The organism is Mesorhizobium sp. W050, from assembly GCF_054719535.1.
Window position 1 is genome coordinate 1,865,809 of record NZ_JBTTIH010000001.1, and the last position, 112,359, is coordinate 1,978,167.

Genomic DNA, 112,359 nt, shown 5'->3' on the forward strand with positions numbered 1-112,359 from the left:
CGATCGCGAGGGTTTTGCCGCTTTCCTGCTGCGCCTGCGCGGCCAAGGCGCGGTGCCGAAGGCGCTGATCGCAGCCTTCGAGGCGACGCCGCGGCGCGGCTTCCTCAACGGCCAGTTCCATTCCATCGCCTGGTCGGACGGCATGCTGCCGATCGAATGCGGCGAGGCGATCGAGGGCGCCGATCTGCAGGCGGCGGTGATTGCGGCCCTGGCAATAGAGCCCGGCAACCGGGTGCTGGAGATCGGCACCGGCTCGGGCTACACGGCAGCGGTGATGTCGCGGCTCGCGGCGCGCATCGTCAGCGTCGACCGCTACAAAACGCTGGCCGAGCAGGCCAGGCAACGCTTCGAGGCGCTCGGCATCGGCAATGTCATCGTGCGCCAGGCCGACGGTTCCAACGGGCTTGCCAATGAAGCGCCGTTCGACCGCATCGTAGCCTGGGCGGCTTTCGACAGCCTGCCGCGCTTCCTGCTCGACCAATTGTCGAGCGGCGGCATCGTCATTGCCCCGATCGGGCCGGAGGAGGGCGAGCAGGTGCTGGCCAAGCTGACCAAGGTCGGCAGCCGCTTCGAGCGCGAGGATATCGGCACCGTGCGCCTGCAGCCGATCCTGCGCAGCGTCGCGGCGGTTATTTAGGTGCGCTGATATTCATGTGAGGCCGGCCTGCAAATGGCAGGTTCCTGCGCTTCCGGTGCTCACATGTTTGAGTACGCTCCGCTCCGGCCTTCGCCGGTCGAAGCCGTCATAAATGCCTCCGCTCTATGAAGGCTACGGCCGGCGTAGGCCGGTTCTCAGAACCTGTCATTTTCGACTCGGCCTGACCTGAATCTCAACGCACCTTCGGCGCGTTCGAAAATGTTTTAAGAAAATTTGCGTCTGATTCTATGGGGTTAACCCGCCAGTAACATTAACGCGCTTTAATCATGACCAGTGTGTACCGGGTCTGTGCGGGTTAGTGCGATGCAATTCAGTGTTTTGAAGGCAAACGGGCGTACTCTGTCGCGGGGCTGCGCTGTCCTCATGCTAGCCGGAGTGGCGGCGGGGTGTAGCTCCCAAGTCTCGCGGTTCAATGGTGTCGACGACGTCTTCACCTCCTCGACCAACAATCAGCGCGCCATCATCGACAAGCAGAGCACCGCTCAGCCCTATCCGGGCGATGTGGCGGCCGAGCCGATCGCTGCGGCACCTGTCGATGGCAGCCATAACCAGTCGGTCAGCCGCTCCAGCCTGGAGCCGGTCACCGTCCAGCAGCTGCCGCCGCCGAGCGCGCCCAAAGCTGCTCCGATGCGTACCGCTTCCGCGCCGGCGCTTGCACCGGCACCGCATGTCGACAGAACGACTACCGGCACCGTCCAGCCGGCGAGGCCGTTCAAGAATGCCGGTGACTCCGATCCGAAACCAGTTGCGGCTGGTACGCCGCATGCGACCGAGATCGTGGTCAGCGACGGCGAGACCATTTCCGGCATCGCTCATCGCTATCATGTGCCCGCCGACGTGATCATGAAGGTCAACGGCTTGAGCGCCACCAAGGGGCTGAAGACCGGTCAGAAACTGGTCATCCCGGCCTATGCCTATTCAAGCAAGGGGACAGAGCCGAAACTTGCCGACGGCAAGCCGGCAAACAGCCCCAAGGCGCCGGCGCCGGAAAAGGTCGCCGTGCTGCCGCAGCAGCCGAAACTCAAGGACGGCAAGTCCGCCGCGCAGGTTGACGCTTCGGCAGCGAACAAGCCGAAGACCGACAAGCCGGCGCAGACGGCCTCGGCCGCGCCAAAGGCCGGCGCGGGCACCTACACGGTCCAGTCAGGCGACACCATGTCCTCCATCGCCAGGAAGACCGGCGTTGGCGTCGTGGTGCTGAAGCAGGCGAACGGCATGCAGGACGGCCTGCTCAAGATCGGCCAGACGCTGAAGGTTCCGGCAGGTGGCACCGCAACGGTCGCCAGCGCCAAGCCGGCCAAAGTTGATCCGGTGACGACCGCGACCACCCAACCGGCGGCAAAGCCGACGGAGACACTCGCCACCTACACGCCGCCGAAGAAGGACGCCAAGGTTATCCAGCAGGCCGAGGACGACGATGCTGTTGCGCCCGATGCCACCGGCATCGGCAAGATGCGTTGGCCGGTGCGTGGCCGCGTCATCTCCAATTTTGGTGGCGGCAAGGATGGTGTCGACATCGCCGTGCCTGAGGGGACGCCGGTCAAGGCGGCCGAAAACGGCGTGGTCATCTATGCCGGCGACGGCCTCAAGGAATTCGGCAATACGGTTCTGGTGCGCCACGAAAACGGGCTGGTCACCGTCTATGGCCACGCCAGGTCGATCGAAGTGCAGCGCGGCCAGAAGGTCAAGCGCGGCCAGGAAATCGCGCTGTCGGGCATGAGCGGGACCACCGACTCGCCGAAACTGCACTTCGAAGTGCGCAAGAACTCGGCCCCGGTCGACCCCTCTGGCTATCTCGAATAGAACAATAAACGTTTTGCAGGCCGTCTGACCTCCAGTCCGGCCCGCCGGCTCAGCCCGCTCCGCAAGGGGCGGGCTTTTTCAGTGACCTGACGCAAATCAATCAGTCGTTCAGCGGCTTGCCGAGCCGGCCGGCCAGATCCTGGGTGAACTGCCAGGCGACGCGGCCCGAGCGGCTGCCGCGTGTCGTTGCCCATTCCAGGGCGTCGGCGCGCAACGTCTCCGGGTCGATCTTCAGTCCATGATGGCTGGCATAGCCGTTGACCATATCGAGATATTCGTCCTGCGAACATTTGTGGAAGCCGAGCCACAGGCCGAAACGGTCGGACAGCGAAACCTTTTCCTCGACCGCCTCGGACGGGTTGATGGCGGTCGAGCGCTCATTGTCGATCATGTCGCGCGGCAACAGGTGCCGGCGGTTCGACGTGGCGTAGAAGATGACATTGGCCGGGCGGCCCTCGACGCCGCCTTCAAGGGCTGCCTTCAGCGACTTGTAGGAGGTGTCGTCATGGTCGAAGGAGAGGTCGTCGCAAAACAGGATGAAGCGAAACGGCGCCGCCTTCAGCAGGCCCATCAGCCTGGGCAGCGTGTCGATATCCTCGCGATGGATCTCGATCAGCTTGAGCGGCAGGTCGGATTTGGACCTGGCGTTGATCTGCGCATGCACGGCCTTGACCAGGGAGGATTTGCCCATGCCGCGCGCACCCCACAACAACACATTGTTGGCGGCATGGCCGGCGGCGAAGCGTTCGGTGTTTTCGACCAGAATGTCGCGCACGCGGTCGACGCCACGTATCAGGCCGATGTCGACGCGATTGACCTTGCGCACCGGCTCGAGATAGCCCGGATCGGCCTGCCAGACGAAGCAATCGGCTACGGCAAGATCGGTCTGCGGCACCGGCGGCGGAGCGAGGCGGGTGACTGCCTCGATCAGGCGGTCGAGCTTTTGGTTCAGGGCCTCGATGGTGCTGTCGGTCATGTCTCGTCTTTTATGTTTCCGCACGAACGTGCGTAGGGGCCGAAATCGTCTTGATCCGGGCGAGATAGAAACTGGTTCCAAGCTTTTGTTTGGGCATGATCTTTTGCGAAAACCACGCCCGTATTCCGGGAGCATGCTCTAACACGGGTCAACCGGCCGGAAAAGCAGCTGAAAGCCCGGCCGCGCAGTTGCATTGGTAACTTTACCCACTATATTCCGGCCAAATTTGGCGAGGCCGCCCTACGGCCTTCTTCGTAACCAGGAGTTCTTGATGTTCGTCACACCGGCATACGCCCAAGCTACCGGAACTCCGCTTGGTCCGTTCGGGGATATCGGCATGATACTCCCGTTCGTTCTGATCTTCGTGATCATGTATTTCCTCATCATCCGGCCGCAGCGCGCCCAGTTGAAGAAGCGCCAGGAGATGATCTCGGCCGTGCGCCGTGGCGACACGGTCATCACCGGCGGCGGCTTCGTCGGCAAGGTGACCAAGGTGATCGACGACAATGAGCTTGAGATCGACCTTGGCGGCGGCACCAAGGTGACGGCGCTGCGCTCGACGATCGCCGATGTTCGGGTCAAGGGCGAGCCGGTGGCCAACCAGAACGCCAAGAAGTAAGCCAGTTTCCCAAGCGGAGCGATCCGCGGGCAGAGCTCTGACAAAAGACGGCGTATGGTCCATTTTTCGCGCCTGAAAATGATCCTGATCTGGCTTGCTATGGCCACAATGCTCGTCGACGCGCCCAGTCTTCACGCTGCCGGCGCGGACGTGCTGCTTCGATTGGACGCGACCGATGTGATCGATCGCCGGTTGGAGGCGACGCGTGACGAAATCAGGACGCTGCTGCGCGATGCAAGGATCGGCTATACTGGTCTTGCTAAGTCGGGTCGGGCCGTTCAGGTGCATATCACCGACGCCGCTCAGGTCGGCGCGGCCAAGATGGCATTGGAGGCGGTGACTGATCCTGTCCTTGGCAGCGCTGGTCCGGTCCAGGAAGTGATCCTGGATGATACCGGAGCAGCGTTGCTCAAGTTCACGGTAACAGACACAGGTATCAAGTATCGGATGTCGATCGCGCTTGCGCAGTCGATCGTGGTCATTAAGAATCGCCTGCGTGATCTTGGTGTAGCCGACCCAGTAGTGCGGCCAGAGGGCGAAGACGGTATGCTGGTCCGGACCTCGGGCGTTGCGGATTTGCAAAGGCTGAGGAGAATTCTCACCCGAACCGGAATGCTGACTTTTCAGTGGGTTGATGAGTCGATGCCGGTCGCTGATGCGATCAATGGCCGGACGCCCGCTGGCTCGGTGGTGGTTTATTCGAAGGACGATCCACCGGTTCCCTATCTGGTTGAGAGCCGAACGATCGTTTCCAGTGACGACATTGTCAATGCTCAGGCGACTCCCAACTCCGTCACAAATGAGCCGGCGGTTTCGTTCACCTTCGATTCCAGGGCAACGGCACGCGTTGCGCAGGCGACCTCGCAGAATGTCGGCAAGCTATTTGCGATGATCCTCGACAACCAAGTGCTTTCGGTGCCAGTCGTCCGCGAGCCAATTCTTAACGGCCGCGGCCAGATATCGGGCAACCTTACAAAGGAGAACGCCGATGATCTGGCCTTGCTTTTGCGTTCCGGACCGATGCCTGCACAATTGAAAATAGTCGAGTAGCGCACGATAGCGCCCGGCGGTGATCAGAATTAGAATGGAACCGACAGAGGCGATTGACGCCGAAACCGCTGCCGGCGGCAGCGCCAAATTGACCTCAGCGCGCTCGACAATCGGCGAAGTGCGGGTTAAGGGCGAGCCGGTGGCAAATAAGAACGCCAAGAAATAACCGAATTGTCGGCGGAACGATCCGCCAGTACGCCCTGACGGACAACGCCATATGCTGTATTTTTCGCGCCTGAAGATGATCCTGATCTGGATCGCCGTGGCCGTCACATTCATCCTTGCCGCGCCAAATCTCTTCCCGGCCAGCACATTGGCGCAATTGCCCAACTGGGTGCCGAAGCGGCAGATGACGCTTGGTCTCGATCTGCAGGGCGGTTCGCACATCCTCTTGCAGATGGACCAGAATGATCTCGTCAAGGCGCAGCTGGAAACGACGCGAGACGAGATCCGCACGCTGCTGCGCGATGCCAAGGTGGGCTATACCGGCCTTGGCGGCACCGGCAGGACCGTACAAGTGCGCATCACCGATCCAACCCAGATCGATGCCGCCAAGGCGGCGCTTAAGCCGCTGACCGATCCGGTCGCCGCCGGCCTGTTCACCGGTGGCTCCATCCAGGAAATGTCCCTGGATGATTCCGAAGCCGGGCTGCTCAAATTCACCGTCACCGACGCCGGCATCAAATACCGCACCTCAGCCGCATTGGCGCAGTCGATCGAAGTCGTCGAGCGTCGCGTCAACGAACTCGGCACCACCGAGCCGATCGTGCAGCGGCAGGGCGACGACCGTGTGCTCGTCCAGGTGCCGGGCCTGCAGGATCCGCAAAGGCTGAAGGAGATCATTGGCCAGACCGCCAAGATGACCTTCCAGATGGTCGATACCTCGATGTCGGTGCAGGATGCGCTGAACGGCCGCCCGCCGGCAGGCTCCTCGGTGCTTTATTCGCAGGACGATCCGCCGGTTCCGTATCTGGTGGAAAATCGCGTCATCGTGTCCGGCGAGGATCTTGCCAAGGCCACCGCAACTTATGATTCCCGAAACAACGAGCCAGTGGTTTCGTTCGTCTTCAACTCGCGCGGTGCGACACGGTTCGGCCAGGCGACGCAGCAGAATGTCGGCAAGCCGTTCGCCATCATCCTCGACAATCAGGTGATTTCGGCGCCGGTGATCCGCGAACCGATCCTCGGCGGCAGCGGCCAGATTTCAGGCAATTTCACCGCCGAAAGCGCCAACGACCTCGCCGTGCTGCTGCGCGCCGGTGCGTTGCCGGCAAAGCTGACCGTGATCGAAGAACGCACGGTGGGCCCGGGCCTCGGCCAGGATTCGATCCATGCCGGCAAGGTCGCCGGCATCATCGGCTCCATTCTCGTCGTCGCCTTCATGTTCGTCGCGTACGGACTTCTCGGCTTCCTCGCCAACATTGCGCTCGCCGTGCACGTGGCGATGATCGTCGGGGTCTTGTCGCTGCTTGGCGCGACGCTGACCTTGCCCGGCATTGCCGGTATCGTGCTGACCATCGGCATGGCGGTCGATTCCAACGTGCTGATCTATGAGCGCATCCGCGAGGAGCGACGGGCCGGCCGTTCGGTCATCCAGTCGATCGACACCGGCTTCACCAAGGCGTTGGCGACCATCGTGGATTCCAACGTGACGTCGCTGATTGCCACGGTCGTGCTGTTCTATCTCGGCACCGGACCGGTGAAGGGCTTCGCCATCACCTATGCCATCGGCATCCTGACCACGGTGTTCACCGCCTTCACCTTCACCCGTCTGCTGGTGTCGATCTGGCTGCGCCGCGCGCGTCCGAAGGAATTGCCGCGTGCGCCGGTGACCTTCGTTCCGGCCGGCACGAAAATCCCGTTCATGGGCATCCGCCGCTGGACCTTTGCACTGTCCAGCCTGCTGTCGATCGCGTCGGTTATCGGATTCCTGACCATCGACATCAACTACGGCATCGACTTCAAGGGCGGCTCGATCATCGAGGTGCAGTCCAAGCAAGGCGACGCCGATATTGGCGATATCAGAAGCCGGCTGTCGGAGCTAAACATCGGTGAAGTGCAGGTCCAGCAATTCGGCGCGCCGAACGACGTGCTGATCCGCGTCGGCACCCAGGATGGCGGTGAGAACGCCGAGCAGACCGTCATCGACAAGGTGCGCGGCGAGCTCCAGGACAATTACGATTTCCGCCGCGTGGAGGTAGTGGGTCCCACCGTTTCGGGCGAGTTGGCCAAGCAAGGCACGATCGCCATGATCATCGCGCTGATCGGCATCCTGGTCTATGTCTGGTTCCGCTTCGAATGGCAGTTCGCGGTCGGCGCGATCGTGGCGACGGTACACGATGTGGTGATGACGCTGGGCTTCTTCGTCATCACCGGGCTCGAATTCAACCAGTCTTCGCTGGCGGCGATCCTGACCATTATCGGCTATTCGCTCAACGACACGATCGTCGTCTATGACCGTGTTCGAGAAGATTTGCGAAAATACAAACGAATGCCGCTCCCGCAATTGTTGAACAACGCCATCAACGAGACTCTGTCGAGAACGACGCTGACTTCGGTGACGACCATCCTGGCGCTGCTGGCCCTGGTGCTGTTCGGCGGCGAGGTGATCCGCTCGTTCACCATGGCGATGCTGTTCGGCGTCGTCTTCGGTACCTATTCGTCGATCTTCATCGCAGCGCCCTTGCTGATCCTGTTCAGGCTCAGGCCGCAGGGAGCGAGCGCCGATGAGGAGAAGCCGGTTGGTGGCGGCAAGGCCATGGCGACCTGACGGCTGCGCTGGTGGCAAAAGGTATCGTCATCCGCGAGGCGCATTTCCCCGGACGGGCGCCGATCGAAGCCTACGGCAATGGCGGCTTCCGCTTCGCCGACATGTCGCATCGCGGCTCGCTTCTTTGCCTGCCCTCCGGCATCCATGGCTGGGAGCCGGCCGATCCGCTGGCCCTGACGGCGGCGGATTTCGACCTGCTGCTGGCCGAGGCCGACAAGGTCGAGATCGTGCTGGTCGGCACAGGCAAGGATTTGCGGCCCTTGCCGGCAGCACTTCGGGCGGCGCTGAAGGCGGCTGGCATTGGCTCCGACCCGATGTCGACGGGGGCAGCGGTGCGGACCTACAATGTTCTGCTTGCCGAAGACCGCGCCGTGGCCGCGGCGCTGATCGCCGTCGACTGACGTGACCGATACAGCTGACATCGTCATGGAGGCGGTGCGCGCCGGCGACCATGACCGCTATGTCAGCGCACTCTATGCACCGGCCGACAAGCGCGCGGCGCTGTTTTCGCTTTACGCCTTCAATGCCGAGATTGCGTCTGTCCGAGACCGCATCCACGAGGCATTGCCGGGCGAAGTGAGGCTGCAATGGTGGCGCGATGTCATCGCTGCTGAAGCCGCAGCCACAGGCAACCCGCTCGCCGATGCGCTGAAGGCGACGATTTCTGCCCATGGCCTGCCCAAAACTGCCTTCGACAACATGCTCGAGGCCCGCATCTTCGACCTCTATGACGATCCGATGCCGTCGCGCACCGATCTCGAGGGATATTGCGGCGAGACGGCGGCCGCGCTGATCCAGCTGGCGGCGATGGTGCTCGATCCCAATCAGGCGCCGCGCTTTGCCGAACTGGCGGGCAGGGCCGGCTGCGCCCAGGCGATGACCGGCCTGTTGCTGCTGTTGCCGCTGCATCGCCGACGCGGGCAATGCTTCGTGCCGGCGGATATCCTTGCAGCGGCCGGCTCGTCGCCGGAGGAGTTCGTCAGCGGCGACGGCGGCCCCGGCGCTCAGCGCGCGGTGGCTGCGATGATTGCATTGGCGCAGGAGCATCTCCGCGCTTTCGAGCAAGGGGCGTCCGCACTTCCGGAAACGCTGCGTCCGGCGTTCCTGCCGCTGGCGCTGACCAGCGCCTATCTCGGCAAGATGGCCAATGGCCGCTCGCCGCTTGGTGGCGCAGCCCGGCTTTCGGCTCTGCGCCGGCATTGGCTGTTGCTCAGGCGCGCAACGCGGGGTTGGCCAGCGAGTTAACGTAAACGTCAATCGCGTTAGGACTCTGAGACTTGGCTATTCAGCAGCTTCCGATGTTTGCGCCGGCAGCCCTAGCCACTCCCGACAATCTGCCCGCGCGCGTGAGGTGATCGCGTGGCGCTTGGCCACCGTCTTGTCCTTGCCGCGCAGGCGTTTGCCTTCGGTCTTCGGTGCTTCCACCGGCGGGAACAGGCCGAAATTGACGTTCATCGGCTGGAACGAGCGTTTGCCCGGCTCGTCGTCGGAAACGATGTGGCCGCCGGTGATGTGGTTGAGCAAGGCGCCGAAGGCGGTGGTGAGCGGTGGCAGCGATGGCGCGTGGCCGAGCCGCTCGGCGGCGGCGAAGCGGCCGGCGAGCAGGCCGATCGCCGCGCTCTCGACATAGCCCTCGCAGCCGGTGATCTGGCCGGCAAAGCGCAGGCCCGGCCGCGACTTCAGCTGCAGCGAGGCGTCGAGCAAGGTCGGCGAATTGATGTAGGTGTTGCGGTGCAGGCCGCCGAGACGGGCGAACTCGGCGTTTTCCAGACCCGGAATGGTGCGGAACACGCGCACCTGCTCGGCATGCTTCAGCTTGGTCTGGAAACCGACCATGTTGTAGAGCGTGCCCAGCGCATTGTCCTGACGCAGCTGCACCACGGCATAGGCTTTTACCGTCGGATTGTGGGCATTGGTCAGCCCCATCGGCTTCATCGGCCCGTAGCGCAGCGTCTCGACGCCGCGCTCGGCCATGATCTCGATCGGCAAGCAGCCGTCGAAATAGGGCGTGCCTTCCCACTGCTTGAATTCGGTCTTCTGGCCGTCGACCAGCGCCTGTACGAAGGCGAGATACTGGTCCTTGTCCATCGGGCAGTTGATGTAGTCCTTGCCGGTGCCGCCGGGCCCAACCTTGTCGTAGCGCGACTGGAACCAGCAAATGTCCATGTCGATCGTGTCGAAATGGATGATCGGGGCAATCGCGTCGAAGAAGGCCAGCGCATCGGCGCCGGTTGCCTCGACGATCGACTGGGCGAGCGACGGCGCGGTCAGCGGTCCCGTGGCGATGATCGCCTGGTCCCACTCCGCCGGCGGCAGGCCCGGCACTTCCTCGCGCTCGATGGTGATCAGCGGGTGCGCTTCAAGCTTTTTCGTCACCGCGTCGGAGAAACCGTCGCGATCCACGGCCAGCGCGCCGCCTGCCGGCACCTGGTTGGCGTCGCCGGCACTCATGATCAGCGAGCCGGCCAGCCGCAGTTCGGCATGCAGCAGGCCGACGGCGTTGTTCTCGGCATCGTCGGAGCGGAAGGAATTGGAACAGACAAGTTCGGCAAGCCCATCGGTCTTGTGCGCATCGGTGCCGCGCACCGGGCGCATCTCATGCAAAATGACGGGAACACCGGCTTGTGCTGCCTGCCAGGCGGCTTCGGAGCCGGCGAGGCCGCCGCCGACGATGTGGATAGGATTTTTGCTCATGAGCGCCGGAATAATCGCTTGGCGCGCCGTTTGCAATTGGCCGGTGCGAGCGTGGGTCATTGTCGTGCAACGACGGAGCTCGACTTTCTTATGTCCGCAGCGACGGTCTGATGGCGGCGTAAAGCGCCTCGATCGACTGCATGCGCAATTGAAAAGCCTGCCCAAAAACAACAACACCCGCCGCGGGAGGAGGTGCGGCGGGTGTCGTTTTTGGGGCCGATCCTCGGGAGGAGGTGGGGATCGGCCGTATTCGCCATCGCCGGGGAGGAGGTCGGCTTTGACGAAATTCTTTTCGCCGGATCGAGGGAGGCGAAATCCCTGGAAGACGAACTGCGTTCACTTTGAAGACGAACTAGCGTTCGCTTCGGAAAGACGAACTGCGTTCGCTTTGGAAACAGCGCCCGCCGCGGGAGGAGGTGCGGCGGGCGCCGTTTTGGTGGTCAACCCTCGGGAGGAGGTGAAGGCTGACCGTATCCGTCAGGGTCGGGGAGGAGGTCGACCCTGGCGAAATTCTGGCTAGATCGTCGCTCTGCGGGCGATGATCTTGATCTCGTCACGGACGATGCCGAGATCATGGAGCTGACGGTTCGAAAGGCGACCCAGCTCGGTAACGGTGTCGCGGTAAACGCGCCAGTTACGATAGTTGCGGATCAGGTTCATTGTCGTTCTCTTTTTCAAAACTGGTTCGGACCATTTGCGATCCGAAGAGGATTAGACCGCCTTGCGGGCGACGTAGTGGATGTCGCTGCGGCTGATGCCGAGGTCGGTCAGTTCACGATTCGACAGGCGGCTCAGCTCGGAGACGGTGTCCCGGTAGCGGCGCCAGTTGCGGTAGTTGCGGATCAGGTTCATGGTAGTGCTCGTTTCGTCTTTCTTCGGATCATTCCGTTTGTGTACGAACAGTAAATAGGCTGGGTAATATCGATTTAAAAGTGCTGTTGGCGCATGGCAGCAATGCAAATTGTGCAATGCAACATTAACGCGCATTCACGCTTCGTCATGAAGAAACCCGAATCGGAAAATGACGTTGCGTCAACGATTTGAGCGGATCGGCTGTCAGAAAGACCAATCTGGGGGAGAAGCGGCATGGCGAGCTATTCGTCGCGGGCGAGGGCCGATATCGGGCGGTGGCTGCAGGCTGGCCTGATCGACGCAAAGACGGCCGATGCGCTTAAGCGCGACATCGACGCCAACGAGCGCAAATCGCTGAGCTTCGGCACTATATTGGCCATGATGGCGGCGCTGCTGTTCGGCGCCGCGATCCTGCTCTTCGTCGCCGCCAACTGGGACGCCATCCCACGGCTGGTGCGGGTCGCGGCACTGTTTGCCGTCATTCTCGCCGGCTATGTCGGCGGCGCGGTGTTGAAGATGCGCGACCATGCGGCGATCGGCGAGGCGCTGTGGATCGTGGCCGCCGCGGCCTTCGGCGGATCGATCGCGCTGATCGGCCAGATGTACCATCTCACGGGTGACGAAGCCTCGGCCATCGTCACCTGGGGCATCGGCACGGCATTTGCCGCGGTGGCGTTGCGCTCGAACCCGCTGACGGTCGCTGCCGTCGGCATATCCGTTGCCTGGCTGTTCGTGCGCGCATTCGACTTTTATGACCGCCCCGTATTTCCGGATTTCTTCGTTATCATGGCGCCGGTGCTTTTTGTCGTCTCGTTCTGGACGCGTAGCCAGCCGGCACGCCACTTGATCATTCTCTCGGTCATTTTCTATATCGCGGTGCGCGGCCTGGACCAGAACACGCTCGCCCTGGCGATTCCTCTCGTCGTGGTGTCGGCGCTGCTGTTTGCGGTTTCGATCTTCGCCGCCGGGCCGGCCGACCGGATCTTGCAGCTCGGCGGGCGGTTGCCTTTGCACGCCTTGATCGGCTTTCTCACCGGGCTGGCGATGATGCAGATCGAACTGGGCGATGACAACGCCTTCAGCAACGGCTTTGCCATTGCGTCGGTCATCGCGCTGGCCGGCATTGCCGCGGCGATCATGCTGGGCGGGCGCGAGAGCAGGGGGCTGCGCTGGGTTGCTTATGCCGGCTTTGCCTTCGAACTTGCCATTATCTACGTCGTGACCTTGCAGACGATGCTCGGCACGGCCGGCTTCTTCCTGGCTGCCGCGGTGCTTTTCGGCACCCTGGCTCTCGTCATCATCCGTGTGGAAAAACGCATGAAGGCCCCGGAAGGAGCGGCAGCATGATGTCGGGAAAGAAACTTGTCATCTCGGCGCTGGTCCTGGCGCTCGTCCAGATCGGCTTCCTGAGCTGGATCATCGCCGGCCGCGCGGCGATCCTGCGCAACGGCAAGGAGGTCTTGCTGAAAGTCGAGCCGGTCGATCCGCGCGATCTGCTGCGCGGCGACTATATTATCCTCGGCTATGAAATATCGCGCTTGCCGGTGAAGCTGATCGCCAACATCCCGGCCGGCCAGCTCGCGAGCGAGAACACGCCGATCGTGGTCCGGCTGAAGCCGGGCGCCGACGGCTATTGGCATGCGACCACGGCCTGGTTCGGCAGGGCTCCGACGCCGGCGACCGCCGACGAAGCCGATATTGTCGGCCAGGTCGCGCCGGGCTGGACGCTTGATCCTGAATCCACGATCGCACCGCAATACGGCATCGAGCGCTTCTACCTACCTGAGGGCCAGGGCATGGCGATCCAGAACTACATGCGGGTGCGGCCATTCGGCGTGCGCGTCGCGCTCGCCGCCAGTGGCCAGGCACAGATCAAGGCGCTGATGGACGGCGACAAGACATTGTTTGAGGAACCGCTCTACTAGAAGACATTACCCAGGGCATGGATTTCGGCAACGATCGATCGCTTCGCCCTCATGCAAACCAGACGGGCGAAGACAATGCCGATTACGGTGACGACGCGCGAAGATATCAATCTCGATGCCGTTTTGCGCGTCGCCTGGAGAAACGACACGGTCGAAATCGGCGACAAGGCCTTGCAACGCATTGCCGAATGCCGCGCCTCGTTCCTGAAACTCATTGAGTCCGATCCGCCGCCGGTCATCTACGGCGTCACCACCGCGATGGGCGAGCTGGCAAGCCGCAAGCTCGAACTTGACGAGCGCGACCGCCATGCGCGCATCAAAGCGTATGCCGCCGCCACATCCTTCGGGGAGCCGTTGCCCGAGCGCGTGGTCAGGGCGATCGTGCTGGCACGGCTGACCAATTTCATCGAAGGCAATGCCGCCACCACGCCGCGCATCGCGCTAGCCGTTGCGGCGATGCTCGACGGCGGCCCGATGCCGGTGGTGTCGTCGCAGGGGCAGGGCGGCGCCGGCGAGATCCTGGCGCTCTACCCGCTGTTTGCCGCGCTTACCCAGCGTTTCGAGCTAGAGGTGAAGGAGCGCGGTTCGCTGATCAATGGTTCACCTTGCGCGGCGGCGCTCGTGGCCGACGCAGCACTTGCCGCGCGCCGACGCGTCGCCATGGCGCACAAGGTGTTTGCGCTGTCGATCGAAGCCTTTCGTGCGCCGCTCGAGCATTATGATGCGGCCCTCGACGGGCTCTGGGGTGACGCGCACGAAGCGGCCGCCTTGCAAGGGTTGCGGCAATATCTGGTTGGCGCCGGCGACGGCCGGCGCAACTATCAGGCGCCGGTCAGCTACCGCATTGTGCCGCGCGTGCTCGGCCATGCGCATCGGGCGCTGGCGGGCGCCGAGCAGGCGGCCACCGTCTCGCTTGCCTCGATCTCGGATAATCCGGTCTATATCCCACCCGACACGGCGCATCCGTTGGGACGCTGCATCTCGACCGGCGGCTATCACAATGCCATGGCGACGCCGGCGCTCGACGATCTGGCGGCGATCTGGGCCGATCTCTGCCTGCTCTGCGACCGCCACGCCTCAAAGCTGCTGAACGGCAAGGTCTCGCTGCTGCCCGACCTGTTGATGACCGGGCGCCATTGGGCCGACAGCGACGGGCACGGCAATGTCGGCTATGTGCCGATGGCGATCACCGGTTATCTCGAACAGGCCAAACTCGCGGCGCAGCGCACCTTCATTCCGGGCACCGAATCGGCCGGCGCCGGCCAGGACGATGTCGCCACCACTGCATTCTTCGCCTGGACCAAGGAAGCGACGGCCGGCCGCTGCCTCGATGCGGCAATGGCGATGCTGGCGATGATCGCCTCGCAGGCCCTGTACGTGACTGAACGCGCCGCGCCGCCGGCATTGCAGGATTTTGTCGCGGATATCAGGAAGATCGTGCCGCCGGTCGACGCCGACCGGGTGCTGGGGCCGGAGCTGGCGAAATTGGCGGAGTGGTTTACCGGTCAAGTGTTTGAAGTGTAGGCCGTCGCCGCCAGTCCTCCTACGCCACGGCTTCGGAGGACACCCTTCGCTTTATCAAGCTCCTGGGTGGCCTGCCACCCGAAGCTCGATAGAGCGAAGGGTGGTGCGGATGAAGGGACTCGAACCCCCACGCCTTTCGGCACTGGAACCTAAATCCAGGGCGTCTACCAGTTCCGCCACATCCGCATTTGTCGGCAATCCCATGTAGCCATCATTCTGTCAATGTCGGGGCGAAAATGGCGTCAATTCGCTGCAACGCGAAGATGGTTGAAAATTGGCCTCGCCTGTGACAAAAGGCGTGTCAAATGTGACGGGACGCGCCGATCCGCTTCTGCAGAATGTGATAAGAAGTAGGAAAAACAAGAACTTATTCACATCTTGGAACGCAGTTTGGAAGAATTTGAGCCGTAATTTCGGTCAAATCGCCAGGTTCCGTACCAAAAGCCATTCCCGGCAAGATTGTACCGGCAGGCTGTGAACGGCAAGACGCCGTGGCAGCTTCTTTGGTGAAGATAAAGGTTTTACGATGCAGGTCACCGAAACGCTCAACTCCGGTCTCAAGCGCGAGATCAAGATCACCGTGCCGGCCGGTGATATGGAAGCCAAGCTGATGGCGCGGCTGTCCGACGCCAGGAACAAGGTCCGGATCAACGGCTTCCGTCCCGGCAAGGTGCCTGTGCAGCATTTGCGCAAGGTCTACGGCAAGTCGTTCATGGCCGAAGTGGTCAACGAGATCCTCAACGATTCGACCCGTTCGATCATCACGGGGCGCGGCGAAAAGGCCGCCATGCAGCCTGAAGTGATCATGACGGAAGACGAGAAGGAGGCCGAGAAGATCCTGGCCGGCGGCGCCGACTTCGAATTCCGCCTCAACTACGAGGTCATCCCGGCGATCGAGATCAAGGATTTCTCCGACATCAAGGTGACGCGCCAGGTATTCGAAGTGCCGGACAGCGAGATCGACGAGCAGGTCCAGCGCGTTGCCGAATCGGCGCGAAGCTTCGAGCCGAAGACCGGCAAGGCCGCCGAAGGCGATCGCGTTTCGATCGACTATGTCGGCAAGATCGACGGCGAGGCCTTTTCCGGCGGCGCCGGCACCGACCAGCCGCTGGTTCTGGGGTCCAAGGAATTCATTCCGGGCTTCGAGGACCAACTGATCGGCGCCAAGGCCGGCGACGAGAAGCAGGTCACGGTCACTTTCCCGGAAAACTACCAGGCCGCGCATCTGGCCGGCAAGGAAGCCACCTTCGACGTCACCGTCAAGGAAGTGTCCAAGCCCGGCGCGCTGGAAATCAACGACGAGATGGCCAAGAACCTCGGCCTGGAATCGCTGGAGCGCCTGCGCGACGTGGTGCGCGGCCAGATCGAGAACCAGTTCGGCTCGATGACGCGCCAGAAGGTCAAGCGCCAGCTGCTCGACCAGCTTGACGCGGCCTATTCGTTCGAGGCGCCGTCGAAGCTAGTCGATGCCGAGTTCAACAACATCTGGACCCAAGTCAACCGCGATCTCGAAGCCGCCGGCCGTACCTTCGCCGACGAGGAGACGACGGAAGAAGAGGCACGCGCCGAATATCTGCGGCTTGCCGAGCGCCGCGTGCGTCTCGGCCTGGTTTTGGCCGAGATCGGCGAGAAGGCCGGCGTCACCGTTTCCGACGAGGAACTGCAGCGCGGCCTGTTCGAGCAGGTGCGCCGCTACCCGGCCAACCAGCAGCAGGAAGCCTTCGAGTTCTATCGCAGCAATCCGGAAGCCCTGAACACGCTGCGCGCGCCGATGTTCGAGGAGAAGGTCGTCGACCATCTGCTCAGCCAGATCTCGGTCACCGACGTCAAGGTCAGCAAGGAAGAGCTGATGGCTGACGACGAAGAGGGCGATACAGCCAAGGCCAAGCCGGCGAAGAAGGCCGCTGCCAAGAAGGCCGACAAGGCTGAAAAGGCCGACGACGCGGAAGAGCCGAAGAAGAAGGCAGCCCCGAAGAAGAAGGCCGCCAAGGACGCCGAATAAGCGCCTGACGACAAGATCAGAAAAGGCCGCCCTCGAGGCGGCCTTTTTCGTTGTGGCGGATGTGCCTTGAGCCACCGCAGCCCACCTGAACCTTTGTACGGTCGACCTGTTCTACCTACCGGCCAGATTCTGTGGTACACAAGTGCCGCAATTCCATCTGGGGAGGAGCGGAGAATCTATTCTGCCGTGCAGGGCGCATGCTGGTGCTACCGGCATGTGCAGACCGTCTCAGGCAAATTTGACGATCAGGGAGGAATGCCATGCGCTTGGTTGCGTTTTTCGCCGTCGTTTCCGTTGCAACTTTCATCGCCAATCCATCGCGGGCACAGGACGCCGCGGCGGGCGAGAAGGTCTTCACCAAATGCAAGGTCTGCCACGTCGCAGACCAAGACACCAACAAGATAGGCCCTTCGTTGCATGGCGTTATCGGCCGGACGGCCGGCACGCATCCGGATTTTAAATATTCCGAAGCCATGATCGCGGCCGGCACATCCGGCGTCAAATGGGATGAGCCGACACTGACGACGTATCTTCACGACCCCAAGGCAATGGTCAAAGGGACGAAGATGGCGTTTCCCGGCCTCAAGAAGGACGAGGACGTCGCCAACGTCATCGCCTATCTGAAGCAATTTTCCCCGTAACCTGGCTCTTCGGCCGGCCAGAGCGTTTCACCGTTTCACGGAAACGGCGATCCGCTCGATCTCTTTGTTCTTACGCAATTCCGGACGGAAAACCGCATACACTTTTCCTGGAATTGCTCTAGGCTGCCCGGTTTCCATCGATGGTCGTCTCAAATGTCGGTCAAGGAAAGCCTCAAGGATACCGGCGTCCGCCTCTCGGAAGCGACGGCCAGTGATTTCTTTGCGCTCTTGAAGCCTCGGGTCATGGCCCTTGCCGTCTTTACCGCCTTCGTCGGTCTGATGGTGGCGCCCGGCGCGATGAACCCGGTCATCGCCGTGATCGCCATAGGTGCGATTGCGGTTGGAGCGGGAGCGGCCGGCGCGCTCAACATGTGGTACGACGCCGACATCGACGCGCTGATGTCGCGCACGTCAAAGCGGCCGGTTCCGTCGGGCCGCGTCACGGCCGGCGAAGCGCTCGGCTTCGGCCTGGTGCTTTCCGCACTTTCGGTCCTGACGCTCGGCGTGCTGGTGGGCTGGCTTGCCGCGTCACTGCTGGCCTTCACAGTCTTTTTCTACGTCGTCATCTATACGATGTGGCTGAAGCGCTCGACGCCGCAGAACATCGTCATCGGCGGCGCAGCGGGTGCCCTTCCTCCGATGATCGGCTGGGCGGCGGCCACCGGCGCCATCGGCATTGAAAGCCTGATCCTGTTCCTGATCATTTTCCTGTGGACGCCGCCGCATTTCTGGGCGCTCGCACTGTTCAAGGCCGGCGACTATGCCGCTGCCGGCATCCCGATGATGCCGAACGTGGCCGGCCAGGCCTCGACCAGAAGGCAGATCTTCGCCTATTCACTGCTTCTGGCACCGATCGGAGTGCTGCCCTGGGCGTTCGGATTTACGAGCGGGGTCTATGGGATTGTTTCGGCTGCGTTGGGCGCGGGTTTCATCTGGCATGCCTGGAACGCCCTGGTCATCCTCGACAAGGAGATGAAGCCGGCCAAGGCGCTGTTTGCCTATTCGATCTTCTATCTTTTCGCGATCTTTGCCGTGCTGCTTGCCGATACCATCGCGATGCGCGCGTTCATGTCAGCCGGAGGGTGACGGCATGACGCTGTGTTCGGAAACTTCGCCTTCCGGGAGCCTTTTGTAAGAACGGGCGACAAGCTCCAGTCAATGGAGTATATTGATTGCGGTGCAGGTCGCGGTTCGCGTGGCCAGTCATGCAGAACGGCAGCACCGTGATACCGCGACCTTGCCGGACCTGGTCTGGAGGAACGGGCATGACAAGTTTTCACGTGATTGCAGGCGCCAGCGAAACGCTGGAACACACCAAAATCCGAAAAGTCAGTGTTTCCGATCTTTTCGATGCGCTCAAGCGCGGTGTTGACGATTTTATGGTCAAACCGTCGCACATCGTCTTTCTCTGCCTGATCTATCCGCTTGTCGGCGTGGTGCTCGCTGCCTGGACTTCGGGTGCCAATGCGTTGCCGATGTTGTTTCCGCTGGTGTCCGGCTTTGCGCTTATCGGTCCATTCGCGGCGATCGGCCTTTACGAGATCAGCCGCAGACGAGAAGCCGGGCTCGACACCTCCTGGACGCACGCGTTCGAGGTCAGGAATTCTCCGGCCCTGCCAGCCATCGCCGCAGTCGGGATCATGCTGGTTGCAATCTTCATCGCCTGGCTTTTGGCGGCGCAGGTGTTCTACGAATATCTCTTCGGCCCGGCTCCGCCTGCATCGATTTCGGGCTTCATCAATGAAATATTTGCCACCGGACGCGGCTGGTCTCTGATTGTCCTGGGGCACGCCATCGGCTTCGTCTTCGCCGCGGTGGTGTTGTGCACGACGGTTGTCGCCTTCCCATTGCTGCTCGACCGCGACGTCGGCGCCTACGAAGCCATCCACACGTCGGTGCGAGCGGTGCTGGCGAACCCGATCCCCATGGCTGTCTGGGGACTGATTGTCGCCGTCGCCTTGATCATCGGCTCGCTGCCGGTGTTTGCCGGGCTGGCGGTCGTGCTGCCGATCCTGGGTCACGCCACCTGGCATGTCTACCGCAAGGTTGTGGAGCCGCCATCGTCCCCGACGCGGGTAGGCCTCTGACCCTGCAGATCAGCTGATGGGAAGCTTCATCTCCGGTCTTTGACCGGAGATGAAGACTGTGCGTCAGGGCCCCGGTCCGAAGAAGGACAACCGGGTGAGAAGCGTGTAGTCCGCTTCGAAGAGCATCATCGCCACGAACACCAATATCAGAAGTGGCGGCAGGATGATCGCATAGGTCAGCGCCAGCCGCTCCCAGGCCATGTGCATGAACACGGCGACGATCAGCCCGGCCTTGAGGATCATGAAGATCAGGATCAGAGACCATCTGAGATAGCCGTGGATGCCGAGATAATCGACCATGTAGGAGCAGGCGCTGAGGATGAACAGCCATGCCCAGACCACCAGATAGAGCTTGATCGGATGTTCCTGATGAACCTCCGCGACGCCGGTCGGTGGCCCTTCATGCGCATGATCAGAGTGCAGCGCGTGTTGCCCGAGGCCGTTTGCGGTTGCTTCAGCCATGTCAGCCTCTCACCAAAGATAGAAGAATGCGAAAATGAACACCCAGACTAGGTCGACGAAATGCCAGTAGAGCCCCATGATTTCGACGTTCTCGTAGCGACCCCTGCGGCTGGTGAAGAAGCCGGGACGTCCGACGTCATAGTCTCCACGCCAGACCTTTCGCGCCACGATGATGAGGAAGATCACGCCGATCGTCACATGCGTGCCGTGGAAGCCGGTGATCATGAAGAAAGTCGAACCGAATTGTGCCGCGCCCCAGGGATTGCCCCACGGCCGTACGCCTTCGGTAATCAGCTTGGTCCATTCGAAGGCTTGCATGCCGACGAAGGTGGCTCCTAGCGCTGCCGTCAGAAGCATGAGGATTGCGGTTTTGCGGCGGTCGCGGCGATAGCCAAAATTGACCGCCATGGCCATCGTTCCGCTGCTCGATATCAGCACGAAGGTCATGATGGCAATCAGGATCAGTGGAATGTCCGAACCGCCGATGCGAAGCGCAAAGACCTCGCTCGGATTGGGCCACGGCACACGTGTGGAGACGCGCGCGGTCATGTAGGAGAGCAGGAAGCAGCCGAAGATGAAGGTGTCGCTGAGCAGGAATATCCACATCATGGCCTTGCCCCAGGACACGTTCTTGAACGCGCGCTGATCCGAGGACCAATCGGCGGCGATGCCTTGCCAGCCTGCGGGCCGCGTCTCCGTTTGGCCGGTATGCGTCAGTGTCGTTTCTGCCATGCTCCTCGACCTCCTAGGTCAGCAACTGCCGGCAAATATCGATGAACGTCGCGGCCCAGCCGGCCAAAAGGGCGAAGATGGCGAGCCAGACGAAAAGCAGGAAATGCCAGTACATGGCGCATAATTCGACGCTGAGGCGAAGCCGTTCCGGGCGTGCGCCGTTCCAGGCGCCGGCGGTTGTCCTGCTCAGGCCCACCAGCCCTCCCACTATGTGCAGGCCGTGCATCCCTGTTATCAGATAGAAAAAACTGTTGGCCGGATTGGAGGCTAGAAAATAGCCATCGGCGGTCAGGTCCCGCCATGCCATGAGCTGCCCGATGAGGAAGGCGATCGCGGTGAGCCCAGCCGCAGCAAGGCCGAGCCTGACCGTGTCCATCTGGCGCTTGCGCGCCGCGATCGAGGCGCATTGCAGCGCAACGCTGCTCAGCACCAGCATGCCGGTGTTGAGCCAGAGCAGGCGTGGGATGGGCAGCGGCTGCCAGTCCGACAGCGCCATACGCATGAAGTAGGCGCTGGTGAACAGCGCAAACAGGCAGCCGACCACGGCGAGGAAGACACCGAGGCCAATCTTGGCGGTCGGCAGGCTCGATCGGTCGAAGGCGACAAAATCTCCTGCCACACCTTGCTCGAGCCATGGTTTCGCCATCAGCCGCTGATGCGAGAGCCACCAGCCGGCAAAGCCGGCGATCACGAGAAGGAAGACCAGGATGACGCTCATGCCGGCTCCCTGGAGGGACCGAACGTGCCCGGCATGTTTTGCGGAATGAAGTCCTCCTTGGCGCCCGGCACGCTGTAGTCATAGGCCCAGCGATAGACGATCGGCAGATCCTTGCCGAAATTGCCATGCGCCGGTGGCGTCTGCGGCGTTTGCCATTCGAGTGTCGTGGCTCGCCATGGATTGCCACCGGCCTCGCGCCCATGGCGGATGCTCCAGATAAGATTGAACAGGAAAACGATCTGGGCGAAGCCGACGATAAACGCCATGATGCTGATGAACGAGTTCAGGTGATGCGCCGACTCCGTCATGACCGTCACGTCGGTCAGTTCGGCATAGCGCCGCGGCACGCCCATCAGGCCGATGTAATGCATGGGAAAGAAGATCAGGTAGGCGCCGAGAAATGTGACCCAGAAATGGAACCGGCCGAGCGTCTCGTTCAGCATCCGGCCGGTGACCTTCGGGTACCAGTGGTAGATCGCGCCGAAGATGACGACGATCGGAGCAACACCCATGACCATATGGAAGTGGGCGACGACGAACATCGTGTCCGACAGCGGGACGTCGACGACGACGTTGCCGAGAAACAGCCCGGTCAACCCGCCATTGACGAAGGTGACAATGAAAGCCATGGCAAACAGCATCGGTATGGTGAGATGGATGTCGCCCCGCCACAGCGTCAGCACCCAATTGTAGACCTTGATCGCCGTCGGGATGGCGATGATCAGTGTCGTGGTGGCGAAGAAGAAGCCGAAATAGGGGTGCATGCCGCTGACATACATGTGGTGCGCCCAGACCACGAAGCTCAGCGCGCCGATGCCAACGATGGCCCAGACCATCATTCGGTAGCCAAAAATGTTCTTGCGCGCATGCGTGCTGATCAGATCGGAGACGATGCCGAAGGCCGGCAGCGCCACGATGTAGACTTCCGGGTGGCCGAAGAACCAGAACAGATGCTGGAACAGGATCGGGCTGCCGCCATTGTGCTGTAGCTGTTCCCCCATCTCGACGACTGCGGGCATGAAAAAGGAGGTTCCAAGCGCGCGGTCAAGCAGCATCATCACGCAGGCGACGAACAGCGCCGGAAAGGCGAGCAGCGCCATGACGGTGGCGGTGAAGATGCCCCAGACGGTCAGCGGCAGGCGCATCATCGTCATGCCGCGCGTGCGGGCCTGCAGCACCGTCACGACATAGTTCAGACCGCCCATGGTGAAGCCGATGATGAAAAGGATCAGCGAGACGAGCATCAGGATGATGCCCCATTCCTGGCCACCAGGTGTGCCGGTCATGATGGCTTGCGGCGGATAGAGCGTCCAGCCGGCGCCGGTCGGTCCGCCGGGCGCAAAGAAGCTCGACACCAGCACCAGCACGGCAAGGAGGTAGATCCAGTAGCTCAGCATGTTGACATAGGGAAAGACCATGTCGCGGGCGCCGACCATCAGCGGGATCAGGTAGTTGCCGAAGCCGCCGAGGAAGAGTGCCGTGAGCAGATAGATCACCATGATCATGCCGTGCATGGTGATGAACTGGTAGTAGGCCTCGGGGGTGATGAAATCGAACGTGCCGGGGAAGCCGAGCTGCAGCCGCATCAGCCAGGACAGCACCAGCGCGACCAGGCCGATGGCCGTTGCGGTCGCCGAATACTGGATGGCGATGACCTTGGCGTCCTGCGAGAAGACATACTTCGTCCACCAGCTGTGCGGATGGTAAAGCTCCATTTCCGCGACTTCGGCGGGCGGGACGGCATCTGCAGGCGTGATATCGACCATAGGCGGAGCACCTCCGTGCCCTTCAGCGGGACCCGACAGTTTCGAGTTTTGCCGCAACTTCTAGAGCTGACGCCGTCGCGTTGCCCGGCGCCTGTTCCACCGAGCCCGTCTGCTGCGGCGCCGACAATTGCGCGAACGTCTGCTGCTGGTCGAGCCAGGCCACATAGTCCTGCTCGGTATCGACCATGACGATGCCATGCATCATCGGATGCCCCTGGCCGCACAGTTCGGCGCACAAAACCTGGAACGTTCCGGTCTTGGTGGGGGTGAACCAGAAATAGGTGACCGAGCCCGGTATCATGTCCATCTTGGCGCGGAATTCCGGAACGTAGAAATCGTGCAACACATCGATCGAGCGCAGCAGCATCTTGACCGGCTTGCCGACCGGCAGATGCAGGTCGGCCGCTTCGACCACGACGTCGTCCTGGCCGCTGGGATCCTTGGCGATCACGCCCAGCGGATTTTCAGCGGTGACGTCGCGGGTGTCGGATGTGCCGAGTTTGCCGTCCTTGCCGGGCAGGCGGAAGCTCCACTGCCATTGCTGGCCGACGACTTCGACCACGGTTGCGTCGCTTGGAACGTTGACGAACCGGCTCCAGACAAACAGGCCGGGAACCAGCATGGCGGTAACACCCACTCCGGTGACGATCGTCAGCCACCATTCGAGCCGCTTGTTCTCCGGTTCGTAGGCCGCCTGGTTGCCTTCGCGGTGACGGAAGCGGAAAACGCAATAGGCCATGAATAGGACGACCGCGGCGAAGACGACGCCGGTGATCCAAAAGGTGATGATGATGGTGTTGTCGATATAGTCCCAATTCGAGGCAATCGGAGTCCACCACCATGGGCTCAGGAAGTGGAACAACACCGAGCCCACGACGATCAAAACGAGTACAACCACTATGGGCATGTCCCGTTCCTCCCGGTATTTCAGGGGGCGCGAAGCCGTCCCGGGAAAATACCAAGTGCATCATGCGTGATTTGCGATCGAAATTCTAGAGCCGGTTGTGGAAGGAGCGAAAAATTGCTTCTGCGGCGCCCGGACCTTGCTTCGTTGGTGACGCCGGAGCGACACCTGACCCCCCAAATCAGGGAGGGCAGGGGCTGGTTTGATTCGGCTTGCCTTGTTCCAGCGGGATCAAAGCGCCTTGATGATGATGCAGCCGGCCAAAAGCAGCACGACGCCGGCGAGCCGCATGCCGGAGACAAGCCGCTGCGGCAGGCGGAACCAGCCGAAGGTGTCGACGAAGATGCCGGCGACCTGCTGGCCGGCCACCGTCAGGCTGACGGCAGCTGCCGCTCCGATGACGGGGATGGCGGTGAACACGGTCGTGACATAGGTGGCGCCGGCAAAACCTCCGAGCCAGCCCCACCAGGGCATCGACGACAGGCCGGCGAGGCGAGGGCGGGGCGTCTTCGTCAGGGCAAGCGCGATCAGAAGCACCGCGGCCATGGCCAGCATCGCCACCAGGAACGAGATGGTGCCGACCGCAAACGGCGCGCCGCCAAGGTCGTGCCGAAGCAAGGCGTTTACAGCGCCTTGCACCGGAAGCACGGCGCCTGCCAGCAGCGCCAGTCCGATCCACCCTGGTCTTGAGGATGCGGTATTGTCGGCCGCGCCCTTCTGTCCCAGAACGATGAGGGCAGCCCCGGCAAGCAAGACGAGCATGCCGAAGGCAGGCCCGGCTCGCAGTCCGGCTTCGGGGATCCCGAGCCAGCCGAACGTGTCGAGGGCGAAGGATGCAAGCATCTGCCCAGCGATGAAGAGCCCGACGGACACGACGGCGCCAAGGCGAGGGAACAGAAGAATGGTCGAAACGACGTAGAAGGCCGAAGCCATGCCGCCGATCGCATGCCACCATTCGGCTTGCCGAACGGCAAGCAGAGCCGGTGTCGTTCCGGTGAGGGCCGTGATCGACAACAGCACGATGGCGCCGACCGCGAGCTGAAGCGTGGTCGCGGCAAAGGGTGAGCCGACCGCCTTTGAAAGTTGGGCGTTGGCGCCAGCCTGCACTGCGAGCAGGCCACCGGCGACAAGCGCCAGAGGGATGAAGAGGATTTCCACGATCGTATTCCTTGAATGCGGGGTGCGGCGGCTAGGGCATGACCCCAAAAAGTGGGTGCCGGTTTTTGGAAAAGATCATGCTCCAACAAAGGGTTAGATCATGATGAGATTTCAACCAAATCTCATCATGATCTAAGCGGCAGCCGATGCTTCGGGCAGGGCGGGAACGGCAATGCCTCTGACAACTGCGGAGCGTCGGCCTATGGCGGCATACCAACGCGCCAGGTCTGGCGCGTCATCGAGGCTGAGGCCGAGCCTGGTGACGGCCGCGTTGATCCATGGCCATGTCATCACATCGGCGATGCCGTAGCTTTTGCCGACGATGTGCTCATGGTTCTTGAGCCGGCTATCGAGAACGCGGAAGACACGTCCGGTTTCGCGCTCAAAACGCTCGATCACGTAAGGGATTTTTTCCGGCGCGAAGATTTTGTAATTCCACAATTGGCCAAGCGTCGGGCCGACATGGGCCGCCTGGAACAAGGTCCAGGTCAGCGTGTCGTCCGCCTCCTGCGCGCCCACCGGCTGAAGCTTGCCCGACCGTCGCGCCAGGTAGTGTAGGATGGCGCCGGATTCGAAGACCGTGCGGCCGGCGTCCCGGTCGACGATCACCGGGATCTTGTTGTTGGGATTGAGCGCCAGGAAATCAGGCTTGGTCTGGTCGCCCCTTTCGATGTCGACTAAGCGGACCGAGTAGGGCAGGCCGACCTCTTCCAGCATGATCGAGGCCTTGTGCCCGTTGGGTGTCTGGCAGGTGTAGAGTTCTATCGGCGTCATGGCTCTTCTCCGCGACTGTTTCTTTTGTCGTCGGACTCCATATGGCGCGCGTGCATGCGCAGATCGACATGCCGATTCGCCCGCTTGCTCTGCGTTTTTGCACAGCGAAGCGTGATTTTGACTCGCAGAGCGCAGCGCTTTCTTTTATCTTTCTGCAAGAATGCACAGCTCACGCGATATCGACTGGGAAGATCTGCGCATGGTGCTGGCCGTCGCCGATGGCGCTTCGCTGGCGGCGGCGGCTCGGATCCTGGGCGTGAACCACACGACTGTGCTGCGGCGCGTCAACGCCTTCGAGGCGCGGCTGGGTATCCGCCTTTTCGATCGGCTGCCGACTGGCTATGCCCTCACCGCGGGCGGCGAGGAACTGCTGGGCGCGGCACGCACAATGGCCGAGACGGTCAATGAACTGGCGCGCAAACTGTCGGGGCAGGATCTCAGGTTCGAAGGCAGGTTGCGGGTCACCACCACCGATACGCTGATGGCGTCGGTGCTGCCGCCGATCCTGGCGGCGTTTCATAAGCTCCATCCCGGCATACGGGTCGAGGCGATGACGCAGAATTCCATCGCCAACCTGACGCAAAGGGATGCAGACGTGGCGATCAGGCCGGTGTCGCAACCGCAGGAAATCCTGGTCGGCCGGCGCATTTCGGGCGTCGCCTTCGCCGCCTACGCGACACGTTCCTATGCCGAAACGCTACCCCCGGAGCCGAGATTGGGTGCGCTGCGCTGGATCGCGCCCGACGACAGCCTAGCCAACACCGGCGTCGCCCGCTGGATGCGGTCGTCGCTGCCCGATGTCGAGATCGCCATGCGCGCCGATTCCCTGGTGACGATGTCGCATGCGGCGGGCGCCGGAATCGGGGTTGCGGCGCTGCCCTGTTATCTCGGCGACAGCCTGCCCGGGCTTGTAAGGGTCGGAGGGCTGATCGAGGAGATCGGCTCGGCGCTGTGGGTGCTGGTGCACGACGATTTGCGCCGCACGGCGCGCGTCCACGCCTTCACCAAATTCGTCTCCGGCGAATTGCAGCAGCGGCGCGACCTTCTTGAGGGCAGGCTCGGCGCCGGAGCTTGAGACGCACGCCAGCTGACGCTGGGGTTCAACTCCGCAACAGGTTCCCAAGCTCGGCAACCGTCACCACGCGCCCGAACACCTTGCCTATGATGTCGAGGGTTGCATTGTGCGATGCCTCGTCCAGTCCGCCATTGGCGTCGCTGATGAAAGCCACCTTGTAGTCGCGCATGAAGGCGCTCCGCGCGGTGGATTCGCAGCAGATGCTGGTCACGGTGCCGATGATGATCACCGTGTCGACCCGGCCTGCGCCACGGATGTTGCGCAACACGGTCTCGAGCTGCGTGTTGTGGAAGGCATCGTAGCGGTGCTTCTTGATGACGACATCCCCAGGCAAGGGCGCAAGCGCGGCGACGATTTCGGCGCCGGCGCTGCCTTCCCGCATTCCTTTGGTTTTCAGCTTCGGCTGATAGCCGGTTTCCAGCGGCGAGATATCGAAATGGTCGCTGAGCACATGCTGGGTGTAGATAACCGGGACGCCTTGCGCGCGGCAAAGCTCGACCACCTGCCGCATCGCCGGAATGCGATGGCGGGCCATGGCCACTTCCATGACGGCGCCCTCATCGACAAAGTCGCTTTGCATGTCGATGACCAGAAGGGCTGCGCGTTGCTTGTCGAACGGCCATGGTTCGTCGCCGGGCTGGGGCATTGCGTGTTTCCTGTTTCCGACGCTGATCAGGTGAGCAGCAGGCTCTTCATCGAGACATCGCAATTCCTGCCGATGACGATGTGATCGTGGATGGATGGAGAGATCAAAGTCGTGGCAATCTCGCAGCGAGCTCCGGGATTGGTTTGGGCGACTTGACGCGTCCTCGCTTGGCCTACGGGTCGATGACCGCGATCGCATCGATCTCTATCAGGTAGCCGGGAGACATCACTGCTATCCCGACCACTACGTTTGCCGGCTTGTGATCGCCGAACAGCTCGACCTGGGCCGCTTCGATGATCGGCACGTGTTCGTCGCGTTTGTAATCGACGATGTAGATCGTGATCTTGCAGACTTGCTCGGGCCGAGCGCCGGCGGCAGCAAGCGCTCGGCCGAGATTCCCGAACGCCAGGCGCGCCTGGACTGCGAAATCACCATGGCCAACGAGCTTGCCGTGTATGTCTTCTGGCTGCTGGCCCGAGACGAACACCAGCTTGCTTCCTGTCGCAACGACGACCTGGGAGTACATTTCCGGAATCGGCAGGTCATTTGGATTTATGCATTCGAGCGTCATTGAATAGATCTCCTGCAATGGCTGTCGGGAACTGGCTGCTTCGTATTCGCGGGTCTACCACATTGTCGCCGAAGCGGGCGCTTCCGTCGCAATATCACTTCTACACCGCAACCGTGGGCATTTGGGCCAAAGCGGAATGTTGCTGATTGGCTCGCGAGCGGTGGCGTTTGGGTTGACGGCGCCGGCGAGCGTCGGGCTCAGATCAGCAGCAGGCCCTTCATCGAGGCATTGCCTTTCTTGCCGATGATGATGTGGTCGTGGACGGCGATGCCGAGCGGCTTGGCGCTGTCGATGATCTGCTTGGTCATTTCGATGTCCGCACGCGATGGTGTCGGATCGCCTGATGGGTGATTATGCACCAGGATGACGGCGCTGGCCGACAGTTCCAGCGCGCGCTTGATCACTTCGCGCGGATAGACCGGCGTGTGGTCCACGGTGCCGACCTGCTGTACCTCGTCGGCGATCAGCACGTTCTTCTTGTCGAGGAACAGGATGCGGAAATGTTCGCGGTTCTCGAACGCCATCGCCGAGCGGCAGTACGCAAGAAGCTGCGTCCAGTTGGACAGCACCTCGCGGTCGCGAACCTCGGTCCGCGCCATGCGCTGCGCGGCAGCGGCAATCACCTTCAGGTCGACGGCCACGGCGGGGCCGATGCCCTTCACCTCCTGCAGCAGCGCCACCGGTGCGCCAAGCACTTCGCCAAAAGTGCCGAAGCGCGCCAAAAGCGCCTTGGCGATCGGCTTGGTGTCGACGCGCGGGATCAGGCGAAACAGCAGCAGTTCGAGAAGTTCGTAGTCGGGCAGGGCGTCCGCGCCGCCGGCAACGAAGCGCTCGCGCAAACGGTCGCGATGGCCGTGATAGTGTGGCTTCTCCGTCGATTTGTCTCTTGGTGCCTTGTCCTTCGCCGGTGGTTCAAGCCACCGCTCGGAGAAGAACCCCCGTTCGTCGTCGCCACTCTTCCCCATCGACCCCCCCACACTCCCCGAAGGCTTCGACGGCAGATTAGAGCGGTAAGCAGCGCGCGGTCGAGTTTTTTCGGCGACGGCGCCTCAAAGCTGCGGCTTGAGGCGATCTTGTTTTCAGCTGACCGGCGGCAGGCCGGGGCGGTCGAGCTTGTTTGGCGACAGGGTGAAAATCTCGCAGCCAGTTTCGGTGACGCCGATCGTGTGTTCGTACTGCGCCGACAGCGAGCGGTCGCGCGTCACCGCCGTCCAGCCGTCCGACAGCACTTTCACATGCGGCCGGCCAAGATTGATCATGGGCTCGATGGTGAAGATCATGCCCGGCCGCATCTCGACGCCTTCCGAGGCGGTGCCATAGTGCAGGATGTTGGGTGCGTCGTGGAACAGCTGGCCAACGCCGTGGCCGCAGAAATCGCGCACCACCGAGCAGCGCTCGGCCTCGGCATAGGTCTGGATGGCGGCGCCGATGGCGCCGGTGCGGGCGCCGGGCCGGACCGCCGCGATGCCGCGCATCAGGCACTCGTGGGTTACTTCGAGCAGGCGTTCGGCGGCGCGCTTGATGGTGCCGACGGGATACATGCGCGAGGAATCGCCGTGCCAGCCGTCGAGGATGTAGGTGACGTCGATGTTGACGATGTCGCCATCCTTCAACGGCTTGTTGTCTGGAATGCCGTGGCAGACGACGTGGTTGATCGAGGTGCAGGACGCTTTGGTGTAGCCGCGGTAGTTGAGCGTCGCCGGTAGCGCGCCTTGGTCCATGCCGAATTCGAAGACGAAACGGTCGATGGTCTCGGTGGTGACACCCGGCTGGACCATCGGCACCAGTTCATCGAGGCAGCGCGCGGTGAGATCGCAGGCCTTGCGCATGCCGGCAAATCCTTCTTCGCCGTAGAGGCGGATCTGGCCGGTGTTCCTGAGGGGTGCCGTGGCGGCGTCGAGATAGGTGACCATAGTGTCCGTTTGCCTGTAAGCGGGCGGCGCATACCAGCCCGTTAGAAAATTTCCCCAGATTTGGCACTGCAAGCCGCAAGGTTCAAGGAAGAACTGCCGGCAATGGACTGATACTGGCCATATTCCTGGCTTGCGCGGCCGCTCAGATGACATCCAGGTGCGCGATCTCCTCCGAATGCCGAGATCGCACTGACGACACATTTTCGCGCAAAAGCAGCCAAAGCAACTTTTGACGACGAACGGCGTTGCTGTGGTCGACGCCAGTTCGGGAGATATAGAATGGACAGATTGCAATTCGAGGTGCCGGTGCGCATCGCGCCCGCGCCCGGGCTGCCGGTAGAGGAAATATACAGCGTCGAACAGGCGCTGGATATCCTGCATGACTGGCCAAGGAAGCGACAGGGCAAGGTCTATGAAGCGGCGTTCAATGCCTGCTTCGGGGCCACGGTGGATGTGGTCAGGACAGAGGACGCCTGGCGCGCCTTCATGGCGTTTTGCCGGGTCAGTGGCCTGCTGGCCAGGGATATGATGGTTACTGCCAAGCGCGCCGGCGAGGCGAGGGGCCTGAGGGTCTAGAGTTCTGCTTGCCCTGGAGGCCGGCCAACCGACTCGTTCCAATCGGCGGGCGTTAAGGTTCCGTTTCCGACTTCACAGCTAGGCATGAGCCATAGAGCAGCGTCTGATTCGTTGCGTCGGTTTCATGGTGCTAAACATGTCTTCAGCCAATGTGCGTACCTTCCCGCTAGATCGGCAGACCGTGCTGGTGCGCGAGGTCGCCGCAAGGCTGGGCAGACTGCACGGCGACACGGCCACGTCGTTCTGGAAGGCCACGGCGCGCGAACTCCTCGACAAGGCGGTCGCGGCCGGCTGCGATGCGGCTTCGGCGGCCAACGATGTCCGCCGGTTTTTTGCCGCGGTCCAGGACGAGATGCATTTCAAGGCGGACGATGCCGCACCAGGGCAGCGCCGGACGCGCACCCGCCCCTAGCCTCAAAACACACGCGTTCATCATTGTGTGGCCAACCGTGGACCGGTCTTGGCGTCGACGGATCTCGGGTCCTACGCTGTCGATTGTGCCGTCCCAGCCACGGCGAGCGCCTTGTTGAACGCGAGACAGGCGATGAAATACTGGTCGCGCTCGGCCCTGGCGACGTCGGTCATCGCCAAGGAAATCGTCGAGCGCTATGGCGGGACTATCATGCCGGAGACCTGCCTGACGGCCGCCTTTGCAAACAGTGGGTTTCAAGGCGGCTTAGCGCAAGGCGTCGGCCTCTCGGCGATCCCTGTGCCGACCCGATCCGAATCGGCTATGCCTGCGCGATGCAGGAAACGTCTCTCTACATCCCGGTGAAGCGGTTTCTCGAGAGCCTGGAATTCACGGTCAAGGGCGAAGTCGGGCACTGCGATATCGTGGCGGTACGCGACGGCGAGCCGCCTGTGCTGGTCATCTGCGAACTGAAATTGCAGTTCAACCTCGAACTGGTGCTGCAAGGTGTCGATCGCGCCGCGGCATGCGACGAAGTGTGGCTGGCCGCGCGCATGTCGGCGCGTGGCAAAGGCCGCGAGCACGACCGCCGTTTTCGCGCGCTGTGCCGGCGGCTCGGCTTCGGGCTTCTGGCTGTCAGCGGCAAGGGGGAGGTCGAAGTGCTGCTCAGCCCGGCGGCTCTGCCGCCGCGTCGCGATCCGAAGCGCCGCTCCCGACTGATGGAGGAACACCGTCGCCGGCGCGGCGATCCGGTGGTCGGCGGTGGCTCGCGCGCCCCGATCATGACCGCCTACCGGCAGGATGCGCTGGCCTGCGCCGCAGCCATGACCGACGGGCCGAAACGCCCGCGCGATCTGAAAGCGATTTCGCCGCGCGCGCCCAGCATCCTATTGGACAATGTCTATGGCTGGTTCGCCAGGGCCGAGCGCGGCGTCTACGCGCTGACCGAGGGTGGTCACGCGGCGTTACAGCGCTGGCCGCAGGTAGCGCACGACCAGGGGTGAGTGGCCGGAGATTGCCGCGAGCAGGCGCCGAGGGAAACCTCGGCACGGCAGCCGCTGTTCGCCGTTTCAACCGATTCGCCGCGCCACCGTTCCAGCCGCTGCTAGTTCGGCGGCTGCCGCGAGGCTTCCTGTTTTCCTGAAAGATCTGGTACGCCCAAGGGGAATCGAACCCCTGTTACCGCCGTGAAAGGGCGGTGTCCTAACCGCTAGACGATGGGCGCGCTCAGACGAAGCGGCTTATAATTGCGTTGTTGCCAACCGGCAACCCATCAGCCGCCAGATGCGGAAACTTTTTTCAAGAGGGGCGAAAAGGGCCAGTTTGGTGAGCCAGCCCAGGTTTTCTGCCCTCGCGTCATTGCACATCTTTGGAGATTAGCCTGAACGCCCCGCGCAGTCGTCATCCTATGGTCTGCGCTGCGTCGCTGCGCGCCTTGCTTCGCCATAGGATGACGAAGTCGCGGGTGCCTCGGCTAATCTCGAACGTCGCTGATAGCTAATCGGGAAAAACGGCAGGCTGCTAACGGCCCCTCGGCCCGTTTGCCGAATGGGGATGCTAACCCCGCCGGCGGCAGCGCCAGTTCCAGTCGCGCTCGGGGCCGACGTCGACGTGAACGGATTCGGTATGGCAGTAGGTGCCGACGCCGCCGCGGCCGGGCATGGTTCGGATGTAGCTCGCCAGTTCCCATTTGGAGACGCCGGGAACCTGGATGTCGGCGGCGGCGCAATACATGTGCAGCGAATTCTTGGCGCCGTTGGCGCGGCGGTTGCGGGCCGGGTCGCGGTAGCCTGATGTGACCATCATCTTGCGGCCGTAATGGCCTTCGATGGTCTTCAGCACACGCACCAGCGACGGCTTCAGGCAGGCGACGTCGACGCTCTCGTTTTGCTTCAACAGGCCATTGGGCGCCAGCCGGGCGAGGCCGGCGGCGGAGGCCACCTGATAGGCGCCGCCCGAACCCTCGTCCTCGTTCAGGTCGACGTCGCTTTCGTCGTCGAGGCCGGATTTGCGCTTGATCTCGAACAGCGCCGTCTGGCGCACGCCGGGCAAGGCATCGCTGCCGGTGATGTGGTTGCTCTCGTTGCCAAGCGAGGCAAGCTGCAAGGGCTTGTCGGCGGAATTGGCTGACGCTAGCGTGATGATCGGCTTTGCCGGGACGGCCTTCTGGGAAGCAACCGCAGGCTGTTCGCCCGAGCGCGAGTTGACCAGCGGAGCAGGTGCCGCCGAGGTTGGCGTGGTGCTGAACAGTGAGGCCAGGAAGCCCTTCTTCGGCGTGTCGATCTGCTGGGGCGCGGCGGTCACGTAGACCTCGTTGGTCGCGGGTGCCGCTGCCGTCGCTTTCGGTGCGGTCACGCCGGCATCGGCGGCGGCGATCTTCTGCGCCACGGCGTCCGTTGCGGCCGCGGTCTGTGCTGACTGCTGCAGCGACTGCGGCGTCTGGCCGACAATGGTTTCGGAGCCGGCGGGAACATTGACCGGGAAGCCGGTGCCGGGCTTGGCCACCGGCACATAGGCGACCTGCTCGGGCAGTGTCGCATCGCCCGCTGCCGTCATCATCATCTGCGGCCCGGTGGATGTGACCTGCACGGTCGAATCGCCCGGCGCCGCAGGGCTGGCGCCGGAAGCCGCGGAGATGTCAGAAGCGGTCGCGTTGTAGCCAGGCATGCCGACGGACATTGTGGGGTCGCCAGCGGAGGTGCAGGACGCCAGAAGCACGGAGAAAAGCGCTGCCGCTATAGTGCGACCTTCTCTCCCCGCGAGACGCGATCCTACTGATTTCAAAACTAAATTCCCCCTCGGTGTCCGGTCGGCCTGCTATTGGTGCGGCGTCGAAACGTTCACATCCAATAACCTTGTGTTCCCAAACCGGAAACGAGACTTGTGTCAATTCTGCAAGCCTCTGAATTATTTGCTCGTTGGAGGCCAATTGAGGCTTCTTGAAGGTTGACGACACCATTTCGCCCCGTTTTGCCGGCCCGTCAACTCACCAGACATTACATTCCGTTACACACAGGCACCTGCAAAAGGTGCCGGCCGTTACACGCGGACCTTCACATAGGTGCCGGGGGCATCACCCAGGGTTTTCATATGCTTGCCCGGTTTGCGGGCCGGAACGAGGGTGTCGTCCTGGGTTTCGATCCAGTGCTGCCAGTGCGTCCACCAGGAGCCGGGATGCTCCACCGCCGAGGCGAGCCACTGGCCAAAATCGCCCGTCGGTTTGCCGCCGGTCCAGTACTGGTATTTCTTGGCTGCCGGCGGGTTGACGACACCGGCAATGTGGCCGGAACCAGCCATCACAAACTCGACGTCGCCGCCGAAATATTGCGAGCCGAGAAACACCGAAAGGGCCGGCGCGATGTGATCTTCCTTCGACGCCAGGTTGTAGACCGGGATGGTGACGTCGGCCAGCGACACAGTGCGGCCGGCGAGTTCCATCACGCCACGAGTCAGATTGTTCTCGAGATAACAGTTGCGCAGGTAGAAGGAGTGGTTGGCGGCCGCCATGCGGGTGGAATCGGCGTTCCAATAGAGCAGGTCGAAGGGAAGGGGATCCCTGCCGCGCATGTAATTGTTGATGACATAAGGCCAGATCAGGTCGCCCGAGCGCAGCATGTTGAAGGCGGTCGCCATCTTGGTGCCGTCGAGGTAGCCCTTTTCGTTCATCGATTTCTCGACCGCTGCCACCTGGTCCTCGTCGACGAAGACTTTCAGGTCGCCGGCATGGGTGAAGTCGACCTGCGTGGTGAAGAAGGTCGCCGATTTGATGCGGTTGTCGCCTTCCTGTGCCAGCAGTGCGAGTGCGGCCGCCAGCAGCGTGCCGCCGACGCAATAGCCGATGGCGTTGACCTCTTTCTCGCCGGTCGCCTTCTCGATCGTGTCGAGGCCGTATTGCAGGCCCTCCCGTATGTAAGCTTCCCAGCCCTTGGCGCCGTGCCGCTCGTCGGGATTGATCCAGGAGATGACGAACACGGTATGGCCTTGCTCGATCGCCCAGCGGATGAAGGACTTTTGCGGGTTGAGATCGAGGATGTAGAACTTGTTGATCCAGGGCGGGCAGATCAGCAGCGGGCGCTTGAGCACCGTCTCCGTCGTCGGATCGTACTGGATGATTTCGGCGACATCGCTGCGGCCGACCACCTTGCCGGGAGATGTCGCGACGTTCTTGCCGATCTCGAAGGGCGAATAGTCAGCTTGTCTCAGCTTCAGGTCGCCCTTGCCGGCGGCGATGTCTTCGGCCAGCATCTTCATGCCGCGCACCAGGTTTTCTCCATTCGAGGCGACGGTTTCTCGAAACAGCTCCGGATTGGTCAGGATGAAGTTCGACGGCGAGATGGCATTGGACACCTGCTTGACGTAGAAGCTCGCCTTGTGGCGGGTGTGGTCGTCGAGGCCTTCGGCGTGCTCGACCAGGTCGGCCGCCCAGCGCGAGGTGACGAGATAGGCCTGTTTGAGGAAATCGAAGAAAGCGTTGCGACCCCATTCGGGGTCTTGAAAACGCTTGTCGCCGCGCTCGGGCTTGACCGCTTCGTCCGGCGCTTCAGCATTCGGGCTAACCTTCTGGATGGCGTTGCCCCAGACCGTCATGTAGCCGGCGAACAGTCGCGTCTGCGCTTCCAGCGCGCGTTGCGGGTCGGCCAGCCAATATTCGCTGAGCTTGGAAAAGGTTTTGACCATGTCGACCACGGGTTCGGCGACATGATCGCGCACCTCGCCTTTTTCGCGCGGCTCGGCCCAGGCGGAGGCGGCTTTGCCGGCCTGTTCGACCATACGCGCCATGTTCAACGCGAAGCGTTCCGGGTCTTTCACCAGATATTGCTCGACGGTCGAAGATTGATGATCTTCCGCTTTGCTCGAATCAGGTGTTTTGGACATGGCTCGCGGGGTTCCTCCCGAGGCGTTTTCTTGACATATTATCATGGGACATCTGACCGGGTCCAATGCGCTGTACCCCGGCTGCCAGGAAAACAATATGACGATTAACACCGGCGAGACCATTTTTTCGGGGGCAGGCCGCTTTTGCCGCATCGCGGTTGCAATCGCCTGTCTGGCGCCAGGGCTGCTGGCGGCAAGTGGCTGCACGAGCGCCAACACCGGCAACGGGATGAATGTCGGCCTGACCCAGGGCGCGCAGGACACCGGCTCTTATCCCAATCTCAACATCCCACCGCAGGTGGCGGCAAAGCAACTCACCCCTGAGGAGACGCAGGCCAAGCTTGCCCAGTTGAAGGGCGAACAGCAGGGGCAAGCGGCCAAGGGCGGCGGCGGTGCCCCGTCCACCAGCCCGGCGGCGCTGAATTCGCTGGCGAAGAACCATGGCAAGGACACGCTGAAGCAGATCGAAGCCAAATGCGATCCCGCCCTCGACCCTACCTGCAAATAAGGCTATATCGCGCGCCGAAAGCGGTCTTTGCCAAAGGCGCCTAGCCAAGCCAACTGTGCTAAAGCCAATCTTAAATCGTCTGGAACTGACATGGAAGAATTTCACAAGGTCCGCCGGCTTCCGCCCTACGTGTTCGAGCAGGTCAACCGGCTGAAGGCCAGCGCCCGTTCGCGCGGCGCCGACATTATCGACCTTGGCATGGGCAACCCGGACCTGCCCACGCCGAAGGCGATCGTCGACAAATTGTGCGAAGTGGTGCGCGATCCGCGCACGCATCGCTATTCCTCCTCGCGCGGCATCCCAGGTCTGCGCCGCGCCCAGGCCGCCTATTATCAGCGCCGTTTCGGCGTGAAGCTCAATCCCGACACGCAGGTGGTGGCGACGCTCGGTTCGAAGGAAGGCTTCGCCAATATGGCGCAGGCGATCACCGCGCCGGGCGACGTGATCCTGTGCCCCAACCCGACCTATCCGATCCATGCTTTCGGCTTCATCATGTCGGGCGGCGTCATCCGTTCGCTGCAGGTCGAGCCGGATGACGGCTTCATCCCGGCGCTCGAGCGCGGTGTCCGTCATTCGATCCCGAAGCCACTGGCATTGATCCTCAACTATCCGTCGAACCCGACGGCGCTGGTCGCCTCGCTCGATTTCTACAAGGACGTGGTCGCCTTCGCCAAGAAGAACGACATCATCATCCTGTCGGACCTTGCCTATTCGGAGATCTATTTCGACGGCAATCCGCCGCCTTCGGTGCTGCAAGTGCCGGGCGCCATCGATGTCTGCGTCGAGTTCACCTCGATGTCGAAGACCTTCTCCATGCCCGGCTGGCGCATGGGCTTTGCCGTCGGCAATGAGCGGCTGATCTCGGCGTTGACGCGGGTGAAGTCCTATCTCGACTACGGCGCCTTCACGCCGATCCAGGTTGCGGCGGCGCATGCGCTGAATGGCGACGGCGCCGACATCGCCGAAGTGCGCGAGGTCTATTTGAAGCGCCGCGACGTCATGGTCGACGCCTTCAGCCGCGCCGGCTGGACCATTCCGGCACCGGCTGCCTCGATGTTCGCCTGGGCGCCGATCCCGGAGCCGTTCAAGCATCTCGGCTCGCTTGAGTTTTCCAAGCTCCTGATCGAGCACGCCGACGTGGCGGTGGCGCCGGGCATCGGCTTTGGCGAGCATGGCGACGATCATGTCCGCATCGCGCTGGTCGAGAACGAGCACCGGATCCGGCAGGCGGCGCGCAACATCAAGCGCTTCCTGGCGTCCAGCGCCAAGCAGCCGAACAATGTGGTGCCGCTCGCCGCGCATCGCTAAAGTCGCCGCACATCTTATTCGAGCAGATTTTTTGAGGGGCGTCGCCGGGCATGGCTGAAGCGTTGCGTGTTGGAATTGCGGGTCTGGGTACGGTTGGCGCCTCGGTGGCGCGCGTGCTGCGCGACAAGGCAGCGGAGCTGACGCGCCAGTGCGGACGCGATGTCATCGTCACGGCCGTTTCCGCGCGCGATCCCAAGCGCGACCGTGGCGTCGACCTCAGCGCCGCCAAATGGTTCGACGATCCGATCAAGATGGCGCAGGCCGCCGATATCGACGTCTTCGTCGAACTGATCGGCGGCGACGAAGGGGCAGCGCGCGCGTCGGTCAAGGCAGCACTTGAAGCCGGACGTCATGTCGTCACCGCCAACAAGGCGCTGTTGGCCAAGCACGGCGTGGCGCTTGCCGAAATCGCCGAGAAGAAGGGCGTGCTGCTCAACTACGAGGCGGCAGTTGCCGGCGGCATCCCGGTCATCAAGACGATGCGCGAGGCGATGGCCGGCAATTCGGTCACCCGCGTCTTCGGCATCCTGAACGGCACCTGCAACTACATCCTGACCCGCATGGAGGCCGAGGGCATCTCCTTCGACGAGTGCCTGAAGGACGCGCAACGGCTGGGCTACGCCGAAGCCGATCCGACTTTCGATATCGAGGGCCATGACACGGCGCATAAATTGTCGATCCTGACCAGCCTGGCCTTCGGCACCAGGATCGCCGCCAATGACATCTACATGGAAGGCATTTCCAATATCAGCCAGGCCGATATCCGCGCTGCCGCCGATCTCGGCTACCGGATAAAATTGCTCGGTGTCGCGCAGCGCACCGACAGCGGCATCGAGCAGCGCGTGCACCCGACCATGGTGCCGACCGCTTCGGTGATCGCACAGGTGCATGGCGTCACCAATGCGGTGGCCATCGAAACCGACATTTTGGGCGAACTGCTGCTCTCCGGCCCCGGTGCCGGCGGCAACGCCACCGCGTCCGCCGTGGTCGGCGATATCGCCGACATCGCAAAGAGCCGGCCGGGCTTCCAGCACGGTCCGGTGTTCGGCCTGCCGGCCAAGGAATTGCGTCCCTACAAGAAGGCGCAGATGCGCAGCCATGCCGGCGGCTATTTCATCCGGCTGACCGTGCACGACCGCATCGGCGTCTTCGCCGCGATCGCCAAGCGCATGGCGGACAACGACATTTCGCTGGAATCGATCGTCCAGCATGCCGTCAGCGGCGAGACGGACGCGCAAAAGACGGTGATCCTGGTCACCCACGAGACGACGGAAGCAGCGGTGCGCAAGGCTGTCGACGGCATCACCAAGGACGGCCACCTCACAGACAAGCCGCAGGTTATCCGCATCGAGCGTGCGGGCTAGGCCAAGTCATTTTTTTCCTTTAACCGATTGATGCTGCTGCTGAAAAGTGGTTTCGGACGCCATAATGCTCTATCTCTTTGATTTGGAGCCGGATTGAGATTTCAGGTCGAACCCACCAATCATCATCGGGCTCTGGCGGAGGCGTGAGCCGCGAGATCAAGGCGCGTCACCAGGATGTGGAAAAGTTTTGAGACTTTCCTGTTTAGCCGTCGCATATTGCCGGAAATGACAATCTATAGATTACGCCTCCTATGACGGGCGACAAACGCCTCTTCCTCGATATCAGGCAGTCGGCGACCGGTGTTTCCTGGGAACACCGGTTGAGCGAGCGGCAGGACATGACCGCGCTTGCCATAGCGCAGGGCCACGGCGTGCCCGACATTGTGGCTCGCGTGCTCGCCGGGCGAGGCGTCACCGCCGACCAGGCCGAGCGCTTCCTCGATCCGACGCTTCGCAATCTGTTGCCGGATCCGGCTTCGCTGACCGACATGGGCAAGGCTGCGACCCGCATCGCCGAAGCGGTCATGGCCAAGGAGAAGGTGGCAATCTTCGGCGACTACGATGTCGACGGCGCCGCCTCTTCGGCGTTGCTCAAGCGCTTCCTGACGCATTTCTCGGTGCCTTCGGAGATCTACATTCCCGACCGCATCTTCGAGGGCTACGGCCCCAATCCGGAGGCTATGCGCGAACTGGTCTCGCGCGGCGCGACGCTGATCGTCACCGTCGATTGCGGCACCAACAGCGCTGTCTCCATCGATGCCGCCAAGGCCGCAGGCGCCGATGTGGTGGTGCTCGACCACCATCAGGTCGGCGGCCCGCTACCGGAGGCGACCGCGGTCGTCAATCCCAATCGCGAGGACGACCTTTCCGGGCAAGGCCATCTGTGCGCCGCCGGTGTCGTCTTCCTCACTCTGGTGCAGACGGCGAGGGTCCTGCGCAGCCGATTGCCCGACGCAGCGCCACCGGACCTGTTGTCGTTGCTCGACTTGGCGGCGCTGGCCACGGTTTGCGATGTGGTGCCGCTCATCGGCGTGAACCGCGCTTTCGTCGTCAAGGGACTACAGATGGCGCGGCAGCAGAAGAATGAGGGGCTCGCCGCACTGGCGCGGGTGTCCCGCATCGGTGAGCCGATAAGCACCTTTCATCTCGCCTATCTGATTGGGCCGCGCATCAATGCCGGCGGCCGCATCGGCGATGCAGCACTTGGCAGCCGGCTGCTCGCCACCGACGATCCGGTTGAGGCCGGGACCATTGCCGAGACACTCGACCGGCTCAACCAGGAACGCCAGCAGATGGAGCTGGAGATGCTGGCAGCGGCGCGCGCCGAGGCTGACGCCGAACTTGCCGGCGGCAACGGGCCGGCCATCATCGTCACCGCCAGCACCAATTGGCATCCCGGCATTGTCGGCTTGATCGCCTCGCGGCTGAAGGACCATGCGCGGCGGCCGGCCTTCGCCATCGCCTTCAACGCCAATGGCATCGGCACCGGCTCTGGCCGTTCGGTGTCGGGCTTCGATCTCGGACGGCTGGTGCGCGCAGCCGCCGATGCCGGGCTGATCGTCAAGGGCGGCGGCCACGGCATGGCCGCCGGCATCACGGTGGAACGCGCCAAGCTCGGCGAACTCCGTGCTTTCTTCGAGGAGCGCGCGGCGGCCGAAGTGTTCCGGCTGCAGGACGAAGAAAGTCTGGCCGTCGACGGCGCGCTCGCCGCCGAGGGCGCGACGATTGCTTTGCTCGATGCGCTGGAAAAGGCCGGGCCTTTCGGCGCCGGCCATGTCGCGCCGGTGTTCGCGCTGCCGCGCCATCGGCTGGCCGACGCGCGGGCTGTCGGCACCAACCACATCCGGGCTGATCTGCAGTCGGAAAGCGGCGGCCGCATCCAGGGCATCGCCTTTCGATCCGTCGATACCGCGCTGGGCGAATTCCTGTTCGAGAACAGGGGCAACACGATCCATGTAGCCGGGTCGCTGTCGGGGAATTATTGGAACGGCAACCGCACGGTGCAGTTCCGCATCACCGATGCGGCCAAAGCCTGACATTGCCTAATTGGTTTAAGCGAGAACCGTCTGCAGCCGCTTCAACTCGCTGATCTGCGCCATCGTCGCCTGGTAACCGACGCTGATCGCCTCATCCGCGCGGTGGAATTCGGTCAAGCCGATATGGCTGAGTTTCGGTTGCAGCGACATGTCGGGCGGATCGCCCGCCAGCCTTGCGCGTGAAATCCGGTCCTGGATGATGTTGAAGGCTTCGACCATGACGCCGGTGATGCCGAGACGGCTCTGGTGCGGCTGGTGGTCGGGGCTGGCCTGGCCTGGCCGGGGCGCGTCCTTCTCGATGAGCAGTTCGCCGGCGCTGTGCTTGATGACGGCGGCGCGGCCGAACAGATCGTAGTGAAGGTTGACCGCGACGACCAGCGGCTGCTCGTAGGCGCGGCAGACCGAAACCGGAACCGGGTTGACCAGCGCGCCGTCGACCAGAATGCGGCCGTTGCAATTCACCGGTTCGAACACGCCGGGCAGCGCATAGGAAGCCCGCATCGCGGTGATCAGCGAACCGCTGGACAGCCAGATCTCATGGCCGGTGCGAATTTCGGCGCCAACGGCGACGAAGGGTTTCGTCAGATCCTCGAAGCGGATGCCTGCCATGTGCTCGCGCAGCCTGACGTCCAGTTTCATGCCGCCGAACAGGCCGCTGCCGCGCAGATTGAGATCGAGCAGGCCGAAGATGCGCCGCTTGGTCAGGCTGCGGGCGAACTCCTCGAGTTCGTCCAGCTTGCCGGCGAGATAGCAGCCGCCAACCAGCGCGCCGATCGAGGTGCCGGCGATCATCGAGACTTCGATGCCGGCTTCGTCGAGCGCGCGCAGCACGCCAATGTGCGCCCAGCCGCGTGCGCAGCCGCCGCCCAGCGCGAGCGAAATGCCTGTCTTGCCCGCGGGTTGCGGGTCAGGCACGCCGCCGGACGATGAGGGGCCATTGGCCTCCCGCACGTCCGGTCTGCTACGCAATGACGCCCACTCGAGCATCATGATCTCCCTTGTCCCGCGTCCGTTCTACAGGAAGGACGTTTGAGAATAGTGAATATGAGTGGTTTGCGACTGTTGAATGGTTCACGCGGGCTTCCGATACGTTTTTTCCGCATCGAACAGCGGCGTGCTGCCATCGTCGGCAAGCGTTGCCTTGCCGCCGATTAGCCCCACCGTCCGATAAAAACATGAACGCCGGCCGGTGTGACAAGTTGCGTCGTGGCCCAACACTTTGACGCGCAACCATATGGCGTCCTGGTCACAATCCGTGAGCATCTCGACGACGGTCTGAAAATTGCCTGATGTTTCGCCCTTCTTCCACAGCGTGCTGCGCGAGCGCGACCAGTAGTGCGCGATGCCGGTTTCGAGCGTCAGCGCCAGCGCCTCGGCATTCATATGCGCGACCATCAGCAGCATACCGTCAGCGGCGTCGGTGACGACGACGGTGACCAGCCCGGCAGCATCGAAGCGCGGGGAAAACACCGCGCCTCCTTCGAGAGCCTTCTTGTCAGATGGAGCCTTGGGAAATGTTGGTGCCGACATCGCCGGTCCTTGATCTAGCGATGCCGGCGAGGGGCTTACGCCCCGAGGCCGCGCACCATGGTGACGAAACGGACCTGTTCCTCGGGCGTGTCCTTGAACACGCCGGTGAAGGTCGAGGTCAGCGTAGTGGAGCCCTGCTTGCGGATGCCGCGCATGGCCATGCACATATGCTCAGCCTCGATCATGACGGCGACACCGCGCGGATTGAGCACGTCCTGGATGACGCCGGCGATCTGTGCGGTCATGGCCTCCTGAGTCTGCAGGCGATGGGCGAAGATATCGACCACACGGGCAATCTTGGACAGGCCGACGACCTTGCCATCCGGGAGGTAGCCGACATGCGCCTTGCCGATGATCGGCACCATGTGGTGCTCGCAATGCGAGTGGAACTGGATGTCCCTGACGATGACGAGATCATCATAGCCGGCGACTTCCTCGAAGGTGCGGCCGAGCTCTTCGGCCGGGCACATGTCATAGCCGTTGAACATTTCGAGAAAGGCCTTGGTGACGCGCTTGGGCGTGTCGATCAGGCCCTCGCGGTCCGGATTGTCGCCGGTCCAGCGCAACAGCGTGCGCACGGCGGCCTCGACCTCGGCTTCGCTCGGCCTGTCGGTGACCGGCTTGTCCAGATAGTCGGAAGGGGGCATTATTTTCTTGATGACGGCATCCATAAAGGCGTCTCCCGTAGTTCCTCTCTCAGGAGGAACGAGTTGAACGGACCACGACCTTTCGGGTGCTGAAAACTCGCCCGGTTTCCAGCCCGCAAGCGGCGTGAACGAAATGGGCAAGGACGATGGCTTTGCGTTGCCTTGTCGATACCCGACGGCCACCATTATATATGGTCGTACGCAGCGAATGAAAGACGCTACAACGGCAATCGCTGTTCGCTTGGCGGCGACGGATTGGAAAAATATGATTGACGACGTCTACAATGCGAAAATTCTGGGTTTTGCCGGAAACATCGCCCGCATCGGCCGGCTCGATCATCCGGATGCGAGCGCCAAGGCGCATTCCAAACTGTGCGGCTCGACTGTGACCGTTGACCTCAAGATGAACAATGGCGTCGTCACCGATTTCGCCCATGACGTGAAGGCCTGCGCGCTCGGCCAGGCCTCGTCCTCGATCATGGCTGAGCATGTCATCGGCGCTAGCGCCGACGAATTGCGCGCGGTGCGCGAGACCATGCTGAAGATGCTGAAGGAAAACGGCGCGCCGCCGCAAGGCCGCTTTGCCGATTTGAAATATCTGGAGCCGGTGCGCGACTACAAGGCGCGTCATGCCTCGACAATGCTGACCTTCGATGCGGTCGTCGATGCCATAGGCCAGATCGAGAAGAAGCGCGCGGAAGAAGCGGTGTGACATAGCACAGACTTCGCGCAGGCCATGACGGAGGAAGTGCTTGCATTGGTTGATGGTGGCTTTGGGCGTTGCGGTTTCGCTGGTGACGAGTGGCTATGCTGCCGGAGAAGAAAGCGCTTCGCAGCAGAAGGCCGCCACCTATCTCTTTGACAAGCTGGCTGGCTGCTGGAATATCCCAGCCGGCGACGGATCAATGATCACGATCACGCGCGTCCAAATCAGCCTGAACCGGGATGGTTCGCTGGCGGGACCGCCAAAGGTACTCAACCCCGCGACAGAGCCACAGGGCAAGATGTTCAATCAAAGCGCAGTTCGGGCAATTGCCCGTTGTGCGCCCTTCACTGGCCTTGCCGCTTATGTCGACAGCTACCAGGCTTGGCGCGAGATCACTGTCAATTTCGACGCCCGAGACATGTCATCCACCCCGCAGCAGAAATAGAAGCCGAACGCTAAGATTACGCCGGCTTAGGTCTGCAGTGTCTGCGCCCGTCTGCTTTCGGCAAATTCGCTTCTCACCCAGTCGGCAAACGCCTTGACCGGGTCCGGCAGGTCCTTCAAACTCCTGGCCACCAGCCAGTAGGCGCCGGATGCGACGTCAATGTCGAACGGCTTGATCAGCGCGCCGGACGCAATCTCGTCGCCGATCTGCAAGAGGTCGCCCAGCGCCACGCCGTGGCCGAGCAGGGCCGCCTGCTTCGACAGCGACACATCCGCCAGCATAGGGCCGCGCGCCGGAATGGCGTCGGCGGCGACGCCAGCCGCTTCGAACCAGCGCGCCCAGCCCTGACGATTTTCCTCGTGCAACAGCGTGTAGCGGGCAAGGTCGAGCGGCTTTTCGAGGGCAGGGCCCGATCCCAGCAAGGCCGGCGACAGGACCGGTAAATCGACGGTCGAGGCTAGCCATTCGGCCTCGCTGCGCGGCCATGAAGTGGCGCGCGCGCTGAAGCGCAGGGCGAGTTCAGGCTGATCGCTGCGGAACTCGATCGACCTTGGATCGACCTCGAGGGAAACGTCGATATCAGGCCGCAACTGGCTGAACCGGTTGAGCCGCGGCAACAGCCATACCGAGGCCAGCGACGGCTCGACACTGATGCGAACCACCGACTGTGCCGGCTTGGGGTTGGCATCCTCGTTGAGCCGCACGGCCCGCACGATGATGCCACAGTTGCCCACATCGAACATCTGGCTTGACTGCCGGAAGCTGGCCTTGGGCTTCATGTGCGGGCCGCCACCAGGTCCGAAAGCAGCCTGTCGATGTCGTCGAAACTCCTGACCAACTGATCGAGCAGGCGCTGGCCGGCCGCGGTCAGCTCGACGCGGCGGTGATGACGGTGGAACAAGGGCTGACGCAGGAACTGCTCGAGTTCGCGGATCTGCCGGCTGATGGCGGCCTGCGAGACGAACAGCTCCTCGGCGGCCCGGCTGAAACTCAATTGCCGGCCGGCTGCCTCGAAACTTCGCAACGCCGTCAGTGGCAGCCGTCCGCGCTTCATTCGCATAACCCAAAGTTATCCGAAACGGAAATTATACTCGTTTGAAGGCGAAGGCCAGTGGGCGTCTAATTCCGCTCCTAGAGGGACACGGACATGATCCAGTTTCTGGAAATCCTTGGCGATGTGATGCGGATCGCGACGTTTCAATGGCGTGGCGACAGGCGGCATCATGTGCAGCGCACCGAGCAAAGGCCGGCCACCCGCTGGGCGGCTCGAGCGGAGCGGCATCCCTTTCGCCGCTCGCGACCCTGAAGCCGACAAAGAGGCGAGTGAGTGAAGAGGATTGCGTTTGCCGGCCGAAGCTCACATCTATCGGTTTGGAAACGCAAGCTGACCCGGAAGCCGGTTTCGGGTCGCGTTCGGAAAGAGACTGCGGTGGGCGACCAGCATCGGCATGTGCATGCCGCCGGACGGACCCGGCGCGGGCGCAACTGGCCCGGTTCCTGGCGCAAAACACCCGGCCGCATTTTCGGCACGTCGCTGGTGCGCTTGTACCAGCTGACGCTGTCCGGCTTTGTCGGCAATTCCTGCCGGCATCTGCCGACCTGTTCCGAATACGCGCATGAGGCGATCGCCCGCCACGGCCTGTGGGCCGGCGGCTGGATGGGGCTGTTTCGCGTGCTGCGCTGCGGTCCGTTCGGTACGCATGGCATCGACCGCGTGCCGGAGGTGCTCGCCCCGCGCTACGTCTGGTTCACGCCATGGCGTTATTGGCAGATCGGCAGGAAGCGCGGCGAGGCCGACGGCGGGTGCGCTGGTCCCTGATCCAGATCGCCAGCGCGGCATTTCTTTACAATCCGGTAGGGTTAACAACGGGCTGTACAAACACTGCGCATTTGAGTCAAAATCGAGCCAAGACACTTCGCTAAGCGGCTCCTGGTCATTCCCCAGGAGAGAGCTCGCATGCGCCGGATCGAAACCCATCCCTTCATTATCGCCGCGGTCCTGTTCCTGCTGGCCTGGTTTTTGGGATTTCCGATGCGGGCGCAATCGGCGCCGCTGGGCGATGTCCAATGCACGCTTATCCAGGACGCGGCGAGCGGCGAGACGCTCTATCAAAGCGGCGTCTGCGACCAACGCGTCAGCCCGGCGTCGACCTTCAAGGTGCCGCTGGCGCTGATCGGGTACGACAGCGGAATCCTCAGCGACGAACACACGCCCAGCTGGGATTACAAGCCCGAGTTCAAGGCGGTGAAGCGCGACCACAAGACCGTCGATCCGGTAATCTGGGAGCGCGACTCGGTCGTGTGGTATTCGCGCGAGATCACACGCCGGCTTGGGAGCGAGAAGTTTGCCTTCTATGTCTCGAAGTTCGACTACGGCAACATGGATGTCTCGGGCGATGCCGGCAAGGACAACGGGCTCACGCAATCCTGGATAAATTCCTCGCTTGAGATATCGCCGGTCGAACAGACGGCCTTCCTGCGCCGGCTGCTTGCCGGCAAGATGCCTGTTTCTGCCAAGGCGCACGAGATGGCCAGGGCCATCCTGCCGACTTTCCAGGCCGGCGACTGGACAGTGCAGGGCAAGACCGGCAGCACCAGGCTCGGCAACAGCAAGGACAAGCGCTCGCTGGGCTGGTTCGTCGGCTGGGCCGAAAAGGGCGGCCGCCGGATCGTCTTTGCCCGGGTGGTCGTCGATACCAAACCGATCGACACGCCGAAGGGCCCGGCGACACGCGCGGCATTTCTGAAGGATTTGCCGCAACTGGTGAAGTGAACTTGCTTTAGCTTCAAGTGCTCCGGCGGGCACGAAGGATGTGGCCGCCGGAATTCCTTGTCTCTGCCTTTGGCCTCCTGGAGAAGCGGGCGATGTCGCTGCTTTCCAGATCTTCGATCTCATCGAAGCCGAGCTCGCGCAGCGATTGCGCCAGTGCCGCGGGCACGAAGAAGCTGATCCAGGGCTCTCCGGCAGCGGCGACGCGCGCCGCATGGAAAGAGAGGGCAGCCTGTCCAGCCGCATTGCGGTTCTCGGCCGGCTCGCTGTAGTCGAAGACGACCTCCGAACCGGGCATGCCGGCAATCCAGGACAGGGTGCTGAAGATTGCGTCCTGGCTCAGATACGGAACGACACCCAGCCAGATGAAGAAACTGGGCTCGGTCTGCCGCAAACCGGCCGACGTCAGTTCATCCGCGGGGCGCTGGCGCTCGAAGTTGACCGGCACGAACATGGTGGCCCGCGGTTCGGCAAGACCAGCATCGGCGATGCATTTGCGTTTCCAGGCCTGTGTCGCCGGGTGATCGACTTCGAACACCGCGACATCAGGGTACGGATTGCGCAGCGAGAAAGTGTCGAGGCCGGCGCCGAGCACCACCACTTGCTGAACGCCCCGGCGCACCGCCGCTGCCAGCCAGTCCTCGGCGAGACGGGCACGCCCGGCCACGAACAGGCGCAAGCGCCGGCTGCGCTCACCTTCCTGCTCGAGTTCCTGCGCCGTCGGTGCGGCATCGCCCAGTATCGCACTCGCATATGGGTCGCGAAACAGCGCCGCCTGCTGCGAGAACTGGTGGAGGGCCCGCATGCGCGCGACGCCCAAGGCGGTTCGGCTGGGTTTTGCGTCTTCCATGCCGGGGATTCCAACCTCGTGTCGGGGAAATTCGCAAGCCTGTGCGACTGGCCTGCGACATCTGTCGCGCCATTTCCTGACGGCTGCGCCAACGACGGCTCTTTACCTGATGCCGCGTGGCCTCTAAAACCCGCCCGCTGCCGGATGCTTCCGGCTTCACACCACGACCACCCGCGCTCGTTTGCGGGACTGGATAGGAGATACAAATGCTGAATTCCGTTTCCCTGACATTTCCCGATGGCTCCGTCCGCGACTATGACGCGGCGATGACCGGTGCGGGCCTCGCCGAATCGATCTCGAAGTCGCTGGCCAAGAAGGCTGTCGCCTATGCCATCGACGGCACCGTTCGCGATCTTTCCGACCCGCTTGGCAAGTCCGGCAAGGTCGAGATCATCACCCGCACCGATCCGCGCGCGCTGGAGCTCATCCGTCATGATGCAGCACACGTGCTGGCGGAGGCCGTGCAGGAACTGTGGCCGGGAACGCAAGTGACCATCGGGCCGGTGATCGAGAACGGATTCTATTACGACTTCGCCCGCAACGAGCCGTTCACGCCGGACGATTTCCCAATGATCGAAAAGAAGATGCGCGAGATCATTGCGCGCAACAAGCCGTTCACCAAGGAAGTCTGGTCGCGCGACAAGGCGAAAAATGTCTTTGCCGAGAAGGGCGAGCGCTACAAGCTCGAGCTGATCGACACCATTCCCGAAGACCAGGATCTCAAGATCTATTCCCAAGGCGAATGGTTCGACCTCTGCCGCGGCCCGCACATGGCCTCGACCGGCCAGATCGGCAACGCCTTCAAGCTGATGAAGGTGGCCGGCGCCTATTGGCGCGGCGATTCGAACAACCCGATGCTGACCCGCATCTACGGCACGGCCTGGGCCGAGCAGGCTGAACTCGATGCCTACCAGACGATGCTGGAAGAGGCAGAGAAGCGCGACCACCGCAAGCTCGGCCGCGAGATGGACCTGTTCCATTTCCAGGAAGAGGGGCCGGGCGTCGTCTTCTGGCACGCCAAGGGCTGGAAGATGTTCCAGAATCTGGTCAACTACATGCGCCGCCGCCTCGACGAGCAGGGCTATCAGGAGGTCAACGCACCGCAGGTTCTCGACAAGAGCCTGTGGGAGACGTCGGGCCATTGGGGCTGGTATCGCGATGCCATGTTCAAGGTGACGGTCGCCGGCGACGACACCGACGACGACCGCGTGTTCGCGCTGAAGCCGATGAATTGTCCGGGCCACGTGCAGATATTCAAGCACGGGTTGAAATCCTATCGCGATCTGCCCGTAAAGCTTGCGGAATTCGGCAATGTGCATCGCTACGAACCGTCCGGCGCCTTGCACGGGCTGATGCGCGTGCGCGGCTTCACGCAGGACGATGCGCATATCTTCTGCACCGAGGAGCAACTGGCCGCGGAATGCCTGCGCATCAACGATCTGATCCTGTCGACCTACGCCGATTTCGGCTTCGACGATGTCAGCGTGAAGCTGTCGACGCGGCCGGATAAGCGCGTCGGCACCGACGAGGCCTGGGATCATGCCGAGGCGATCATGGGCAACGTGCTGGATACAATCAGGACGCGATCGGGAAACCGCATCAAGACCTCGATCAATCCGGGCGAGGGCGCTTTCTACGGGCCGAAATTCGAATATGTGCTGAAGGACGCCATCGGCCGCGAATGGCAGTGCGGCACCACGCAGGTCGACTTCAATCTGCCGGAACGCTTTGGCGCGTTCTACATCGGTTCGGATTCGGAAAAGAAGCAGCCGGTGATGGTGCATCGCGCCATCTGCGGTTCGATGGAACGCTTTCTCGGCATCCTGATCGAGCATTATTCCGGCCATTTCCCGCTGTGGTTCGCGCCGCTGCAGGTGGTTGTGGCGACGATCACCTCGGATGCTGACGACTATGCGCGAAAGGTTGTCGCACAGTTGAAGGCGGCAGGACTTTTGGCCGAACCGGATCTGCGCAACGAGAAGATCAACTACAAGGTGCGTGAGCATTCGCTGGCCAAGGTTCCTGTGATCCTCGTCTGCGGCAAGCGCGAGGCGGAGGAGGAGACGGTCAACATCCGCCGGCTTGGCTCGCGCGATCAGGAATTGCTCAAGCTGGCCGACGCGCTGAAGCTGCTTTCCGACGAGGCTGTTTCGCCCGACCGAAGGCGCAGCGCGGCCTGAGCAATCAATATTTCGGAGAAATGGCGGTGGAGCGATCCACCGCCATTTTCACATGCCTGTCACGCCAACCTTGTAACGAGCCCCCATGCTCAAGCTGAAGATACGGGAAAGACCGTTTCCCGAACTCTCCTACGCCAATGCGAGCCAGCCGGCGCTGACGCGCTGGTTCATCCATTCCATTGAAGGTCTGTCGGGGCGCGACCGGTATGCCGCGCTCTATGATTTCTGGCGCCGCCAGGTGGCGCCGACCGGCGAGCGGGTGTTCAGCCGCATGCTGCAGCTGATCGACGTCAAGGTGCGCAGCACCGATCAGTGGCCGCCGGCGGGGCTGCCCGACACGCCGCTGGTGATCGTCGCCAACCACCCGTTCGGCATTGGCGACGGCATTGCCGTGCTGTCGCTCGTCGAGCAGCTCGGGCGTCCGTTCCGCGTCATGATCCACAAGGATCTGCTGAAGATCCGCGAGATGGAACCGTACTCGCTGCCGATCGACTTTTCCGAGACCAAGGACGCGGTGAAGAACAACATGGCGGTGCGCCACGAGGCAGTGCGGCTGTTGAAAGAGGGCGTCACCATCGTCGTATTTCCGGCCGGCGGCGTCGCCACCGCGCCGAAAGGCTTTGGCCGGGCGCGCGACCTGCCGTGGAAGATGTTTCCGGCGCGCCTCGTGCAGGACGCCAAGGCGTCGGTGGTGCCGATGCATTTTTCAGGTCAGAACGGCCGGCTGTTCCATCTGGTCAGCGGTCCGATGAACATGGCCGAGCGCGAAGGAAGGCTGGCGAAATTCGTCGGCAAGGCGTCGCTGACGTTGCGCCTTTCAATGCTCATCCGCGAATTTGCGCGGCTGTCCGGCAAGGCGATCGACGTTCGCGTCGGCGATGTGCTGAGCTGGGCCGAGCTGGAATCGCTGCGCGATCGCAAGGCGCTGCTTGAGCGTCTTCATCGCGGCGTCTTTGATCTGGCGCCCGACGCGCCGCGCGGCCGGGTCCACTTCCTGCAGCGCCGCCTGCGCAAGGCCGCCTGACGTAGCCCTGAACTACCACTTCAACTGAGAGCCAAACCGAGGCCAATGGGCGCGCCGGTCAGTCGGCGCCTTCCTCGGGATCGATGGCCGACGCCTCGGTGGCCAGGACCTCGATCTCCTGGTTCTGTCCGGCAACGACGGTGAAATCCTTCTGGTAGATGCGGTCGCGGTTCTTGGCGATGATGGTGTATTGGCCTTCGGCCAAGACCATCGAGGCGAAGGCGCCGACGGCCTCCTTGATCGGGTCGCCGGATTCGTTGAGCAGCGACCAGGATGTATCGGCGATGGCCTCGCCGCCGGTCTCGCGCACCAGCTTCATGGTCTCCTCCGCCGCGCGATGCTCGACGGTGGCTTCGGTCAGCTTGCCGGCTTCGACGCGGATGTCGGAGCGAATGACGGCATTGACCGCGCCATAGGTGGAGACGACATGATAAACGCCGGCGTTGAGCCGCACGACGCTGTTCGGCTCGACATCGGGAATGATCAAAGCGCGGTCGCCATTGGCCTCGGCGGTGCCCTCATAAATGGAGAAGCGCAGTTTTTTCGGCGGAATACGCACGCCGCCCGACAGCACCGCGTCGAGCTTGAGGCCGCCGGCATCGAGCACCAGGCTTTCGCGCTTGGCGTCCTTGCCGACGGTGATGCGCTTGGTGGCGCCGGCGCGTCCGTATGAGGCGTGGACCAGATAGCTGCCGGGTTCGAGCTGGAACACGGCGCTGCCGCCATGCGCGGAAGCCACCATCGGCAGCTTGCCGTCGCCGGCGGCCTCGGGCTTGAAGACGCGCCAGACGATGCCGCGCGTGATGTCGGCGCCCTTGTCGGTCAACTGGGCCGACAGCGTTATGGCGCCGCCGCCACCGAGTGCCAGCGGCGTCTCGCCCTTGGGCGGTGCATAGCTCGAAATATCGGGGAGTTTCAGATTGCCGATGCCGTCGGCATTCTGCGCCATGGCCATCGAGGCCGGCGCAAACAGCGCTACGGCGAGCCAAATCAGGAAAAGGCGCGATGTCCCCTCAAACATGCCTTGCGTTGAAGCCCAAGGCGGTGGCAATTTCAAGGCTTAAGAGTCCGACCGCCTTGGCAACAGGTTCTTTCGTCCGGCGCGCCCGCGCCAATGCCCGAGCCGCCCCGATCCGCAATGGCGCGCTTCAGCTCAAAATCGAGTGCTTTAGGAGACCTGGCCCCCATGGCGTCGCCGATCATCGACTTCCTGCTGACCCGAAACTCCGCACCGATTCCTGAATTGAAGGAACCGGCGCCCAGCGATGGCGATATCGCGACCATGATCGCGGCTGCAAGCCGGGTGCCCGATCACGGCCGGCTGGAGCCGTGGCGATTCATCCTTTATCGCGGCGAGGCGCGCGTCGAGATCGGCAGGAAGCTGGCGGCGCTCGCCGAACAGCGCGAAGGACCGCTGCCGGAAAACCGCCGCAACCAGGAGCTGGCTCGGTTTTCGCGTGCACCGCTGGTGATCGGCGTGGTCTCGAGCCCGAAGGACAATCCAAAAATCCCGCAATGGGAAATGTTCCTGTCCGGCGGCATGGCGGCGATGAACCTGATGATCGCAGCCAATGCGCTGGGCTACGGCACCAACATGATCAGCAACTGGTATTCCGACGTGGCGGAGGGCCGGGCGCTGCTGGGACTGGCGCCACAGGAACGTGTTGTCGGGTTTATCCATATTGGCTCCTATCAGGGACCGGCGCCGGAACGGCCGCGGCCCGATCCGGCAAAGCTCTATGCCGATTATGCGGGGCCGTGGAACGGCTGACACCCGAAAGCGATTCCCCTTTATTTAAACACAGGCTAAGACAGCGGCTTCGGCGATGCGTTGGGGTCGGCGCATCGACCATGGGGAATATTGGGGGTTGCCGGCGACATGAAGAAACGAGACTCGCTGGGAACCCGGCTGCGCTACGGGTTTGACAAGAGCATGGCCGCCGGCCCGATCGCGCTGATCGGCTGGCTCGCCGTTGCTTCGCTGCTGATCATCATTGCCGCCGCGGCTTTCCTTGCGGTGACCCGCATTGCGCCGGAGGGCGGCGAACCGTTGAACTTCTTCGAAGCATTCTGGGAATCGCTGATGCGCACGCTCGATTCCGGCACGATGGGCGGCGACACCGGCTGGGCCTTCCGTCTCGTCATGCTGTTTGTCACGCTTGCCGGAATTTTCGTCGTGTCGGCCCTCATCGGCGTGCTCAGCGCCGGCGTCGACAGCAAGCTCGATGAATTGCGCAAGGGCCGTTCGCGGGTGCTGGAGAGCGACCACACCATCATCCTCAACTGGTCGCCGTCGATCTTCGACGTCATCTCCGAACTCGTCATTGCCAATGCCAGCCGCCGCCATCCGCGCATTGTCGTCATGGCCAATATGGACAAGGTGGCGATGGAGGACGAGATCGCCGCCAAAGTCGACAGACTGGGCAATACACGCATCATCTGCCGCAGCGGCGACCCAACCGACCTCTATGATCTGGCCATCGTCAACCCGCAGACCTCGCGCTCCATCATCGTGCTGTCGCCGGACGGCGACGACCCGGATTCGCAAGTTATCAAGACGGTGCTGGCGCTGGCCAACGATCCGAACCGGCGCACGGCGCCCTATAATATCGCTGCCGAGATCCGCGACGGAAAGAACGCCGAGGTCGCCCGCGTCGTCGGCGGGGCCGAGGTACAGCTTGTCCTGGCCGACCAGCTGATCTCGCGCATCGTCGTGCATTCGAGCCGGCAGTCGGGTCTCAGCGGCGTCTATTCGGAGTTGCTCGATTTCGACGGCTGCGAGATCTACACGACCGAGCAGCCGGACCTCACCGGCAAGACCTTCGGCGAGGCGGTGATGGCGTATGAACATTGCGCGCTGATCGGGCTCTGCGACGAAAAGGGGCGCGTCAACCTCAACCCGCCGTCGGAGCTGGTGATTGGCAAGGACATGCGCGCCATCATCATTGCCGAGGACGATGCCGCCATCAAGCTGGGAAGCGCGACGGCCAAGATCGATACCGCGGCGATTCTTCGCCATCAGCCCATCGAGGCGAAGCCGGAGAGCACGCTGATCCTTGGCTGGAACCGGCGCGGTCCGATCATCACCTATGAACTGTCGCGCTACGTCGCGCCGGGTTCGATCCTGACCATCGCCGCCGATACGCCAGGCCTCGAACAGGAAGTTGCCGGGCTGCCGGTCGTCGGCGACAATCTGTCGGTTTCCTGCCGGATCACCGACACGTCGAGCAGCACAGCACTGGCAAGCCTGGACGTGCCTTCCTACGACCACGTGCTCGTCCTCGGCTACAGCGAGACCATGGCAGCGCAGCCCGCCGATACGCGCACGCTGGTGACGCTGCTGCATCTGCGCAAAATCGCAGACGATGCCGGCACGCACATCCCGATCGTCAGCGAGATGATCGACGTGCGCAACCGCGAGCTGGCGGCGGTGACCAAGGCAGATGATTTCGTCGTCAGCAACAGGCTGGTCAGCCTGATGCTGGCGCAGGCTTCGGAGAACCAGCATCTCGCCGCGATCTTCGATGACCTGCTCGACGAGGAGGGCTCCGAAATCTACATGCGTCCGGTCGGCGACTATGTCGCCATCGACCAGCCGGTGACGTTCTGGACGATCGCGGAATCGGCGCGGTTGCGCGGAGAGATCGCCATCGGGCACCGGCGCGTTCGCGCCGCGCAGAGTGATGAGCGGGCGCTGGGCGGCGTCACCGTCAACCCGTTGAAGTCGCAAGCGCTGGCCTACCTGCCTGAGGACCGGGTCATCGTGCTGGCGCGGGACTAAACCCCGACTGCCTTGGCGCGCGCCAGAAGCCGTTCGGCGAGCCTGAGATGCGGCCGGTCATACATCTTGCCGTCAATGCCGACCACGCCAGGATTTCCGGCCGCCTCGAAGGCCGCGACGATGGCCCGCGAGCGCTCGACCGCCTCGGCCGATGGCGTGAAGGCGGCGTTGATGACCGTCACTTGCGCCGGATGGATCGCCATCTTGCCGGTAAAACCATCACGCTCGGCCTCCGTGCATTCGGTTTCGAAGGCGGCCATGTCACGAAAGGCGGGGAAAACCGTGTCGATCGCCGCGACTTCGGCTGCGCCGGCGGCGAGGATGGTCATGGTGCGGGCAAGGCGGAAGACATCGGTGTATCGACCGTTGTCGTCGCGCGCAGCCCGCGCACCGATCGCCGCGGACAGATCTTCGGCACCCCAGGTGAGGCCGGCAAGCCTGGCGCTTGCCCCGGCATAGGTCGCGGCGGCCAGCAACCCAGCAGCGGTCTCGGTAATGATCGGCAGGATCTTGATCGCGCCATCCGGCAATCCGTTTTCGGCCTCATGTACGCGGAGCTTTACGGATAGCTGCTGGACATCCTGGCCGCTGTTCGACTTCGGCAGCATGATGCCGTCGGGTTTGACTGGAACCAGGGCGGCCAGATCATCGTCGGTCAACCCGGTCGATAGGTCGTTGACTCTGATATAGATAGCGGAGCTTGTCTGCTGCCTGTTGCCGGCAATAAAGCGTGCCGCGATGTCGCGTGCCGACGGCTTGTTTTGTGGCGCCACGGAATCCTCAAGGTCGACGATGACCACGTCGGCGCCGGCGCCAAAACCCTTCTCCAGTTTCTTTTTGGAATCCCCGGGCACAAACAGCAGCGAGCGCATCAGGCCGCCTTTTTCATCATCATCGCCTGGCGCGTGCATTTGGCAACGAGCACATCGTTCTGATTGTAGGCATGATGCTCGAACTCGACGATGCCGCGGTCCGGCTTCGATTTCGAGTCCCTGACTGAGAGCACCGTCGTTTCGACACGGATGGTGTCGCCGTGGAAGACCGGGTGCGGAAACACCGTCTCCTTCATGCCGAGATTGGCAATTGTGGTGCCGACGGTGATGTCATTGACGGAAATGCCGATCATCAGGCCGAGCGTGAACAGCGAATTGACCAGCGGTCTGCCCCATTCGCTCTTGGCGGCGAAGTCGAAGTCGATGTGCAGCGGCTGCGGGTTCAGCGTCATCACCGAGAACAGCATGTTATCGCTTTCGGTGACGGTCTTGCGCAGCGTGTGCAGAAAGACATGTCCGACGACGAACTCTTCGAGATAAAGCCCGGGCATCGTTTTTCTCCTCCGCTGCCTGACGGTTGATAGGCGCTGCCCATGCCACCCGCAAGTTTTAAGTCTTTGTTTTGATGCATGTCGTTGCCTCGAAACCGGGGCCACTTTCGAGCGACATGCATTAACAAACATGGTGAACCGTTCGTAAACCATTTCTGCCTAGGGTCATTCCTGGGGCCGGAAGCTTTCCGGCAAGGGGCGTAGCAGGCAGTATGGTTGTCTCGCATTTTCTCAAATGGATCTACACCGCGAGAGTTTCGGAGCGCGCCGCGGCGGCGAGCGCGCTGGCCCGCGCCTACGTCAATTCCGACCTGCCTTTCGAAGACCGTTGCGCGGCCGAAGCGGCGCTGACGCTGCTGCTCGACGACGCCTCGTCGAAGGTGCGGCTGGCTATGGCCGAAGCGCTGTCGATGAGCCATCACGCGCCGCTGCAGATCATCAGCGCGCTTGCCTCCGATCAGCCGGAAGTGGCAGCCCTGGTGCTGGCGCGCTCCCCGCTGCTGACGGACGCCGACCTGATCGACCGCGTCGCGGCCGGGCACAAGGCGACGCAAAAACTGATCGCCGACCGGCCGGTCGTTTCGATGGCGGTTGCCGCGGCGATCGCCGAGATCGGCGAACCGGAAGCGTGTGCGGCGCTGCTCGCCAATGACGGCGCCGATATCGCGTCGCTCAGCTTCCGCCGCATGGCCGAGCGGCATGGCCATATCGCTCATTTGCGCGAGGCAATGGTCACGGATGTGCGGCTGCCGGCCGACTGCCGGCACATGCTGCTGGTCAAGCTCGGCGAAACGCTGAAGGCTTCGCCGCTGGTGATGGCGCTGATGGGGGCGGCCAGAGCCGAGCGGGTCACGCGCGATGCTTGCGTCAAGGCTTCGGTGCGGCTGGTCGAAGGCACGCGCACTGAGGAACATGCGGCACTTATCGAACATCTGCGCCTGCGCGGCGACCTGACCGCAAGTTTCATCATCCGTGCCATTGCCCACGGCAAGGTCGACTTTTTCGGCTCGGCCCTGGTTGCGCTCAGCCAGCAGTCGGAGCAGCGGGTGCGGGCCTTGCTCGCAGGCGGCCAGGACGTTGCGTTGCAGGCGCTCTTCCGCAGCGCCGGCCTTGCCGCTTCCACCCATGCCATCATCCTGCGCGCGCTCAAGATCTGGCGCGAAGTCGCCAACGGCAAGCGCCTCGCCGGCGTGCAGGAAGTCAGCTGGCTGATGCTGAAGGAGCTTGGCGGTCCGGCCACCGAGGGCGATCTCGCCGGCCTGGTCAAGTCGATCCACCTCGACGCGCTGCGGGAAAACGCGCGCGGGCATGCGCTGGCGATAGCCGCGGCCTGACGCCCTAAACTCGGTCCTTGGCGAAGAAATCCGGGAAATCCTCGATCGCGGCGGCGATGATGCGCAGCGAGGCTGCGATCTGCAGCATATCCGCACCGCCGCTGCGCTCTGAAAGGCTGGCTGCATATTGCCGGGCCACAGTGACAGTTGCTGTCTGTGGATCGCCGGTTGCGCGAAAGAGCAGTTCACGCGCGAGGCCGCGCAGGAAATTGGCGATCGAGAGTGCGGTGTCGGTAGGAGTGGACGGCCTCTGCTGCGCGGCGCGCAGGCGCAGGATTTCGAGGCCGACGGTAACGGCGGCGACCCCGCCGCCCAGGATCGCATCGCCTTTCCTGCCGGCATTTTGCAAGAGCGGCATCAGCTGGTTGATGCGGTCATAGGCCAGACTCTCGAAGGCCGAACGCCTCGGCACCCGCTCATGCAGGCACAGCCGCGCCAGATCCTCGCGCATGGCGCGCACGATGCGGTTGGCCGCGCGCCATGGATCCACCGGCAGCACCACGATGAAGACGCAGATAGCCAGCAGGATGCCGACCAGCACCGACGCCGAGCCGGCGAAGAACGGGCCTGGGGCATAGGTCATCGCCTGATGCGGGCTGAGGAAGGCGAGGAAATTGATTGCAAAGGCCGTCGCCACGCCGACGGTGCGCGGATTGGCCATGCCCAGCGCCGTCGGTACCAGGATCGGCACGACAAACAGCGTGAACCAGCCGAAGCCGGGCAAAGCAGGCAGCGCGACCTGGCCAACAAGGAAGGCAAAGGGCAAAGCCAGCAGCGTACCCTTGAAGAAGCCCCAGGACACCCGCACCGGGTCAGGCCGCGCGGCGAAAAGACTGGAGACGACCGCAACGAGGATAACGGTGCCGGCCGCGTCGGACCATTTCGTCGTCAGCCAGAAGGCGGCGACCGCCAGCGTGGCAAGGGCGGCGCGTATGGCATTGCGCGAAGCCCCGGGACAATCGCGATGCACCACCAGCGCAGGCAGCTGCATGTTGCTCCGGCTCGGGCGCGTCACCGGTGCGCGCAGGGCGTCGAGGCCGCGCAGCACCTGCTTGAAGGCTTCGGCGAAATCGGCGGCGATGGTGAGGCGCGTGATGGTGCCGACCCTGTCGTCGCCCTGATCGGTCGAGGCGTCGGGCATTTGCCGGGCCTTGCCGGCAATCGCGTCGAGCCGCGTCACCCAGGGCGACGTGTCCTCCAGCGCCTCGGGCGTGGCTGCCAGTTCGCTGACCAGCGACTGCAGTTCCGAGCGCACCGGAATGAGCGCTGCGTTTTTCGGCGCGGCGTGAGAATGCAGCGCGCGTGCCGCCGACAGCGCCGACAGAAGCTGACCGATGGTGAGGCGGACCGGATGGGCGCGGGTGGCGAAGCTCGGGGCTTCGAGCCGGGCATAGGTGCGCATCTCGGCCAGCATCTGGGCGTCCGTGATCAGCTTGCCGTGCAGGCCGGCCAGTCTCGCCGGGTCGCCGCCGGAAAAAGCGCCGCCCGCATAGGTTGCAAGGTCGAGGATGCTGCGCTTCAGCCTGGAGATGATGGCGTCAGCGGCCAGCTTGGGCAGGATCAGCCGGCTGGTCAGGCCGGCGCAGACGATGCCGAGCACGATCTCGGCGCAGCGCGCGACAGCGAGATCGACGATCACATGCGGCTGGCCGAAAGCCGGCAGCCCAATGATCATCGCGGTATAGCCGGCAAGTGCGGCGCCATAGGCTTCCGGATTGCGCAGCAGCGACGAAACCAGCGTGCACAGCCCAATCCAGACGGACAGCGCCGTGACCAGCAGCCAGGGATTGGTGCCGAAAACCGAGGTGATGCCGATCGCCGCAAGTCCACCGGCCAGCGTGCCGAGCAGCCGGTAAAAACCTTTCGCCAGCACCATGCCGGCGACCGGCTGGGCGACGATGAAGACCGTCATCATCGCCCATTGCGGGTGGTCGAGTTTTAGCGCGTAAGCAGCGAGAAGCGCGATCAGACCGGCCGAAACCGTGCGCAGGGCGAAAATCCAATCCGAGCGCGTCGGCTGCGTCAGGCCCGCCAAACTAGTTTCGAAGTAGCTCTTCAGCCGCGCCCAGATCACAAGCTGGTCTCCGTATCGGAAGCGCAGGCTAGAGCAGTTCCAGGAAAAGTGTGAAACGGTTTTCCGCCCGGAGCTGCGTCAAAACGAAGAGTTGGCCGGCGCTCAGATATCCAGCACTTCCGTCGCGGCGAATTCGGCGCGTTCCTGGATGAAGCGGAAGCGGGCTTCCGGCTTGGTGCCCATCAGCGCGTCGACAGCATCCTTGGTCGCGGCCACGGCGTCGATAACATCGACCCTGAGCAGCGTGCGCTTCCTCGGGTCCATGGTGGTTTCCTTGAGCTGCGCGGCCATCATCTCGCCCAGGCCCTTGAAGCGGCCGATCTCGACCTTGGCGCGGCCGGTGAATTCGGTGCGCAACAGCTCGTCCTTGTGCGCATCGTCCCTGGCATAGGCAACCTTGCCGCCTTGCCGGATCGAATAGAGCGGCGGCACCGCCAGATAGAGATGGCCGCCATTCACCAGGTTCGGCATTTCCTGGTAGAAGAAGGTGATCAGCAGCGAGGCTATGTGAGCGCCGTCGACGTCGGCGTCGGTCATGATGATCACGCGGTCGTAGCGCAAATCCTCGTCGCGGTATTTCGAGCGCGTGCCGCAACCGAGCGCCTGAATCAGGTCCGATATCTGCTGGTTGGCGGCGAGCTTGTCGTTGCCGGCGCTGGCGACGTTGAGGATTTTTCCGCGCAGCGGCAGCACCGCCTGGCTCGCACGGTCGCGCGCCTGCTTGGCCGAGCCGCCGGCCGAGTCGCCTTCGACGATGAACAGTTCGGCGCCCGCGGCGGCGTTCTGCGTGCAGTCGGCGAGCTTGCCGGGAAGGCGCAGCTTGCGCACCGCGCTCTTGCGCGACACTTCCTTTTCCTGGCGCCGGCGCACCCGCTCGTCGGCGCGCGCAATCACCCATTCCAGCAGCTTGGAGGCTTCCTGCGGATTGTCGGCCAGCCAGTGGTCGAAGGGATCGCGGATGGCGGTCTCGACAATGCGAATGGCTTCGATCGTTGCCAGCCTGTCCTTGGTCTGGCCGACGAATTCCGGCTCGCGGATGAAAACCGACAGCATGCCGGCCGCCGAGATCATAACGTCTTCGGAGGTGACGATCGAGGCGCGCTTGTTGCCGACCAAGTCGGCATAGGCCCGAAGCCCGCGCGTCAGCACATTGCGAAAGCCGGCCTCATGCGTGCCGCCTTCGCCGGTCGGGATGGTGTTGCAGTAGGAGTTGACGAAGCCGTCACCGCCGAACCAGGTCACCGCCCATTCCAGCGAGCCGTGGCCGCCCTGTTTTTCGCTCTTGCCGGCGAAGATCTCGCGGGTCACCTGGAAGTCGTCGCCAAGCGATGCCTTGAGATAGTCCTTCAAGCCGCCGGGGAAATGGAACTCCGCCTTGGCGGGCGTCTGGTCCTTTTCCTTGATCAGCGATGGGTCGCAGCTCCAGCGGATCTCGACGCCGCCGAACAGATAGGCTTTCGAGCGGGTCATGCGATAGAGCCGCGCCGGCTCGAAGGCGGCGCCCTTGCCGAAAATCTGCTCGTCGGGATGGAAGCGGATTTTGGTGCCGCGCCGGTTGTGCACTTCGCCGAGCTGCTCCAGCCCGCTCACCGGAACGCCGCGCGAGAACCTTTGGCGGTAAAGCTGGCGACCGCGCGCGACTTCGACTTCGAGATGGTCCGACAGCGCATTTACGACCGAGACGCCGACACCGTGCAGACCGCCGGAGGTCTCATAGACCTTGCTATCGAACTTGCCGCCCGAATGCAGCGTCGTCATGATGACTTCGAGCGCCGGCTTCTTGAATTTCGGATGCGGATCGACCGGAATGCCGCGGCCATTGTCGGTAACGGTCAGAAACCCGTCGGCCGACAGCTCGACATCGATGAAGGTGGCATGGCCGGCGACCGCCTCGTCCATCGAATTATCGATGACCTCGGCAAACAGATGGTGCATCGCCTTGTCGTCGGTGCCGCCAATATACATGCCGGGACGGCGCCGCACCGGCTCCAGCCCCTCCAGCACCTCGATGTCGGCGGCGCTATAGCCCTCGCTGCCGTCCTTGGTCGCGGCAGGACGCTTCGTGGCCTGCACCAGCGGGTCGGCCGGGCGCGAAGGTGTCCGAGCCGGTTGCGGCTGCTTTTCCAGATTGCCGAAAAGATCGTTGTTGTCGTCCATGCCTGCCATAGAATCCGGTGCCGCGAATCACCCGTCGATACTGCCACGCTTTTCGGCGCCAAGCGACGGAAGTTCCTGTTACGTTCGGGGATTAACCCCTTCTTATCCTAAAACCTTTCGATAACCAAGCCGGCGGAAATAGGTCCGTGCGGAGCCGCTGGGATTCCTGAATCTTTAACAAAGCGGCCTAGCGTCGCCCCAACAAAACAAAAGACCACGAGAGTCAGGGGTTGGTTGTGAGGGGCAAGGCCATAACGATGATTGGCATCGCTGCCGTCTTCGGCGCGATTTCAATCTTTGCCGCGGATTTCTGGGTGAAAAGCCAGGCCAAGGCCGATGCCGAAGAGAAAACGGCGTCGATCCCGGCGCCCGCCGTCCCCAAGGTCGTCTTCAAGACCATCGTGGTGGCCAACGCGCCGCTGCGTTACGGCATGGAGCTTGACCGGGCGCAGCTCAGCGAAATCCCATGGTCCGAGGATTCGGTGCCGCAGGGCGCGTTCACCACAGTCAATGCATTGCTCGCCGAAGGCAGCCGCGTGGTATTGTCGCCGATCGAGATCAACGAGCCGGTGCTGATCAGCAAGTTGTCGGGGCCGAACGGCCGCGCGACGCTGTCCAACATGATGACGCCCGGCATGCGGGCGGTGACAATCCGCACCGACGAGATCGCCGGCGTCGGCGGCTTCGTCATGCCGGGCGACCGGGTCGACGTGGTGCTGACACGCGATGCGGGCGAAATCCAGGAAGTGGCCAAGAACGCGCAGGGCGCTGCCGGATCGACCGTTACCTCCGAGATTGTCGTCTCCGACGCCAAGGTGCTGACCGTGGGGCAGGGCGCCGACGAGCGCCAGACCACACCGCAGATCGCCAATTCCGTCACCATCGAGGTGACGACCGAAGGCGCGCAGAAAGTGGCGCTTGCCCGCACCGTCGGCACCTTGTCGCTGTCGCTCCGCTCGGCCGCAGACGGAGGGGCCGCCAAGGACGGCGTCACCACCATCTCGTCCTTCGGCGGATCGGTCGCCTCCGGCGTCCAGGCCGCTGCCGGCGCGCTGTTCACTGCCGCGACCAAGGAGCCTGAGAAGCCGAAATTCAAGACGATCATCGTGACGCGCGGCACGCAGGTCGAAGAATACCAGGTTCCTGCGCGGGACCAGCAATAACTGCCGGTGGGGACCGGGCGAGGGACGGGACAGATGTCGGGACTTCATGCATTCCAGACGACGAAAGGGCTGCGCACAATGCGGGCGCTTGCGGTGGGGGCTTGCCTCGCCGCGGCCGCAATGCTCGGCCTCAGTGCGCCAGCCAAGGCCGACAACGATATCGTCCATGTCTCGTCGACAACGAATGCGTCGATCAAGGTAGCCAAGGGCAAGCCGAAGACGGTCATGACCAATGCCGCCTTCTACCAGATCGTCATCGGCGATCCGGAGATCGCCAACGTCAATCCGCTGACCGACAAATCCTTCTATGTGCTGGGCAACAATCTCGGCACCACCGGCATCGCACTGTTCGACCAGAACAAGCAGTTGGTCGGCACCGTCGACATCGAGGTGACGCTGGACACCGACCAGCTGGCCAGCACCATTCGCGCCAGCGTGCCGGACGCCAAGATCAAGGTCGGCTCGGCCAATGGCCGCGTCGTGCTGTCGGGCGAGGCCGATGACGCGGTCGCCGCCGAGAAGGCAAGCAAGATCGCCAGCCGTTTCTCCGGCAATGAGGAAGTGATCAATTCGGTCAACATCTCGTCCTCGCAGCAGGTTCAGCTCAACGTCCGCTTCGTCGAGATCAATCGCCAGGCCGGACAGGATCTCGGCGCCAAATACAGCGCCAATTTTGCTTACGGCATTGGCGGGCGCGACGTCACCATCGAGCCGGGCTCGGTGCCGGGAGCCGGCAATGGCGAGATCATCGGCCGGCTGCTGTCCAACGGCCTGTCGATCGACGTCGCCATCAAGGCGCTGGAGGAACGTGGCCTTGCCCGGCGGCTGGCAGAGCCGAACCTGATCGCCCGCTCGGGCCAGACGGCAAGCTTCCTCGCCGGCGGCGAGTTCCCGATCCCGGTCTCCGAGGACAATGGCAAGATTTCCGTCAGCTACAAGAAATACGGCGTCAGCCTCGACTTCACGCCGACGGTTCTCAAGGACGGGCTGGTCAGCCTCGACATCGCGCCGGAAGTGTCCTCGATCGATGCTTCGGCCTCCTACAATATCGGCAATATCTCAGTGCCGGGGTTTATCGTGCGCCGCGCCAGGACATCGGTCGACCTGAAGAACGGCCAGAGCTTCATGATCGCCGGCCTGCTGCAGTCGCAAAACGACATCACCACGTCGCGTCTTCCCGGCCTCGGCAAGCTGCCGGTGCTCGGCTCGCTGTTCTCCTCCAAATCATATCAGCGGCGCGAGACCGATCTGGTGATCATCGTCACCCCCTATCTGGTCAAGCCGGTCGATCCGTCGAAGAAGCTGCTCGAGCCGACCGACGGCACGCAGCCGGCCAGCAATGTCGATTATTTCCTAAACAACACCGAGGAAGTGAAATCGTCTGACGCCAATCGTGCGGTGGCAATGGCCAGCGGCAGCACGGCACAGCCGGCTGCGGTCACCACCGTCGGGCATTTCCTCGACCTGCCGAAGGATTGAAGCCATGCGCTTGCGACCATGCATCGCCCTGCTGCTCGCCGGCCTCGCCAGCGGCTGCACCAGCGACGACTATATCCGCTCCGAGGGGCCGACGATTGCCGCCGGCAACGCACAGGCCGCCAATACGGCCATGCAGATGGTCGATCCCTGGAAATACGGCGTCCAGAACACCAGGCTGCTGGTGCCGGCGCAGCGCAGTGAGGCGGCAGTCAACGCCGCCGACCAGGCTGCTGCTGCCAAGGCCGTGCAACCGACAGCGACAACCGATTGATTGCCCGGTGATTTGACCGGGAATGACCTGACAGGCTGACAAAATGGCAAGCGGCATCAAGACCAAGAAGATCCTGCTGGTGTCCAGCGACCGGACCTTTGTGCAGGATACGCGCACCGCGTTCGCGGCCTCGGAGGTGATCCAGCTTTCGACCGTCGAGAAGAACATTGCCGAACTGCGCGGCGAGGTCCAGGAAGCCGATTTCGGCGCGCTCATCGTCGACATGGATGCGGCAAAGCTGGAAGAGATCGAGTCGCTGCAGCGCATCATGCGCCGGCTTGAAGGCCGCGTTCCGGTGGTCGTCGTCACCCAGGAATTCAACGCCGCCGCGGTGCGCATCCTGGTGCAGCTCCAGGTCGCCGATTTCCTGGTCAAGCCGATCACCACCGCCGATCTGGTGCGGTCGGTCGTGCGCGCGCTGCAAGGGCCGGGGCGCGAGGAAAACACCGAGTCGCAGATCTATACCTTCATGCCGGCCGCCGGCGGCGTCGGCACCACGACGCTGGCGCTGCAGACCGCTTTCCAGCTGCATCATTCGGTGACGCGCGGCGCGTCGACCTGCGTGGTCGACCTCAACTTCCAGCAAGGCGCCTGCGCCGAATATCTCGACCTCGAGCCGCGCTTCGACATCACCGAAATCGAGAACCAGCCCGAGCGCCTCGACCGTCAGCTGCTGGACGTGATGCTGTCCAAGCATGCGAGCGGGCTCTGCGTGCTGGCGGCGCCAACGCATCCGTCGGAAATGCGCTCGTTCAAGACCGATGTCGTGGTGCGCATGCTCGATCTCGTCTCGGCCTATTTCGATAACGTCGTCATCGACATGCCGCGCACCTGGTTTCCGTGGACGGAGACGGTGCTGCTCGGCTCCAACAAGCTCTACATCGTCGCCGAAATGACGGTGCCATGCCTGCGCCATACGCAGCGGCTGATCCAGGCGGTCTACGAGACGGCAGGCAAGGAAGTGAAGCCGAACGTGATCGTCAACCGTTTCGAGCAGAAGATGTTCGACAACGGCATCAAGCAGGCCGATGTCCAGGAAATCCTGGGCGAGCATTTCGTCGGCGGCATCTCCAACAATTACCGGCTTGTGCGTGAAGCGGTCGACCGCGGCGTGCCGCTGCATGAGATCGACCCGAACGCCAATGTCGTCAACGATCTGAAGAGGATCATCCTGCCGGAAGAAGCCGTGGTGACGCCGGAGAAATCGCGCTCGCTGTTCGGCATCGGCAGGGGCCTCCTGAAGAGGAAAGCCGGATGACCAGCCGCTTCTCGACCCTGCAGAACCGTGACGTCCGCGCGCTGAAGCCGGCCGAGGCGGCGCCGGTCGCGCATCACGCCGTGGTCATCCCGACGAACCGCAAGGCCTTGCCGCCGAAGCCGGAGACAACACCGGGAAAAAGCGCCAACAAGGTGCTCGATGCCCGCGTGCGCATCCACCGGCTGCTGCTCGAGGAAATCAACCTGGTCGCGCTGGAGCGCCTGCCCAAGGATGAGATGCGCCGGCAGGTGCAGGAGTTCGTGTCGGAAAAGACCCGCCAGGAGCGTATGGCGATCAACACCGTCGAACTTGAAGCGCTGGTCGATGACATCGTCGATGAGATGGTCGGCCTCGGCCCGCTGGAACCGCTGCTCAAGGACCCCGACATCAACGACATCCTGATCAACGGCCACCAGAACTGCTTCGTTGAAAAACGGGGCAAGCTGCAGCAGGTCCATATCCCGTTCAAGGACGAGGCGCACCTGTTGCGCATCGTCAACAAGATCGTCGCCGCCGTCGGTCGCCGGGTCGACGAATCGCAGCCGATGGTCGATGCCCGCATGCTCGACGGCTCGCGCTTCAACGCCGCCATTCGCCCGGTCGCCGTCGACGGGCCGCTGGTGTCGATCCGCAAGTTTTCAAAGAACAAGCTCGGTCTGCACAAGCTGGTCGAGTTCGGCGCCGTCACCCAGAACATGGCCGAGGTGCTGGCGGCTGCAGTCCACGCCCGCAAGACGACCATCATCTCGGGCGGCACCGGCACCGGCAAAACGACGATGCTCAACGCATTGTCGGCCTTCATTCCGGAAGACGAACGGCTGATCACCATCGAGGACGCGGCCGAACTGCAGCTGCAGCAGCCGCATGTCGCGCGCATGGAAACGCGCCCCGCCAACATCGAAGGTCATGGCGAGCTGAAGCAGCGCGACCTGGTCAAGAACGCGCTGCGCATGCGCCCCGACCGCGTCATCCTCGGCGAGTGCCGCGGCGAGGAGGCCTTCGACATGCTGCAGGCGATGAACACCGGACATGAAGGCTCGATGGCGACCATCCACGCCAACACGCCGCGCGACGCCATTTCACGCCTCGAGCAGATGCTGGGCATGACCGGCATGCCGATGACGGTGCAGTCGATCCGCAGTCAGATCGCCAGCGCGCTCGACCTTATCGTCCAGCTGACGCGACTGTCGGACGGCAAGCGCAAGGTGACCAGCGTCGCCGAGGTGACCGGCATGGAAGGGGACGTCATCCAGATGCAGGAGATATTCCGCTTCGTGCGCACTGGCATGGAGGCCGACGGCAAGATCCTCGGTCACTACGAGGCGACCGGCATTCGCCCGCGTTTCCTCGAGGACCTGCGCAATATGGGCATTGAATTCCCCGGCAAATATTTCGAACCCGGCCGGCCGCAGGAGTAGCCGGGTGTTCGAGAATTTCAGCCCGATCTATGTCGTTTATGCCGCGGCAGCGCTGACCGGCATCATGATCGCCGAAGGCTGCTATCTGCTCTATGCCGGCCGCAGCGACAAGCGCCTGGCCATCAACCGGCGCATGAGGCTGCAGGAAAACAAGATCAGCCAGGAACAGGTGCTGATTCAGCTGCGCAAGGAACGCGGCCTCGATTCCGGCACGTCATTCTTCTCGCCCGACCGTTTTCGCGCGCTGCGCACGCAGTCTGGCATGGTGATGCCGTTGCCGAAATTCCTGACGATGACGACGGGCGTGGCGCTGGCGATGATGCTCGTCGCGCTCTGGTACGGGCTGCCGCTGTTGCTCGCCATTTTGCTGTTTGTGGTGCTGACAGCGCTGCTGCCGGTAATTGTGCTGCGTTCCAAGCGTGCCCGGCGGGTGAAGCGTTTCGGCGTGCAGTTGCCGGAGGCGCTGGAATTGATCACGCGCGGCTTGAAGGCCGGGCATCCGGTTCCGGTGGCGATCTCGATGGTGTCGCGCGAGATGTCCGATCCGATCGGCACCGAATTCGGCGTTATCTCCGACGAGGTGACTTATGGTTCCGACCTGGTTTCTGCGCTGAATTCACTGTTCGACCGCGTCGGCCAGGAGGATCTGCCGCTGTTCGTCACCGCGGTTTCCATCCAGACGAGTTCGGGCGGCAATCTGCGCGAGATCCTCGACGGGCTGTCGACGACGATCCGCGAACGCGGCAAGCTGCGCCGCAAGGTGCGCGCCATTTCGACTGAGGGTCGTATGTCGGCCTATATCCTGACGGCGGTGCCGGCACTGCTGTTCGCCACCATCATGGTGATGATGCCGCAATTCTATCAGAGCGTCTGGGATGTACCGAAGACGTGGTATCTGCTGGGCGGTTCCGTGACATGGCTGATGCTGGGCAACATCATCATGTTCAAGATGTCGAACTTCCGGTTCTGAGATGGAGCAGATGATCCAGTTTCTTGCATCGCTGGCGCCGACGTCGCTGATGCCGGTAGCCGCGCTGCTGCTGGTGTTGGGTGGCAGCGCGGTGGCATGGCCGCTCGTGGTAGCCAAAGGCGACCGCAACGATCTCAAGCGCCGGCTCAAGATCGACGACAGCAAGACTCCCCAACAGGCCGAGGCGGCGCCGAAGAAGAACCAGAGCGTCGTGCGCGAGAAGGCGGTGAAGCGGGCGCAGGAATTCTACGCCAAGAGCGATCCGGAAAATGTCGCCCGGTTGCGTATGAAGCTGATCCAGGCGGGCTATATGGAGCCGCGCGCGATCGGCACATTCTTCCTGATCCGCTTCGCCTGCCTGGTGGGCGCAACGATCGGCGCGTTCCTGGTCAACCATTGGATGGGCAGCGCCGATTCCACCGCGACCAGCCGCTGGACCTTCATCATCCTGTCGGGAGCCGCCGGCTATTTCGTGCCCGGCCTGGTGCTCAGCCAGAAGGTGCGGGAAAAGATGCGCGAATACCGCAACGGCTTTCCCGACTTCATGGATTTGATGATCGTCTGCTCCGATGCGGGCATGAGCATGGAGGCAGGCATCGAGCGGGTCTCGAAGGAACTGGCCAAGACCTATCCGTCGCTGAGCCAAAACCTGCAGCTGGTGTCGCTGGAACTCAGGGCCGGCCGCAGCCTCGACGATGCCTTGAAGGCGCTCGCCGACCGCCTCAGCTTGGACGAGGTGCGCTCCTTCGCCACGCTTTTGCAGCAGTCGAAGGAACTCGGCACCAGCCTTGCCGGGGCGCTGCGCGTGTTCTCCGACGAAATGCGCCACAAGCGCATGTCGCTGGCCGAGGAGAAGGCACATGCCTTGCCGGCCAAGATGTCGGTGCCGGTGGTGGTGTGCATCCTGCCGGTGGTGCTGATGATCGCCGTCATCCCGATCATCGTCAAAATGACGGCGGTTCAGTAGATACCTAGGGGATTGCCCGGCGGCTTCTTGCGGTTACTCACTCCAACTACGCTTCACCTGGATGTCGAAACCCGGCCGGTTCGGTCGCTCTCCTTCGGCAAAATCCGCAAAGCAAAATGAGTGAGCCGTCCATGCGAATAGTCTGGTGCACCGCTTTCCTCGGCCTGGCCGCCACCAGTCTGTCGCCGGCCTCGGCCGCGGCCGACGATTGCGGCGATGCTGCCGCCCTGGTGCAACAGGCCTATCCCAGGGCCCAAAAGAGCGCAGACGGCGCCTCGTTCACGCTCGAACCCCATACCAGCATCGCCGTGACGCTCCCGGATACGCCGTTTGGCCTCGTCTGCAAGATATGGCCTGCCCATGACGATCTGTTGCTGGTCGCGGTGCCGCTCATCCACAGCAGCCAATCCAGCGACGACGGGCATGTCGGCGATGTCGACCTTCTGGTCGTCGACAGGAAGACCCGGCAGGTGCGCCAGCGCCTGCTCCAGCCCGGGCTGATGACCGATGATGCCATCGCCATCAACAAGGTCGACTTCGATACCGGCCGCTATGGCCTGGCGCCCGGTGTCACCGGCTTTGGCCTGCGCATCCAAATGGCGAGTCATTCGCGGCCCAATCCCTTCAGCGAAACCGACCTGCGGCTCTATGCCCTTGACGGCGGTGATCTGCGCCTGGTGCTCGACGGCATCATCGTGGCCGGCTTTGGCGGCGAAGGCGACACCAATTGCGCAGGATCCTTTCAATCCAGCCGGGTCAGCCTGGCAATGAGCCCGGCGAGACATCACGGCTATCACGACATCACAGTGTTCGAGCGGTTGGACACCGACAATCCGTCTGTCGACAAGAATGGCGAGTGCCAGTCCCATCCCGGAAGGTCCATGAAACGAACCTACCGGCTGCGCTATGACGGCAGCCGCTATCAGTTTCCGGCGGGGCTCAAGTCGATGGAGCCGAACTAGCCCTCGGCTGGTTAATGGCCGGTGTGCCCGAAACCAAATTTTAGGGGCGTTTCAGCACTGAAGTTTAATTGCCCTGTTGTAGTCTGCCTCCTGAAGAACGACCCGGTAAATCGGGCGATTGGGGCCAGGGGCATGCGTCACAGAATTTTCACGGCAATGGCCGCGCTAGCGGCCGTCTTGATGGTCAGCGGCTGTACGACTGAGAACGTCGATAAGACCAAGACCACGTCGATCCAACCGGTGGCAAAAGACGTCAGCACCTCCGACCTTGCGCAAGGCAAGGCGCAGTTCCGCGAGGCCAATTACGGCCTTGCCGAACAGCATTTCCGCAAGGCCGTGGAACTGAAGGCCGACAGTGCCGAGGGATGGATGGGGCTTGCCGCCTCCTATGACGAACTCGGCCGCTTCGACTTCGCCGACCGCGCCTACGACCAGCTTTTGAAGGTTGCCGGGCGCAAGCCGCAGATTGTCAACAATATGGGCTATTCGCAGCTGCTGCGCGGCAACAAGAAGAAGGCGAGGGCGCTGCTCATGGAAGCAAGGGCCGGAATGGCCGACCCGAGCGTGATCAACGCCAATCTGGCGCTGCTCAACAAGGGCTGAGACTCTTCGCGGGGACGGCAGTCGACGCTTTGTAAACCCTGTCGGTAGGTTGCTTTGAAAACCGGCCGAAAACGGTATCTCCGGCCGGTTGCATGCCTATGATGCGCCACAAATCGAAGATCCCAAAGATTGCCGCTCATCCATGCTGGATTTCAGTTCGCTATTGCTGGCGGCTGCGCTGTCGGGCACATGCCTGAGCGTCACCATGTTTGTGATCTGGTTCACGGCGCCGCGTGCACGCTTCGTGCTGACCGTGGCGTGCGGCATTCTCGTCCTTGTCGCCCACGTCATCGTCTTCTGGAGGGAGCCCACTCCGTTGCTTTGTCAGGCAGCGTTGGCGCTGCTCAGCCTCGGTTTCCTGGCGCTTTCACTTTCGGCCATGCAATATCTCGGTGTGCGCAACTACAGTCGCGCTGTCCTGCCGGCCCTGCTTGCGATGGCTGTCTCCGCCGGCGTGACCTATCTCGGTTTCGATGGTGTCGGCTTCATCCTCACCTATACGACGGTAACAGTGCTGCTCGCCTCGATAGGGGTGATGTTCTGGATCAAGGGCGGTCAGGATCGCGGCATTCTGCTGGTCGTTTCGGCGCTAAGCGGCGTCTGCGGCGTATCCTTCGGGCTCTGCGGCGCCGTGCTTCTGGTTAAGGGCCAGTGGGTGCTCGGCGTCGCACCCGACAATTGGGCCGAGCGGTTGAATTCGGTCGTGGCGGTCGCCTGCATGACGGCTCTCGGCGCGCTGACGCTGTCGCTGCATCATCTGCAGGCACAGATCGAACTCAAGGCCGAGACCCTGACCGACCCGTTGACCGGTCTGATGAACCGGCGGGCTTTGAACTCGCTCTATCGCGAGCGCGTCTTCGGCCCGTTCATGTCGGTCGCCATGTTCGACCTCGAACCAACGATGTCTATGGCCATCCCGTCGGCGATCGGGTGCTCTGCCGTTTCGCCGCAGTCATCAAGAAGTATGACAGGGTTGGCGTCGACGCCTTCCGGCTGGGCGGCGAGGAGTTCGCGTTGGTCATGTCTCGGATGACCGAAGACAAGCCCTACGATCTCGCCAGCAGGATCGGCGTCGCCTTCGGCACGGAAGTGGTGCCGACGCCGCGCGGGCCGTTGCGCAGCAGCGTCAGCGGCGGCATTGGCTTTGGCAAGGAAGACGGCAGCAGCCTGGATGAAGTGCTGGCCGAGGCCGACCGGGCGCTCTACGCGGCCAAGAACGCCGGGCGAAATCGCGTGCTTGTTCTCAACGGCAAAGCCGACGGACCGGCCCTGCGCTCAGCCTGACAGGCCAGAGTGTTATTCTGCGGCGCCGAGATATTCCGACAGCGGCGGGCAGGAGCAGACGAGGTTGCGGTCGCCGGCGACATTGTCGATGCGTGAGACCGGCGGCCAGTATTTGCCCGCTGTATCGACATCGCCGGCGGGGTAGGCCGCTTCCAGCCGTGAATAGGGGTGGGTCCACTGGCCGGCAAGGGTTTCGGCCGCCGTGTGCGGGGCATTGACCAGCGGGTTGTCCTCGATCGGCCATTCGCCCTTCGCCACTTTCGCTGCCTCGCCGGCGATGGCGATCATCGCCTCGCAGAACCGGTCGAGTTCGCGCTTGGGCTCGGACTCGGTGGGCTCGACCATCAGCGTGCCGGCGACAGGGAACGACATGGTCGGCGCGTGAAAACCGTAATCGATCAGCCGCTTGGCGATATCGTCGACGCTGATGCCGGCGCTCTCCTTGAGGACGCGCGTGTCGAGGATGCATTCATGCGCGATGCGATCGTGCCTGCCCTTGTAGAGAAGCGGGAAGTGCGGCGCGAGCCGCGTCGCCACATAATTGGCCGAGATGATCGCCGTCTCCGTCGCCTGCTTCAGGCCGGCGGCGCCCATCATGCGGATGTACATCCAGGTGATCGGCAGGATGGAAGCGCTGCCGAACGGGGCAGCGGACACGGCATGCGCCGAACCTTCGGTGACATGACCCGGCAGATAGGGTTTCAGATGCGCCCTGACGCCGATCGGACCGACGCCCGGACCGCCGCCGCCATGCGGGATGCAGAAGGTCTTGTGCAGGTTCATGTGGCAGACATCGGCGCCGATATCGGCGGGCCGCGCCAAAGCAACCAGGGCGTTAAGGTTGGCGCCGTCGAAATAGACCTGGCCGCCATGCTCGTGAATGAGAGCGCACAGGTGGCGCGCGCCTTCTTCGTAGACGCCGTGCGTCGAGGGATAGGTGAACATCAGGGCTGCGAGATTCTTCGAATGCTCGTTGGCCTTGGCCCGCATATCGTCCATGTCGATATTGCCGTCCTCCAGGCAACGCACGACGACGACGCTCATGCCGGCCATCGCCGCACTCGCGGGATTGGTGCCATGCGCGGACTGGGGGATCAGGCAGATGGTGCGATGGCCTTCGCCACGCGAACGGTGATAGGCGCGGATGGCGAGCAGGCCGGCATATTCGCCTTGGCTGCCGGCATTGGGCTGCAGGCTGACGGCGTCGAAGCCGGTGATCTGCGCCAGCCAGCCTTCCAGCTCGCCGACCATGGCGCGATAGCCGGCCGAATGGCTGGCCGGCGCAAAGGGATGCAGGTTGGCGACTTCAGGCCAGCTGACCGGCGTCATTTCGGCCGCCGCGTTGAGCTTCATGGTGCAGGAGCCCAACGGGATCATGGTGCGGTCGAGCGCCAAATCCTTGTCGGCTAGCCTGCGCAGCAGGCGCATCATGTCGGTCTCGGAGTGGTTTTCGCGGAAAACCGGCTGGGTCAGAAACTCCTTGCCGCGCGGCTTGCCGGGCATCGCGCCGGCCTCAGTAGCGCCGGACTTGGCGCCGAACAGGGCGGCGATAGCCTCGAGATCCGCCTCGGTCGAGGTTTCGTCGAAGGCGATGCTGATGCGGTCGGCATCGATGACGCGCAGCAGCCGGCCACCTTTTTCAGCGGCAGCGGCGATCGAATCTGCCTTGCCCTTCACTTCGGCCGTCACCGTGTCGAAACGGCTTGAGCCGAGCACGGAAACACCAGCGGTTTTCAGGCCTGCTGCGAGGCCGTTGGCGAGCTCATGAATTCGGGCTGCGATCGCCTGCAAACCAGTAGGCCCGTGCCAGATCGCGTATGCGGTCGCCATGTTGGCAAGCAGCGCCTGCGCGGTGCAGATGTTGGAGGTCGCCTTGTCGCGGCGGATATGCTGTTCGCGCGTCTGCAGGGCGAGGCGATAGCCGGGACGGCCCTTGCTGTCGATCGACTGGCCGACGAGGCGGCCGGGCATCAGCCGGGTCAGCTTGTCGGAGACGGCGCAATAGGCGGCGTGCGGGCCGCCAAAGCCCATCGGCACGCCAAAGCGCTGCATCGGGCCGACGGCGATGTCGGCGCCAAGCCTGGCCGGCGCTTCGGTCAGCGTGAGCGCAAGCGGATCGGCGATGAAGACGACCACGGCGCCGGTGGCGCGAGCCTTCTCGATCGCCGCCTTGTGGTCGCCATAGACGCCAAACGTGTCCGGCCAGGAGACCAGCAGGGCGGCGGTGTTGTCGTCGATGGTCTCGCCATCGATCTCGATGCCGAGCGGCTCGGCGCGGGTGCGCACGACGTCCAGCGTCTGCGGATGCGGCGTGCCGGCCAGCGCCACCTTGGTGCGCTTGTCGCGGTGATGGCGCAGCGCGATGCCGACCGCTTCGGCCACCGCCGTCGCTTCGTCGAGCAGGGAGGCCGAAGCCACCGGCAGGCCGGTCAATTCGGTGACCAAGGTCTGGAAGTTGAACAGCATTTCCAGGCGGCCCTGGCTGATCTCGGCCTGGTAGGGCGTATAGGCGGTGTACCAGGCCGGGTTCTCGAACAGGTTGCGCTGGATGACCGGCGGCACATGGACGCCGTGATAGCCGGCGCCGATGAAGCTCTTCAGCACCCTGTTTTTTGCCATGGTCGCAGCCAATTCGGCCAGCGCTTCGGCTTCGCTGGCCGGCGCGGGAAGGGCTAGCGGCAGATCGAGGCGGATCGACTGCGGCACGGCCTGACTGATCAGCGTCTCGACGGAGGGAACGCCGATCACGGCAAGCATGGCTCTGACGTCGTTTACATCAGGACCGATGTGGCGGGCCGAGAAGGGGGTAAGTGCTGCGCTCATGGCAATAGGTCCTGATGTCAACCGATATGGGCTTTGTAGGCGGCCTCATTCATGAGGCCTGCGAGTTGGCCTTCGTCGGCGAGCTTCATCTTCCACAGCCAGCCGTCGCCGGTCGCAGCGGAGTTGACCAGCGACGGGTCCGAGGACAGCGCGCCGTTGGCGTCGGTGATCTCGCCATCAACCGGCGCATAAACATCGGATGCCGCCTTGACGGATTCGACGACCACGGCGGTGTCGCCCTTACTGAGTTTGGTGCCGATTTGAGGCAGTTCGACGAAGACGAGATCGCCAAGCTGTTCCTGCGCATAGTCGGTTATCCCGACGGTGGCGATGCCTCCCTCGACGCTCAGCCATTCGTGATCTTGTGTGAAATAGGTTTTTGCCATCGGAATTATCCTTTGCGGTAGCGATGAGGAGTGAAGGGCAAGGAACTGATATCGACCGGGATTTTCGTCCCGCGAACGTCGGCGAACAGTTTCGTGCCCGGCTTGGCCAAGGCCGTTGACACATAGCCCATGGCGACGGGATGGCCGGCCGACGGGCCGAAGCCGCCTGATGTCACGTAGCCGGCCGGATCGCCGTCGGCATCGAACAAAGCAGCGCCGGCGCGCACCGGCTGGCGGCCGTCCGGCTTCAGGCCGACGCGCTTTTGCGACGGCCCGCGCTCCAGGATGGACCGCAGCGCATCGGCGCCGATGAAGGACCCGCCGGCGCGGAGATCTTTGGGGATCGCCCACATCAGGCCGGCACTCGCCGGATCGATCTCCGGCGTGATGTCCTGGCCGTGCAGGCACAGGCCGGCCTCCAACCGCAGCGAGTCGCGGGCAGCAAGGCCGATCCACAACACACGCTCGTCCTCGAGCAGTTTCGTGACCAGAGCGCGCGCATCCGCCTCCGGCAGGCCGATCTCGAAGCCGTCCTCGCCGGTGTAGCCGGAGCGGCTCATGAACCAGTTTTGCTTCGGCTCGATGCCATGCATGAACAAGAGTGAGCCGGTCTCGATGCCGGCGCGGGACAAGGCAGCCCAGGCTTCCGGCCCCTGGATCGCCAGGAAGACGCGGTCGAGCGCATCGACTTTGACGTCGAAGTCCGCGGCCAGCGCACGCAAATGCTTCTCGTCCTCGACCGCATTCCCGGCGTTGGCGACCACCATGAAGCGCTCGGCGCCGAGCCGGGTGACGATCAGATCGTCGATGATCCCGGCGGCCTCGTTGAGGAAGAAACTATATTTGGACTGTGAAATCTCAAGCGCGCCGGCATCGAGCGGACTGGCGCGGTTGAGCAGTGCCGCAGCGCCCGGTCCGCTGACAGCGAACAGCTTCATATGCGAAATGTCGAACAGGCCGGCATGTTCGCGGGTGTGAAGGTGCTCCTTCATCACGCCGGCCGGATAGGTCAGCGGCATCGACCAGCCCGCAAAGGCGCCAAAGCGTGCGCCGGCGGCGGTGTGCAGATCTTCGAGAGGAAGGTGTTTGGTGTCGTCGCCCGTCATGTCATCTCCAGAGTCGCACGCAATCGGCCGCTGCTGGCGACCAGTCCGTGCCCCTCTGTCTGAAGCCTGAGAGACTCGCGCAACCGGAACTCTGTCGGCGACGCTTACACCTTCGGCGCGGGGGCAAGCCCCGACTTTCCAGAGTGTCTTTCCCGTCTACGGTTCTTTTGCCTGAGAGATTTCGGGCGATTTCCCCTTCGGCGGCAGCTCGCGCTGCTCTCTCCCGCAAACAGGTAGGACTCAAAACTTAAGCCCTCGACGCGCCATCCATAGCTTGTCGGCGACACCTTGTCACCTGCCAGCGACACGTAAAGCGCGTCGTCTTTACAGTCTTCGCTAACCACGCCGTTTGCCGGTTTTTCAAGACAATGGCGATATTCTGGGCTGACGGTTTGGCCGGCAATTGCGTTGGGCACGGCGGATGGGGATTGACAGATGGGCGAACGGATCGGGAGCGCGCCGGTGGCGGGGCTGGCCTCGAAAGGACCGCATCACGGCGGAAGATGTCGTCATGCTGCGTCGCGAAGTGTTCGCTGACGGCGTGGTGACGCGCGGCGAGGCTGAAGCACTGTTCGCGCTCGATGCGACAGCGACGGACAAATGCCCGCAATGGCCTGAATTCTTCGTCGAGGCCGTTACCGACTACATCGTCTACCAGGAAAAGCCGGCAGGCTATATCTCTGAAGACAATGCCGGTTGGCTGATCCAGACCATCTCGCGCAACGGAATGGTCGACAGTGTGACCGAACTGGAGCTGCTGGTGCATGTGCTGGAAAGGGCGAAATCATCGCCCGGCCGGCTCTCCGCCTATGCGCTCGAGCAGGTCGCCAACGCGGTGGTCGACGGCAAGGGACCACTGATGCTCGGCGGCGCGCTGGTTCCCGGGCTGGTCGCCAAGGCAGAGGTCGATCTGTTGCGCCGCATTCTCCATGCCTATGGCGGCGACGGTAACATTGCCATCACACGGGTTGAGGCCGAGGTGCTGTTCCAGATCAACGAGCAGACCGCAGCGGCCCACAACGACCCGTCCTGGAACGACCTGTTCGTCAAGGCGCTCGCCAATTTCGTCATGTGTTCGGCCGGCTACGAAGCGCCGACGCGCGATGTGGCGCTGCGTCGTGACAGTTTCTTGGACCAGGCCGAGCCCGAAATTGGTGGCTTCTTCAGCCGCATGGTGTCGGGCGGACTGGCCGGCATCATGGAAGCCTATCGTTCGCCCGGCGATATCGAGGCCGAATGGGAGTCGAAGAACCGTGCCGCCGAGGCACTCGCGCGCCGCGCCGAGACGATCGCCGCCAGCGAGGCGAAATGGCTGGCCGATCGCATCGGCACCGACCGCCCGCTGCGTGACAATGAACGCGCGCTGCTGACGCTGATCAAACTCGCCTCGCCCGAGATACATCCGGCGCTCAAGCCGCTGCTCGACAAGGTTGCTTAAGCCGCGCCGTTTTCTGCGACCGTTTTGCAGAGGACGATATTGGAGTGTCTTCAGGCCAATCGCCAAGTTCGGCCACGCGCTCGAAACCGGCTTCCTCAGGCAAGCTCGGTTCGGTCGGAGTCAGATCGTGCTCGGTCAGAATGCGAGGCCTATCAAATCCCGCCATACCAGTCATAGCCATTGTCTTCCCAATAGCCGCCGCGGCCGCCGCCGGTATTGCCAAAACTGTCGACGAGCTCGATCTTGTAGAGATACTTCGGCATCTTGTAGCCGAGCTGTCGTTCGACGCGCACGCGCAGCGGCGCGCCGTTTTCGACCGGCAGCGGCTTGCCGTTGAGGCCGTAGGCGAGGATCGTCTGCGGGTGGCGGGCATCGATCAGGTCGATGGTGCCATAATATTTGATTTCCCCGGAGAGGCTACGATCGATCGTGTCGAGGCAGTGGAACATGACATAGCGGGCCTGCGGCTTGACCACAGCCTGGTCGAGCACCAGCGACAGCGGGGTGCCGGTCCATTTGGCGATGCAGCTCCAGCCTTCGACACAGTCGTGGCGGGTGATCTGCGTGCGGCTCGGCATGTTCTCCAACTGCTCGCGGCTGAGCGACAGCGGCTTTTCGACCAGGCCCGTTACCTCCAGCCGCCAGTCGGCGAAATTGTTGGCGAGCAGGCCCTTGTAGGTGTCATCCTCGGGCGCGGTGACGCCGTTCGGCCGCTGCGGCTGGCGGATGTCGGCCTCGGTGAATTCCGGCGCCAGAGCATCGCGGCCGGCAAGCCAGCGTTGCGCGCGGTAGGTCAGGCCATTGGCGTTTTCGAGGAAACTGCGCAGGCCATCGCCCATGCCGAGCTGGCTGTCGAAGGCATCGCAGCCCGACAACATGATGCCGGAAACGCCGAGGCCGGCGCCCGTCAGGAACTTTCGGCGGCTGATCTGGAATTTGGCCATCTCACGCACTCCTCTCGGTGTCGCCATGCCTTGGCGGATCGGTGCGGTACCAGCCGGTGATGATCGAGCGCAGTTCGTTGATCGGGCCGGCGGCGAGGATCATCATTATATGGACGATGAAAAAGCCGACCAGCAGCACCATCACCGTGAAATGGATGGTGCGCGCCGTCTGCCTTCCGCCGAGCAGTTCGTTGAGCCAGGGCAGCACCGAGTTCATGCTCGGCGACATGGCAAGGCCGGTGATGATCATGAGTGGCAACAGCACGAACAGTACGCCGCCATAGGCCATTTTCTGCAGCGTGTTGTATTCGCGTGTGTGGTGGAACCTGAGCTTGGCGTGCTCGATGATGTCCTGCGGCAGCCGCTTGAGATCGTCAAGGCGCGGCGCCAGATCGCGGCGCAGATGGCCGTTGACCAGGCTGGCGACCAGCCAGACGACCAAGGTGGTTGTCAGTATCCAGGCGAAGAAGAAATGCACGACGCGGGCGGTGCCGAGATCGTAATAGGACGGGATTGTCGCCCAGGACGGGAAGGCACGCGACGTTTGCTGCCCGGCCGGGCCCGACCAGCCGAGCACGCCTGTGGTGTCGAAGCGATGGCCGAAGATTTCGGTATAGCCGCGCGAGCCGGTGGCGGTGTTTTCGGCGCCGATGGCAAAGACGGTGTTGTTGTACTCGAAGCCGGATTGCTTGCCGATGTAGAGCTGCGGCCGGGCATTGAAGATCTGCAGGCCGGACAAAAGCATGAAGAACAGCGAGATCGCCCACAGCCAGTGCGTCAGGCGGGTCCAGCGCGATTGCCGGTAGATCAGCGTCGCATCCTTCGTTGAGGCGGCATCGACGCCTGCGCCGGGCTGACTCACGGTAATGGTTTCCATCTTTTCCTCGCCTCCGGCTGCGCGATCCTGGGATGGCCGCGCTCGTCCTTGTCCTCCCAATACGTCGCTATCGAAAGCGATGTTTCATGCGGTCACGTTTTTATTACGGGCACGGGTTTATCGCGGGCACGGATACTCAATTGCCGAGGCTCACCGCGAGATTGACGACGGCGGCGACGATGACGGCGTTGAAGAAGAACGACAGGATCGAATGGACAAGCACCACGCGGCGCATATGCGAGGTCGTGATCGCGGTGTCGGCGGTCTGCGCGGTCATGCCGATCACCGTCGCGAAATAGAGAAAGTCCCAACCGTCCGGCCGTTTGCCGCCGGGAAAATCGAGGCCGCCGACCGGTATCTTCTTCTTGGTTTCGGCATCGATCGCGTCGCCGTCCATCCAGTAGACATGCGCATAGTGGAGGGCGGCCATGGCATGGATGGTGAACCACCCAAGCGGGATCGACAGCATGGCGAAGCCGAGTTCGATGGGGTCGCGATCCTTGTGATTGATCAAAAGGAACAGCAGGACAATGGCCATGGCGACGATGCCGAGCGTGATGGCAAAGATGCCCAGCACTGGGAGGTCCAGTTCGCGCGCGTTCTTGCTGAGATAGCGGCCGGACAGCAGCGGCATCTTGGCGATGACGAGCGCGATGAAGACGACGAAGAAGGAATCGGCGGCAATCGAGATCGAATAGGCAAGCCGCGTGGAGACGGGGAGCGATCCAATCAAAGGCAATACCGCGGCAAATACGACCAGACCGACGGCTAGCGACACAAAGAACTGCTTGTGCCGCTGCAAGGGGTTATTCGGCGATATGTCGGCCATACCCGACCTCGGATGGTGCTTCACGTCTGGTCGGGTGTGACGGATTTCAGCGCGCGCCGCAAGATACGGTCGAGCTCACCCAGGAAACGCGAGCGATCCTGTGGCGCAAAGCTGGCATTGTAGCCCTTGCTCTCGCCGGTTTCGCGCAGATGCTGCTTCAAATCGCGCATTGCAACCGCCATGCCGATGGTCTCCGGCGTGAACGGCCGGCCGGTTGGCCCAAGCACATGCGCGCCGAGCGCCACGGTGCGAGCGGCAAGCGGGATGTCGGCGGTGATCACGATGTCGTTGGGTTTTGCGTTCCCGACGATCCAATCGTCAGCGGCATCGGCGCTTTTAGAGACGACGACGTTGCGGATCATAGGATCGCGCGACGGACGCAGCCCGCCATTGGAGACGTAGGTGACGACCACGCCATGGCGCTCGGCGACCTTCTCGACCTCGGCTTTCACCGGGCAGGCGTCGGCGTCGACGTAGATGGCGGGTGCGGGCATTATCTCTCCAAAACGGACATGGGGCCGGCATGTTACCCGGCCCCATGCCAGAAATCTCGTACTGTCAGGCCGGCAGCGCGCCCGACTTCTTCGCCGTCCAGGTGGCTATGTAATCCATCAGGCCGGGGTTGAGACAGTCATAGGGTTCGAGGCCGATCGATTTCAACTGGCCGCGAATGCCGTCCATGCGCTTGGGGTCGACACCGGATTCGATGATCGACGAGACGAAAGCGGTGAAGCCCGGCGGTGACCAGCCGTCTTCCTCGAAGCGCTCGGGATGGATGAAGGACAGACCCTTGAACGGATGATCGCGCTCGACCGGGCCGTGCATGTGGACGCCGCAACCGGTGCAGGCATGACGCTGGATCAACGCTGCCGGATCGACCACCTTCAGCTTGTCGCCATTCTCGGTGACGGTGACGTCGCCAGTGCCGGCGACCGCCACGACCGAGAACACCGCGCCGTCCGGTTTCCAGCATTTGGTGCAGCCGCAGGCATGGTTGTGGGCGATCTGGCCCTTGACCGTCACCTTCACCGGCTTGCTGGTGCAGGCACAGACCAGCGTGCCGCCGGCAAAGCTTGCGCTTTCCTTCGGCAGGCCATTGTCGATTTTCGGATGCAGTTTCTCAGGCATTGTCTTCCTCCCTTGTTGAACCTGTGCAACTTCAGTCGCTGGCCCTTCGGTCGGCGGCTTGTTCTTCCTCCGTTTGGTGTGCGATCGGACGCAAAACCGGGCGCCACTTTTGCTGATCGCACTTAGTAAACGACGACGCTCCTGATCGACTTGCCCTCATGCATGAGGTCGAAGCCCTTGTTGATGTCTTCCAGCTTCAGCAAATGGGTGATCATCGGGTCGATCTGGATCTTGCCGTCCATGTACCAGTCGACGATTTTTGGCACGTCGGTGCGGCCGCGTGCGCCGCCAAAGGCGGTGCCCATCCAGGTGCGGCCGGTGACCAGTTGGAATGGCCTCGTCGAAATCTCCTGGCCGGCGCCCGCAACGCCGATGACGACCGACTTGCCCCAGCCGCGATGCGAGGCTTCCAGCGCCTGGCGCATCACCTTGGTGTTGCCGGTGCAGTCGAATGTGTAGTCGGCGCCGCCGATCTGGTCGGCGCCACGCTTGGTCATGTTGACGAGGTGAGGGACGATGTCGCCGTCGATCTCCTTCGGATTGACGAAATGCGTCATGCCGAAGCGCTCACCCCATTCCTTCTTGTCGTTGTTCAGATCGACGCCGATGATCATGTCGGCGCCGGCAAGCTTCAGGCCCTGGATGACGTTGAGACCGATGCCACCGAGGCCGAACACAACGGCGGTTGCGCCTTGCTCGACCTTGGCCGTGTTGATGACAGCGCCAATGCCGGTGGTGACGCCGCAGCCGATGTAACAGATCTTGTCGAAGGGGGCGTCGGGATTGACCTTGGCGAGCGCGATCTCGGGCAAAACGGTGAAATTGGAGAAGGTCGAGCAGCCCATATAGTGGAAGATCTTGTCCTTGCCGATCGAGAAGCGCGAGGAGCCATCGGGCATCAAGCCTTGGCCCTGCGTGGCGCGGATGGCGGTGCACAAATTGGTCTTGCGCGACAGGCAGGATGGGCACTGCCGGCATTCCGGCGTGTAGAGCGGGATGACGTGGTCGCCCTTCTTGACCGAGGTGACGCCCTTGCCGACATCGACGACAACGCCAGCGCCTTCATGGCCGAGGATTGCCGGAAACAGGCCTTCGGGATCGGCGCCCGACAAAGTGAACTCGTCGGTGTGGCAGATGCCGGTCGCCTTGATCTCGACCAGCACCTCGCCTTCGCGCGGTCCGTCGAGGTCGACCTCCATGATTTCCAACGGCTTTCCGGCGGCGACAGCGACAGCGGCGCGGGTTTTCATTAGGCAATTCCTCCCAAGGCGATTGGTCTTCAGGCTTTCAGGGTTTTTATACTGTTTCAACCCGATTTGGCGACCAAATATGGCGCAAATCTTGGCCCAGTCGTCGGCGAGCCCAACCTTCGCCCCTCGGCACGGGCCTGGCGGGCAGGGAGTGTCTTGATGGGTGCGCTGCCGGCGGTGCTTGAGCCCGGCTGCCGAAGCCCATAAGAAGGACGAAAGACCGAGGAAACGCCTTCGATGTTCACGAAAATCCTGATCGCCAATCGCGGCGAGATTGCTTGCCGCGTCATCAAGACGGCGCGCAGGATGGGGATTGCCACCGTAGCGGTCTATTCCGACGCCGATCGCGACGCCGTGCACGTCGAAATGGCCGACGAAGCCGTGCATATCGGGCCATCGCCTGCCGCGCAAAGCTATCTTCTGCCTGAAAAGATCATCGCTGCCTGCAAGGAGACGGGCGCGCAGGCCGTGCATCCCGGCTACGGTTTTCTGTCGGAGCGGGCCGCCTTCTGCGAAGCGCTTGAGGCTGAGGGCATTGTCTTCATCGGTCCGAAACCCAAAGCTATCAAGGCGATGGGCGACAAGATCGAATCGAAGAAGTTCGCCAAGGCCGCTGAGGTGTCGACGGTTCCCGGCTGGCTTGGGGTCATCGAAAATGCCGACCATGCCGAAAAGATCGCCGGCGAGATCGGTTATCCCGTGATGATCAAGGCCTCGGCCGGCGGCGGCGGTAAAGGCATGCGCATTGCCTGGAGCCAGTCGGAAGTGCGCGACGGCTTCGACCGGGCGCGCTCGGAGGCGAAAAGCTCGTTCGGCGACGACCGAGTCTTCATCGAAAAGTTCGTCGTCGATCCGCGTCATATCGAAATCCAGGTGCTGGCCGACGCGCATGGCACCGCGCTTTATCTCGGCGAGCGCGAATGCTCGATCCAGCGCCGGAACCAGAAGGTTGCGGAAGAGGCGCCGTCGCAATTCCTCGATGCCAGGACGCGCAAGGCCATGGGCGAGCAGGCCGTGGCGCTGGCCAAGGCGGTCGACTACCAGAGCGCCGGCACCGTCGAGTTCATCGTCGATGCTGAAAAGAACTTCTATTTCCTTGAAATGAATACACGATTGCAGGTCGAGCATCCGGTGACGGAGCTTGTTACCGGCATCGACCTGGTCGAGCAGATGATCCGTGTCGCCGCCGGCGAGAAGCTGGCGATCGAGCAGAGCGACGTCAAGCTGAACGGCTGGGCGGTGGAAAGCCGGCTCTATGCCGAGGATCCCTATCGCAATTTCCTGCCCTCGATCGGCCGGTTGACGCGCTACCGGCCGCCGGAGGAGGGCAAGTTCGGCGATGTCTTCATCCGCAACGACACCGGCGTCACCGAAGGCTCCGAGATTTCGATGTTCTATGATCCGATGGTGGCAAAACTCTGCACCTGGGCGCCCACGCGTATCGAGGCCATCGATGCCATGTCGGAAGCGCTGGACAGTTTCGTCGTCGACGGCATCGAGCACAACATCCCGTTCCTGGCGGCGCTGATGCAGCATCCGCGCTGGCGCGAGGGGCGGATATCGACGGGCTTCATCGCCGAGGAATATCCTGACGGCTTCGCGCCGATCGTGCCCAATGGCGATGAAAAGGCAGTGCTGGCGGCGATCGCCACCGCGGTCGAGCTTCTGCGCCGCGATCGGCTTGACCGGCTGGGCGGGCGGCTGGCGCCGCATTCGGGCGCACTCAAGCGCGATTGGGTGGTGAAGCTCGGCGACGACTATCTCCAGGCTTCGATCATCGAGGGCATGATCTCCATTCCGATGGAAATCGATCTGTCGGTCGATGGCGGCAAAGCGCTGACCGTGGCGTCCGACTGGCGGCCGGGCGACCTCATCTGGCGCGGCACTGTCGGTGCCCGCAAGGTCACGGCGCAGATCAGGCCGGCGCCGAACGGCCTGCGCATTGCCTGGAAAGGCATGTCGGTGACGGCGCGCGCCATGCTGCCGCGCACGGCGGAGCTGGAAAGGCTGATGCCGGAGAAGGTGGCGCCGGACACGTCCAAGATGCTGCTTTGCCCGATGCCGGGCCTGGTCGTGTCGATCGCGGTTGCCGAGGGGCAGGAGGTCAAGGCCGGCGAGACGCTGGCCGTGGTCGAGGCGATGAAGATGGAAAACGTGCTGCGCGCCGACCGCGATCTTGTCGTGTCGAAGCTCAACGCCAAGCCGGGTGACAGCCTGGCTGTCGATGCGGTGATCATGGAGTTCGCCTAGAGATTGTTTGGAAATTCTACTCCGGCGGCCATCTGAAGGTGGTTTCTGCGCTTCCCGTGCTCACGGACCAATGGCCGCTGCGCTCCGGTTCTCGAAACCACCATCATATGACTCGCCAGAGCGAATTTCGAACAATCTCTGAGCCGTGCGGCTGGGTACGGAAGCCTGTGGTCGGTGGTCATTTGTGCTGGACTGGCATCGCCCGGTCCGGGACAATACATCTCCATCGACTCAAAGCCCTTCGAGCAATTTGAAACATCATGGCGGATGACAAACTTCCACGCGATCCCCTGAGGCGCGAAGCAGCGCTCGCTGCTGCGCGCCCGGAGGCGCCGGCGCGGCCGTTCATCCATCTGCGCGTGCATTCGGCGTATTCGCTGCTCGAGGGCGCCTTGCAGGTCGCCGCCGTTGTCGGTCATGCAGTCAAGGACGAGTGCCCGGCAATCGCAGTCACCGACACAAACAATCTGTTCGGCGCGCTGGAATTTGCCCAGAAGGCGGTGAAGGAAGGCATCCAGCCGATTATCGGTTGCCAGATCAATCTCGCCTTTTCCGGCGAGACCAGCGACGCGCAGCGCGACCGCCGCCGCCATGGTCCGGAGATGCACGCCGTGGTGCTGCTCGCCGCCACCGAGGCCGGCTACAGCAACCTCGTCAGGCTGGTCAGCCAGGTCTATCTGGAGACGCCGCCGGGCGAGCCCGTGCATCTGACGTCAGCAATGCTGGAAGGCCATAGCGATGGCCTGATCTGCCTCAGCGGCGGGCCGCGCGGCCCGATCGGCCGGGCGCTGAAGGAGGATCGCCGAGATCTTGCCGAGACGCGGCTTCTGGCACTCAAGGCGCTGTTCGGCGACCGGCTCTATGTCGAGCTGGACCGTGTTTCCGGTTATGACCGCGCTATCGAGAAATCATCGGTCGACCTTGCCTATATCCATGATCTGCCGCTGGTCGCCACGAATGAGGCGTTCTTCGCCGCCCGCGACGACTATGACGCGCATGATGCTCTGATCGCCATTGCCGAGGGTTCGGTGGTTGCCGCCGACAACCGTCGCCGGCTGACTTCGGACAATTTCCTGCGCAGCCAGGCGGATATGGCGCGGCTGTTCGCCGACCTGCCGGAAGCGATCGACAACACCGTCGAGATCGCGCTGCGCTGTTCCTATTATCCCAAGACCCGCAATCCGATCCTGCCACGCTTTACCGGCGGCGATGTCGCCGACAATGAGGTGGCGCTGAAAGCGGAGGCCGATGAGCTACGCCGGCAGGCGCATGAGGGGCTCGAGGCGCGGCTGGCTGCGCATGGGCCCACTTCCGGCTACACGGTCGAACAATACCGCGAGCGGCTCGATTTCGAACTCTCCATCATCGAGAAGATGAAGTTTCCCGGCTATTTCCTGATCGTCGCCGACTTCATCAAATGGGCCAAGGCGCAAGGCATTCCGGTCGGGCCGGGCCGTGGTTCGGGCGCCGGATCGCTGGTCGCTTATTCCACGACCATCACCGACATCGATCCGCTGCGCTTCTCGCTGCTGTTCGAGCGCTTCCTCAACCCCGACCGCGTGTCGATGCCCGACTTCGACATCGACTTCTGCCAGGACCGGCGCGAAGAGGTCATCCGCTACGTCCAGCAGAAATATGGCCGCGACCAGGTGGGACAAATCATCACCTTCGGTACGCTGCAGGCGCGCGCGGTGCTGCGCGACGTCGGCCGCGTGCTGCAAATGCCTTACGGCCAAGTCGACAAGCTCTCCAAAATGGTGCCGCAGAACCCCGCCAATCCGGTCAAGCTGGCGGATGCCATCGCCAACGAGCCGCGCTTTGCCGAGGAGGCCGAGAAGGAGCCAATCGTGCAGACGCTGCTCGATATGGCGCAAAAGCTGGAAGGGCTCTACCGCCACGCTTCGACGCACGCCGCCGGCATCGTCATCGGCGACCGGCCCTTGTCGGAACTGGTGCCGATGTACCGCGATCCGCGCTCCGACATGCCGGTCACCCAGTTCAACATGAAATATGTCGAACAGGCCGGGCTGGTGAAGTTCGACTTCCTCGGCCTGAAGACGCTGACCGTGCTGGAGACGGCAGTGAAGCTGATCCGCCGGCGCGGCATCGAGATCGACCTGGCGACGATCCCGCTCGACGACCCTGAAACCTACGCCATGCTGTCGCGCGGCGAAGTGGTCGGTGTGTTCCAGGTGGAAAGTGCCGGTATGCGCAAGGCGCTGATCGGCATGCGGCCCGACTGTATCGAGGACATCATCGCGCTGGTGGCGCTCTACCGCCCCGGCCCGATGGAGAACATCCCGACCTACAACGCCAGAAAGCATGGCGAAGAGGAGATGGCCTCGATCCATCCCAAAATCGACCATCTGGTGAAGGAGACGCAAGGCGTCATCGTCTACCAGGAACAGGTGATGCAGATCGCGCAGGAGCTGTCGGGGTATTCGCTCGGCGAAGCCGACCTGCTGCGCCGCGCCATGGGCAAGAAGATCCGCGCCGAAATGGACAAGCAGCGCGAGCGCTTCGTCACCGGTGCGGTCGAACGCGGTGTCGGCAAGCCGCAGGCCGACTTCATCTTCGACCTTCTGGCCAAGTTCGCAGACTACGGCTTCAACAAATCGCACGCGGCCGCCTACGCCGTCGTGTCCTACCAGACCGCCTATCTCAAGGCGCACTACCCCGTCGAGTTCCTGGCGGCGTCGATGACGCTCGACATGGGCAACACCGACAAACTCGCCGATTTCCGCCAGGATGCGCTGCGTCTCGGCATCGAGGTGGTGGCGCCGTCGGTGATGACCAGCTTCCGCAATTTCGAGGTCGGCGAGAACCGCATTTACTATTCGCTGGCGGCCCTCAAGGGCGTCGGCGACGCTGCGGTCGAGCACATCGTCGCCATGCGCGGCGAAAAGCCGTTCAAGAATCTCGCCGATTTCTGTGAAAGGGTCGATCCCAAGATCGTCGGCAAGCGCGTCTTCGAAAGCTTGATCATGGCCGGCGCGCTCGACTGCTTCGGCCACGACCGCGCCCAGATGATGGCCGGCGTTGAACGGATGATGGGGCTGGCTTCGCTGGCGCAGCAGAATGCCATTTCGGGCCAGCACGACATTTTCGGCGCGTCGCTCGGCGCGCAGCAGCAGGCGCTCAATTTGCCGCAGACCGATCCGTGGCTTGCCGCCGACCGGCTGCACCGCGAATTCCAGGTCGTCGGCTTCTATCTTTCGGCGCATCCGCTCGACGAGTACAAGGCGGCCCTGCAGAAGATGCGGGTGCAAAACTGGGGCGAGTTCTCGGCTGCGGTCAAACGCGGTGCCGCCGCGGGCCGGCTCGCCGGCACCGTCACCACCAAGCAGGAGCGCAAGACCCGAACCGGCAACAAGATGGGCGTCATCGCCTTTTCCGACACATCTGGCCAATATGAAGCCGTGCTGTTTTCGGAAGGGTTGGCGCAGTATCGCGATCTGCTCGAGCCCGGACGTTCGGTGGTGATCACCGTTTCGGCCGAGGATAGGCCCGAAGGGGTCAATCTGCGCATCCAGACGGTGCAGTCGCTGGAGGACGAGGCCAGCCGTATCCAGAAGGCGCTGCGCATCTTCGTGCGCGATGCGGCTCCGATCGGCATGCTGGCCGGCCAGCTTGCGGTGAAGGGCGAGGGCCAGGTCAGCTTCGTGCTGATCAAGGAGGCCGGGCAAGGTGAGATCGAGATCGAATTGCCCAATCGCTACCGCATCTCGCCGCAGATCGCGTCGGCCATGCGCGCGGTGCCGGGTGTGGTCGAAGTCGAGCTCGTCTAGGCTGCGCTGATATACACGGCAATCCCATCGACGTCGGCCAGTGCATGACGGCATAAAGATGCTCTGGGCCTGACATTGCAGCCGATAGGGCCAGCGTGCGGGGCGTGGTTGACCTGACCTTCCTTTGAACCACATGCGTTGAGCAGAAACTTCACAGGAACGCACAATCATGCCCAGCCGCGAACGCGTCGAAGCCTTCCTCAAGGAGGTGGTCGAAGGCAGCCACGTCAAAGCGATCGCCGACTTCTACCATGACGATGCCACCATGCAGGAAAATCTCGGCGTCCCGCGGCGCGGCAAGGAAACACTGATGGCGCATGAGCAGGCAGCACTCGACCGGATCGAGAAGATGCACACCCATCCTGTCCAGACATTCCTGGTCGATGGCGACAATGTCGCCATCCGCTGGACCTTCGACCGTGTCGACAAGGCCGGCACCGTGCGCCGGCTGGAAGAGGTGGCCCTGCAGCGCTGGCGTGGTGACCGGATTGCGGAGGAGCGGTTCGTCTACGACACCGCCTCGGCCTGGCGCCTCGTCGGGCCGGACGGCAAGGTGGTGGAGGGCTGACGATCACCGGGCCCACTAGATCATGATGAGATTCGGTTGAAATCTCATCATGATCTAACCCTTTGTTGGAACGGGATCTTTTCCAAAAACCGGCACCCACTTTTTGGGATCATGCTCTAGACGGCCCCGCCTGGGACCGTTACGCACTTGGTGATGAAAGCAGCCGAGAAGGACGGATCGCAGCAAAGCTCTGCCATCGCGCGGCTGCGTGACAGGCTGCGCAAGCTCTATCACGGACGCACGCCGGCGGCGTTCCGGTTTCAGCTGGTGGCGGTCATCATCGACCTCGCCATCATCGCCTTCTTCGTTGCCACGCCGGTGCTCCAGGACAAGCCGTCATTCCTGTGGCTCGACTATACCGTCGCCGCATTGGTCGCCGCCGACCTGATTGCCCGGCTGTTAGCCTCCAACGACATGCTGCGGCTGATGAAACAGCCGACATCCTGGGTCGATGTCTTCATCCTTCTGACGCTGCTGATGCCGACGGCGCTGGCAAATCTGGCGTTCCTGCGCATCCTGCGGCTGTGGTCGCTGTCGCGCAGCGGCTCGCTGTGGCGGCATTTCGAGATGCGCGGGCTAAGGCCATGGCGCGAGGCGAGCCAGGCGGTCATCAACCTTTTGACGTTTCTCTTCGTCATCACCGGTTTCGTCTACACCTTCTTCTTCCGCTCCGGCGCCGGCCTCGAAAACTATGTCGATGCGCTTTATTTCACCGTTGCCACGGTGACGACGACCGGTTTCGGCGACATCGTGCTGCCGGGAATTGCCGGCAAGCTGACCGCAATCGTCACCATGATCATCGGCATCTCGCTGTTCGTCAGACTGGCGACCGCGATTTTTCGACCCGCCAAGGTGTTCTTTCCCTGTCCGCAGTGCGGACTGCAACGGCATGAGCCGGACGCCGTGCACTGCAAGGCCTGCGGGCATCTCCTCAACATACCGGATGAGGGGAATTGACCGACCGCTACGAGGCCGCGACCTCGGCCGGCTTTGGCGCCTTGCGCTGCAGGTTGAGCAGGTTGCCCATCAGGATCAGCAGGGCGCCGCCGGCTGTAAAGATGTCGATCTGTTCGCTGTAGAGCAGCCAGCCGATCAGCGCCGACAGTGGCACGCGCAGGAAATCCATCGGTGAAACCACCGTAGCGTCGGCATAGGTGAGGGCACGCGCCATGCAGAAATGCGACGACATGCCGGTGAAGGCAATCAGCAGGATCCATGGCCAGAGTTCGAGCGGTGGGTTGCGCCATTCATAAAGCGCCGGGATCAGGCCGACCACCGACTGGATGATCAGCATCCAGAAGATGATGCGCACGACGCTGTCGGTGCGTGTCAGCGACTTGACCATGACCACCGAAATGCCGAAGCAGACAGCGGCGCCGAGCACGATCAGGTGCCCCGGATCGACGGCGCCAACGCCGGGCCGCACGATGATCACCACGCCGATCAGCCCCAGCGCGATCGCCGCCAGCTTGGGTCGGGAGAGCCTTTCGCCGAGGAAGGCCACCGCCAGCAGGGCCGTCCAGATCGGCGTCGTGAATTCGATCGAAATCAGCACGGCCAGCGGGATCAGTGTCAATGCGTAAAGCCATGCCGCCTGGCCGGTATAGTGGATGACATTGCGGGCGAGATGGGCGACGGGGCGCTGCGTGCGCATCGCCGCAAAGCCGCCGCTCACAATCACCAGCGGCAGCAGGATGAAAAAGCCGATCACCGAGCGCAGTTCCAGCACCTGGAACACGTTGAGCTCCGCGGTCGTGGCGCGGCCGGCGACCGACATCGCCAGGAACGAGGCGATCGACAGCGCCATCCAGAACGCGGCTTTGGGGATCGATGGGGAAGGTGCCATAGGCGCTATGTCGCAAGCCGGGACTTCTATCGCAACCGTTAGGCGACGCATTCGACTGGGCCAGACCCGTTGCAAAACAGCCATGCTGGAAGTGGAACCTGACGCAACGGCAGGCGTTGGTTCCCGGTATTGGCCAATTGCTGGACGCATCGTTTCTTCAACATCAACGGGGGAGAGATTCCGATGAAATCATTCGCGCGGTTTCTGCTAGCCGGCTGCCTGCTAACTGCAAGCGCCACGGCCGATGCCGACGAGGCGAATTTTCTCAGCTCCTTGCAAGGGAATTTCTCCGGCAATGGGACAGTCAAGGTCACCACCGACGCACCGACGGTGAATGTGTCCTGCACCTTCAATTCCGACGCGACCTCGAGTTCATTGTCGCTTGACGGCAATTGCCGTGGTCTTGTCGTGGTGACGCGCGCCATCAGCGCCAATCTGAAGGCCCGCGGGGCGAAGTATACTGGCGTCTATGTCGGGTCGCGCACCGGGCCGGCACAGCTCGCCGGCAGCCGCTCCGGCAACGCGATCAGTCTCGGCATTCGCTGGGCGGCGGAGGTCAATGGCGATCGCAAGGCGCGGTTGACGGTCGAGAAAACCAGCGGCGACGGAATGCGGTTGACCGTTACCGACGTCGATCCGAAAACCGGCAACAACGTGGTGACGAGCCGCATCGATCTCAAGCGTATCTAAGCCGTCTCACCCCTCGATCGGCTCCGGCGGGTTGGCGTTGCGGCCTTTGCCGAAGGTGTAGCCGGTTTCCACCGCCTTCTTGCCGAACTTGTCGCGCAGCGTATCGATGGCGCTTTCGGCCATGGCGCGCTTGCGCGAGCCGACGTCGACGAGATCGGGCGGATCGGCTTTCTCGTCATCCGATAGATCGCTGACACCGATGCCGAGCAGCCGGTACTTTGTCCCGTCCGCCTCCTTGCGCAAAAGCTCGAGCCCGGTCTGGAAAATACGGTCGGCCAGCCTTGTCGGGTCGCCGAGCTGGCGGTTGCGGGTGCGCAGCTTGAAATCCTGCGTCTTCAGCTTCAGCACCACGGTGCGCCCGGCAATGCCTGACTTCTTCAGCCGCGCCGAGACCCTTTCCGACAATCCCCTCAGCACTGGAACCAGTTCGCCCATTTCAGCTATGTCGGTGTCGAAAGTGGTTTCGGCCGACACACTTTTCGCATTCTGGTCGGGATCGACACGGCGGTCGTCCTGGCCGCGCGAGAGATGGTAGAGCCGGGTGCCTATCACGCCATAGCGGCGCATCAGATCGGCGCGCTCCATGCGCTGCAACTGGGCGATGCTGCGGATGCCGTCGCGTTCGAGCGTTACGGCAAAAGCCTTGCCGACGCCCCAGATCAACGTCACCGGCTGTTCGGCCAGGAAACCCAGCGCCTCGGCTTCGCCGATCACCGAAAAGCCGCGCGGCTTGCGGAAATCGGAGGCAACCTTGGCCAGGAACTTGCAGTAGGAAAGGCCGGCCGAAACGGTGATGCCGATTTCCTTTTCGACGGTCTGCGCAAAGCGCGCCAGCACCACCGCCGGCGGCATGCCGTGCAGGCGCTCGGTGCCGGCGAGGTCGAGAAACGCCTCGTCGATGGAGAGCGGTTCGACCAGCGGCGTCAGCGCCTGCATCAGCGCGCGGACCTCGCGGCCGACGCGGACGTATTTCTCCATATTGGGCGGGATGACAACCGCTTCCGGACAGGCTTCGAGCGCCTTGAACATCGGCATTGCCGAGCGCACCCCCTTGATGCGGGCGATGTAGCAGGCGGTGGAGACGACGCCGCGCTTGCCGCCGCCGATGATCAGCGGCTTGTCCTTCAGCGCCGGATTGTCGCGCTTTTCGATCGCCGCATAGAAGGCGTCGCAATCGATATGCGCCAGATGCAGCTGGTAGAGCTCGGGATGGCGGGTGAGTTGAGGGCTGCCGCAACGCTCACAGCGCCTGGTATCGCTGCGCTGAAAGGTCAGGCAGTCGCGGCAAAAACCGTGCTCGGGATTGTTGACAGGGGCCGCCATCGCTGCGAACATAAAGAGAACAGATGCAATGGTACGTCAGGACGGAAGCCGCCACAAGCGGTTAGCCGGGAGATAACTCATGAGCACGACCATAGCGCCGCTGGCGCCCGACCTGTGGGCGGATTTCGAGGATCTTTTCGGCAAGCAGGGCGCCTGTTACGGGTGCTGGTGCACGCATTTCCGGATGGCGCCGGCGGTCCGGCGGGCCAGCGACAAACAGCGCAACAAGGATCATATCAAGGCGCGCATCGAGGCAGGGCCGCCGCCGGGGCTTTTGGCTTTCGAGGACGGCATAGCGGTCGGCTGGATGCAGATCGGCCCGCGCGCCGACGTGCCCGAATGGAACAATCGGGGCAGGGGCTCGGCGCCGGTCGATCCAACCGACGCCGTAGATCCCGGCGTCTGGGCCATCTCCTGCTTCTTCATCCGCGCCAGCGCGCGCGGCCGGGGCGTCAGCCACCGCCTAGTCGAGGGCGGCATCGCTTTTGCCCGCCAGAACAAGGCGCGGCTGGTCGAGGCGTGTCCGATCGACGTGTCGCGCGATTCGCGTTCGATCGGGCTATTCGTCGGCTCGTCGCGTGTGTTCGAAAAGGCCGGCTTCGAGCGGCTCCTCGAACGCAAGGCCGGCCGGCCGCTGATGCGGCTTGTGCTGTAGTCTAATTACCCGTCGGCGTTTGTTGATGTCCTGTGGAAACTGTAGGTTGGTTCATAGCAGACGAACGAAGCGTTCCTTTTTGGTCAAATGGAGAATTTTGTGAACCGTGTCTTGCCGCTTGCTTTCCTTCTCGCCCTCAGCGCTCCTGCCTTTGGCCAGGCTGTCGATGCCCAAGGTGCCAAGCAACTTTCCGATGAGCTCTCTCGCTATGTCGGCAAACAGGCGCTCAATGAAGGCATTTTGAAGATCTCAGCCGAGGAGGGTGCCTACAAGATCACCTTCGATGTGAAGGCGCTTGTGGCGAAGATGCCGAAGCAGGATCTGAAGCGGTTCGATTTCCCGCCCGTCACGCTGCGGGTCAAACCGCGCAGCGACGGAGGCTGGGATGTCGCCTCGGATTTCTCTACGACTGGGTCCATCGAGGTAAATGGCCCAAATGGCCTGAACACCGGGCAAATCGTTGTCAAGGATGGCAAGTTCACGGGCGTCTATGACCCGAAACTGGCGGCATTTACCAGTGGCACCAGTTCGATTGCGGGCATGACGATGACGTCGCGCCAAGTCAGTCAATTGACCAATTTGAGCGTGGGGCTGGGCTCTTCCAAATTTGACGCCAGCAAGTCGGCTAACGGCGGCGTCGATCTTAATTTCACACAGGCGATGGCGGACTTCGTCGAAACGGTCAAAATCGATGACCGGTCAATCGCAGCGCTCCGGGCACCGGAGCTCGCTGTGAACGTGACCGCTAAGGCCATTCAGACCAAGCCGCTTCTGGATCTTTTGGCGTTCGCCGTCGCCCATGAGGACGAGGCCCGGCTGAAGGCCGATCAAGCAGAGTTCAAAACGCTTCTGCTCGGTGCGCTGCCGCTATGGGAACGGATCGATGGGACCTACGCATTCAAAAACCTTGCCATTGAAACATATGCCGGCAATTTCGGCGCGGCGCAGCTGAACACCGTTGTCGGCATGGACGGCATCACCAAGGACGGCAAGATCAGCTACGCATTCAAGGTTTCCGGCCTGACAATACCGCAGCAGATGCTGCCCAGTTGGACCGTTGCGTTGCTGCCGACGGATCTCGACCTGAATTTCGGCGGCGCCAACATCGATCTCGACAGTATGGCTCGGAAAACCATAGAAACCCTCGATTTCAGTAAGGATCCACCGCTTCCGGCAGATTTCGGCGATGAGATTTCCGCCGATTTCTTGGCCAAGACACCAAAGTTCGTGCTTGGACACAGCACGGTCAAGAATGGTGACATTGAGGTCGCCATGGCAGGCGAAATGACCTTCCCCGACAAGAAGCCCGATGCCAACGTGACGATCGACGTGACCGGCTACGACAAGATCGTGGCAAGCCTGCAGGAGGCGGCGAAGACGGACCCGCAGGCCTCGCAGGCTTTTACCGGCGCGCTGGCCATCAAGGGATTCGCCAAGACGCTGCCGGACGGTCGTATCGAATGGGTGATCAACGCCAGGCACGACGGGTCGGTGACGGTCAACGGCGCCATGCTGAAGGGGCCTGATCCGGTCGTGGAAGACAACACCGATCAGGATGCGAGCCCTGGGACAGCAACGAAGCCCTGAGCGCTGGACTCAGAGGCGACTAACTCAGAGCCCGAGCGCGCTTGCGATCTTCGGCGCGGCCTCGTGCCAGTCCTCGACGGAGATGACGTCGTCCGGCACCGGCGGCAGGAAGGCGCGCAGCGAATTGTCGGCCATCAGGTGGAAGAGATGGGCGTCGGCAACCGAGTTGCGTGCCGAGATGAGGTTGGCGGGCTGGTCGTCGACAAAGACCACCGGCCGGCCCTTGCTACCACGCAACTTGGCCACCGCCGGTCCCTTGGCCATCTCGGTGGTCAACAGCGGATAGGGCAGCCCGAGCGCATCGAGATGAGCGCGGCGCGCCGCGCGATGCCGATGCGGCATGGCGGTCAAAAGGACGATCTCGGCGCGGTCGCCGAGGCTGGCAAGCGCTTGTTCGGCACCGTCGGTGACGCTCTGCCAGTCGGCCTGCGTATCGAAGAAATCTCCGAGAAGTGCCGTCACCTCCGGCTGTTCGATCAGCCGGCCGCTCGCCGTTTCGGCAATGTTGCCGGTGAGACGGAACGAGGCCAGCGTCAGGCCGAAGCCGCGCGATTTCAGGAAATGCGGAAACGGCCGGATGAATTCGAGCACGACATCGTCGACATCGAGGATCAGCAGAGGCCGGTCGTCGGCTGCAAGTTCGGCGATCTGGCGTGCCGTCTCGGGATCGTCGCTCATATCGAATGCTCATGGTCCTCGCCGCCAAGAGGCAGCGCGCGCAACGCCTTGCCGACTGAGGCAGGCGGGGTGCCGGTTTCCTCGGCAAAGCGCAGCAAGGTCGGCTCGTGGGCGAGGATGAACTGCAGCACGCCGGCAAGGAATCCCGGTTCGGCCGCGGCGCGGCGGATGGCGGACGCCTCGATGCCGGTGATGGCCAGGAAGCGCGGCAGGAGTTCGGGGTCGGCGGCGACGAAGCCCAGTGCCTTCACGGCAATGGTTTCCGCTTCCTCGCGCATTGACGCTGCGTTTGCCATCACTACTTTCTCGTTGCGGAAATGAGTCTCTTTTCCGCAGTAATCGCAAGCGTCGCCTGCGGCAAGCCACAGCCCCGATCCAATGTGGTTTTCGAGGTGGAATCCGAATGGCTTTTGCCGCTTCGGGTTTCCATTTCGTCAATCATATTGCCTTAAGAGTGAGCGAGGGTTTGGTGTGCTTCGACAAGGGCGCATAGCGGCAGGGCTTCGGGCAGAAGCCTGGCCGGGACGGGAAATCGATGCCTAAGAAGGTCATGATCGTCGAGGACAACGAGCTCAATATGAAGCTCTTTCGCGACCTCATCGAAGCCAGCGGTTATGAAACGGTGCGCACGCGCAACGGGCTCGAGGCGCTCGATCTGGCGCGCCAGCACAGGCCCGACCTGATCCTGATGGACATCCAGCTGCCCGAAGTGTCGGGGCTGGAAGTGACGAAATGGCTGAAGGAGGACGACGACCTCCATTCCATTCCGGTCATCGCCGTCACCGCCTTCGCCATGAAGGGCGACGAGGAACGCATTCGCCAGGGCGGTTGCGAGGCCTACATCTCCAAGCCGATCTCGGTGCCGCGTTTCATCGAGACCATCAAATCCTATCTCGGTGATGCCTGATGCCTTCAGCCGGAGCCTTGTGACATGACCGCGCGGATCCTCGTCGTCGACGACATCCCTGCCAATGTCAAACTTCTCGAGGTTCGGCTGCTGGCCGAATATTTCGAGGTGTTGACGGCCTTCAACGGGCCGGACGCGATCGAGACCTGCGAAAACGGCAAGGTCGATGTCGTGCTGCTCGACGTGATGATGCCCGGCATGGACGGGTTCGAGGTCTGCAAGCGGCTGAAAAGCGATCCGGCGACCGCGCATATACCGGTGGTCATGGTGACCGCGCTGGGCCACGTTGCCGACCGGGTGCGCGGCCTCGAGGCAGGCGCCGACGACTTTCTCACCAAGCCGGTCAACGATCTGCAGCTGATGACGCGGGTGAAGAGCCTGGTCAGGCTGAAGTCGCTGACCGACGAGCTGCGGCTGCGCGCATCGACCACCCGCAACATCGGCATCGAGGCGCTGTTGAGCCGCAGCTTCGCGTCGGAGGACGCCACGCCGAAGGTGCTGTTGATCGACGAGCGCAAATCGTCGTTCGAGCGCATCCAGAAAATGCTGCGCGGCAGCGCCGAGCTCGACATTGCGACCGATCCGCATGCCGGCTTCTTCCAAGCCGCCGAGGCGCCCTATGAGTGCGTGCTGATCTCGACCGGTTTTGCCGATTTCGATCCGCTGCGGTTGTGTTCGCAATTTCGTTCGCTCGACCGCACCCGCTTCCTGCCGATCATCCTGATTGCCGATGGAGGCGAGGAGGGGCGCATCATTCGCGGGCTCGAGCTCGGCATCAACGACTATCTGATGCGGCCGATCGACCAGCAGGAGCTGACGGCGCGGCTGCGCACGCAGGTGCGCCGCAAGCGCTACAACGACCAGCTGCGCGCCAGCGTCACCCAGACCATCGAGATGGCGGTGACCGACGCATTGACCGGCCTGCACAACCGCCGCTACCTCGACAGCCATTTGCAGACGCTGTTCGACCGCGCCGTGGCGCGGCGGCGGCCTCTGTCGGTGATGATCACCGATCTCGACCGCTTCAAGACCGTCAATGACTCGCATGGCCATGATGGCGGCGACGATGTGCTGCGCGAGTTCGCAAGGCGGCTGCGCAAGAACGTCAGGGGTATCGACCTTGCCTGCCGCTTCGGCGGCGAGGAATTCGTCGTTGTGATGCCGGACACGGACGGCGCGGTGGCGGAGAAAGTTGCCGAGCGCATTCGCGCTGAAATCGCCCAGCTGCCGTTTGCCATCGGCCCTGAAGGCAAGGCGATCGAAGTCACGGTCAGCGTCGGCGTGTCATCGGTTCTGAAGGGCGCGGACACGGTCGCGGCGTTGATGAAACGTGCCGACGTGGCGCTCTACGAAGCCAAAAGTGGCGGCCGCAACCGGGTCGTCGCCAAGGCAGCGTAGGCTAGACCACCGATTATGCAGGACAGGGTTAGGAATTTACCTTAATCCAAGCGATTCGGCAGGCTTGGTTAAGAAACTATTGATTTTCAAACATTGTTGCGCAAATGTGCGGTGCAAGAACAAGGGCGATGCGGGCACGAGGGTAGACAGCCGCATCGCTTCGCCGAATACCCCATGATGCTCAGGTCCGCCGCATCTCCTGGGTCCGTGGGGTCGGCCGGCCGGCGCTGGCACATAGTGGCCTCCTCGTACCGCTGCCATACGCCGACCGGCCCCCTTTTTTGCCAAAAAATGAGATGAGCACTTCGCGCCAAACAGCGGAGGGTTCTGGCTTTTCGGGGCCTTGAATCAAAAACGCCGCCCGAAGGGGCGGCGCTTTTGACAGAGCGTATGAAAACCAGATTACTTGATCTTGGTTTCCTTGAACTCGACATGCTTCTTGGCGACCGGGTCGTATTTGCGGAACGACAGCTTGTCGGTCTTGGTACGGCTGTTCTTGCTGGTCACGTAGAAGAAACCGGTGTCGGCGGTCGACAGAAGCTTGATCTTGATGTTTGCGGCTTTGGCCATTGTATCAGTCCGTTATGTTCGTGGGGTTTTGGCCGCTGGAGCGGGGGAAAACACCCGGACGCGGGAAACTTGGCGCGACACATAAAGAACGTGCCCGGAAAGTCAAGCCCGGCGCGGCCGCCGTGTCGTAAGCACATGAGTTGTCCGGATTAGGTAGCACATGAGTTGTCCGGTTTTATCACCGGCTCGATGGAGGCTGAGGCTCAGGGCGTTCGAATCTTGAAAAGCCAAGCAATTGGCTTTTCGTCCGCTACGAGGCCGCTTCTCACCCCACAAGGAGAGAAGGTAAGGTCGCTGTTGCTCGCCCTCTGCGGGGCCGGATTTCTAGGCTTCTTCCTTAACTGGAAGCGCTTTCTTCCAGTCCCCGGTGGTGTTCCACCGGCGATTCGGATTGGCGCGGTCGTCCAGGCCCTTGGAGCGGCTGGCGAGGATTGGCTGGATGCGGATCACCGGCTCCTGGTAGGAATGCGCCTGGAAAATCGCCTCGACGACGCGGGCGGCGAGCGCCTGGTCGTCGGGCAACTCGAACGAGACCTCGACGGTGCCGGGGCGGCGGCGCAGTTCGGTTTCGACGCCGGCGGCTGCACCTTCCAGCGGCCGGTAGCGTTCGATGCCGTGCGCCGTTTGATAGGCGTTGCGATCGTATTTTCCCATCGCCAGCGGCGCGATCGCGACCACGGCGTCCATGATGCGGTCGACATCGGCTGCCGGGGCCTGGAAGCTGACAAGCAGCAGAAGCGTCATGCGCAGAGATGTGGTTTCAAAGCCGCTGTCGATCATCGCCGTATCCTCAAACTCGGGTTTTTTGGGACACCCTTTTAGCTGAGGTCTCCTGACACGGTTCTGTCAGCAGCGGCGACATCCCGTCAGGATTGCGCAGGCTGGCGACGGACAGGCTACCAGATCTTGCGGACCAGCCTGGCGCTGACCAAGGCGATATAGGCGGCAAAGAACAGGCCGAGCGACCAGCCGAAGCCGGAGGGCCCGAAGGCATCCATGCCGATGCCGATCGCCTGCGGGCCAAGCACCATGCCGACGCCGTAGCAGAGCACGAAGGCGGCATTGGCCGAGGCCAGTTCATGGCCGGAGAGCTGCGAGCCCAGATGGGCAAGGCCGATCGTGTACATGGCGGCCACCACGCCGCCCCAGACAAACAGAAGCGCCGCCATCAGGTGCCAATTGCCGGCGAAGAACGGCATGAAGATGGTGCCGGCAAGTCCGACCGTGGCACAGGCCAAAAGCAGATAGCGGCGGTCTGAGACGCGGTCGCTGATCATGCCGATAGGGATCTGCAACAGCACGTTGCCGAGGCCGATCATGGTGAGCAGGAGGGCTGCATCCGCCTCGGAATAGCCGATGCGGTTGCCATAGACGGGGAACAGCGCAAAGCCGCCGGTCTCGACGGCGCCGAACACCAGCACGGCGGCGGTCGCTGTCGGCACCAGCCAGATGTAGCGCAGGAAGTTGCTGGTTTCGCCGTCAACCACGATTGTGGGACTTTCATTCCGTGCGGCCAGCACCGGGATTGCGGCCAGCGCGACCAGGACGATGATGACGCCAAACGGCAAGAAGCCGGTGCTGCCGATATGGGCGAAGATCCATGGCCCGGCGGCGAAGCCGAGCGACAGCACTGTGGCGTAGATGCCGAGCACCAGGCCGCGCCGGCGCGGCGGCGCCGAGGTGCTGATCCAGAATTCCGACAGGATGAACAGCACCGTCAGCGCGATGTGCAGCACGACGCGTAGTGGGAACCACATCCAGAAGTCCGGCGCGAAGTGGAAGCCGACAAAGGCGAGCGCGCCGGCGGCGATCATGGCGATCATCGTCCAGGCGACGCCGAAGCGCATCGCCAGCGGCGTGGCCAGCGGGGCGCCGGCGATCGAGGCAAGGCCGGCGACCGCGGTGTTGAGGCCGATCATCGATGCCGAGTGGCCGCGGCTCTCGAGAATAACGCTGAGCAGCGGCATGCCGAGGCCTATGGCGATGCCGACGACGCTGATCGACGAGATCGCGGCGATCATCGGTAGCCAATGTACGCGCTCGTCGCCCTCTTGCTGGGTATCGACCGTCATGTGATGCCTGAATACTCTGTCTGTTTGATATTGCGTAATTCCGGACGGAAAACCGCGTCACACTTTTCCTGGAATTGCTCTAAAGAATTTCGCGAACGAAGCGGTTGCGGATAAGCCGGTAGAACGGCACGGACCCACCGGGTCGCAGGCGTGGATCGCCGGCAAGCCGCGTCTCCAGCTCCTGCAAGATCGTTCGGGTGATGTCGGGGATATCGGCCTCTCTGGCCTTGGCGAGCGGCAGCCAGACTAGTTCTTCCAGCTCATTGGTCGGGCCGCCACCCGGCAGTTCCACGGCGACATCGCTGCGCCAGGCGCTGAAGAAGCGGGTGTCGAAACGACGCACGCGATTGGGCGGGGTGATGGCGCGGGCGATGAAGCGCAGCGGCGCCAGCGAAGGCTGGACGCCGTGCTCGACAAAGCCCTGCCAGTCGCGCTTGTCGGTTGCGAACGAGCCTTTGCGGCCGATGAGCAGGCCGGCTTCCTCATAAGTCTCGCGGATGGCCGAGAGCGCGATGGCACGGGCCCGCGACGGGCTGATGCGGCCGACGCCGGCGGTCAGCCTGGCTTCTTCCTCCGGGAGCAATGGGGTGGCAGCGGCAATGCGGCTGTCGGCCGAATCGGTGCGGCCGCCGGGAAAGACGAACTTGCCGGGCATGAAGGCGTGGCCTGCATGGCGCCGTCCCATCAGCACCAGAATCTCGTCGCCCTCGCGGTCGAGCAGGATCAGGGTGGCGGCATCGCGCGGGCGTATGGGCAGGCCGCTGTGGGCGGCCGCGCCACGGTCCATCCTGCTGACTTCCGCCTTGGTCATACCTTCCATGCGCAGGACCTAGCGGAAACTTCTGGCAAACGAAAGTGGCCTTCACGGTCGGCATGTTGCGCCAGGCGACATTGCCCTGACGCAAACTAGGTTCCGGGATGCGGCTCGGTGCCGTCTTTTTCGCCGCCGAAGCCGTGCATATAGAGCGCCCATTGCAGTCCGATGACGGCGCCCTTGACCGGTTGCAGCAGAGCGACCGACAGCACGATGGTCAACGGCACCCAAATGGCGATGTGCTGCCACATGGAGAGCGTCGACGTCGCCTCGACGCCCATGAAGGCGCCGAGAACGATGTGGCCGACAATGACGATGACGAGATAAGCGGGCAAGTCGTCGGCACGGTGGTGGTGGAACTCCTCACCGCACACGGCGCATTTGTCGACGCTCTTGGTGAAGCCGGCGAACAACCTGCCTTCGCCGCAATGCGGGCAGCGGCCAAGGGCGCCGCGCTTCATCGCCGTCCACAGCGGGCGGGCGACTCGGCCCGAATGATGTTCGCCGCCGAAAACCTGCTTCTGGATTCCCATTTCGCTTGCCATTATCGTCTCCTGCCGCGCGACCCCGGGCGCGATTGCGACGCGCGGGCGCGGCCTTTTGCCTTGTGAAACGACCGTTTGGAGCCGGGCAGGGGCTTCGGGTCGGTCAGCATCTCGAAACGCATCGCGCCGGCCATAGGCGCCACCTCGATCAGGCGAACCTCGACGCGGTCGGCAAGCTGATAGCCCTTGCCGGTGCGTTCTCCGAACAGCGATCGCGCGGTTTCGTCATATATATAGTAATCGCCATCCAGACTTGACACCGGGATGAAGCCATCTGCGCCAAACTGCGGCAATTGGACAAATAGTCCCGATTTGGTGACGCCCGAAATGCGGGCGTCGAAGCGGTCGTCGATGCGCTCGGCGAGGTAGGCAGCGATCAGCCGGTCGACGGTGTCGCGCTCGGCCGCCATGGCGCGGCGCTCGGTGCCGGAGATCAGCACCGCGACGTCTTCCAGCCGCGTCTCTTCGTCCTGCGTCAGCCCGCCAGGGCCGAGCCCAAGTGCGGCAATCAGCCCGCGATGCACGATCAGATCGGCATAGCGGCGGATCGGCGAGGTGAAATGCGCGTAACGCTTCAGGTTGAGGCCGAAATGGCCGATGTTCTTGGGCGAATATTCGGCCTGACTCTGCGAGCGCAGCACCACTTCGTTTACCAGCCCCTCATTGTCGGCGCCACGCACACGCTCGAGAATCCCGTTGAACTGGGCGGGCCGCATCTGCGCGCCACGCGCCAGCGACAGGCCGAGCGTCTGCAGGAACTCGCGCAGCGATTCCTGCTTGGCCAGCGACGGCGCATCGTGGACGCGGTAGACCAGCGCCTGCTTCTTCGCTTCCAGCGTTTCGGCGGCGGCGACATTGGCCTGGATCATGAATTCTTCGATCAGCTTGTGGGCGTCGAGCCGCTCCGGGACGATGACGCGGTCGACGGTGCCGTCCGGCTTGAGCAGGATCTTGCGCTCCGGCAGATCAAGCTCGAGCGGCTGGCGGCCATCGCGGCCGCGCTTGAGGATGGCGTAGGCGTCCCACAGCGGCTTCAGCACCGTATCGAGGATCGGGCCGGTCTTGTCGTCAGGAAGGCCGTCTATCGCGGCCTGGGCCTGCGGATAGGCGAGCTTTGCCGCCGATTTCATCATGACGCGGTGGAAGGTGTGACGCAGCTTGCGGCCATCGGCGGCAAAAATCATGCGCACGGCAAGCGCGGGACGGTCCTGGCCTTCGCGCAGCGAGCACAGGTCGTTGGAGATGCGCTCTGGCAGCATCGGCACGACGCGGTCGGGGAAATAGACAGAATTACCGCGTTTCAGCGCCTCGCGATCGAGTGCGGTGCCATAGCGGACATAGGCCCCGACATCGGCGATCGCCACTGTGGCGATCACGCCGCCGGGGTTCTTCTCGTCGAGGTCGGGCGTGGCGAAGACGGCGTCGTCATGGTCCTTGGCGTCGGCCGGGTCGATGGTCACCAGCGGCAGGTCGCGCCAGTCCTCGCGGTGATCCATCGCCGCCGGTTTTACCGCCTCGGATTCGGCGATGACGTCGGCCGGGAAGATATGCGGAATGTCGTGCGCGTGGATGGCGATCATCGAGACCGCCTTTTCGCTGGTCAGCGAGCCCAGCACCGCCAGCACCTTTGCACGCGGAAGCCCGTAGCGCGAGGCCCGCGCCGGCTCGACCTCGACCAAATCGCCGTTCCTGGCGCCGTTCTGGAATTCCTTGTCGACGATCAGTTCGGGCTGGCGACGTTCGACCGGCTCGATTCGGAAGGTGCCGTCCCTCAGGATACGGAAGACGCCCAGCACGGCATCGGTGCGCTTCTCGAAAATCTTCATCACGCGGCCGGTATAGGCAGGCCCGGTCGCATCGTCGGTCGGGAAGGTCTTGGCCAGCACACGGTCGCCGATGCCCGGCTGCGGGCCATTGCCGCCGCGGGAGACGCGGATCGAGATGACCGGCGGTTCGCCGGTGCCGACGGCCTCCGCCGGATGCGCCAGCAGGATGCCGTCGCCGTCGCGGCCAAAAATGTCGAGTACGGCGACGTGCGGCAGAGCGCCGACGCGGGCCAACCGCTTGCGCTCCTTGGTCAGGATGCCTTCGTCCTGCAGGTCGCGCAGGATGTCCTTCAGCCAGATGCGGTCGTCACCGCGCAGCGCGAACGCCTTGGCGATGTCGCGTTTTCCCGCGCGGTCGGGGTTCTCGGCGATGTAGCGCAGGATTTCGTCACGCGAAGGCCTGTAGTCGTCCTTGACCTTGGCCCTCGTGTCGGCGGTGCGCGGATCGCCGTGGCTTCTACCGGTGATCCTGCGCGCCACGCTGCTATCCCTTTTTCTTCGCCGCCGGCTTCTTGGTCGCCGACTTCTTGGCTGTGGTTTTCTTGCCAGTGGTTGTCTTGCCAGTGGTTGTCTTGGCTGCGGGGGCCCTGGCGGCTGCCGCCTTGCGGAACGGCTTCTTGCCGCCGCCGCCCTTGGCTTCCTTCTCGGCGATCAGCGCCAGCGCGTCTTCGACCGTCACCGACTGCGGATCCTTGCCCTTGGGCAGCGTCGCGTTGACCTTGCCGTAGTTGACATAGGGCCCGTATTTGCCATCGCGCACGACGATCTTGCCGCCGCCATCGGGATGGTCGCCGAGTTCCTTCAGCGCCGCCGCGGTGCCGCCATTGCGGCCGCCCTTGCCCTTCAGCTGCTTCTCGGCGATCACAGTGACCGCGCGGTTGAGGCCGATCGAGAACACATCCTCGATGCTGTCGACATTGGCGTAGGTGCCATCGTGCAAAACGAACGGACCATAGCGGCCAAGCCCGGCGGAGATCATCTTGCCGGACTCGGGATGCTTGCCGATGTCGCGCGGCAGCGACAGCAGCGCCAAGGCCTTCTCATGGTCGATGGAATCAGGCGTCCAGCCCTTGGGCAGGCTGGAGCGCTTGGCTTCCTTGCCGTCGCCGCGCTGGATATAAGGACCGAAGCGGCCTGAGCGCAGCGTGATTTCCTCTGCCGTGTAGGGGTCCTTGCCGAGCACCTTGGTGCCGTCCTCGCCGCCGCCATTCTCGCCATTCGGGTTGGCTGCGTCGCCGAGTTGGCGGGTAAAGGAACATTCCGGATAGTTGGAGCAGCCGACGAAGGCGCCGAACTTGCCGAGTTTCAGCGACAGATTGCCGGAGCCGCATTTCGGGCAGATGCGGGGATTCGAGCCATCCTCCCGCGCGGGGAACACCAGCGGCGCCAGTTCCTCGTTCAGCGCATCGAGCACGTCGGTGACGCGCAGTTCCTTGATGTCGGCGACGGCGCCGGAAAAATCTTTCCAGAAGTCGCGCAGCACGTCCTTCCAGGCGAGCTTGCCGTCGGAAATCTCGTCAAGCTTTTCCTCGAGTGAGGCCGTGAAGTCATATTCGACATAGCGCTCGAAGAAGCTTTCGAGGAAAGCCGACAGCAGCCGGCCCTTGGCCTGCGGCACCAGCCGGCGCTTGTCGATGGTGACGTAGTCGCGGTCTTCCAACGTCTTCAGGATCGCGGTGTAGGTCGACGGACGGCCGATGCCGAGCTCTTCCAGCTTCTTGATCAGCGACGCCTCGGAGTAGCGCGGCGGCGGCTCGGTGGTGTGCTGGGTGGCATTGATCGCCTGACGGGCCAGCTGCTCGCCGGCACGGATCTCGGGCAGACGACGGTTTTCCTCGTCTTCGGCGTCGTCGTCCTTCTGGTCGGTGTAGGCGGCGATGAAGCCGTCGAAGCGAACGACGGAACCGACGGCGCGAAGCTCCGCGGTGCGAGCGCCATTGACCGCCTCGATTTCGACCGTGGTACGCTCGATCTCGGCCGACTGCATCTGGCTGGCGATGGCGCGCTTCCAGATCAATTCGTAAAGCCGCAGCTGGTCGGAATCGAGATACTGCCTGACCGAAGCCGGCGTGCGCATGAAATCGGTCGGGCGGACCGCCTCGTGCGCTTCCTGGGCATTCTTAGCCTTGGCTGTGTACTGGCGCGGCTTTTCCGGGAGGTATCGTGGGCCGAATTCCTTGGCGATGGTGTCGCGGGCGGCGTCGATCGCCTCCGGCGCCATCTGCACGCCGTCGGTTCGCATATAGGTGATCAGGCCGGTGGTCTCGCCGCCGATCTCCATGCCTTCATAGAGGCGCTGCGCCACCTGCATGGTGCGCGTCGCCGAAAAGCCGAGGCCCGACGATGCCGCCTGCTGCAGCGTCGAAGTGGTGAAGGGCGGGCCAGGATTGCGCCTTGTCGGTTTGGCTTCCACCGACAGAGCCTTGAAGGTCGCGCCTTCGAGCATGCCCTTGATATCGTCGGCCTGCGCCTTGCTGGCGATGTCGAGCTTCTGCAGCTTCTTGCGCTCGAACGCGGTCAGCCGCGCCTCGAAGCTGTCGTTACGTGGCGTGCCGAGGAGGGCAGCGATCTGCCAGTATTCCTCGCGGATGAAGCGCTCGATCTCGGATTCGCGGTCGCAGACCAGGCGCAGCGCCACCGACTGGACGCGGCCGGCCGAACGGGCGCCCGGCAATTTGCGCCACAGCACCGGCGACAGCGTGAAGCCGACGAGATAATCGAGTGCGCGGCGAGCCAGATAGGCATCGACCAATGGTGCATCGATCTGGCGCGGATTGGCCATCGCTTCCAGCACCGACGACTTGGTTATGGCATTGAAGACGACGCGGCTGACCGGCTTGTCCTTCAACACGCGCTTCTGCTTGAGCACCTCCAGCACGTGCCAGGAAATGGCTTCGCCCTCGCGATCCGGATCCGTGGCGAGGATCAAGCCATCGGCATCCTTGACCGCGTTGGCGATGTCGGTGAGACGCTTTCCGGACGCGGTGTCGACCGCCCAGGACATGGCGAAATCCTCGTCGGGACGCACCGAACCATCCTTGGCCGGCAGATCGCGGACATGGCCGAACGAGGCCAGAACCTTGAAGTTCTTGCCGAGATACTTGTTGATTGTCTTTGCCTTGGCCGGCGATTCGACGACGACGACGTCCATGAGGTCTCATATCAGCTGTGGGGCGGCAGAAGAATTCCGCTGCGTGACGCATTCAATTGGTCGCTCACATGGCCGCGCTTTTGCGATCGGTCAAGGGCAAGCGGCCAAAATGCGGAGGCGTGTGCCGCAATACACTCTTAGAGTGTATGGAGAAGATCACAAAATTTCTGTCTGGGACGGTTCGTGTTTCGAGCCACCGGGAAAGGCGCCGCGACTAGTTCGTGCTGCGCGTAAATGCCGAACTGGTCGCCGGGTCGCTTGGAGCCGGCGGCCAGCCGAGTCCCGCCGATGGGGTGCGGGATAGAGGTTCGGACGATCAGTCGGCCTTGACGATGTGCCAGACTTCGCCGACGCCGTCGCCGGTGATGTCACCGGCCTTCTTGTCCTTGATGAAGGTGTAGACCGGCTTGCCGTCATAGGCCCACATCTTGGTGCCGTCGGTGCGGTCGACGATGGTCCATTCGTCGTCCGCCTTGGCGCCGTCCTCGGCCTTCAGCGGCGGCCAGTTGGTGGCGCATTTGTCGTAGCAGTTGGTCTTGCCCTTCTCGTCCTTGTCATAGGTATAGAGCGTCATGCCATTGGCATCGGTGTAGATCTTGGTGCCACCGACATCGGCTTCCTTCCACGCTTCGGCGGCGAAGGATGCGGCGGTGCTGAGCAGAAGGGCGGCCAGGCCGACAGTGATGCTTTTCATGGAAATCTCCCTGGTGATCCGACGAAGCGCGCAGAAATCGCGGCTTCGCTGTGTGAACGCTCGGCGAGGGGCATTTCTTCCCCGACTTGGTCAACTTGGGATTGGTCGGTAACAATTCGTCCGGCCGGACCGTATGTGTAGCCAAATGCCACACGATGGTGATTGGCGAACACGGTTTTCCACCGCTATACCGGCGCCAAGGAATCTGGAGTTCTGGAATGCCATTGGACATCGGCTATGTCAGCGCGGTCGGAGCGGGGGCGATCTCGTTCCTGTCGCCTTGCGTGCTGCCGCTGGTGCCTCCCTATCTCTGCTACATGGCCGGCGTGTCGGTCGACGATTTTCGCGGTGACGATGCCGGCGTCACGGCCAAGGCCGGCGCCCGCGGCGCGCTCATCTATTCCTCGCTCGCCTTCGTACTCGGTTTCTCCACCGTGTTCGTGGCGCTTGGCGCCGGCGCCTCGACCATCGGCCACTGGCTGCGCGTCTGGCAGGAGCCGCTGGCGATGGCGGCCGGGGTGCTGATCATCCTGATGGGGCTGAATTTCCTCGGCATCCTGCGCATACCACTTCTGTCGCGCGAGGCGCGCTTTCAGTCGCAGGGCAAGCCTGCCAGCATGGTCGCCGCCTATGTCATGGGGCTGGCCTTCGCCTTTGGCTGGACGCCGTGCATCGGCCCGGTGCTGGGGCCGATCCTGACCTTGGCCGGCGGCCGCGAGACGGTGGGCGAGGGGGCGCTGCTGCTCGCCGCCTATTCGCTTGGCCTCGGCATTCCGTTCCTGATCGCTGCCCTGTTCTCCGGCGCCTTCATGCGCTTCCTCGGCAGGTTCCGCGTCCATCTCGGCCGCGTCGAAAAAGCCATCGGCGCGCTGCTGGTCGTCGCCGGCGTGTTCTTCCTCACCGGCGGCGTGCAGACGGTGTCCTACTGGCTGCTGGAGAATGTTCCGGTGCTGGGCCGGCTGGGGTAGAGATCCGCTGATCGAGAGTGAACTGCCTCATCACCTCACCGGAATTTAACCCCATTGGTGCAGCATGGCGCCAGATGCTACCACTCTGCGATTCCTGATCCCATTCATACGGTTGTCCTTCCATGAGCCAGAGATCCTGCTTGTCCGTCATTCTCGCCGCCGGCGAAGGCACGCGCATGAAGAGCGCGATGCCGAAGGTGCTGCACCAGATCGCCGGACTGCCGATGGTCGCCCATGTGGTGAAAGCGGCCGAGGCCGCCGGCGCCCGCAGCCAGGCGCTGGTGATCGGCCATGGCGCCGATGATATGCGCAAGGCGGCGGCGAAATTCGCGCCCAAGGCCGAGACCTTCGTGCAGGAGAAGCGGCTCGGCACTGCGCATGCCGTGCTGGCTGCGCGCGATGCGATATCAAAGGGTTATGACGATATTCTCGTGATGTTCGGCGACACGCCGCTGATCGACGCTGAAGCCCTGGTGACCGCGCGGCAAAAGCTTGCCGATGGCGCGGCTGTTGTGGTGATCGGCTTCCGCCCGCCCAGCCAGACCGGCTATGGCCGGCTGATCGAAAAGGGCGGCAAGCTCACCGCCATCCGCGAGGAGAAGGACTGCTCCGCCGAGGAAAAGAAGATCGGCTTCTGTAATGCCGGCATGATGGCGGTGGCGGGCAAGCATGCGCTCGACCTGCTCGACCTGGTTGGCAACAAGAACGCCAAGGGCGAGTTCTATCTCACCGACATCGTCGAGATCGCCAGTGCGAAAGGGCTCGATGTCGTTGCCACCGAAACCAGCTTCGAGAGTGCGCTCGGCATCAACAACCGAGCCGAACTGGCGCAGGCCGAAGGCATCTGGCAGGTGCGCCGGCGCTACGAGGCCATGCGGTCGGGCGTAACGCTGATCGCGCCGGAAACCGTGTATTTCTCGCATGACACCGAAATCGGCGCCGATACGATCGTCGAGCCCAATGTCTGGTTCGGACCGGGCGTGAAAATTGCAACCGGCGCCAAGATCCACGCTTTCAGCCACATCGAAGGCGCCACCATTGCCTCCAACTGCGTTGTCGGGCCGTTCGCGCGGCTGCGGCCGGGTGCCGATCTTCGCAACAAGGCGAAGGTCGGCAATTTCTGCGAGGTCAAGCAGGCGGTCATCGAGGAAGGCGCCAAGGTCAATCATCTGACTTATATCGGCGATGCCCGTGTGGGCGCGGGGGCCAATATCGGCGCCGGCACCATTACCTGCAACTATGACGGCTACTCGAAGTTTTTCACCGACATCGGCAAGGGCGCCTTCATCGGTTCGAACTCGTCGCTGGTGGCGCCGGTTACGATCGGCAAGGGCGGCTACATCGCCTCGGGTAGCGTCATAACCGAAAGCGTGCCGGACGATGCGCTGGCCTTCGGCCGCGCCCGCCAGAAGACCATTCCCGGCAAGGGCAAGGAATTGCGCGAGCGCTTCGCGTCTGCCGCAGCGGCGAAGAAAAAGGCCGGCACCGACCATTAACCGCCGAAGCAATTGAACAACCGAGGAATTGCGGTAACCGGATTGCAAGAGCGGTGTGTCATAGTGCATCGGGTTGAGAAGCGTTCCGTTACAGCAGACGAAACGCAAAGTGACTTTCGCGGCGGGCCGGCAATCCCTAGATAGCGCTGGTTTTCCATCGGGACTGGTTTTCCAGCGGGAATTGGGGGCAGGCATATGTGCGGTATCGTCGGAATTGTCGGCCAGAGCCAGGTCGCGCCGCTCATCGTCGATGCGCTGAAGCGGCTGGAATATCGCGGCTATGACTCGGCCGGTGTCGCCACGGTCGAGCATGGCCGGCTTGGCCGCCGCCGCGCCGAAGGCAAGCTGATCAACCTCGAACGCCGGCTGAAGGACGAGCCGCTCAATGGCACGATCGGCATCGGCCACACGCGCTGGGCCACGCATGGCGTGCCCAACGAGACCAACGCCCATCCGCATTTTTCCGACGGCGTCGCCATCGTACACAACGGCATCATCGAGAATTTCGCCGAACTGCGCGACGAACTGATCCGCGACGGCTATTCCTTCTCGTCACAGACCGACACCGAGGTCGTGGCGCACCTGGTGGCGCGCGAACTCGCCAAAGGGTTGAAGCCGATCGAGGCGGCGCATCAGGCGCTGAAGCGACTGGAAGGCGCCTTTGCTCTGGCCATCATGTTCACCGGCGACGAGGACCTCATCGTCGGCGCCCGCAATGGCCCTCCGCTGGCCGTCGGCCATGGCGATGGCGAGATGTTTCTGGGCTCCGACGCCATCGCGCTGGCGCCCTTCACCAATTCCATCACCTACCTTGAAGACGGCGACTGGGCGGTGGTGCGCCGCGATGGCGTCACCATCTTCGACATCGACGGCAAAGAGGTTGCCCGCAAGCGCCAGCAATCACTATCGACCAGTTTCATGGTCGATAAGGGCAACCGCCGCCATTTCATGGAAAAGGAAATCCATGAACAGCCCGAGGTGATCTCGCATACGCTGGCGCACTATGTCGATTTCGTCTCTGGCGTGTCGAAGCCGCTGGAACTGCCGTTCGACTTTGCCAAGATCGGCCGGCTGGCGATCTCGGCCTGCGGCACCGCCTATCTCGCGGGGTTGATCAGCAAATACTGGTTCGAGCGCTATGCGCGGCTGCCGGTCGACA

At 62.9% G+C, this 112,359-nt stretch carries 103 protein-coding genes, 2 tRNA genes, 2 pseudogenes and 1 riboswitch (2 of these 108 cut by a window edge); of the genes and pseudogenes, 56 read left to right on the forward strand and 51 right to left on the reverse strand.

The features are described 5' to 3' along the window. Nucleotides 1–637, forward strand: partial view of a protein-L-isoaspartate(D-aspartate) O-methyltransferase gene (locus tag ACYG9Y_RS08905; protein WP_023667683.1) — the 3' portion only. The gene continues 17 nt to the left of window position 1, outside the view; only the last 637 of its 654 coding nucleotides appear in the window; its start codon lies beyond the left edge, outside the window; its stop codon occupies nt 635–637. A 324-nt stretch (nt 638–961) separates the two neighbouring features. Next, the gene (locus tag ACYG9Y_RS08910; RefSeq protein ID WP_023688223.1) at nt 962–2,461 is read left to right on the forward strand and encodes a peptidoglycan DD-metalloendopeptidase family protein; all 1,500 of its coding nucleotides are present in this window, start codon (nt 962–964) and stop codon (nt 2,459–2,461) included. Nucleotides 2,462–2,561: 100 nt separating this feature from the next. Here the strand turns inward: ACYG9Y_RS08910 and ACYG9Y_RS08915 are convergent, their stop codons facing one another. After that, complete coding sequence (locus ACYG9Y_RS08915; protein ID WP_023739012.1) at nt 2,562–3,437, reverse strand: ATP-binding protein; 876 nt, start codon at nt 3,435–3,437, stop codon at nt 2,562–2,564. Between the two features lie 271 nt (nt 3,438–3,708). On the opposite strand from ACYG9Y_RS08915, the gene yajC reads away from it, so the two are divergent. The 5 genes from yajC (at nt 3,709) to ACYG9Y_RS08940 (ending at nt 9,121) form a co-directional block, all read left to right on the forward strand. Beyond that, nucleotides 3,709–4,056, forward strand: coding sequence for a preprotein translocase subunit YajC (gene yajC, locus ACYG9Y_RS08920; RefSeq protein WP_023667680.1), 348 nt, complete (start codon nt 3,709–3,711; stop codon nt 4,054–4,056). A gap of 54 nt (nt 4,057–4,110) precedes the next feature. Then, nucleotides 4,111–5,106: a SecDF P1 head subdomain-containing protein gene (locus tag ACYG9Y_RS08925; RefSeq protein WP_023688225.1), complete on the forward strand. Its 996-nt coding sequence runs from the start codon at nt 4,111–4,113 to the stop codon at nt 5,104–5,106. Between the two features lie 217 nt (nt 5,107–5,323). Then, nucleotides 5,324–7,876 (forward strand): protein translocase subunit SecDF, encoded by a 2,553-nt coding sequence (gene secDF, locus ACYG9Y_RS08930; RefSeq protein WP_023667677.1) that lies wholly within the window; start codon nt 5,324–5,326, stop codon nt 7,874–7,876. Nucleotides 7,877–7,887: 11 nt separating this feature from the next. Beyond that, the gene (locus tag ACYG9Y_RS08935) at nt 7,888–8,277 is read left to right on the forward strand and encodes an Mth938-like domain-containing protein (RefSeq protein WP_023739011.1); all 390 of its coding nucleotides are present in this window, start codon (nt 7,888–7,890) and stop codon (nt 8,275–8,277) included. A 25-nt stretch (nt 8,278–8,302) separates the two neighbouring features. Next, entirely contained in the window at nt 8,303–9,121 is an 819-nt protein-coding gene (locus tag ACYG9Y_RS08940; protein ID WP_023739010.1) for a phytoene/squalene synthase family protein, read from the forward strand. Nucleotides 9,122–9,157: 36 nt separating this feature from the next. On the opposite strand, the gene trmFO is transcribed toward ACYG9Y_RS08940, so the two are convergent. From trmFO to ACYG9Y_RS08955, 3 genes are all read right to left on the reverse strand, one after another. After that, nucleotides 9,158–10,570 (reverse strand): methylenetetrahydrofolate--tRNA-(uracil(54)-C(5))-methyltransferase (FADH(2)-oxidizing) TrmFO, encoded by a 1,413-nt coding sequence (trmFO, locus tag ACYG9Y_RS08945; protein WP_023739009.1) that lies wholly within the window; start codon nt 10,568–10,570, stop codon nt 9,158–9,160. A 516-nt stretch (nt 10,571–11,086) separates the two neighbouring features. After that, complete coding sequence (locus ACYG9Y_RS08950) at nt 11,087–11,230, reverse strand: DUF1127 domain-containing protein (RefSeq protein ID WP_023667673.1); 144 nt, start codon at nt 11,228–11,230, stop codon at nt 11,087–11,089. Between the two features lie 51 nt (nt 11,231–11,281). Then, the gene (locus tag ACYG9Y_RS08955) at nt 11,282–11,422 is read right to left on the reverse strand and encodes a DUF1127 domain-containing protein (protein WP_006335194.1); all 141 of its coding nucleotides are present in this window, start codon (nt 11,420–11,422) and stop codon (nt 11,282–11,284) included. Nucleotides 11,423–11,656: 234 nt separating this feature from the next. On the opposite strand from ACYG9Y_RS08955, the gene ACYG9Y_RS08960 reads away from it, so the two are divergent. From ACYG9Y_RS08960 to ACYG9Y_RS08970, 3 genes are all read left to right on the forward strand, one after another. Next, nucleotides 11,657–12,769, forward strand: coding sequence for a DUF2157 domain-containing protein (locus ACYG9Y_RS08960; RefSeq protein WP_023739008.1), 1,113 nt, complete (start codon nt 11,657–11,659; stop codon nt 12,767–12,769). After that, entirely contained in the window at nt 12,766–13,347 is a 582-nt protein-coding gene (locus ACYG9Y_RS08965; protein ID WP_023739007.1) for a GDYXXLXY domain-containing protein, read from the forward strand. The genes ACYG9Y_RS08960 and ACYG9Y_RS08965 overlap by 4 nt, the downstream gene beginning before the upstream one ends. A gap of 75 nt (nt 13,348–13,422) precedes the next feature. Next, nucleotides 13,423–14,871, forward strand: coding sequence for an aromatic amino acid lyase (locus ACYG9Y_RS08970; protein ID WP_023739006.1), 1,449 nt, complete (start codon nt 13,423–13,425; stop codon nt 14,869–14,871). Between the two features lie 101 nt (nt 14,872–14,972). Here the strand turns inward: ACYG9Y_RS08970 and ACYG9Y_RS08975 are convergent. Beyond that, nucleotides 14,973–15,057, reverse strand: a tRNA-Leu gene (locus ACYG9Y_RS08975). Nucleotides 15,058–15,397: 340 nt separating this feature from the next. Here ACYG9Y_RS08975 and tig point away from each other — a divergent pair. From tig to ACYG9Y_RS08995, 4 genes are all read left to right on the forward strand, one after another. After that, nucleotides 15,398–16,873, forward strand: a complete 1,476-nt coding sequence (tig, locus tag ACYG9Y_RS08980; RefSeq protein ID WP_023681635.1) for a trigger factor — start codon at nt 15,398–15,400, stop codon at nt 16,871–16,873. A gap of 260 nt (nt 16,874–17,133) precedes the next feature. Continuing rightward, entirely contained in the window at nt 17,134–17,514 is a 381-nt protein-coding gene (locus ACYG9Y_RS08985) for a c-type cytochrome (RefSeq protein ID WP_023667668.1), read from the forward strand. A 153-nt stretch (nt 17,515–17,667) separates the two neighbouring features. Then, nucleotides 17,668–18,600 carry a heme o synthase gene (locus ACYG9Y_RS08990; protein ID WP_023739005.1) on the forward strand — a complete coding sequence of 311 codons (933 nt, stop codon included), beginning with the start codon at nt 17,668–17,670 and terminating at the stop codon, nt 18,598–18,600. A gap of 179 nt (nt 18,601–18,779) precedes the next feature. Continuing rightward, nucleotides 18,780–19,601, forward strand: a complete 822-nt coding sequence (locus tag ACYG9Y_RS08995; RefSeq protein ID WP_023739004.1) for a DUF2189 domain-containing protein — start codon at nt 18,780–18,782, stop codon at nt 19,599–19,601. Nucleotides 19,602–19,664: 63 nt separating this feature from the next. On the opposite strand, the gene ACYG9Y_RS09000 is transcribed toward ACYG9Y_RS08995, so the two are convergent. The 7 genes from ACYG9Y_RS09000 to ACYG9Y_RS09030 form a co-directional block, all read right to left on the reverse strand. Continuing rightward, nucleotides 19,665–20,063 (reverse strand): cytochrome C oxidase subunit IV family protein, encoded by a 399-nt coding sequence (locus tag ACYG9Y_RS09000; protein WP_023733688.1) that lies wholly within the window; start codon nt 20,061–20,063, stop codon nt 19,665–19,667. Nucleotides 20,064–20,072: 9 nt separating this feature from the next. After that, nucleotides 20,073–20,795, reverse strand: coding sequence for a heme-copper oxidase subunit III family protein (locus ACYG9Y_RS09005; RefSeq protein WP_023667664.1), 723 nt, complete (start codon nt 20,793–20,795; stop codon nt 20,073–20,075). 13 nt (nt 20,796–20,808) lie between these two features. Continuing rightward, on the reverse strand, nt 20,809–21,513 hold the full coding sequence (locus ACYG9Y_RS09010) for a cytochrome c oxidase subunit 3 (RefSeq protein WP_023739003.1): 705 nt from the start codon (nt 21,511–21,513) through the stop codon (nt 20,809–20,811). Further along, nucleotides 21,510–23,279, reverse strand: coding sequence for a cytochrome c oxidase subunit I (gene ctaD, locus ACYG9Y_RS09015; protein WP_023681631.1), 1,770 nt, complete (start codon nt 23,277–23,279; stop codon nt 21,510–21,512). Before ctaD ends, ACYG9Y_RS09010 begins: the two co-directional genes overlap by 4 nt. Nucleotides 23,280–23,301: 22 nt before the next feature. Then, entirely contained in the window at nt 23,302–24,186 is an 885-nt protein-coding gene (locus ACYG9Y_RS09020; RefSeq protein ID WP_023667661.1) for a cytochrome c oxidase subunit II, read from the reverse strand. Between the two features lie 228 nt (nt 24,187–24,414). After that, nucleotides 24,415–25,341 (reverse strand): DMT family transporter, encoded by a 927-nt coding sequence (locus tag ACYG9Y_RS09025; RefSeq protein ID WP_023705987.1) that lies wholly within the window; start codon nt 25,339–25,341, stop codon nt 24,415–24,417. 132 nt (nt 25,342–25,473) lie between these two features. Further along, nucleotides 25,474–26,115: a glutathione S-transferase family protein gene (locus tag ACYG9Y_RS09030; RefSeq protein WP_031201796.1), complete on the reverse strand. Its 642-nt coding sequence runs from the start codon at nt 26,113–26,115 to the stop codon at nt 25,474–25,476. Nucleotides 26,116–26,275: 160 nt separating this feature from the next. Between ACYG9Y_RS09030 and ACYG9Y_RS09035 the strand changes: the two genes are divergently transcribed. After that, on the forward strand, nt 26,276–27,190 hold the full coding sequence (locus ACYG9Y_RS09035) for a LysR family transcriptional regulator (protein ID WP_023667658.1): 915 nt from the start codon (nt 26,276–26,278) through the stop codon (nt 27,188–27,190). Nucleotides 27,191–27,215: 25 nt separating this feature from the next. Here ACYG9Y_RS09035 and ACYG9Y_RS09040 read toward each other — a convergent pair whose 3' ends face one another. The 4 genes from ACYG9Y_RS09040 to map all read right to left on the reverse strand — a co-directional run bounded on the left by ACYG9Y_RS09040 (nt 27,216) and on the right by map (nt 30,320). Continuing rightward, nucleotides 27,216–27,836 (reverse strand): isochorismatase family protein, encoded by a 621-nt coding sequence (locus ACYG9Y_RS09040; RefSeq protein WP_023739001.1) that lies wholly within the window; start codon nt 27,834–27,836, stop codon nt 27,216–27,218. 172 nt (nt 27,837–28,008) lie between these two features. Further along, nucleotides 28,009–28,407, reverse strand: coding sequence for a RidA family protein (locus ACYG9Y_RS09045; RefSeq protein ID WP_023667656.1), 399 nt, complete (start codon nt 28,405–28,407; stop codon nt 28,009–28,011). A 197-nt stretch (nt 28,408–28,604) separates the two neighbouring features. Beyond that, nucleotides 28,605–29,372, reverse strand: coding sequence for a RadC family protein (gene radC / locus ACYG9Y_RS09050; RefSeq protein ID WP_023688238.1), 768 nt, complete (start codon nt 29,370–29,372; stop codon nt 28,605–28,607). Nucleotides 29,373–29,486: 114 nt separating this feature from the next. Further along, nucleotides 29,487–30,320: a type I methionyl aminopeptidase gene (map, locus tag ACYG9Y_RS09055; RefSeq protein WP_023695465.1), complete on the reverse strand. Its 834-nt coding sequence runs from the start codon at nt 30,318–30,320 to the stop codon at nt 29,487–29,489. A gap of 279 nt (nt 30,321–30,599) precedes the next feature. Here map and ACYG9Y_RS09060 point away from each other — a divergent pair, with 279 nt between their 5' ends. From ACYG9Y_RS09060 to ACYG9Y_RS09070, 3 genes are all read left to right on the forward strand, one after another. Beyond that, on the forward strand, nt 30,600–30,896 hold the full coding sequence (locus ACYG9Y_RS09060) for a DUF982 domain-containing protein (protein ID WP_023681622.1): 297 nt from the start codon (nt 30,600–30,602) through the stop codon (nt 30,894–30,896). 136 nt (nt 30,897–31,032) lie between these two features. Continuing rightward, complete coding sequence (locus tag ACYG9Y_RS09065) at nt 31,033–31,308, forward strand: DUF6074 family protein (protein ID WP_023681621.1); 276 nt, start codon at nt 31,033–31,035, stop codon at nt 31,306–31,308. Nucleotides 31,309–31,640: 332 nt separating this feature from the next. Beyond that, the gene (locus ACYG9Y_RS09070; RefSeq protein WP_023667651.1) at nt 31,641–32,309 is read left to right on the forward strand and encodes a DUF2161 domain-containing phosphodiesterase; all 669 of its coding nucleotides are present in this window, start codon (nt 31,641–31,643) and stop codon (nt 32,307–32,309) included. 146 nt (nt 32,310–32,455) lie between these two features. On the opposite strand, the gene ACYG9Y_RS09075 is transcribed toward ACYG9Y_RS09070, so the two are convergent. The 3 genes from ACYG9Y_RS09075 to phaC form a co-directional block, all read right to left on the reverse strand. Further along, nucleotides 32,456–32,530, reverse strand: a tRNA-Glu gene (locus ACYG9Y_RS09075). A gap of 332 nt (nt 32,531–32,862) precedes the next feature. Beyond that, nucleotides 32,863–33,984: a D-Ala-D-Ala carboxypeptidase family metallohydrolase gene (locus ACYG9Y_RS09080; protein ID WP_245260434.1), complete on the reverse strand. Its 1,122-nt coding sequence runs from the start codon at nt 33,982–33,984 to the stop codon at nt 32,863–32,865. Nucleotides 33,985–34,344: 360 nt separating this feature from the next. After that, the gene (gene phaC, locus ACYG9Y_RS09085; RefSeq protein WP_023738999.1) at nt 34,345–36,180 is read right to left on the reverse strand and encodes a class I poly(R)-hydroxyalkanoic acid synthase; all 1,836 of its coding nucleotides are present in this window, start codon (nt 36,178–36,180) and stop codon (nt 34,345–34,347) included. Nucleotides 36,181–36,277: 97 nt separating this feature from the next. On the opposite strand from phaC, the gene ACYG9Y_RS09090 reads away from it, so the two are divergent. The 4 genes from ACYG9Y_RS09090 to recJ all read left to right on the forward strand — a co-directional run bounded on the left by ACYG9Y_RS09090 (nt 36,278) and on the right by recJ (nt 41,396). Next, nucleotides 36,278–36,688: a hypothetical protein gene (locus tag ACYG9Y_RS09090; RefSeq protein WP_023738998.1), complete on the forward strand. Its 411-nt coding sequence runs from the start codon at nt 36,278–36,280 to the stop codon at nt 36,686–36,688. Between the two features lie 90 nt (nt 36,689–36,778). After that, the gene (locus ACYG9Y_RS09095) at nt 36,779–37,996 is read left to right on the forward strand and encodes an LL-diaminopimelate aminotransferase (RefSeq protein ID WP_023681615.1); all 1,218 of its coding nucleotides are present in this window, start codon (nt 36,779–36,781) and stop codon (nt 37,994–37,996) included. A gap of 50 nt (nt 37,997–38,046) precedes the next feature. Beyond that, entirely contained in the window at nt 38,047–39,360 is a 1,314-nt protein-coding gene (locus ACYG9Y_RS09100; protein WP_023738997.1) for a homoserine dehydrogenase, read from the forward strand. A gap of 251 nt (nt 39,361–39,611) precedes the next feature. Beyond that, nucleotides 39,612–41,396, forward strand: coding sequence for a single-stranded-DNA-specific exonuclease RecJ (recJ, locus tag ACYG9Y_RS09105; RefSeq protein ID WP_023738996.1), 1,785 nt, complete (start codon nt 39,612–39,614; stop codon nt 41,394–41,396). A 15-nt stretch (nt 41,397–41,411) separates the two neighbouring features. On the opposite strand, the gene ACYG9Y_RS09110 is transcribed toward recJ, so the two are convergent. From ACYG9Y_RS09110 to folE, 3 genes are all read right to left on the reverse strand, one after another. After that, nucleotides 41,412–42,383: a patatin family protein gene (locus ACYG9Y_RS09110; RefSeq protein ID WP_023667624.1), complete on the reverse strand. Its 972-nt coding sequence runs from the start codon at nt 42,381–42,383 to the stop codon at nt 41,412–41,414. Nucleotides 42,384–42,467: 84 nt separating this feature from the next. After that, nucleotides 42,468–42,926 (reverse strand): phosphoribosyl-AMP cyclohydrolase, encoded by a 459-nt coding sequence (gene hisI / locus ACYG9Y_RS09115; protein ID WP_023738995.1) that lies wholly within the window; start codon nt 42,924–42,926, stop codon nt 42,468–42,470. 35 nt (nt 42,927–42,961) lie between these two features. Further along, nucleotides 42,962–43,597 carry a GTP cyclohydrolase I FolE gene (gene folE, locus ACYG9Y_RS09120; protein ID WP_023667622.1) on the reverse strand — a complete coding sequence of 212 codons (636 nt, stop codon included), beginning with the start codon at nt 43,595–43,597 and terminating at the stop codon, nt 42,962–42,964. A 241-nt stretch (nt 43,598–43,838) separates the two neighbouring features. On the opposite strand from folE, the gene ACYG9Y_RS09125 reads away from it, so the two are divergent. Both ACYG9Y_RS09125 and ACYG9Y_RS09130 read left to right on the forward strand, forming a co-directional pair. After that, nucleotides 43,839–44,285, forward strand: a complete 447-nt coding sequence (locus ACYG9Y_RS09125) for an iron-sulfur cluster assembly scaffold protein (RefSeq protein WP_023738994.1) — start codon at nt 43,839–43,841, stop codon at nt 44,283–44,285. A gap of 40 nt (nt 44,286–44,325) precedes the next feature. Further along, a complete protein-coding gene (locus ACYG9Y_RS09130; RefSeq protein WP_156929761.1) occupies nt 44,326–44,724 on the forward strand; it encodes a cell envelope integrity TolA family protein in 399 nt (132 codons plus the stop codon). A 26-nt stretch (nt 44,725–44,750) separates the two neighbouring features. Here ACYG9Y_RS09130 and ACYG9Y_RS09135 read toward each other — a convergent pair whose 3' ends face one another. Together ACYG9Y_RS09135 and ACYG9Y_RS09140 are read right to left on the reverse strand one after the other, a co-directional pair. Beyond that, complete coding sequence (locus ACYG9Y_RS09135; RefSeq protein WP_460223112.1) at nt 44,751–45,503, reverse strand: LysR substrate-binding domain-containing protein; 753 nt, start codon at nt 45,501–45,503, stop codon at nt 44,751–44,753. Between the two features lie 5 nt (nt 45,504–45,508). Then, nucleotides 45,509–45,778: pseudogene (locus tag ACYG9Y_RS09140) on the reverse strand (LysR family transcriptional regulator); the annotation flags it as partial. Nucleotides 45,779–45,871: 93 nt separating this feature from the next. Between ACYG9Y_RS09140 and ACYG9Y_RS09145 the strand changes: the two are divergent. From ACYG9Y_RS09145 to blaOXA, 3 genes are all read left to right on the forward strand, one after another. Continuing rightward, nucleotides 45,872–46,030 (forward strand): hypothetical protein, encoded by a 159-nt coding sequence (locus ACYG9Y_RS09145; RefSeq protein WP_023738992.1) that lies wholly within the window; start codon nt 45,872–45,874, stop codon nt 46,028–46,030. Between the two features lie 123 nt (nt 46,031–46,153). Then, nucleotides 46,154–46,543 (forward strand): membrane protein insertion efficiency factor YidD, encoded by a 390-nt coding sequence (gene yidD, locus ACYG9Y_RS09150; RefSeq protein ID WP_023738991.1) that lies wholly within the window; start codon nt 46,154–46,156, stop codon nt 46,541–46,543. 138 nt (nt 46,544–46,681) lie between these two features. After that, nucleotides 46,682–47,497, forward strand: a complete 816-nt coding sequence (gene blaOXA, locus ACYG9Y_RS09155; protein ID WP_023738990.1) for a class D beta-lactamase — start codon at nt 46,682–46,684, stop codon at nt 47,495–47,497. Between the two features lie 13 nt (nt 47,498–47,510). On the opposite strand, the gene ACYG9Y_RS09160 is transcribed toward blaOXA, so the two are convergent. Further along, entirely contained in the window at nt 47,511–48,314 is an 804-nt protein-coding gene (locus ACYG9Y_RS09160; RefSeq protein ID WP_460223113.1) for an SAM-dependent methyltransferase, read from the reverse strand. Between the two features lie 236 nt (nt 48,315–48,550). On the opposite strand from ACYG9Y_RS09160, the gene thrS reads away from it, so the two are divergent. Together thrS and ACYG9Y_RS09170 are read left to right on the forward strand one after the other, a co-directional pair. After that, complete coding sequence (thrS, locus tag ACYG9Y_RS09165) at nt 48,551–50,524, forward strand: threonine--tRNA ligase (RefSeq protein ID WP_460223114.1); 1,974 nt, start codon at nt 48,551–48,553, stop codon at nt 50,522–50,524. Between the two features lie 85 nt (nt 50,525–50,609). Further along, the gene (locus ACYG9Y_RS09170) at nt 50,610–51,548 is read left to right on the forward strand and encodes a lysophospholipid acyltransferase family protein (RefSeq protein WP_023738987.1); all 939 of its coding nucleotides are present in this window, start codon (nt 50,610–50,612) and stop codon (nt 51,546–51,548) included. 58 nt (nt 51,549–51,606) lie between these two features. On the opposite strand, the gene ACYG9Y_RS09175 is transcribed toward ACYG9Y_RS09170, so the two are convergent. After that, a complete protein-coding gene (locus ACYG9Y_RS09175) occupies nt 51,607–52,569 on the reverse strand; it encodes a hypothetical protein (protein WP_023691136.1) in 963 nt (320 codons plus the stop codon). A gap of 165 nt (nt 52,570–52,734) precedes the next feature. On the opposite strand from ACYG9Y_RS09175, the gene ACYG9Y_RS09180 reads away from it, so the two are divergent. Beyond that, on the forward strand, nt 52,735–53,319 hold the full coding sequence (locus tag ACYG9Y_RS09180; protein ID WP_023738986.1) for a nitroreductase family protein: 585 nt from the start codon (nt 52,735–52,737) through the stop codon (nt 53,317–53,319). 108 nt (nt 53,320–53,427) lie between these two features. Further along, nucleotides 53,428–55,329 carry a CASTOR/POLLUX-related putative ion channel gene (locus ACYG9Y_RS09185; RefSeq protein WP_023738985.1) on the forward strand — a complete coding sequence of 634 codons (1,902 nt, stop codon included), beginning with the start codon at nt 53,428–53,430 and terminating at the stop codon, nt 55,327–55,329. On the opposite strand, the gene ACYG9Y_RS09190 is transcribed toward ACYG9Y_RS09185, so the two are convergent. Beyond that, complete coding sequence (locus ACYG9Y_RS09190; protein ID WP_023738984.1) at nt 55,326–56,201, reverse strand: HpcH/HpaI aldolase/citrate lyase family protein; 876 nt, start codon at nt 56,199–56,201, stop codon at nt 55,326–55,328. The genes ACYG9Y_RS09185 and ACYG9Y_RS09190 overlap by 4 nt on opposite strands. Further along, nucleotides 56,201–56,806, reverse strand: a complete 606-nt coding sequence (locus tag ACYG9Y_RS09195) for a MaoC family dehydratase (RefSeq protein ID WP_460223115.1) — start codon at nt 56,804–56,806, stop codon at nt 56,201–56,203. The genes ACYG9Y_RS09190 and ACYG9Y_RS09195 overlap by 1 nt, the downstream gene beginning before the upstream one ends. A 59-nt stretch (nt 56,807–56,865) precedes the next feature. Here ACYG9Y_RS09195 and ACYG9Y_RS09200 point away from each other — a divergent pair, with 59 nt between their 5' ends. Then, nucleotides 56,866–57,987, forward strand: a complete 1,122-nt coding sequence (locus ACYG9Y_RS09200; RefSeq protein ID WP_023738982.1) for a DUF2336 domain-containing protein — start codon at nt 56,866–56,868, stop codon at nt 57,985–57,987. A gap of 4 nt (nt 57,988–57,991) precedes the next feature. On the opposite strand, the gene ACYG9Y_RS09205 is transcribed toward ACYG9Y_RS09200, so the two are convergent. Together ACYG9Y_RS09205 and parE are read right to left on the reverse strand one after the other, a co-directional pair. After that, complete coding sequence (locus tag ACYG9Y_RS09205; protein ID WP_023749173.1) at nt 57,992–60,061, reverse strand: FUSC family protein; 2,070 nt, start codon at nt 60,059–60,061, stop codon at nt 57,992–57,994. A gap of 102 nt (nt 60,062–60,163) precedes the next feature. After that, nucleotides 60,164–62,218: a DNA topoisomerase IV subunit B gene (gene parE, locus ACYG9Y_RS09210; protein ID WP_023691142.1), complete on the reverse strand. Its 2,055-nt coding sequence runs from the start codon at nt 62,216–62,218 to the stop codon at nt 60,164–60,166. A gap of 257 nt (nt 62,219–62,475) precedes the next feature. Between parE and cpaB the strand changes: the two genes are divergently transcribed. The 11 genes from cpaB to ACYG9Y_RS09265 all read left to right on the forward strand — a co-directional run bounded on the left by cpaB (nt 62,476) and on the right by ACYG9Y_RS09265 (nt 72,593). After that, the gene (gene cpaB, locus ACYG9Y_RS09215) at nt 62,476–63,381 is read left to right on the forward strand and encodes a Flp pilus assembly protein CpaB (protein ID WP_023681601.1); all 906 of its coding nucleotides are present in this window, start codon (nt 62,476–62,478) and stop codon (nt 63,379–63,381) included. A 33-nt stretch (nt 63,382–63,414) separates the two neighbouring features. Then, nucleotides 63,415–64,860 (forward strand): type II and III secretion system protein family protein, encoded by a 1,446-nt coding sequence (locus tag ACYG9Y_RS09220; RefSeq protein WP_023738981.1) that lies wholly within the window; start codon nt 63,415–63,417, stop codon nt 64,858–64,860. A gap of 4 nt (nt 64,861–64,864) precedes the next feature. Beyond that, the gene (locus ACYG9Y_RS09225) at nt 64,865–65,131 is read left to right on the forward strand and encodes a hypothetical protein (protein ID WP_023738980.1); all 267 of its coding nucleotides are present in this window, start codon (nt 64,865–64,867) and stop codon (nt 65,129–65,131) included. 43 nt (nt 65,132–65,174) lie between these two features. Beyond that, on the forward strand, nt 65,175–66,389 hold the full coding sequence (locus tag ACYG9Y_RS09230) for an AAA family ATPase (RefSeq protein ID WP_023738979.1): 1,215 nt from the start codon (nt 65,175–65,177) through the stop codon (nt 66,387–66,389). Further along, entirely contained in the window at nt 66,386–67,807 is a 1,422-nt protein-coding gene (locus ACYG9Y_RS09235) for a CpaF family protein (RefSeq protein ID WP_023738978.1), read from the forward strand. The genes ACYG9Y_RS09230 and ACYG9Y_RS09235 overlap by 4 nt, the downstream gene beginning before the upstream one ends. A 4-nt stretch (nt 67,808–67,811) precedes the next feature. Next, nucleotides 67,812–68,777: a type II secretion system F family protein gene (locus ACYG9Y_RS09240; RefSeq protein WP_023704530.1), complete on the forward strand. Its 966-nt coding sequence runs from the start codon at nt 67,812–67,814 to the stop codon at nt 68,775–68,777. A gap of 1 nt (nt 68,778) precedes the next feature. After that, a complete protein-coding gene (locus tag ACYG9Y_RS09245) occupies nt 68,779–69,744 on the forward strand; it encodes a type II secretion system F family protein (RefSeq protein WP_023681595.1) in 966 nt (321 codons plus the stop codon). 116 nt (nt 69,745–69,860) lie between these two features. After that, a complete protein-coding gene (locus ACYG9Y_RS09250; RefSeq protein WP_245260433.1) occupies nt 69,861–70,706 on the forward strand; it encodes a PA3715 family protein in 846 nt (281 codons plus the stop codon). 132 nt (nt 70,707–70,838) lie between these two features. Continuing rightward, the gene (locus tag ACYG9Y_RS09255) at nt 70,839–71,309 is read left to right on the forward strand and encodes a hypothetical protein (RefSeq protein ID WP_023681594.1); all 471 of its coding nucleotides are present in this window, start codon (nt 70,839–70,841) and stop codon (nt 71,307–71,309) included. 142 nt (nt 71,310–71,451) lie between these two features. Then, nucleotides 71,452–72,342 (forward strand): nucleotidyl cyclase domain-containing protein, encoded by an 891-nt coding sequence (locus ACYG9Y_RS09260; protein WP_245260432.1) that lies wholly within the window; start codon nt 71,452–71,454, stop codon nt 72,340–72,342. Continuing rightward, nucleotides 72,240–72,593, forward strand: coding sequence for a GGDEF domain-containing protein (locus ACYG9Y_RS09265; protein ID WP_245260431.1), 354 nt, complete (start codon nt 72,240–72,242; stop codon nt 72,591–72,593). The genes ACYG9Y_RS09260 and ACYG9Y_RS09265 overlap by 103 nt, the downstream gene beginning before the upstream one ends. 12 nt (nt 72,594–72,605) lie before the next feature. Here the strand turns inward: ACYG9Y_RS09265 and gcvP are convergent, their stop codons facing one another. From gcvP to gcvT, 3 genes are read right to left on the reverse strand one after another with little or no spacing between them, the layout of a single operon-like run. Continuing rightward, entirely contained in the window at nt 72,606–75,416 is a 2,811-nt protein-coding gene (gcvP, locus tag ACYG9Y_RS09270) for an aminomethyl-transferring glycine dehydrogenase (protein ID WP_023738977.1), read from the reverse strand. A gap of 17 nt (nt 75,417–75,433) precedes the next feature. Further along, the gene (gene gcvH / locus ACYG9Y_RS09275; RefSeq protein ID WP_023681591.1) at nt 75,434–75,802 is read right to left on the reverse strand and encodes a glycine cleavage system protein GcvH; all 369 of its coding nucleotides are present in this window, start codon (nt 75,800–75,802) and stop codon (nt 75,434–75,436) included. A 5-nt stretch (nt 75,803–75,807) separates the two neighbouring features. Further along, nucleotides 75,808–76,908 carry a glycine cleavage system aminomethyltransferase GcvT gene (gene gcvT / locus ACYG9Y_RS09280; RefSeq protein WP_023691145.1) on the reverse strand — a complete coding sequence of 367 codons (1,101 nt, stop codon included), beginning with the start codon at nt 76,906–76,908 and terminating at the stop codon, nt 75,808–75,810. A 149-nt stretch (nt 76,909–77,057) separates the two neighbouring features. Next, nucleotides 77,058–77,144: riboswitch (glycine riboswitch) on the reverse strand. 199 nt (nt 77,145–77,343) lie between these two features. On the opposite strand from gcvT, the pseudogene ACYG9Y_RS09285 reads away from it, so the two are divergent. After that, nucleotides 77,344–78,346, forward strand: a pseudogene (locus ACYG9Y_RS09285) (hypothetical protein). Between the two features lie 152 nt (nt 78,347–78,498). Here ACYG9Y_RS09285 and ACYG9Y_RS09290 read toward each other — a convergent pair. From ACYG9Y_RS09290 to ACYG9Y_RS09315, 6 genes are all read right to left on the reverse strand, one after another. After that, on the reverse strand, nt 78,499–79,290 hold the full coding sequence (locus ACYG9Y_RS09290) for a molybdopterin-binding protein (protein WP_023738976.1): 792 nt from the start codon (nt 79,288–79,290) through the stop codon (nt 78,499–78,501). Nucleotide 79,291: 1 nt separating this feature from the next. After that, a complete protein-coding gene (locus ACYG9Y_RS09295) occupies nt 79,292–80,167 on the reverse strand; it encodes a cytochrome b/b6 domain-containing protein (RefSeq protein WP_023738975.1) in 876 nt (291 codons plus the stop codon). A gap of 136 nt (nt 80,168–80,303) precedes the next feature. Beyond that, nucleotides 80,304–80,996, reverse strand: a complete 693-nt coding sequence (locus tag ACYG9Y_RS09300) for a DUF1345 domain-containing protein (protein ID WP_023738974.1) — start codon at nt 80,994–80,996, stop codon at nt 80,304–80,306. Between the two features lie 20 nt (nt 80,997–81,016). Continuing rightward, nucleotides 81,017–81,490, reverse strand: coding sequence for a YaiI/YqxD family protein (locus tag ACYG9Y_RS09305; protein WP_023667588.1), 474 nt, complete (start codon nt 81,488–81,490; stop codon nt 81,017–81,019). Between the two features lie 64 nt (nt 81,491–81,554). Beyond that, nucleotides 81,555–82,124 (reverse strand): S-(hydroxymethyl)glutathione synthase, encoded by a 570-nt coding sequence (gene gfa / locus ACYG9Y_RS09310; RefSeq protein ID WP_023691150.1) that lies wholly within the window; start codon nt 82,122–82,124, stop codon nt 81,555–81,557. Between the two features lie 122 nt (nt 82,125–82,246). After that, on the reverse strand, nt 82,247–83,374 hold the full coding sequence (locus ACYG9Y_RS09315; RefSeq protein WP_023738973.1) for an S-(hydroxymethyl)glutathione dehydrogenase/class III alcohol dehydrogenase: 1,128 nt from the start codon (nt 83,372–83,374) through the stop codon (nt 82,247–82,249). A 237-nt stretch (nt 83,375–83,611) separates the two neighbouring features. On the opposite strand from ACYG9Y_RS09315, the gene ACYG9Y_RS09320 reads away from it, so the two are divergent. From ACYG9Y_RS09320 to ACYG9Y_RS09335, 4 genes are all read left to right on the forward strand, one after another. Continuing rightward, nucleotides 83,612–85,624, forward strand: coding sequence for an acetyl-CoA carboxylase biotin carboxylase subunit (locus tag ACYG9Y_RS09320; RefSeq protein WP_023738972.1), 2,013 nt, complete (start codon nt 83,612–83,614; stop codon nt 85,622–85,624). Nucleotides 85,625–85,914: 290 nt separating this feature from the next. Beyond that, entirely contained in the window at nt 85,915–89,412 is a 3,498-nt protein-coding gene (gene dnaE, locus ACYG9Y_RS09325; protein WP_444849043.1) for a DNA polymerase III subunit alpha, read from the forward strand. 169 nt (nt 89,413–89,581) lie between these two features. Further along, nucleotides 89,582–89,980, forward strand: a complete 399-nt coding sequence (locus ACYG9Y_RS09330) for a nuclear transport factor 2 family protein (RefSeq protein WP_023667583.1) — start codon at nt 89,582–89,584, stop codon at nt 89,978–89,980. 153 nt (nt 89,981–90,133) lie between these two features. Further along, on the forward strand, nt 90,134–90,937 hold the full coding sequence (locus ACYG9Y_RS09335) for a potassium channel family protein (protein ID WP_023738970.1): 804 nt from the start codon (nt 90,134–90,136) through the stop codon (nt 90,935–90,937). Between the two features lie 7 nt (nt 90,938–90,944). Here the strand turns inward: ACYG9Y_RS09335 and ACYG9Y_RS09340 are convergent, their stop codons facing one another. After that, nucleotides 90,945–91,826, reverse strand: a complete 882-nt coding sequence (locus tag ACYG9Y_RS09340; protein ID WP_023729857.1) for a DMT family transporter — start codon at nt 91,824–91,826, stop codon at nt 90,945–90,947. 183 nt (nt 91,827–92,009) lie between these two features. On the opposite strand from ACYG9Y_RS09340, the gene ACYG9Y_RS09345 reads away from it, so the two are divergent. Beyond that, nucleotides 92,010–92,516 (forward strand): hypothetical protein, encoded by a 507-nt coding sequence (locus tag ACYG9Y_RS09345; RefSeq protein ID WP_023729856.1) that lies wholly within the window; start codon nt 92,010–92,012, stop codon nt 92,514–92,516. Between the two features lie 6 nt (nt 92,517–92,522). Here the strand turns inward: ACYG9Y_RS09345 and ACYG9Y_RS09350 are convergent, their stop codons facing one another. Continuing rightward, entirely contained in the window at nt 92,523–93,851 is a 1,329-nt protein-coding gene (locus tag ACYG9Y_RS09350; RefSeq protein WP_460223116.1) for a DNA polymerase IV, read from the reverse strand. A 67-nt stretch (nt 93,852–93,918) separates the two neighbouring features. On the opposite strand from ACYG9Y_RS09350, the gene ACYG9Y_RS09355 reads away from it, so the two are divergent. Continuing rightward, nucleotides 93,919–94,494 (forward strand): GNAT family N-acetyltransferase, encoded by a 576-nt coding sequence (locus ACYG9Y_RS09355; RefSeq protein ID WP_023729854.1) that lies wholly within the window; start codon nt 93,919–93,921, stop codon nt 94,492–94,494. A 99-nt stretch (nt 94,495–94,593) separates the two neighbouring features. After that, on the forward strand, nt 94,594–96,081 hold the full coding sequence (locus tag ACYG9Y_RS09360) for a hypothetical protein (protein WP_023738968.1): 1,488 nt from the start codon (nt 94,594–94,596) through the stop codon (nt 96,079–96,081). A 24-nt stretch (nt 96,082–96,105) separates the two neighbouring features. On the opposite strand, the gene ACYG9Y_RS09365 is transcribed toward ACYG9Y_RS09360, so the two are convergent. Then, nucleotides 96,106–96,759, reverse strand: a complete 654-nt coding sequence (locus ACYG9Y_RS09365; RefSeq protein ID WP_023710628.1) for a hypothetical protein — start codon at nt 96,757–96,759, stop codon at nt 96,106–96,108. After that, nucleotides 96,756–97,055 (reverse strand): DUF3572 domain-containing protein, encoded by a 300-nt coding sequence (locus tag ACYG9Y_RS09370; protein ID WP_023729852.1) that lies wholly within the window; start codon nt 97,053–97,055, stop codon nt 96,756–96,758. The genes ACYG9Y_RS09365 and ACYG9Y_RS09370 overlap by 4 nt, the downstream gene beginning before the upstream one ends. 239 nt (nt 97,056–97,294) lie before the next feature. Here ACYG9Y_RS09370 and ACYG9Y_RS09375 point away from each other — a divergent pair, with 239 nt between their 5' ends. Beyond that, nucleotides 97,295–97,666 (forward strand): response regulator, encoded by a 372-nt coding sequence (locus ACYG9Y_RS09375; protein ID WP_023667574.1) that lies wholly within the window; start codon nt 97,295–97,297, stop codon nt 97,664–97,666. 24 nt (nt 97,667–97,690) lie between these two features. After that, a complete protein-coding gene (locus ACYG9Y_RS09380) occupies nt 97,691–99,064 on the forward strand; it encodes a PleD family two-component system response regulator (protein ID WP_023710626.1) in 1,374 nt (457 codons plus the stop codon). Nucleotides 99,065–99,466: 402 nt separating this feature from the next. Here ACYG9Y_RS09380 and rpmG read toward each other — a convergent pair whose 3' ends face one another. From rpmG to ACYG9Y_RS09420, 8 genes are all read right to left on the reverse strand, one after another. After that, the gene (rpmG, locus tag ACYG9Y_RS09385; RefSeq protein ID WP_006201775.1) at nt 99,467–99,634 is read right to left on the reverse strand and encodes a 50S ribosomal protein L33; all 168 of its coding nucleotides are present in this window, start codon (nt 99,632–99,634) and stop codon (nt 99,467–99,469) included. A gap of 324 nt (nt 99,635–99,958) precedes the next feature. Continuing rightward, nucleotides 99,959–100,414, reverse strand: coding sequence for a YqfO family protein (locus ACYG9Y_RS09390; protein WP_023681571.1), 456 nt, complete (start codon nt 100,412–100,414; stop codon nt 99,959–99,961). A 116-nt stretch (nt 100,415–100,530) separates the two neighbouring features. After that, complete coding sequence (locus ACYG9Y_RS09395; RefSeq protein ID WP_023681570.1) at nt 100,531–101,706, reverse strand: MFS transporter; 1,176 nt, start codon at nt 101,704–101,706, stop codon at nt 100,531–100,533. Between the two features lie 79 nt (nt 101,707–101,785). Continuing rightward, the gene (locus ACYG9Y_RS09400; RefSeq protein ID WP_023681569.1) at nt 101,786–102,526 is read right to left on the reverse strand and encodes an NUDIX hydrolase; all 741 of its coding nucleotides are present in this window, start codon (nt 102,524–102,526) and stop codon (nt 101,786–101,788) included. An 86-nt stretch (nt 102,527–102,612) separates the two neighbouring features. Further along, a complete protein-coding gene (locus ACYG9Y_RS09405; protein WP_031194788.1) occupies nt 102,613–103,065 on the reverse strand; it encodes a DUF983 domain-containing protein in 453 nt (150 codons plus the stop codon). Continuing rightward, on the reverse strand, nt 103,065–105,371 hold the full coding sequence (gene rnr, locus ACYG9Y_RS09410) for a ribonuclease R (RefSeq protein WP_023738967.1): 2,307 nt from the start codon (nt 105,369–105,371) through the stop codon (nt 103,065–103,067). Before rnr ends, ACYG9Y_RS09405 begins: the two co-directional genes overlap by 1 nt. A 4-nt stretch (nt 105,372–105,375) precedes the next feature. Then, on the reverse strand, nt 105,376–108,042 hold the full coding sequence (topA, locus tag ACYG9Y_RS09415; RefSeq protein WP_023738966.1) for a type I DNA topoisomerase: 2,667 nt from the start codon (nt 108,040–108,042) through the stop codon (nt 105,376–105,378). A gap of 316 nt (nt 108,043–108,358) precedes the next feature. Beyond that, a complete protein-coding gene (locus ACYG9Y_RS09420) occupies nt 108,359–108,736 on the reverse strand; it encodes a COG4315 family predicted lipoprotein (protein WP_023704549.1) in 378 nt (125 codons plus the stop codon). Between the two features lie 218 nt (nt 108,737–108,954). Between ACYG9Y_RS09420 and ACYG9Y_RS09425 the strand changes: the two genes are divergently transcribed. The 3 genes from ACYG9Y_RS09425 to glmS all read left to right on the forward strand — a co-directional run. Then, complete coding sequence (locus ACYG9Y_RS09425; RefSeq protein WP_023704550.1) at nt 108,955–109,704, forward strand: cytochrome c biogenesis CcdA family protein; 750 nt, start codon at nt 108,955–108,957, stop codon at nt 109,702–109,704. 122 nt (nt 109,705–109,826) lie between these two features. Then, the gene (gene glmU / locus ACYG9Y_RS09430) at nt 109,827–111,200 is read left to right on the forward strand and encodes a bifunctional UDP-N-acetylglucosamine diphosphorylase/glucosamine-1-phosphate N-acetyltransferase GlmU (RefSeq protein ID WP_023738965.1); all 1,374 of its coding nucleotides are present in this window, start codon (nt 109,827–109,829) and stop codon (nt 111,198–111,200) included. Between the two features lie 195 nt (nt 111,201–111,395). Continuing rightward, nucleotides 111,396–112,359: the 5' portion of a glutamine--fructose-6-phosphate transaminase (isomerizing) gene (gene glmS, locus ACYG9Y_RS09435; RefSeq protein WP_023729847.1), read on the forward strand. It continues 860 nt past the right edge of the window; the window shows 964 of its 1,824 coding nt (coding positions 1–964); its start codon is at nt 111,396–111,398; its stop codon lies beyond the right edge, outside the window.

Excerpts from the sequence above, each read along its gene's own strand:
- ACYG9Y_RS08910 (WP_023688223.1), top strand. The coding sequence starts at position 962 with ATGCAATTCAGTGTTTTGAAGGCAAACGGGCGTACTCTGTCGCGGGGC.
- gcvH (WP_023681591.1), bottom strand. The coding sequence starts at position 75,802 with ATGGCAAAAACCTATTTCACACAAGATCACGAATGGCTGAGCGTCGAG.
- ACYG9Y_RS09030 (WP_031201796.1), bottom strand. The coding sequence starts at position 26,115 with ATGACGCCGATAGAACTCTACACCTGCCAGACACCCAACGGGCACAAG.
- ACYG9Y_RS09300 (WP_023738974.1), bottom strand. The coding sequence starts at position 80,996 with ATGGCCGACATATCGCCGAATAACCCCTTGCAGCGGCACAAGCAGTTC.
- ACYG9Y_RS09005 (WP_023667664.1), bottom strand. The coding sequence starts at position 20,795 with ATGGCAGAAACGACACTGACGCATACCGGCCAAACGGAGACGCGGCCC.
- ACYG9Y_RS08915 (WP_023739012.1), bottom strand. The coding sequence starts at position 3,437 with ATGACCGACAGCACCATCGAGGCCCTGAACCAAAAGCTCGACCGCCTG.
- ACYG9Y_RS09345 (WP_023729856.1), top strand. The coding sequence starts at position 92,010 with ATGAAATCATTCGCGCGGTTTCTGCTAGCCGGCTGCCTGCTAACTGCA.
- gfa (WP_023691150.1), bottom strand. The coding sequence starts at position 82,124 with ATGCCTGAGAAACTGCATCCGAAAATCGACAATGGCCTGCCGAAGGAA.
- ACYG9Y_RS09320 (WP_023738972.1), top strand. The coding sequence starts at position 83,612 with ATGTTCACGAAAATCCTGATCGCCAATCGCGGCGAGATTGCTTGCCGC.
- ACYG9Y_RS09420 (WP_023704549.1), bottom strand. The coding sequence starts at position 108,736 with ATGAAAAGCATCACTGTCGGCCTGGCCGCCCTTCTGCTCAGCACCGCC.
- ACYG9Y_RS08990 (WP_023739005.1), top strand. The coding sequence starts at position 17,668 with ATGTCGGTCAAGGAAAGCCTCAAGGATACCGGCGTCCGCCTCTCGGAA.
- ACYG9Y_RS09295 (WP_023738975.1), bottom strand. The coding sequence starts at position 80,167 with ATGGAAACCATTACCGTGAGTCAGCCCGGCGCAGGCGTCGATGCCGCC.
- ACYG9Y_RS09400 (WP_023681569.1), bottom strand. The coding sequence starts at position 102,526 with ATGGAAGGTATGACCAAGGCGGAAGTCAGCAGGATGGACCGTGGCGCG.
- ACYG9Y_RS09395 (WP_023681570.1), bottom strand. The coding sequence starts at position 101,706 with ATGACGGTCGATACCCAGCAAGAGGGCGACGAGCGCGTACATTGGCTA.
- ACYG9Y_RS09350 (WP_460223116.1), bottom strand. The coding sequence starts at position 93,851 with ATGTTCGCAGCGATGGCGGCCCCTGTCAACAATCCCGAGCACGGTTTT.
- ACYG9Y_RS09145 (WP_023738992.1), top strand. The coding sequence starts at position 45,872 with ATGATCCAGTTTCTGGAAATCCTTGGCGATGTGATGCGGATCGCGACG.
- ACYG9Y_RS09040 (WP_023739001.1), bottom strand. The coding sequence starts at position 27,836 with ATGCCCCAGCCCGGCGACGAACCATGGCCGTTCGACAAGCAACGCGCA.
- secDF (WP_023667677.1), top strand. The coding sequence starts at position 5,324 with ATGCTGTATTTTTCGCGCCTGAAGATGATCCTGATCTGGATCGCCGTG.
- ACYG9Y_RS09080 (WP_245260434.1), bottom strand. The coding sequence starts at position 33,984 with ATGTCCGTCGGCATGCCTGGCTACAACGCGACCGCTTCTGACATCTCC.
- ACYG9Y_RS09195 (WP_460223115.1), bottom strand. The coding sequence starts at position 56,806 with ATGGTTTACGAACGGTTCACCATGTTTGTTAATGCATGTCGCTCGAAA.
- ACYG9Y_RS09305 (WP_023667588.1), bottom strand. The coding sequence starts at position 81,490 with ATGCCCGCACCCGCCATCTACGTCGACGCCGACGCCTGCCCGGTGAAA.
- gcvT (WP_023691145.1), bottom strand. The coding sequence starts at position 76,908 with ATGACGGGCGACGACACCAAACACCTTCCTCTCGAAGATCTGCACACC.
- thrS (WP_460223114.1), top strand. The coding sequence starts at position 48,551 with ATGCTGAATTCCGTTTCCCTGACATTTCCCGATGGCTCCGTCCGCGAC.
- yajC (WP_023667680.1), top strand. The coding sequence starts at position 3,709 with ATGTTCGTCACACCGGCATACGCCCAAGCTACCGGAACTCCGCTTGGT.
- ACYG9Y_RS09110 (WP_023667624.1), bottom strand. The coding sequence starts at position 42,383 with ATGCTCGAGTGGGCGTCATTGCGTAGCAGACCGGACGTGCGGGAGGCC.
- hisI (WP_023738995.1), bottom strand. The coding sequence starts at position 42,926 with ATGTCGGCACCAACATTTCCCAAGGCTCCATCTGACAAGAAGGCTCTC.
- ACYG9Y_RS09170 (WP_023738987.1), top strand. The coding sequence starts at position 50,610 with ATGCTCAAGCTGAAGATACGGGAAAGACCGTTTCCCGAACTCTCCTAC.
- parE (WP_023691142.1), bottom strand. The coding sequence starts at position 62,218 with ATGGACGACAACAACGATCTTTTCGGCAATCTGGAAAAGCAGCCGCAA.
- ACYG9Y_RS09235 (WP_023738978.1), top strand. The coding sequence starts at position 66,386 with ATGACCAGCCGCTTCTCGACCCTGCAGAACCGTGACGTCCGCGCGCTG.
- folE (WP_023667622.1), bottom strand. The coding sequence starts at position 43,597 with ATGGATGCCGTCATCAAGAAAATAATGCCCCCTTCCGACTATCTGGAC.
- ACYG9Y_RS09090 (WP_023738998.1), top strand. The coding sequence starts at position 36,278 with ATGACGATTAACACCGGCGAGACCATTTTTTCGGGGGCAGGCCGCTTT.
- ACYG9Y_RS09010 (WP_023739003.1), bottom strand. The coding sequence starts at position 21,513 with ATGAGCGTCATCCTGGTCTTCCTTCTCGTGATCGCCGGCTTTGCCGGC.
- ACYG9Y_RS08955 (WP_006335194.1), bottom strand. The coding sequence starts at position 11,422 with ATGAACCTGATCCGCAACTACCGCAACTGGCGCCGCTACCGGGACACC.
- phaC (WP_023738999.1), bottom strand. The coding sequence starts at position 36,180 with ATGTCCAAAACACCTGATTCGAGCAAAGCGGAAGATCATCAATCTTCG.
- ACYG9Y_RS09000 (WP_023733688.1), bottom strand. The coding sequence starts at position 20,063 with ATGGCTGAAGCAACCGCAAACGGCCTCGGGCAACACGCGCTGCACTCT.
- radC (WP_023688238.1), bottom strand. The coding sequence starts at position 29,372 with ATGGGGAAGAGTGGCGACGACGAACGGGGGTTCTTCTCCGAGCGGTGG.
- gcvP (WP_023738977.1), bottom strand. The coding sequence starts at position 75,416 with ATGAGCGCAGCACTTACCCCCTTCTCGGCCCGCCACATCGGTCCTGAT.
- ACYG9Y_RS08940 (WP_023739010.1), top strand. The coding sequence starts at position 8,303 with ATGGAGGCGGTGCGCGCCGGCGACCATGACCGCTATGTCAGCGCACTC.
- ACYG9Y_RS09375 (WP_023667574.1), top strand. The coding sequence starts at position 97,295 with ATGCCTAAGAAGGTCATGATCGTCGAGGACAACGAGCTCAATATGAAG.
- ACYG9Y_RS08985 (WP_023667668.1), top strand. The coding sequence starts at position 17,134 with ATGCGCTTGGTTGCGTTTTTCGCCGTCGTTTCCGTTGCAACTTTCATC.
- ACYG9Y_RS09330 (WP_023667583.1), top strand. The coding sequence starts at position 89,582 with ATGCCCAGCCGCGAACGCGTCGAAGCCTTCCTCAAGGAGGTGGTCGAA.
- ACYG9Y_RS08960 (WP_023739008.1), top strand. The coding sequence starts at position 11,657 with ATGGCGAGCTATTCGTCGCGGGCGAGGGCCGATATCGGGCGGTGGCTG.
- ACYG9Y_RS08925 (WP_023688225.1), top strand. The coding sequence starts at position 4,111 with ATGGTCCATTTTTCGCGCCTGAAAATGATCCTGATCTGGCTTGCTATG.
- ACYG9Y_RS09190 (WP_023738984.1), bottom strand. The coding sequence starts at position 56,201 with ATGCGCTCGCTGCTGTTTGTGCCCGGGGATTCCAAAAAGAAACTGGAG.
- ACYG9Y_RS09100 (WP_023738997.1), top strand. The coding sequence starts at position 38,047 with ATGGCTGAAGCGTTGCGTGTTGGAATTGCGGGTCTGGGTACGGTTGGC.
- ACYG9Y_RS09035 (WP_023667658.1), top strand. The coding sequence starts at position 26,276 with ATGCACAGCTCACGCGATATCGACTGGGAAGATCTGCGCATGGTGCTG.
- ACYG9Y_RS09200 (WP_023738982.1), top strand. The coding sequence starts at position 56,866 with ATGGTTGTCTCGCATTTTCTCAAATGGATCTACACCGCGAGAGTTTCG.
- ACYG9Y_RS09290 (WP_023738976.1), bottom strand. The coding sequence starts at position 79,290 with ATGGCCAAATTCCAGATCAGCCGCCGAAAGTTCCTGACGGGCGCCGGC.
- ACYG9Y_RS09255 (WP_023681594.1), top strand. The coding sequence starts at position 70,839 with ATGCGTCACAGAATTTTCACGGCAATGGCCGCGCTAGCGGCCGTCTTG.
- blaOXA (WP_023738990.1), top strand. The coding sequence starts at position 46,682 with ATGCGCCGGATCGAAACCCATCCCTTCATTATCGCCGCGGTCCTGTTC.
- cpaB (WP_023681601.1), top strand. The coding sequence starts at position 62,476 with ATGATTGGCATCGCTGCCGTCTTCGGCGCGATTTCAATCTTTGCCGCG.
- recJ (WP_023738996.1), top strand. The coding sequence starts at position 39,612 with ATGACGGGCGACAAACGCCTCTTCCTCGATATCAGGCAGTCGGCGACC.
- ACYG9Y_RS09225 (WP_023738980.1), top strand. The coding sequence starts at position 64,865 with ATGCGCTTGCGACCATGCATCGCCCTGCTGCTCGCCGGCCTCGCCAGC.
- ACYG9Y_RS09125 (WP_023738994.1), top strand. The coding sequence starts at position 43,839 with ATGATTGACGACGTCTACAATGCGAAAATTCTGGGTTTTGCCGGAAAC.
- ACYG9Y_RS09370 (WP_023729852.1), bottom strand. The coding sequence starts at position 97,055 with ATGGCAAACGCAGCGTCAATGCGCGAGGAAGCGGAAACCATTGCCGTG.
- ACYG9Y_RS08995 (WP_023739004.1), top strand. The coding sequence starts at position 18,780 with ATGACAAGTTTTCACGTGATTGCAGGCGCCAGCGAAACGCTGGAACAC.
- map (WP_023695465.1), bottom strand. The coding sequence starts at position 30,320 with ATGGTCACCTATCTCGACGCCGCCACGGCACCCCTCAGGAACACCGGC.
- ACYG9Y_RS09260 (WP_245260432.1), top strand. The coding sequence starts at position 71,452 with ATGCTGGATTTCAGTTCGCTATTGCTGGCGGCTGCGCTGTCGGGCACA.
- ACYG9Y_RS09380 (WP_023710626.1), top strand. The coding sequence starts at position 97,691 with ATGACCGCGCGGATCCTCGTCGTCGACGACATCCCTGCCAATGTCAAA.
- ACYG9Y_RS08970 (WP_023739006.1), top strand. The coding sequence starts at position 13,423 with ATGCCGATTACGGTGACGACGCGCGAAGATATCAATCTCGATGCCGTT.
- ACYG9Y_RS09250 (WP_245260433.1), top strand. The coding sequence starts at position 69,861 with ATGAGTGAGCCGTCCATGCGAATAGTCTGGTGCACCGCTTTCCTCGGC.
- ACYG9Y_RS09355 (WP_023729854.1), top strand. The coding sequence starts at position 93,919 with ATGAGCACGACCATAGCGCCGCTGGCGCCCGACCTGTGGGCGGATTTC.
- ACYG9Y_RS09185 (WP_023738985.1), top strand. The coding sequence starts at position 53,428 with ATGAAGAAACGAGACTCGCTGGGAACCCGGCTGCGCTACGGGTTTGAC.
- ACYG9Y_RS09245 (WP_023681595.1), top strand. The coding sequence starts at position 68,779 with ATGGAGCAGATGATCCAGTTTCTTGCATCGCTGGCGCCGACGTCGCTG.
- topA (WP_023738966.1), bottom strand. The coding sequence starts at position 108,042 with ATGGACGTCGTCGTCGTCGAATCGCCGGCCAAGGCAAAGACAATCAAC.
- ACYG9Y_RS09180 (WP_023738986.1), top strand. The coding sequence starts at position 52,735 with ATGGCGTCGCCGATCATCGACTTCCTGCTGACCCGAAACTCCGCACCG.
- ctaD (WP_023681631.1), bottom strand. The coding sequence starts at position 23,279 with ATGGTCGATATCACGCCTGCAGATGCCGTCCCGCCCGCCGAAGTCGCG.
- glmU (WP_023738965.1), top strand. The coding sequence starts at position 109,827 with ATGAGCCAGAGATCCTGCTTGTCCGTCATTCTCGCCGCCGGCGAAGGC.
- ACYG9Y_RS08950 (WP_023667673.1), bottom strand. The coding sequence starts at position 11,230 with ATGAACCTGATCCGCAACTATCGTAACTGGCGCGTTTACCGCGACACC.
- ACYG9Y_RS09065 (WP_023681621.1), top strand. The coding sequence starts at position 31,033 with ATGTCTTCAGCCAATGTGCGTACCTTCCCGCTAGATCGGCAGACCGTG.
- ACYG9Y_RS09020 (WP_023667661.1), bottom strand. The coding sequence starts at position 24,186 with ATGCCCATAGTGGTTGTACTCGTTTTGATCGTCGTGGGCTCGGTGTTG.
- ACYG9Y_RS09230 (WP_023738979.1), top strand. The coding sequence starts at position 65,175 with ATGGCAAGCGGCATCAAGACCAAGAAGATCCTGCTGGTGTCCAGCGAC.
- ACYG9Y_RS09220 (WP_023738981.1), top strand. The coding sequence starts at position 63,415 with ATGTCGGGACTTCATGCATTCCAGACGACGAAAGGGCTGCGCACAATG.
- ACYG9Y_RS09335 (WP_023738970.1), top strand. The coding sequence starts at position 90,134 with ATGAAAGCAGCCGAGAAGGACGGATCGCAGCAAAGCTCTGCCATCGCG.
- trmFO (WP_023739009.1), bottom strand. The coding sequence starts at position 10,570 with ATGAGCAAAAATCCTATCCACATCGTCGGCGGCGGCCTCGCCGGCTCC.
- ACYG9Y_RS09175 (WP_023691136.1), bottom strand. The coding sequence starts at position 52,569 with ATGTTTGAGGGGACATCGCGCCTTTTCCTGATTTGGCTCGCCGTAGCG.
- ACYG9Y_RS09135 (WP_460223112.1), bottom strand. The coding sequence starts at position 45,503 with ATGAAGCCCAAGGCCAGCTTCCGGCAGTCAAGCCAGATGTTCGATGTG.
- rpmG (WP_006201775.1), bottom strand. The coding sequence starts at position 99,634 with ATGGCCAAAGCCGCAAACATCAAGATCAAGCTTCTGTCGACCGCCGAC.
- ACYG9Y_RS09365 (WP_023710628.1), bottom strand. The coding sequence starts at position 96,759 with ATGAGCGACGATCCCGAGACGGCACGCCAGATCGCCGAACTTGCAGCC.
- ACYG9Y_RS09060 (WP_023681622.1), top strand. The coding sequence starts at position 30,600 with ATGGACAGATTGCAATTCGAGGTGCCGGTGCGCATCGCGCCCGCGCCC.
- ACYG9Y_RS09095 (WP_023681615.1), top strand. The coding sequence starts at position 36,779 with ATGGAAGAATTTCACAAGGTCCGCCGGCTTCCGCCCTACGTGTTCGAG.
- ACYG9Y_RS09390 (WP_023681571.1), bottom strand. The coding sequence starts at position 100,414 with ATGATCGACAGCGGCTTTGAAACCACATCTCTGCGCATGACGCTTCTG.
- ACYG9Y_RS09070 (WP_023667651.1), top strand. The coding sequence starts at position 31,641 with ATGCAGGAAACGTCTCTCTACATCCCGGTGAAGCGGTTTCTCGAGAGC.
- ACYG9Y_RS09405 (WP_031194788.1), bottom strand. The coding sequence starts at position 103,065 with ATGGCAAGCGAAATGGGAATCCAGAAGCAGGTTTTCGGCGGCGAACAT.
- ACYG9Y_RS08965 (WP_023739007.1), top strand. The coding sequence starts at position 12,766 with ATGATGTCGGGAAAGAAACTTGTCATCTCGGCGCTGGTCCTGGCGCTC.
- ACYG9Y_RS09315 (WP_023738973.1), bottom strand. The coding sequence starts at position 83,374 with ATGAAAACCCGCGCCGCTGTCGCTGTCGCCGCCGGAAAGCCGTTGGAA.
- ACYG9Y_RS09045 (WP_023667656.1), bottom strand. The coding sequence starts at position 28,407 with ATGACGCTCGAATGCATAAATCCAAATGACCTGCCGATTCCGGAAATG.
- tig (WP_023681635.1), top strand. The coding sequence starts at position 15,398 with ATGCAGGTCACCGAAACGCTCAACTCCGGTCTCAAGCGCGAGATCAAG.
- ACYG9Y_RS09340 (WP_023729857.1), bottom strand. The coding sequence starts at position 91,826 with ATGGCACCTTCCCCATCGATCCCCAAAGCCGCGTTCTGGATGGCGCTG.
- ACYG9Y_RS09425 (WP_023704550.1), top strand. The coding sequence starts at position 108,955 with ATGCCATTGGACATCGGCTATGTCAGCGCGGTCGGAGCGGGGGCGATC.